The sequence below is a fragment of the Candidatus Eisenbacteria bacterium genome, assembly GCA_020847735.1.
In the GTDB taxonomy this organism is placed as follows: Bacteria; Eisenbacteria; RBG-16-71-46; order RBG-16-71-46; family RBG-16-71-46; genus CAIXRL01.
Window position 1 is genome coordinate 115,344 of sequence record JADLBL010000015.1, and the last position, 115,343, is coordinate 230,686.

86 protein-coding genes, 5 tRNA genes and 1 other RNA gene (2 of these 92 cut by a window edge) are annotated in these 115,343 nt (G+C 71.8%); 18 read left to right on the forward strand and 74 right to left on the reverse strand.

Annotated elements, in window-relative coordinates; translation table 11 throughout:
* From IT347_06815 to IT347_06845, 7 genes are all read right to left on the reverse strand, one after another.
* Positions 1-1,194, reverse strand: partial view of a hypothetical protein gene (locus IT347_06815; GenBank protein ID MCC6349288.1) — the 5' portion only. It extends 306 nt beyond the left edge of the window; the window shows 1,194 of its 1,500 coding nt (coding positions 1-1,194); the start codon lies at positions 1,192-1,194; its stop codon lies beyond the left edge, outside the window.
* Positions 1,194-3,230, reverse strand: a complete 2,037-nt coding sequence (locus tag IT347_06820) for a hypothetical protein (protein MCC6349289.1) — start codon at positions 3,228-3,230, stop codon at positions 1,194-1,196. Before IT347_06820 ends, IT347_06815 begins: the two co-directional genes overlap by 1 nt.
* Entirely contained in the window at positions 3,227-4,456 is a 1,230-nt protein-coding gene (locus tag IT347_06825) for a hypothetical protein (GenBank protein MCC6349290.1), read from the reverse strand. The genes IT347_06820 and IT347_06825 overlap by 4 nt, the downstream gene beginning before the upstream one ends.
* A complete protein-coding gene (locus tag IT347_06830) occupies positions 4,456-5,454 on the reverse strand; it encodes a PorV/PorQ family protein (GenBank protein MCC6349291.1) in 999 nt (332 codons plus the stop codon). Before IT347_06830 ends, IT347_06825 begins: the two co-directional genes overlap by 1 nt.
* Positions 5,441-8,149, reverse strand: coding sequence for a TonB-dependent receptor (locus IT347_06835; GenBank protein MCC6349292.1), 2,709 nt, complete (start codon positions 8,147-8,149; stop codon positions 5,441-5,443). Before IT347_06835 ends, IT347_06830 begins: the two co-directional genes overlap by 14 nt.
* A 299-nt stretch (positions 8,150-8,448) precedes the next feature.
* Positions 8,449-9,522 carry an adenosine deaminase gene (add, locus tag IT347_06840; GenBank protein ID MCC6349293.1) on the reverse strand — a complete coding sequence of 358 codons (1,074 nt, stop codon included), beginning with the start codon at positions 9,520-9,522 and terminating at the stop codon, positions 8,449-8,451.
* A 34-nt stretch (positions 9,523-9,556) separates the two neighbouring features.
* Complete coding sequence (locus IT347_06845; protein ID MCC6349294.1) at positions 9,557-10,123, reverse strand: RpiB/LacA/LacB family sugar-phosphate isomerase; 567 nt, start codon at positions 10,121-10,123, stop codon at positions 9,557-9,559.
* 165 nt (positions 10,124-10,288) lie between these two features.
* On the opposite strand from IT347_06845, the gene IT347_06850 reads away from it, so the two are divergent.
* Together IT347_06850 and udk are read left to right on the forward strand one after the other, a co-directional pair.
* On the forward strand, positions 10,289-11,638 hold the full coding sequence (locus tag IT347_06850; GenBank protein MCC6349295.1) for an insulinase family protein: 1,350 nt from the start codon (positions 10,289-10,291) through the stop codon (positions 11,636-11,638).
* Positions 11,639-11,709: 71 nt separating this feature from the next.
* Positions 11,710-12,363, forward strand: coding sequence for a uridine kinase (gene udk, locus IT347_06855; protein MCC6349296.1), 654 nt, complete (start codon positions 11,710-11,712; stop codon positions 12,361-12,363).
* A gap of 55 nt (positions 12,364-12,418) precedes the next feature.
* Here the strand turns inward: udk and IT347_06860 are convergent, their stop codons facing one another.
* From IT347_06860 to IT347_06895, 8 genes are all read right to left on the reverse strand, one after another.
* Positions 12,419-14,902 carry a hypothetical protein gene (locus IT347_06860; protein MCC6349297.1) on the reverse strand — a complete coding sequence of 828 codons (2,484 nt, stop codon included), beginning with the start codon at positions 14,900-14,902 and terminating at the stop codon, positions 12,419-12,421.
* An 8-nt stretch (positions 14,903-14,910) separates the two neighbouring features.
* Positions 14,911-17,013: a hypothetical protein gene (locus IT347_06865; GenBank protein ID MCC6349298.1), complete on the reverse strand. Its 2,103-nt coding sequence runs from the start codon at positions 17,011-17,013 to the stop codon at positions 14,911-14,913.
* 74 nt (positions 17,014-17,087) lie between these two features.
* Positions 17,088-19,793, reverse strand: a complete 2,706-nt coding sequence (locus IT347_06870; GenBank protein ID MCC6349299.1) for a protein kinase — start codon at positions 19,791-19,793, stop codon at positions 17,088-17,090.
* 4 nt (positions 19,794-19,797) lie between these two features.
* Positions 19,798-22,473 carry a protein kinase gene (locus tag IT347_06875; GenBank protein MCC6349300.1) on the reverse strand — a complete coding sequence of 892 codons (2,676 nt, stop codon included), beginning with the start codon at positions 22,471-22,473 and terminating at the stop codon, positions 19,798-19,800.
* 46 nt (positions 22,474-22,519) lie between these two features.
* Positions 22,520-22,765 carry a hypothetical protein gene (locus IT347_06880; GenBank protein ID MCC6349301.1) on the reverse strand — a complete coding sequence of 82 codons (246 nt, stop codon included), beginning with the start codon at positions 22,763-22,765 and terminating at the stop codon, positions 22,520-22,522.
* A 239-nt stretch (positions 22,766-23,004) separates the two neighbouring features.
* The gene (locus tag IT347_06885; protein MCC6349302.1) at positions 23,005-25,740 is read right to left on the reverse strand and encodes a serine/threonine-protein kinase; all 2,736 of its coding nucleotides are present in this window, start codon (positions 25,738-25,740) and stop codon (positions 23,005-23,007) included.
* Positions 25,741-25,913: 173 nt separating this feature from the next.
* Positions 25,914-27,995: a glycogen debranching enzyme family protein gene (locus IT347_06890; GenBank protein MCC6349303.1), complete on the reverse strand. Its 2,082-nt coding sequence runs from the start codon at positions 27,993-27,995 to the stop codon at positions 25,914-25,916.
* A 120-nt stretch (positions 27,996-28,115) separates the two neighbouring features.
* On the reverse strand, positions 28,116-28,631 hold the full coding sequence (locus tag IT347_06895; protein ID MCC6349304.1) for a hypothetical protein: 516 nt from the start codon (positions 28,629-28,631) through the stop codon (positions 28,116-28,118).
* 194 nt (positions 28,632-28,825) lie between these two features.
* Between IT347_06895 and IT347_06900 the strand changes: the two genes are divergently transcribed.
* From IT347_06900 to IT347_06915, 4 genes are all read left to right on the forward strand, one after another.
* Positions 28,826-29,509: a thymidine kinase gene (locus IT347_06900; GenBank protein ID MCC6349305.1), complete on the forward strand. Its 684-nt coding sequence runs from the start codon at positions 28,826-28,828 to the stop codon at positions 29,507-29,509.
* Complete coding sequence (locus tag IT347_06905; GenBank protein MCC6349306.1) at positions 29,436-30,476, forward strand: BMP family ABC transporter substrate-binding protein; 1,041 nt, start codon at positions 29,436-29,438, stop codon at positions 30,474-30,476. The genes IT347_06900 and IT347_06905 overlap by 74 nt, the downstream gene beginning before the upstream one ends.
* A gap of 1 nt (position 30,477) precedes the next feature.
* Positions 30,478-31,374: an MBL fold metallo-hydrolase gene (locus IT347_06910; GenBank protein MCC6349307.1), complete on the forward strand. Its 897-nt coding sequence runs from the start codon at positions 30,478-30,480 to the stop codon at positions 31,372-31,374.
* 113 nt (positions 31,375-31,487) lie between these two features.
* The gene (locus tag IT347_06915) at positions 31,488-32,663 is read left to right on the forward strand and encodes a PP2C family protein-serine/threonine phosphatase (GenBank protein MCC6349308.1); all 1,176 of its coding nucleotides are present in this window, start codon (positions 31,488-31,490) and stop codon (positions 32,661-32,663) included.
* Positions 32,664-32,680: 17 nt separating this feature from the next.
* Here IT347_06915 and IT347_06920 read toward each other — a convergent pair whose 3' ends face one another.
* Entirely contained in the window at positions 32,681-33,523 is an 843-nt protein-coding gene (locus IT347_06920; GenBank protein ID MCC6349309.1) for a hypothetical protein, read from the reverse strand.
* A 207-nt stretch (positions 33,524-33,730) separates the two neighbouring features.
* Here IT347_06920 and IT347_06925 point away from each other — a divergent pair, with 207 nt between their 5' ends.
* The 5 genes from IT347_06925 to IT347_06945 all read left to right on the forward strand — a co-directional run bounded on the left by IT347_06925 (position 33,731) and on the right by IT347_06945 (position 39,827).
* Complete coding sequence (locus IT347_06925; protein MCC6349310.1) at positions 33,731-35,458, forward strand: glycosyltransferase family 39 protein; 1,728 nt, start codon at positions 33,731-33,733, stop codon at positions 35,456-35,458.
* 60 nt (positions 35,459-35,518) lie between these two features.
* Positions 35,519-37,108 (forward strand): ABC transporter ATP-binding protein, encoded by a 1,590-nt coding sequence (locus IT347_06930; GenBank protein MCC6349311.1) that lies wholly within the window; start codon positions 35,519-35,521, stop codon positions 37,106-37,108.
* A 26-nt stretch (positions 37,109-37,134) separates the two neighbouring features.
* A complete protein-coding gene (locus tag IT347_06935; protein ID MCC6349312.1) occupies positions 37,135-38,151 on the forward strand; it encodes an ABC transporter permease in 1,017 nt (338 codons plus the stop codon).
* Complete coding sequence (locus IT347_06940) at positions 38,151-39,056, forward strand: ABC transporter permease (GenBank protein MCC6349313.1); 906 nt, start codon at positions 38,151-38,153, stop codon at positions 39,054-39,056. Before IT347_06935 ends, IT347_06940 begins: the two co-directional genes overlap by 1 nt.
* A 309-nt stretch (positions 39,057-39,365) precedes the next feature.
* Entirely contained in the window at positions 39,366-39,827 is a 462-nt protein-coding gene (locus tag IT347_06945; protein MCC6349314.1) for a hypothetical protein, read from the forward strand.
* A gap of 57 nt (positions 39,828-39,884) precedes the next feature.
* On the opposite strand, the gene IT347_06950 is transcribed toward IT347_06945, so the two are convergent.
* The 3 genes from IT347_06950 to IT347_06960 are packed head-to-tail and all read right to left on the reverse strand — an operon-like array spanning position 39,885 to position 48,020.
* Positions 39,885-41,732: a hypothetical protein gene (locus tag IT347_06950; protein ID MCC6349315.1), complete on the reverse strand. Its 1,848-nt coding sequence runs from the start codon at positions 41,730-41,732 to the stop codon at positions 39,885-39,887.
* On the reverse strand, positions 41,729-43,690 hold the full coding sequence (locus IT347_06955) for a HEAT repeat domain-containing protein (protein ID MCC6349316.1): 1,962 nt from the start codon (positions 43,688-43,690) through the stop codon (positions 41,729-41,731). The genes IT347_06950 and IT347_06955 overlap by 4 nt, the downstream gene beginning before the upstream one ends.
* 55 nt (positions 43,691-43,745) lie before the next feature.
* Positions 43,746-48,020, reverse strand: coding sequence for a hypothetical protein (locus IT347_06960; GenBank protein MCC6349317.1), 4,275 nt, complete (start codon positions 48,018-48,020; stop codon positions 43,746-43,748).
* Between the two features lie 134 nt (positions 48,021-48,154).
* On the opposite strand from IT347_06960, the gene IT347_06965 reads away from it, so the two are divergent.
* The 3 genes from IT347_06965 (at position 48,155) to IT347_06975 (ending at position 52,718) form a co-directional block, all read left to right on the forward strand.
* Positions 48,155-49,591 carry a peptidyl-prolyl cis-trans isomerase gene (locus IT347_06965; protein MCC6349318.1) on the forward strand — a complete coding sequence of 479 codons (1,437 nt, stop codon included), beginning with the start codon at positions 48,155-48,157 and terminating at the stop codon, positions 49,589-49,591.
* Complete coding sequence (locus IT347_06970; protein ID MCC6349319.1) at positions 49,588-50,724, forward strand: prolyl oligopeptidase family serine peptidase; 1,137 nt, start codon at positions 49,588-49,590, stop codon at positions 50,722-50,724. Before IT347_06965 ends, IT347_06970 begins: the two co-directional genes overlap by 4 nt.
* 206 nt (positions 50,725-50,930) lie before the next feature.
* On the forward strand, positions 50,931-52,718 hold the full coding sequence (locus IT347_06975) for a peptidyl-prolyl cis-trans isomerase (GenBank protein MCC6349320.1): 1,788 nt from the start codon (positions 50,931-50,933) through the stop codon (positions 52,716-52,718).
* 52 nt (positions 52,719-52,770) lie between these two features.
* Here IT347_06975 and IT347_06980 read toward each other — a convergent pair whose 3' ends face one another.
* The 21 genes from IT347_06980 to ssb form a co-directional block, all read right to left on the reverse strand.
* Entirely contained in the window at positions 52,771-53,502 is a 732-nt protein-coding gene (locus IT347_06980; protein MCC6349321.1) for a hypothetical protein, read from the reverse strand.
* Between the two features lie 7 nt (positions 53,503-53,509).
* Positions 53,510-54,082 (reverse strand): hypothetical protein, encoded by a 573-nt coding sequence (locus IT347_06985; GenBank protein MCC6349322.1) that lies wholly within the window; start codon positions 54,080-54,082, stop codon positions 53,510-53,512.
* A 331-nt stretch (positions 54,083-54,413) separates the two neighbouring features.
* Complete coding sequence (locus IT347_06990) at positions 54,414-55,172, reverse strand: hypothetical protein (protein MCC6349323.1); 759 nt, start codon at positions 55,170-55,172, stop codon at positions 54,414-54,416.
* Between the two features lie 519 nt (positions 55,173-55,691).
* Positions 55,692-56,420: a hypothetical protein gene (locus tag IT347_06995; GenBank protein ID MCC6349324.1), complete on the reverse strand. Its 729-nt coding sequence runs from the start codon at positions 56,418-56,420 to the stop codon at positions 55,692-55,694.
* 236 nt (positions 56,421-56,656) lie between these two features.
* Positions 56,657-57,400 (reverse strand): hypothetical protein, encoded by a 744-nt coding sequence (locus IT347_07000; GenBank protein MCC6349325.1) that lies wholly within the window; start codon positions 57,398-57,400, stop codon positions 56,657-56,659.
* Between the two features lie 152 nt (positions 57,401-57,552).
* A complete protein-coding gene (locus tag IT347_07005; protein ID MCC6349326.1) occupies positions 57,553-58,212 on the reverse strand; it encodes a hypothetical protein in 660 nt (219 codons plus the stop codon).
* Positions 58,213-58,560: 348 nt separating this feature from the next.
* A tRNA-Val gene (locus tag IT347_07010) sits at positions 58,561-58,636 on the reverse strand.
* Positions 58,627-58,881 (reverse strand): hypothetical protein, encoded by a 255-nt coding sequence (locus IT347_07015; protein ID MCC6349327.1) that lies wholly within the window; start codon positions 58,879-58,881, stop codon positions 58,627-58,629. The genes IT347_07010 and IT347_07015 overlap by 10 nt, the downstream gene beginning before the upstream one ends.
* Before the next feature lie 204 nt (positions 58,882-59,085).
* Positions 59,086-59,967, reverse strand: a complete 882-nt coding sequence (gene larE / locus IT347_07020; GenBank protein ID MCC6349328.1) for an ATP-dependent sacrificial sulfur transferase LarE — start codon at positions 59,965-59,967, stop codon at positions 59,086-59,088.
* A gap of 159 nt (positions 59,968-60,126) precedes the next feature.
* Positions 60,127-61,221, reverse strand: a complete 1,095-nt coding sequence (gene mltG / locus IT347_07025) for an endolytic transglycosylase MltG (GenBank protein ID MCC6349329.1) — start codon at positions 61,219-61,221, stop codon at positions 60,127-60,129.
* Entirely contained in the window at positions 61,218-61,658 is a 441-nt protein-coding gene (ruvX, locus tag IT347_07030; GenBank protein MCC6349330.1) for a Holliday junction resolvase RuvX, read from the reverse strand. The genes mltG and ruvX overlap by 4 nt, the downstream gene beginning before the upstream one ends.
* 8 nt (positions 61,659-61,666) lie before the next feature.
* Entirely contained in the window at positions 61,667-62,134 is a 468-nt protein-coding gene (locus tag IT347_07035; protein ID MCC6349331.1) for an ATP-binding protein, read from the reverse strand.
* Positions 62,131-63,114: an RluA family pseudouridine synthase gene (locus IT347_07040; protein ID MCC6349332.1), complete on the reverse strand. Its 984-nt coding sequence runs from the start codon at positions 63,112-63,114 to the stop codon at positions 62,131-62,133. Before IT347_07040 ends, IT347_07035 begins: the two co-directional genes overlap by 4 nt.
* Complete coding sequence (gene lspA, locus IT347_07045) at positions 63,020-63,634, reverse strand: signal peptidase II (GenBank protein ID MCC6349333.1); 615 nt, start codon at positions 63,632-63,634, stop codon at positions 63,020-63,022. Before lspA ends, IT347_07040 begins: the two co-directional genes overlap by 95 nt.
* Positions 63,631-64,197 (reverse strand): TraR/DksA C4-type zinc finger protein, encoded by a 567-nt coding sequence (locus tag IT347_07050; protein ID MCC6349334.1) that lies wholly within the window; start codon positions 64,195-64,197, stop codon positions 63,631-63,633. Before IT347_07050 ends, lspA begins: the two co-directional genes overlap by 4 nt.
* A 451-nt stretch (positions 64,198-64,648) precedes the next feature.
* Positions 64,649-65,494 carry a purine-nucleoside phosphorylase gene (locus tag IT347_07055; GenBank protein MCC6349335.1) on the reverse strand — a complete coding sequence of 282 codons (846 nt, stop codon included), beginning with the start codon at positions 65,492-65,494 and terminating at the stop codon, positions 64,649-64,651.
* Positions 65,484-65,783 (reverse strand): DUF167 domain-containing protein, encoded by a 300-nt coding sequence (locus IT347_07060; GenBank protein ID MCC6349336.1) that lies wholly within the window; start codon positions 65,781-65,783, stop codon positions 65,484-65,486. Before IT347_07060 ends, IT347_07055 begins: the two co-directional genes overlap by 11 nt.
* An 11-nt stretch (positions 65,784-65,794) precedes the next feature.
* Complete coding sequence (locus tag IT347_07065) at positions 65,795-66,094, reverse strand: YggT family protein (protein ID MCC6349337.1); 300 nt, start codon at positions 66,092-66,094, stop codon at positions 65,795-65,797.
* Position 66,095: 1 nt separating this feature from the next.
* Positions 66,096-66,797: a YggS family pyridoxal phosphate-dependent enzyme gene (locus IT347_07070; GenBank protein MCC6349338.1), complete on the reverse strand. Its 702-nt coding sequence runs from the start codon at positions 66,795-66,797 to the stop codon at positions 66,096-66,098.
* Between the two features lie 150 nt (positions 66,798-66,947).
* Positions 66,948-67,300: a transfer-messenger RNA gene (gene ssrA, locus IT347_07075) on the reverse strand.
* Positions 67,301-67,342: 42 nt separating this feature from the next.
* A complete protein-coding gene (gene ssb / locus IT347_07080) occupies positions 67,343-67,804 on the reverse strand; it encodes a single-stranded DNA-binding protein (protein ID MCC6349339.1) in 462 nt (153 codons plus the stop codon).
* A 213-nt stretch (positions 67,805-68,017) separates the two neighbouring features.
* Between ssb and IT347_07085 the strand changes: the two genes are divergently transcribed.
* The 4 genes from IT347_07085 (at position 68,018) to pyk (ending at position 70,073) form a co-directional block, all read left to right on the forward strand.
* A tRNA-Pro gene (locus tag IT347_07085) sits at positions 68,018-68,094 on the forward strand.
* A 308-nt stretch (positions 68,095-68,402) separates the two neighbouring features.
* Positions 68,403-68,479, forward strand: a tRNA-Arg gene (locus IT347_07090).
* Between the two features lie 38 nt (positions 68,480-68,517).
* Positions 68,518-68,593: transfer RNA gene (locus IT347_07095), tRNA-His, on the forward strand.
* A gap of 64 nt (positions 68,594-68,657) precedes the next feature.
* Positions 68,658-70,073 carry a pyruvate kinase gene (pyk, locus tag IT347_07100; protein MCC6349340.1) on the forward strand — a complete coding sequence of 472 codons (1,416 nt, stop codon included), beginning with the start codon at positions 68,658-68,660 and terminating at the stop codon, positions 70,071-70,073.
* Between the two features lie 90 nt (positions 70,074-70,163).
* On the opposite strand, the gene rdgB is transcribed toward pyk, so the two are convergent.
* The 34 genes from rdgB to IT347_07270 all read right to left on the reverse strand — a co-directional run.
* Positions 70,164-70,739 (reverse strand): RdgB/HAM1 family non-canonical purine NTP pyrophosphatase, encoded by a 576-nt coding sequence (gene rdgB, locus IT347_07105; protein MCC6349341.1) that lies wholly within the window; start codon positions 70,737-70,739, stop codon positions 70,164-70,166.
* On the reverse strand, positions 70,736-71,512 hold the full coding sequence (rph, locus tag IT347_07110) for a ribonuclease PH (protein ID MCC6349342.1): 777 nt from the start codon (positions 71,510-71,512) through the stop codon (positions 70,736-70,738). Before rph ends, rdgB begins: the two co-directional genes overlap by 4 nt.
* 17 nt (positions 71,513-71,529) lie before the next feature.
* Positions 71,530-72,414, reverse strand: a complete 885-nt coding sequence (locus IT347_07115) for a glutamate racemase (GenBank protein MCC6349343.1) — start codon at positions 72,412-72,414, stop codon at positions 71,530-71,532.
* Between the two features lie 15 nt (positions 72,415-72,429).
* Entirely contained in the window at positions 72,430-73,029 is a 600-nt protein-coding gene (locus tag IT347_07120; GenBank protein MCC6349344.1) for a GerMN domain-containing protein, read from the reverse strand.
* A gap of 18 nt (positions 73,030-73,047) precedes the next feature.
* Entirely contained in the window at positions 73,048-74,457 is a 1,410-nt protein-coding gene (locus IT347_07125) for an N-acetylmuramoyl-L-alanine amidase (GenBank protein ID MCC6349345.1), read from the reverse strand.
* A complete protein-coding gene (smpB, locus tag IT347_07130; GenBank protein ID MCC6349346.1) occupies positions 74,454-74,933 on the reverse strand; it encodes an SsrA-binding protein SmpB in 480 nt (159 codons plus the stop codon). Before smpB ends, IT347_07125 begins: the two co-directional genes overlap by 4 nt.
* A 124-nt stretch (positions 74,934-75,057) precedes the next feature.
* Positions 75,058-75,144: transfer RNA gene (locus IT347_07135), tRNA-Leu, on the reverse strand.
* A gap of 190 nt (positions 75,145-75,334) precedes the next feature.
* Positions 75,335-75,970, reverse strand: a complete 636-nt coding sequence (locus IT347_07140) for a lamin tail domain-containing protein (protein ID MCC6349347.1) — start codon at positions 75,968-75,970, stop codon at positions 75,335-75,337.
* A 251-nt stretch (positions 75,971-76,221) separates the two neighbouring features.
* Entirely contained in the window at positions 76,222-77,394 is a 1,173-nt protein-coding gene (locus tag IT347_07145; protein MCC6349348.1) for a pyridoxal phosphate-dependent aminotransferase, read from the reverse strand.
* Complete coding sequence (locus IT347_07150) at positions 77,391-78,812, reverse strand: hypothetical protein (GenBank protein ID MCC6349349.1); 1,422 nt, start codon at positions 78,810-78,812, stop codon at positions 77,391-77,393. Before IT347_07150 ends, IT347_07145 begins: the two co-directional genes overlap by 4 nt.
* Positions 78,809-79,561, reverse strand: coding sequence for a hypothetical protein (locus IT347_07155; protein MCC6349350.1), 753 nt, complete (start codon positions 79,559-79,561; stop codon positions 78,809-78,811). The genes IT347_07150 and IT347_07155 overlap by 4 nt, the downstream gene beginning before the upstream one ends.
* A 101-nt stretch (positions 79,562-79,662) precedes the next feature.
* Positions 79,663-81,282: a lamin tail domain-containing protein gene (locus tag IT347_07160; GenBank protein MCC6349351.1), complete on the reverse strand. Its 1,620-nt coding sequence runs from the start codon at positions 81,280-81,282 to the stop codon at positions 79,663-79,665.
* Positions 81,283-81,429: 147 nt separating this feature from the next.
* The gene (locus IT347_07165; GenBank protein ID MCC6349352.1) at positions 81,430-83,562 is read right to left on the reverse strand and encodes a hypothetical protein; all 2,133 of its coding nucleotides are present in this window, start codon (positions 83,560-83,562) and stop codon (positions 81,430-81,432) included.
* Positions 83,563-83,708: 146 nt separating this feature from the next.
* A complete protein-coding gene (locus IT347_07170; protein MCC6349353.1) occupies positions 83,709-84,230 on the reverse strand; it encodes a DUF4388 domain-containing protein in 522 nt (173 codons plus the stop codon).
* A complete protein-coding gene (locus IT347_07175) occupies positions 84,227-85,138 on the reverse strand; it encodes a CDP-alcohol phosphatidyltransferase family protein (protein ID MCC6349354.1) in 912 nt (303 codons plus the stop codon). The genes IT347_07170 and IT347_07175 overlap by 4 nt, the downstream gene beginning before the upstream one ends.
* Before the next feature lie 169 nt (positions 85,139-85,307).
* Entirely contained in the window at positions 85,308-88,196 is a 2,889-nt protein-coding gene (locus tag IT347_07180; GenBank protein MCC6349355.1) for a pyruvate, phosphate dikinase, read from the reverse strand.
* 109 nt (positions 88,197-88,305) lie between these two features.
* Positions 88,306-90,435, reverse strand: a complete 2,130-nt coding sequence (locus IT347_07185) for an insulinase family protein (GenBank protein ID MCC6349356.1) — start codon at positions 90,433-90,435, stop codon at positions 88,306-88,308.
* Between the two features lies 1 nt (position 90,436).
* Positions 90,437-91,756 (reverse strand): insulinase family protein, encoded by a 1,320-nt coding sequence (locus tag IT347_07190; GenBank protein MCC6349357.1) that lies wholly within the window; start codon positions 91,754-91,756, stop codon positions 90,437-90,439.
* A 34-nt stretch (positions 91,757-91,790) separates the two neighbouring features.
* Entirely contained in the window at positions 91,791-93,641 is a 1,851-nt protein-coding gene (locus IT347_07195; protein ID MCC6349358.1) for a S8 family serine peptidase, read from the reverse strand.
* Positions 93,638-94,654, reverse strand: coding sequence for an asparaginase (locus IT347_07200; GenBank protein MCC6349359.1), 1,017 nt, complete (start codon positions 94,652-94,654; stop codon positions 93,638-93,640). The genes IT347_07195 and IT347_07200 overlap by 4 nt, the downstream gene beginning before the upstream one ends.
* A 240-nt stretch (positions 94,655-94,894) precedes the next feature.
* A complete protein-coding gene (locus IT347_07205; protein ID MCC6349360.1) occupies positions 94,895-95,959 on the reverse strand; it encodes a T9SS type A sorting domain-containing protein in 1,065 nt (354 codons plus the stop codon).
* Positions 95,960-98,395, reverse strand: coding sequence for a hypothetical protein (locus tag IT347_07210; GenBank protein MCC6349361.1), 2,436 nt, complete (start codon positions 98,393-98,395; stop codon positions 95,960-95,962). It abuts the gene before it with no gap.
* Between the two features lie 47 nt (positions 98,396-98,442).
* Entirely contained in the window at positions 98,443-100,326 is a 1,884-nt protein-coding gene (locus tag IT347_07215; protein ID MCC6349362.1) for a hypothetical protein, read from the reverse strand.
* Positions 100,327-100,796: 470 nt separating this feature from the next.
* Positions 100,797-105,149, reverse strand: a complete 4,353-nt coding sequence (locus IT347_07220) for a hypothetical protein (protein MCC6349363.1) — start codon at positions 105,147-105,149, stop codon at positions 100,797-100,799.
* A gap of 359 nt (positions 105,150-105,508) precedes the next feature.
* Positions 105,509-106,741, reverse strand: coding sequence for a nickel pincer cofactor biosynthesis protein LarC (gene larC / locus IT347_07225; GenBank protein MCC6349364.1), 1,233 nt, complete (start codon positions 106,739-106,741; stop codon positions 105,509-105,511).
* 2 nt (positions 106,742-106,743) lie between these two features.
* Positions 106,744-107,502, reverse strand: a complete 759-nt coding sequence (larB, locus tag IT347_07230) for a nickel pincer cofactor biosynthesis protein LarB (protein ID MCC6349365.1) — start codon at positions 107,500-107,502, stop codon at positions 106,744-106,746.
* On the reverse strand, positions 107,489-108,550 hold the full coding sequence (dusB, locus tag IT347_07235) for a tRNA dihydrouridine synthase DusB (protein ID MCC6349366.1): 1,062 nt from the start codon (positions 108,548-108,550) through the stop codon (positions 107,489-107,491). Before dusB ends, larB begins: the two co-directional genes overlap by 14 nt.
* A complete protein-coding gene (locus tag IT347_07240; GenBank protein MCC6349367.1) occupies positions 108,550-109,266 on the reverse strand; it encodes an HAD-IB family phosphatase in 717 nt (238 codons plus the stop codon). The genes dusB and IT347_07240 overlap by 1 nt, the downstream gene beginning before the upstream one ends.
* A gap of 1 nt (position 109,267) precedes the next feature.
* Positions 109,268-110,695: a S41 family peptidase gene (locus IT347_07245; protein MCC6349368.1), complete on the reverse strand. Its 1,428-nt coding sequence runs from the start codon at positions 110,693-110,695 to the stop codon at positions 109,268-109,270.
* A gap of 154 nt (positions 110,696-110,849) precedes the next feature.
* The gene (tmk, locus tag IT347_07250; GenBank protein MCC6349369.1) at positions 110,850-111,482 is read right to left on the reverse strand and encodes a dTMP kinase; all 633 of its coding nucleotides are present in this window, start codon (positions 111,480-111,482) and stop codon (positions 110,850-110,852) included.
* A gap of 7 nt (positions 111,483-111,489) precedes the next feature.
* Positions 111,490-112,746 carry an inositol-3-phosphate synthase gene (locus tag IT347_07255; GenBank protein ID MCC6349370.1) on the reverse strand — a complete coding sequence of 419 codons (1,257 nt, stop codon included), beginning with the start codon at positions 112,744-112,746 and terminating at the stop codon, positions 111,490-111,492.
* A 5-nt stretch (positions 112,747-112,751) separates the two neighbouring features.
* Positions 112,752-113,477 carry a CDP-alcohol phosphatidyltransferase family protein gene (locus tag IT347_07260; GenBank protein MCC6349371.1) on the reverse strand — a complete coding sequence of 242 codons (726 nt, stop codon included), beginning with the start codon at positions 113,475-113,477 and terminating at the stop codon, positions 112,752-112,754.
* Positions 113,474-114,196, reverse strand: coding sequence for a 16S rRNA (cytidine(1402)-2'-O)-methyltransferase (gene rsmI / locus IT347_07265; GenBank protein MCC6349372.1), 723 nt, complete (start codon positions 114,194-114,196; stop codon positions 113,474-113,476). Before rsmI ends, IT347_07260 begins: the two co-directional genes overlap by 4 nt.
* Before the next feature lie 163 nt (positions 114,197-114,359).
* Positions 114,360-115,343 carry the 3' portion of an aminotransferase class I/II-fold pyridoxal phosphate-dependent enzyme gene (locus tag IT347_07270; protein MCC6349373.1) on the reverse strand. It continues 72 nt past the right edge of the window, so only the last 984 of its 1,056 coding nucleotides appear in the window; the start codon falls outside the window, past its right edge — the gene reads right to left on this strand; the stop codon is at positions 114,360-114,362.

Here is a 115,343-nt window from a genome sequence, read left to right on the forward strand (position 1 = left end):
CGTGCTGTCGGTGAACACGGAGCCATTGGGGTTGCCCCAGCCGATGGTCGAGTCCTGGCCGAAGGCGATGGTGGTGGTGAACGCCTGATACAGGCCGCGACAGTTCAGGTAGCGCGTGACGAATTCGTCGGGGAGCTGACCGTTGGCGTTGTGTCCGGCGAACAGGTACAGCCCGTCGAGGTAGAACCGGCCGCCGGCCTCCAGGTACGCGCCGATGCCGTCGAGCCCGTAGGTGCGCAGGACGCCGGAGATGGAGGTTTCGTTGGCGCGGTACCAGACCACGGCGTCGAACAGTCTCATCGTCTGCTCGAGGTCGGCGGCCGACGCGAACGGCTGCGTGAACTGCAGCCGCAGGATCGAGTAGGAACCCGCGGGCAGGTTGCGCGCGGCGGTGTTGGAGTAAAGCGTGTCGATGCGGAAGTTGAGCTGGTTGCCCTGGCCCGAGGCGGTCAGCGGCACGTCGTCCACGATCAGCAACCGCGCCCGCTGGGTCGAGTCCGGCGCCGCCTGGCGCACGTACCACGTGCAGCTATCCACGTTGCCCGCCATGCCGCCGTCGTCAATCGCCTGCACGTATAGCCGGCGATAACGGGAAGCGTACGGCCCGCTCGTGAATCGGGATGAGGGCATGGTGAACGAGCGCCCGGTCGTGGTCAGCGGACTGGCCGCCTGGCCGTCGAGCCAGACGCGGAACACCATCCGCGCGGGATCGCCGTCCACGTCGCCGGCGTTCCAGGTAACCGTGACGGAGGCGTACGTCGTGTCCTGCGGCTGCGGGCGCTGCTGCAGCGTCACCACCGGGGGCTGGTTCGAGAAGTGAAAGTCCTCGACCGCCGGCGTCGGGTCCACCTGATTCAGGTTGTCGAGCGCCCGTACCTCGAAGCGCGGCGCCGTGTAGCCGGTCGGCGTGAAGACCGTGAACAACGAGTCGGTCCGGGAGGTGAAGACCCACGCCGACTCCGCCGGATCGGCCGGGTTCAGCAGTCGAATCTGGTAGCCGGAGATCGTGCCGTCCACGTCGGTGCCGAACCAGTAGAGGTGCACCACGTGATTGACCGTGTCCACGGGGCCCTGCACGTAGAGAGTCGTTTCGGGCGCCTGGTTCGGCCGGATCGTGCCCTTCAGCCCGCACCCGGCGGCGAGGCCGAAGGTCGCCAGCACGGCGAGCGGCAGGAGCCTGCGAAGCGCGCGCACTAGTGCAGTCCCTCCCGGTCGCTCTTGACGATCAGGAACTTGCCGAGCGTGCGCTTGCCGGATTGCCGGTCCTCGACCGAATAGACGTACAGGCCCGTCGCCGCCGCCTGGCCGGCTCGCGTGATCATGTCCCAGCCCCACGTCGCCCCCGACAGGTGCGTCTTCAGGTCGGTCGTGGGGTTGTAGATGCCGCGCGCGTTCGTGCCGGAGTAGGTGGCCCCGTCGAAGTCGGTCTCGTAGATCAGGTCGCCGTGCAGCGTGTAGATCCGGATCGTCGCCTTGGGCGGCAGGTTCGCGAACCACAGGAAGTGGTCGCGCACGTTCTGCTGCGAATCCCAGCGCGCCTCGACCCGGTACGGGTTCGGGAACACGGTGATGCCTGCCCCCGCCGCCTCGCCCGGCGCCGGCGCGGGAATGACCGTGGTTTCGTTCTGCGCGAGGCCGCTCTCCAGCGACTCGATCTCGGACGTGCCGACGTCGTACGACGTCACCGCCACCCAGTAGTGAAAGCCGTCGCGCAGGCTGGAGACGGTCAGCTTGTAGCGGTAGGTCACGCCGTCCACCACCTCGGGTGTCGCGAGCCGGATGGCCCCGAAGCCGGTGTTGAAACCGGTGGTGTCGTTCGGCGACGTGTCGAGGTCGAACTGCCGGTAGAGCCTCAGGTCGAGCCGGTCCTCGCCCACGTACACCCGGTAGCCCTCGAAGTCGCGGGGGTTCGGGCTCGTCGGATCCTCGAACGACTCCGGCGCGTCCGTCCAGTAGAGGTCCACGGCGCCGGCCCGCGGCACCACCCGCATCGTCGGCGAGGGCGGCGGCACCGGCACCTTGTAGTCGAGGTCGTAGGCGTGCTGGGCGACGCGGGCGCGCAGGGCCAGCTGCTGCTGTTCGACCGGAATCGAGGGATCGTTGGCGCCCATGTAGGCGAAGTCCACCTGGATGCTGTCGCCGGGATTGAGCGTCTCGAACGGTCCGACGGCCAGCAGGGTCGTGGGGTCGCCCGTGAGCGGCGCGAGCGAATCGGGCAGCGGCACCAGCGGCTGGATCGTGCCGGCGCTCATCAGCGCGTAACGCTCCGTGTCCTCGTCACGCAGGTTGCTGCCCGGCGAGAAGCTCCAGACCTGGGTCGTGATCTTCGTGACGCTCGTGTCGCCGAGCGAACCGGGCCGCACGCCGAGCAGCTTCACGGCGACCATCGCCGGCGCGAACTGGCGCTTGCAGTCCACCGGGTTCTTGCAGAAGGACTCCGTGAACATGCTCGTCGAGTCCACCCAGCCGATCACCTTGCTGCGCCACCAGGCGCCCATGTTGGCGCTGGCGCAGCCGCCGGAGGGTGGCCAGCAGCTGTAGAGGTTCTTGTTGCCCGTCGCGAGTTCGTTGTAGAGGCCGACCCAGACGTTGCGCAGCGGCGCGCCGTCGTTGCGGATGACGTAGTGGAAGAACGCCATATTGGCGTAGTTGGAGAACGACCAGCTGTAGTTCTCCTGCTTGACCCGCACGTGCAGCGGCCGGTGCGGTTCACGCCCGCGCGGGGGCTTGGTGACGCCGTCCCAGAAGGTCGAGGAAAGGTCGAACTCGCTGATCGCGGCCGGGTTGTAGTAGCGGCTCTGCGGCAGCGTGGAACGCGCGAGCACGCTTTCGCCGAGCGGCGAGTACTCGGTCGCCTCCGCCGCGGCGTCGCCCGCCGTGCCGTCGATCGAACCCGTGGTCACGCCGGTGAACGCGCCGTTGTCGTCCACCGCGATCGCCCCGATCCACAGGCCGCCGCGAACGAGGTGTTCCTGGCCGGAGCCGAGCGGATATTCGAACGACGGGGCGCGCGAGGTGAAATTGTTGCCGATGAACCCGTAGTTCGTGATCGTCATGCCGACCAGGTTCTGGTCCAGCAGCCGCACGGCGTAGATGTTGGCCGTCGTGTCGGTCGCCGCCGAGCCGGCGGGCGGCGCGGGGGCGCGGGACTCGTGCGGGTCGCCGGCGGCGAACGCGGTCATGGCCGCGAGCGCGAGCGCGAGCGATACGGATGCGGAGAGCGTCTTCACTTGCGCCTCTTGAACTTCACGAGCTTGCCGCGGCCGTGATCGGCCACGAACACGAGCGAATCGTCGGCGGCGATGGAAACGGGATCCAGCAGCGGTTCGTTCTGGGCGTTGTTCTCGACGTCCACGCGCTGGACGTACTCGCCGGTCTGGGCGTCGTAGCGGAGCACCCGGCGGTTGCCGCGATCCAGAACGTAGAAGTAGCCCTCGAGGTCGGCGAACACGTCGTCCGGCAGCAGGAAATTGGCGCCCGTCGTCGAACCGTCCACCTTGATCAGGCCCAGATCCGTGGTCGCCACCGACACCGACTTGATGGCGCCGTTGCCGCGATCGGTGACGAACAGCGACTGCCCCGCCCAGCGCGAGTAGTAAAGGCTCGAGGGGTCGAACACCGACGCCGTGCCGGTGCCGTCGAGCACGACCCAGGTCGTGTCGCGATGCCAGTTGGCGCCCGGCATGTTGACGTCGCGGTTCAGGCCGTCCGGCACGAGCCCCGCGTAGCGCGGACCGCGCGCGTAGCGATAGACCCGCGAGGCGAACTTCTTGGTGCGGTCGCGCACGTCGAGGACGTTGGTGTCGAGCACCGCGACCGTGCCGGAGACGTAGACGAACCCGTCCTCACCGGCCGCCATGCCGGTGACGTTGGCGAACGTCGTGTCGGTGAAGGTCGAGAGCGTGTCCCCGCCCGCGAGCGAGAACTCGCGCACGCGCCAGATCGCCGAGTAATCGAAGACCTGGGCGCGGAAGGGGTGCCCCGTGGCGGAGGTCGTGTCCGCGTCGGGTTCGCAGGTGCCGCGGCGCACGTCGTAGCGCGCCTTGCACGAGTCGCCCGCATCCAGCACGAACAGCCGGTTCTGCGCCGCGGCGACCGCGATCGGGTTGTAGAGCCCGGAGAGCGGCAGGAAGTAGGGCGGGCCGATCACCGTCGGCTTCGCCATCGCGTACAGGCGCACCTCGCCGTGCGGGGTGACCGGGGCCGTCGGCGGCAGCGTCGCGACCTGACCGTCGTTGAACAGCACGAACAGCTGCGTGCCGGAACCCTGCGTGAGCAGGACGTCCCGGATGCCGTCGAAGCCGGTCCAGGTCGCGATCATCGCGTAGCTGGAGTCGGTCGGAACGCCGATCGTGCGCGGACGTTCGGTCGGCAGCGGGAAGGTCGTGCCGCAGCCCGAAAGCCCGGCGAGCGCGGCCAGCGCGAGCAGCGGAAGCAGCGGAAGCAGCCGGCGCATCAGAACCGCACTCCCAGCGTCATGCGGTGGACGCTGCCCAGAGGTCCGCCGTCGGTCCACGCGTAGTCGATGTTGAGCCGCGAATCGTTGACGTCGGCGACGAAGCCCGCGCCCGCGGAAAACTTGAGCGCGTCGGCCCGGAAGTTGTAACCCGAACGCAGCGCGAAGCGGCGCAGGTAGGTCCATTCCGCGCCGGCCTTGAGGTTCTGCTCGTTGTCGGCGGGCTGGTTCACCTCCAGGGCCGTCGTCAGGCGCTGCGTGTTGTTCTCGAGCGGCTCGAACGCGAGCCCGTAGCGGAACACCATCGGCGGGTCGAAGCCGTCGTACTGCCGGACCTCGCCGGTGAGCGGCGACACCCAGTCGCCCGCGGGCCGCAGCTGCGGACCGAAGCTGGTGAGCGAAGTCGCGATGCGCACGCTGCCGAGTCCGAGGTAGTAGATCGAGCCGATGTCGAGCAGCACCGCGCTGGTCGTGGGGCCCCCGACCTGCGAGCCGAGGTCCTCGTGCACGTACTTGAGGCCGGCGCCGACGAGCAGCTTGTCGGTCCAGCGACGCGCGTAGGTGGCGCCCGCCACGACGTCGGAATACGAGAACGAGCGCCCGGTGCCGAACGGCATCAGCTCGGTCGTCTCGTCCATGCGCGTCGCGAGCACGCCGAACTGCAGTCCGACGGAGCCGCCGAGCCGCTTGACCGGCACGATCAGGGCGATGTGGCCGTAGTCCACGTCGGCCGGCCACTGCACGTACGAGAGGCCCACCTCGCGGCGCTGCAGCGACGCGAGCCCGGCCGGGTTCCAGTAGATCGCGCTCGGATCGTTGGCGACGGCGACGAACGATTCGCCCATGGCCACCGCGCGCGCGCCGACGCCGATCCGTAGGAACGTGCCCGACGAGGTGCCGGCGCGCTGCCCGCCGAGCGAGCCCTGCGCGCGCGCCCCGCCCGCGAGCAGCGCGGTGAGCGCGAGGGCGGCCAGCGGGGCGCGGCTAGAAGTCCACATCGAGCGATAGCCTCCACTGCGCGCCCGGACCGTAGTTGGACGGGTCGTCCACCTGGGAGATCCGCGTGTAGTCGTTCAGGTTCGAGACGTGGCGGGGATCGAACTCGCCCTCGCCCCAGACGAAGCCCTTGCCGGAGATCTGGTCCACGCGGTAGATGAGGCGGTTGTTGAACACGTTCGTGCCCTGCAGCGAAACGTCCATGCGCCGGCCGAACAGGCCGAACCAGCGGTTCAGCTTGAGGTCGGTCGTGATCTGCATGGGCGCGTTCAGGGAGTTGGGCTCGCCGATGGTGATGAGGCCGGTCGGATCGAGCGGCGTGTAGGCGCGGCCCGACTGCCCCTGCATGAAGACGTTGAGCCCGCACTGCTTCAGCCAGCGCCAGCCCGCCGGAGCCTCGCGGTCGAAGCGCAGGTCGAAGCTCGCGGTCACCTTGTGCGGCCGGTTCCAGCGCACGAACACCTCGGAGAGGCGCGTTTCGCTGCTGCCGCCCAGTTCCTGCAGCGCGCGGTCCTCGTTCGGATCGCTGCTCTTGCCCTTCGTCTGCTGGAACGAGTAGCTGAGCTTGCCCGCCCAGTGGTTCGAGCGGCGCTTCTCCACCTCGATCTCGAAGCCCTTGGAGCGGGCGAAGTGGCCGTTCAGGTAGATGAAATACGAGGCCAGATTCGTGCCGCTGATCGGGTCCACGCGCGTGGCGCTCGGATAGTCGTAGATGTCGCGGACGAAGAACGTGACGTTCGCGGCGGCCCGCGGCGAGAACTGGTGCTTGGCGCCGACTTCGTAGTTGACCGAGATCTGCGGGTTCAGGTTCGGATTGCCCTGCAGCGGGAAGGACTCGGACGAGATCGAGCGCAGCTTCGAGTACACGTAGCGGTACGACGGGTTCTGCGTGAACTCGCCGTAGTTGAAGAAGAAGCTGCTGTTCTCGGTGATCGGGTGGGCGACGATCACGCGCGGCGAGAGGTGCAGCTTGTACCGGCGGCCGAAGAACGAGTTCGTCTCCTCGTAGAAATGCGTGCGGGTCGCCGCGGCGATGTTGTGGCGGGTGGTGTCGGCGAGCGCGTCCTCGGCCTCGCGGCCCACGAACCAGTAGTCGCCGCGCAGGCCGATGTTGGCGGTGAAGCCCTCGTATTCGAGCCGGTCGCGCACGTAGAAGTCGCCCGTCCACGGGTGCGCGAGCCAGATGTCGTGCGACTGGCCGAGCCCGTCCTGGTCGAACACCCACGGATTCTCGATGGTCAGGTACTGCACCGACTGGAACTGGTGCTCGAGCCCGAACTCGACCTCGTGCCGGTGCGCGAAGCGCTGCGTCAGGCTCCAGTCGATGCCGTAGCTGACGGTCCGCCGGTCCTGCCAGGTGTCGGCGTCGCCGCTGTCCACGAAGTAGTCGTCGCGGCGCGGATCGCCGAGCGGGAAGTTCGAGCGGTCGTCGGGCTCGTCGTACTCCCACCACATCTTGCCGAGCACGTCCTGGCGCTGCGCGAAGAAGTAGCGCGACACCTGCAGCTCGGTGTAGCCGGTGGTGGACAGCGTGCGCCGCCACTGCAGCGAAGTCTGGAAGTTGTCCTCGAAGATCGTGTTCGCGTGCGAGATCCGGTGGTCCCACGCCCACGGGTAGGCCGGGTCGTTTTGGTCGCCCGTCGCAGTGATGAACGAGCGGCTGAAGCCCTGGTCGATCGCGATGCGCTTGCTGAAGTTGAAGCTCAGCTTGTCGCTGGCGTTCGGCTTGTACGCCCAGCCGTAGCGCAACGACCAGCGGTTGTCGGCCGAGGGCGACCACATGTCGCCGTACGTGAACCGGTGGCCGAGGAAGGAGTCCTCGTAGCTCGAGTGGATCCGCGGCAGGGCCGGCGGCAGCAGCGTGCGGTCGAGCAGGGAAGCGTTCTGGTCGTGCAGGTAGCGGAAGCGCGTCTCGAACAGGCTCCCGGAAAGATCGAGGATGCTGGTGGCCGCGCCGGCGGGACGAAGGCCGACGAGCCTGAAGAACGGCAGGACCAGCGGGTCGGGGCCGCCCACGACCGACTGCCAGGACCGCCCGCCGTAGCTTCCGGCCGAGGTGGTGATGCCGCCCTCGAAGCGGTCCGTGCCCTCCTTGAGCTTGATCTCGACCACCCCCGAAAGGGCGTTGCCGTAACGCACGTCGTAGGCGCCGGTGGCGACGTTGACCTCGGCGACCGAGCGGGCGTTGAGCTGGCCGGCCGTGGATTGCCCGGTGATCAGGTCCTTGTTCGCCACGCCATTGACGATGAACACGGTCTCGTCGGCGCGGCCGCCGCGCACGTGGATCTGTTCGGCGTCGGTGCTGATGCCGGCCTGTTGCTGGAGAACGTCGCCGACCGTCGTCACCGGCAGATTGCGGATCTCGTTCGCGCCCACGCTGCGGACCGTGGCGCCCTGCTTGACCTCGACCAGCCTGCGCTCGGCCGTCACCTCCACGGCCTTCTCCTCCCGGACAACGATGTCCTCGAGGGAGAAGTTGACGGTGACCGACTTGCCCGCGACGACCACGACGCCGGCCTGGCTCCCCGGGCGGTAGCCGAGGTACTGCACTTTGACTTCGTAGGTTCCGGCCGGCACGCCCGAGATCTGGAACTGGCCTTCGGAGTCGGTCAGGCCACCGCGCTTGGCCTCGGGAATCGTCACGCTCGCGAACGGGATCGCGTGCCCGGTCTTCTTGTCCACGACGCGTCCCGCCACGGAGCCGGCTTCGGCCGCGAAGGCAGCGGAAACAAACAGAAGATGGACGAGGGCCGTGAGGACGAAGGGTCGAACGAGTCGCATGTTCCCTGAGCGTGAAGGTTGGACGGCGGACCGTAAGGCGAGCCATCCGGAGGGTCAAGAACTTCCGTTGCTCCATGTCGCGGCTTTGCAGCCGGTTCGCGGACCGTCCGGGTCCCGCTGGGGCCGTCGGGAAGCGGCGCCCCGCGGGAGAACGCACCCGGCCCGGAAGCGCGGCGGACCAGCGGGGGCACCTACACCTAACCGTCGCGGACCTGCTAGTAGCTGCCTCGCAGGTCGTACTCGTGCGGGAACGCGTCCATGAAGACGCGGTCGATCTCGAGGTTGACCTCGCGCAGCATGCGGGCCTTCTGCGGGTAGGGAAGGAAGGCGCTCTTGAAGCCGTTGATGACGATCCGCTTGACCTCGTAGGGGCTCAGGCGGAACGCCCGGGCCGCAAGGTGGATCTCCTGCGACGAGGTCGTCGCCGACATCAGGCGATTGTCGGTGTTGAGGGTGACCCGAAGCCCCATGCGGAAGTACTGCCCGAACGGGTGGACCTTGAGCGAGCGCGCGACGCGCGTCTGCACGTTCGAGGACAGGCACATCTCGAGCGGCACGCGGTGATCGCGCACGTAGCGCAGCAGGTCGGGATCCTCGGCCAGGCGCGTGCCGTGGCCGATGCGGTGCGCGCCGCAGTAGTGGAGCGCCTGCGCGATGCTTTCCGGCCCGAAGGCCTCGCCGCCGTGCACCGTCGAGTTGATGTTGTGCTTGGCGATGAGCTGGAACGCCTCCCGGTGGGCCTTGGCCGGGTAGTCCTTCTCCTGCCCCGCCAGGTCGAACGCCAGCACGCCGCGGCCCTTGTAGGCCACCGCCAGCTCGGCGAGCGACAGCGAGACCTCGGGCGACATCGAGCGGATCCCGCAGATGATGACGCCCGTGGAAATGTTCAGCCGGGCGCCCGCGTCGCGAAGCCCGGCGATCACCGGGTCCACGATGTCCTCGAACGCCAGGCGCCGCTTGCGGTGCAGGATCGGCGAGTAGCGCACCTCGAGGTGGCGGACACCCTCGGCCGCGCAGTCCTCGACCAGCTCGTGGGCGATGCGGTAGAGGGCGTCCTTCTCCTGCATCACCGACAGCGTGATGTCGAAGATCTTGAGGTAGTCCGCCAGGTTCCGCGTGCGCTTGCCGGCCTGCAGCAGGCGCGTCAGGCGGGCCAGGCTCGTCGTCGGCAGACGCACCTTCTGCTCGGCGGCCAGTTCGAGGACGGTGCGGGGCCGCACGCTGCCGTCGAGATGGCAGTGCAGCTCGGCCTTCGGGATGCGGCGAATGACGTCGAGTGTGAGCTTCATCGGTCGTGCGTTCCCTCGCGCGCCGCGGGCCGCCTCAGCGGCCGCCCTCGAGCGCCATGATCTTCCGGACGCGCCGCTCGTGGCGGCCGCCCGCGAAATCGGTGGTCAGGAAGAGCCGGACGAGACGGACGGCCGCGCCGCGGTGGACGACGTTCGCTCCCAAAGCCAGCATGTTCGCGTCGTTGTGTTCGCGGCTGTTGAGCACCGTCCGGTCGTCGTGACAGAGCGCGCAGCGCACGCCGGCGATCTTGTTGGCGGCCATCGTCGAGCCGATGCCGGCGGCGTCCACCACGATTCCGCGCGCCGCGCGACCGGAAGCGACCTCGCGCGCGACGGCGGCGGCGAAGTCGGGATAGTCCACCGCGTCGGTCGAGTGCGTGCCGCAGTCGAAGGGCTCCCAGCCCAGCTCCTCGGCGATCGCCCGCTTGAGCACTTCCTTGAGAGCGTAGCCGCCGTGATCCGAGCCGATCGCGACACGTCGCGGCGAGACGACCTTCGGGGCCGCCGCGGGCGCCGGCGCCGCTCCGGGCTCCGGCCCGAGCGCGCGCTCGATCGCTTCCTTCACGAGCCGGCGGACGGTGGATTCGTCGGGGGTGCTCATGGGCCGTGCAGAATAGTCGCGCGGGGCCGGCGGCGCCACCGTCGCGAGCGGGTGCTTTCACAACGGCTGTACGCCGGCGGGCCACAGGGTCGTGCTAAGCTTGCCCGCCGAGTTCGCGCCCGTGCCGCGTACGCGGCACCCCGGTCCACCCGCAGCGGAGCCCACGTGATTCGCCGCCTCCTGATTTGCGCCTGCCTGCTCGCAGGCTTCACCGTCGCCGCGGCCCGGCCCGCGACGGCGGTCCTGCTCGCCGACAGCACGTTCGTGGAGGGATGGCGCCTCGCCAACGGGCTCGAGGTGCGTGTCCGACACGTTCCCGGCGCGAGCGGAATGATCGTCGTGGCCGGCTACCGCTCCGGTCTGCTCGACGATCCGAAGGATCGCGAGGGCCTTGCCGAGCTGCTCGCCAACCTGGAGTTCTTCGCCGCCGCCGGCGACATCCCCGCGCGCACGCGCGAGGAGATGGCGAGCCTGCGTCCGCTGGGCTGGAAGGCGGGCACGTCGTCGCGCGTCACCTCGTTCACCGAGGTCGCGACGCCGCAGCAGTTCCCGGGAGTGCTGAGGCAGGTCGCGACCCGCATGCGCGGCGTGACGGTGACGCCGGAGGCCCTCGCCTCGTCCATCGCCGAGGTCCGCCGCGACCTCGCCTCGCGCGCCTTCGGCCAGCCGGAACAGGGGCTTTACTGGCGCGTACGGGCCCTCGCCGGCGGCACCTCGGACGAGGCGCTGCTCGCGCAGGCGGGCGCGCGCGGCCTTTCGCGGCTCGGGGCCGACGAGGTTTCCGCGCTGCTCCGGGCGCGTTTCACGCCGGCCAACGGCTGCCTCGCGCTCGTCGGCGACTTCACGAACCTCGACCTGCGCTCGCTGGTCGAACGCGAGTTCGGCTCGATCCCCGGCGGCGAAGCGCGGCCCGACGCGCCGGAGGTCCGGCTCGCCGGCGGCTCACGAACGTCGCTCTGGCCCGGCCTCGCGCGTCCGCTGGGGGCGCTCGGGATCATCGCCCCGGCGCTCGACGACTCGCTTCACCCTTCCTTCTACCTCTCGGGCCTGATCCTCGGCCTGCAGCTGCGGCGCACGGCCGGCGCCGCGCCCGCGCCGCTGACCGCGCGCTTCCAGATCTCGACGTACGAGGAGCCCGAACTGCTCCGGCTCTATCCCGACCTGCCCGCCGGGAGCACCGATCCGGCGGCGCTCGGCACGGCTTTCGGAGCGCTCGCCGAACAGGTCGGGCGGGAGATCGTCTCGCGGGACGCGATGGACGGCGTCAAACGCGGCTGGGACTGGCTGCTCGGCGGCCCGCTGCCGCAGGCGCTGCGTTTCCAGTCGGAAAAGGCGCCGGGGATGCTCGTGCCGCTGGCGACCGGCATGGTGACGCGCGCGCTGTGGCGCGGCGACGATTTCTGGGACCGCTACCGCCACCGCTTCGAGACGACCCCCCTGGGGCCTTCGGTCTTCCTCGAGTGGATGGAGGATCCCGCGCACCAGGTGCGCCTGGTGCTCGCGCCCAAACGCTGAGCGACCGACCCTCGAGCCCGGCGCTCCGGGCGTTGCCGCGGCCCGGCGGGCGCTGCTAACTTCCGGGCGGCATGTCGCGACGCATCCTCATCGGCATCGCCGGAGGCTCGGGCTCCGGCAAGACCCTGGTCGCCCGCACGATCGTGCGCGAGCTGGGCTCGGGCAAGGTCGTGATCATCGACCAGGACTCGTACTACAAGAACCTCGACGAGATCCCCTTCCGCGACCGCGAGGCGCGGAACTTCGATCACCCGGACGCGTTCGACAACGGCCTGCTCGTCGCCCACCTGCGCGAACTTCTCGACGGCAAGCCCATTGACCAGCCCGTCTACGACTACAGCAACCATTGCCGCGCGAACGAGACGCGGCGGATCAGCGACCACCTGGTCGTCGTTCTCGAGGGCATCCTGATCTTCCACGAGCCGGAGCTGCGCGCGCTCATGGACATCAAGCTCTACGTGGACGCGGACGCCGACGTTCGCCTGACGCGCCGGCTGCGGCGGGACCTGATCGAGCGCGGCCGCGCCGTGGACTCGATCCTCCGCCAGTACGAAGAGAGCGTGCGGCCGATGCACCTGCAGTTTGTCGAGCCGAGCAAGCGTTTCGCCGACGTGATCATTCCCGGCGGCGGCCACAACAAGGTGGCCATCGACCTGGTGAAGACCAAGATCCGCGAGCTGCTGCGCGAACGCGGCGTGGACGTCGGCGCGGCGGTCGGAGCCTGACGGACGTTCGCCGAATCGGCCTCCGCGGCGGCGGCGGCCGGATCGCGCCGGCGCGCTACGGCAGCACGAGCACCCGGCGCGAGGCGCCGAACGCGCCGGCCTGCATGCGGACGAAGTAAACGCCCGCGCGCAGCCCGCGCGCCTCGAGCGCGAGCGAGTGACGGCCGGGCTCGAACGTGCGGTCGGCCAGCAGCCGGACGCGGTGCCCCTGCACGTCGAACAACTCGAGCCGCACGCGCCCGGAGCGCGGCACGTCGAACGCGACGCGCGCGCGGGCGCCGGCGGCGAGCGGGGTCGGGGCGACCGGCGACAGCGCGAACGCGGCGGGGCCGCCGCCTTCGACCGCCAGCACGGCGCTGATCGTGAACGGACCGTTCGCCGCGTCGAGCGGGCTCGAGTCGAAGGCGTCGAGCACACGCAGCTCCGCGGTCGTGGTCGGCACGGGCGGAACCACCCACGCGTACGAACCGAGGTGACCGTCCACCTCGGCCACCAGCTGCCACGCCGCGGAAGACGCGGGGCGCCACTCGATGCGCGCCGTCGCGACGTTGACCGCGTTCCACGTCACGTCGTGGACGGTTCCGGCGTTCCACACCTCACCGCCGCCGGGCGAGGTCACGACCAGCGTCTGCGCGGCGGCCCACGGAACGTACGTGTAGCTCGTGCGCAGCTTGTAGATGCCGCCGCTCTGCAGCGCGAAGACGCTCGCGCGGTCGCGCGCGAGGAAGCCGTAGTTCGCGCCGGTCAGCGGAATCGGGGTGAACGTCGTCCCGCCGTCCAGCGAGAGGTACGACGTGCCGCCCGAGAACGCGCCCGCGACGACGAAGTTGGGATCGTCCCGGGCGACGTCGGTCCCCCAGGTCGCGGCCACGTCCTGCCCGGGGCGGTTCAGGTCGGCGATCTCGGCCCACGTCTCGCCGCCGTCCTGGGACACGCTCGCCCCGGTCGCGGACCACGACATCGCGAACACGGTCTTGTTGCGCTGACGCGACAGGCCAAGCGCGGGCACTTCCGAGCCGTCCACGCTGTCGCGCAGGACGAACGAGGCGCCGGTGTCCACCGACTGCCAGAGGCTGCCCACCCCGACACCGGTCACGCCGTCGGCGATGACGACGCGGTCGGCGTCGCCGGGGGCCGAGGCGATGTCGCACGGGCTGCGGAACTCCTTCGTGCCCCACGGGGACCACGACTGCCCGCCGTCCGTCGAGCGCTGGAGAAGGTCATCCTCGCCACCGAAGAGCAGCGTGTCGGGCCGGTCCGGGTTCGGCTCGATCGGCACGCCGTACTCGCCGAACACGTGGTTGAGCCGGGTGGACCAGCTGACGCCGGCGTTGACGCTGCGCATCACGAGGCGCTGGCCGCTGGTCGTGACCGAGGCCATCACGAACACGTTCGTGTCCTTGGGCGAGATGACGAACGCGTTGGCCCTGCTCTGGCCGGCGACGCTGGCGGGCGAGCTCCACGTCTCGCCGTCGTCGCGCGAGCGGTGGAGCGCCGATCCGAGGACGCACCACACGGTCGAGCGGGCGCGCGGGTTCACCGCCATCGTGTTGCCGCGGACGGGCGAGCCGCCCGACGTGAGCTGCCGGGTCCAGCTTCGGGTCGTCGCGGCGCCGCCCGGCAGCGACAGCGAATCGCCTCCCGCCCAGCGCGCCGCCACGAGCGCCGACCGCAGCGCGACGACGCCTCTTCCGCCCGCGAACGCGATTCCGCCGACCGCGCCCTGCAGGCCGTGAACGGGCCAGCTCCAGCTGGCGCCGCCGTCGGTGCTGCGCATGACGAAGCCTCCGCCGCCCGCGATCCACACCTCGTCGGCGCCGGGCAGATCGATCGCCGCGACGTCGGGCAGCAGCTCGAGCCCGAGGTCCGCGAACGTGAACGGCGCCCCCCCGGTCGCGCTGCGCCAGCAGCCTCCGCCGGCGCCGCCCACCCAGACGCTGGCGCCGCGCGCCGCGACGGTGAGAAGCTCGACCGGCGTGCCGAGCGAAACCGGCGTCCAGGCCGCGCCACCGTTGGCGGTGTAGAGCAGGGTTCCGGCCGCGCCGGCCGCCCAGCCATGGTCGTCGTCCGTGAACACGAGCGCGTTCAGCCGCTGCGCCGTGCCGCTCGGCAGCGCCGACCAGTTCGCCCCGCCGTCGTCGCTGCGCATGAGCAGGCCGGCGTCGCCCGCGAGGTACGCGCGGCCGGGCGAGGGCAGCGCGAGCGCGCGCACCGCGGTCAGCCCTGGCGTGGTGGCCAGCGTCCACGAGCCGCCGTTGTCGGCGCTGCGCCAGACCTGCCCCGAATCGCCGGCCGCGAGCACCGTGAAGCCGTCCGCCGCGAGCGCGCGCAGCGGCTTGCCGCCCAGCGCGCCCGCCGTCCACGTCGCGCCGCCGTCGAGCGAGCGCCACAGCGCCCCGCCGTCGCCGGCGAGCCAGGCGTCCACGCCATCCTTGGTGGCGGCGGCGCGAAAACCCTGCGCGCGCGCCGGCGGCGCGGCGGCGGATGCCGCGAGAACGCTCGCGAGGATCAGCAGGCGTGCGATGCGGAAGATGCGCAAGGTGGCGGTCACTCCCCGGCGATGCGGGCGATGGTCTCGATCTCGGCCAGCGCGGCCAGTGCGCGCCCCCGGAACTTACCCCCGATCGCGAGCGGGCGGAACAGCAGGGCGTCCATGCGCGCGCCGCCCAGCGGCACGCGGGTGCCGTCGGGCGAGAGCTCGCGCGGGACCGGCACGCGGCCGGTCTCGCGACCGCCGGAGTACAGCACGAGCTCGGCGCGCTTCACGACCAGCGGCCCTCCCTCCTTCGTGCGCCCGCGCATGCCGTACAGCACCACCTCGCGCGCTTCGATCGGCACCGGGAATTCGAGCCGCAGCCATTCGCCCTCGTCGCCGTCGGCGATCCAGCACACCTGGTCGGGGACCCCCCGCGTGCGCCGGTCCACCGCGGCCGCCGCCCCCGGAGTGCCGCGCTGCTCGCTGGACGCCGTCGCGCGCGCGCCGGGCGCGACGTTGGTCCACTCGGCCGCGCCCGCGGTCATGGGCACGGCGATCGCCGAGTGCCCGGCGTGGCAGCCCACGCACTTGGTGCCGGCGCCCGGGCGGGTGAAGTTGTAGCCCGGCACATGCGCGGGCCCGTGCGCCGAACGCAGCACGCGGCCATCCGCTCCGACGAGCTGCTCGAACATCGGCTGGTCGGCGGGCACCGCGTCCACGTGCACCGCGCCCTGGGGCGTGAGCTCCGCCTCCTGCACCAGCACGAGGCTGTCGTTGCCTTCGGCGAGCGGCCGCGGCAGGGCCGTGAAGAAGCGGATGCGCACCCCGCGCGCGATCGGCACGGCGCCCGGGAAGGGCGCGTCCACCGGAGCGTTCGCGAACACGTTGAGGCAGTCGAAGCGCGCCGTGCGCTCGTCGGCGCGGATCGCCGCGAGCGTCGTGCGCGGCAGCGGGTCGGGCGCGCCGGTCCAGCCCTCGCCGTAGACCGGCGGCGGCGGAAGCGGCCGCGGCGCCAGCACGGCGGCGTCCACCTCGAGCGACTGCAGGTCGCCCGTGACCTGCATCAGCCCGCGACCGTCGGCGCCGCACACGTAGAGGTCGAAGTTGCCGGTGCCGGCATCGTCGAGCGAGAAGAGGACCCGGCCGTCGGGCAGCGCGGCCGGGGCGCACGCCGACCAGCCGGTCGGCGAACCGAAGCCGGCCAAAGGCCGCGCGGGGCCGAAGCGCTTCGGGTACGCCCACACGCCGAGCCGCGACGGACGCACGAGGTCGCCGCGCTCGGCGACGACGCCGACGAACGTGGTGTCGGCGAGCACGAGCGGCTGGTAGCCCATCTCGCCCATGCGCGTGCGCGGGTCGCCGCCCGCGAGGCGCAGGTGATCGCCGTCGAACTCGATCGAGCCCGGCTGCCACAGGTTCACGGTGTCCGCGGGCAGCGAGCCGGCGAAGCCGGCGACCAGGCCCGCGGCGTTGTCGGCGGCGCGGAAGCGGTTGAAGAACCAGCGCGCGTACAGGAGCCGCCCGCTCACCGGGTCCACCGACGGCGCCTCGCCGCCGTCGCGCTCGGCGGTGATGCGGCGGGCGTTCGTGCCGTCGGCGTTCACCACCCACAGGTTGGTCGCCGGCGGGCCGGCCTGGGACAGCAGCGGGTAGCGCGTGCTCGCGAACACCAGCCGGCCATCGGGCAGCCAGCAGGGCGCGAGGTCGTCGAAGCGCGCGAAGCGCCGGGCCGGCTCCGGACCGTAGATCTCCGCGGGCTCGCCCGCGCGGGCGTCCAGCGTCACGGGCGCGAGCTCGCGCCCGCTCGCGGTGCATTTCCAGATCCGCCAGGCGCTGTCGCGAGCCGTCACCGCCGCGAACGCGATCCAGCGTCCGTCGTACGAGACGCTCGGATGCTGCACGTCGAAGAAGCGGCCCTCGGGCAGCAGCGGCACGAAGCGCCCGTCGCGCTCGCGCACGACCAGCCGCCCGCCGGCGACGACCGCGCGGCCGGCCGGGCCCACGCCGAGCGCGACGGCGGCTCCCGGCAGGCGCAGCCGCTGCGCGAACACGATCGGCGGCAGCACGAGCTTCTCGCGGGCGCCGAGCGAACCGAGCGCGGCCGCGACGCACGCGGCGGCGATGAGCGCCGCGGCGAGGCGATGCGCGCGGCGGCGCAGGGGGACGAGCGTCATAGGACGGGCACTATCGGCGAAACGCGGCCGCGAGGAAAGCCCCGCGGCCGCACGTCTCACCCCGCGAACGCCCGTCAGCGGCGGTTGAGCATGGACCGCACGTCGGTCACGACCTCGATCGGGTTCGACGCGGTCAGCCGCGGCGGCTTCATGACGAAGAAGCGCCTGCCGTCCGCGCTCACGGTCCAGAATCGCGTGTTGACGTCGGAGAGCGGCTGGGGCGTGTCGAAGAGCCGCACCGGCGTGCCGGCGTGAAAGCTCTCCTTCGCGTCAATGGGCACGGCCATGATCGCATTGGCGGTTTCGTAAACGATCTCGGCGCCGCCCCGGGTCCACTGCGGCATGAATCCGCCGGCCGCGGTGACCTGCCAGCGCCCCGGCGTGCCGGTGAGGCTCTGCACGTAGATCTGAACGGCGCCGCCGCCCTCGTTCGAGGCATAGGCGAGCCAGCGGCCGTCGGGCGAGATCTCGCACTGCGCCATCAATCCCGAGACGCCGCCGAGCGGCCGCATCACGGCCCCCGCGCTGTCGGGGTTGAAGACCAGGGGGTTCCTGAAGTCGGCCGGCACGATCAGCAGGCGCGAGCCCGCGGCCGCCCACTGGCTGAGCAGCGCGTTGCTGCCGCCGGGCACGGGAAACGTGTCGGCGCGGCCGAGCCCGTCGGCCGAGCCCACGAGCAGCGTGCTCCGGGCCCCGCGCTCCAGCATGCACGCATACCGGCGCCCGTCGGGCGACCATTTCGGCGCCAGCGCCAGGCCCTGGCCGAACGTGAGCCTCGCCTCGGTTCCGCGCGCGAGATCGCGCACGAGGATCTCCTGCTCGAGTCCCGGGCCGGGCAGGCGTTCGAACAGGATGCGGCCGCCCTCGGGCGAGAGTGCTGGATTGGAAATGAGCCCGGTGGTCAGCGCATTGCCGACCTGCCTGCCGGAGCGGTCCACTTCGAACAGCGTGTTGTTCGGCACCTCGGCGCCGCGCGACCACGCCAGCACGCCCGAGGCCGACGAGGAGAAGTGGCCGGAGGCGTTGCCGACGCGAATGTTCTCGGCGAGCGTGAGCGGCTGCCCCGTGAGCTTGCCCGCCGCGAGGTCCAGCTTCTGCGCCAGCAGCGTCGCGCCCTTCAGGAAGATGACCCAGTCGCCCGGGGCATACTCCACGCGCCCGTCGGTGAAGCCGAGCCGCTTCGAGTCCAGGCTGCCGAGCCTGCCGAGCCGGATGTTGCCGCCGCCCGAGCCCTGGCGGTTTCCGACGAACAGGAAGTGCTCGCCGTCCGGCAGGAAGCACGGCCAGGCGCTGCCGAACTCGCCGCTCGCCCGGTCCACGCGGGCCGCCGGCTTGAGCTCGCCCCCCGCCGCCGGAACGGCCAGCAGCGAATCGTTGGTGCGCCCGTCCATGAGGATCACGCCCTTGGAGCCCCAGGCGAGGTCCGCCCCACCGCGCGTCTCGCACAGCACGACCGGGCTGCCGCCGGTGACCGGGAGCCGCTGGACCCGCCCGGCGGCGACGAACGCGATCTCCTTGCTGTCCGGTGACCAGTAGACGCGGCGCACGCCTTCGCTGCCGGAGATCGGCACCGCGCGCGTCTGGCCGAGCGGCCGCAGGTAGGCGCGCGTGGTGCCCGCGGAGTCGGCGCCGACGAACACGAGCAACCGTCCGTCCGGCGAGACGCGCGGCCACGCCGCATCCGCCTCCTGCGCGGGCTTCTCGACGATGAAGCGGTAGACGGGCCGCGGCGCGTTCGCCCGCGGCCACAGCCACGCGACCGCGGCGGCCGCGAGCAGCGTCATCGCCGCGGCGACGCCCCACGCGAGCTTCGCGGCGCCGCGCCTCACCACCACCGGCGCGGCGGCACCGGGCACCGGCGTGGCGACGCCGACGCCCGACATGCCGGCGCCCTCCGCGATCCACTGGAGCTGCTGCTTGACCGCGTGCGCGGTCTGCACGCGGTCCTCCGGGTCCTTGGCCAGGCAGGCGCGGATCAGCCGGTCGAGGCCGGCCGGCGGAGCGTCGCCCGCCGGCGCGCCGGTCGGCGCCTCGGTGACCGGCGCGGGCTGCGAGCCGATGATGGCGGCGATGAGCGTGGCCTGGCTGCGGCCCTCGAACGCGCGCTTGCCCGTCGCCATCTCATAGAGCACGCAGCCCATCGCCCAGATGTCGCTGCGCGCGTCGGCCTCGTGGCCCTCGAGCTGCTCGGGCGCCATGTACTGGTAGGTGCCGACGATCGTGCCCTCGGTCGTCAGCGCCTGAACCGTCGGCGACTGGGTCAGCGCGGAGCCCGAGGTGCCGCTGCCCGGCCGCTTCGCGGCGTCGGCGGCGCGCGCGAGGCCGAAGTCCATGAGCTTCGCTCCCGAGCGCGTCAGCATGATGTTGCCGGGCTTGAGGTCGCGGTGGATGACGCCCGCGCGGTGCGCGCGGTCGAGCGCGTCGGCGACCTGCGCGCCGATCCGCAACAGCTCGGGTCCCGCGAGCGGCCCCTTGCGCAGCCGGGCGGCGAGCGTCTCGCCCTCGATCAGCTCCATCACCAGGTAGTCGGTCGGGCCCTCGCGCCCGACGTCGAACAGCGTGCAGATGTTCGGGTGGTTGAGGCTCGAGACCGTCTTGGCCTCGCGCTCGAAGCGCGCGCGGACGTCCTCGTTCGCGCTCAGGTGCTCGGGCAGCACCTTGACCGCGACCTCGCGGCCGAGGCGCGTGTCGCGGGCGCGGTACACCTCGCCCATGCCGCCGGCGCCGAGCGGGGCGAGGATTTCGTAGGGGCCGAGCTTGATGCCGGGGGTCAGACTCACGCGCTCATCTCCTGTTCAGTTCCGCGGGCCAGTTCACGATCATCTGAATCGAGCCGTCCTCGCCCGAGCCCCGCTGCTGCAGGATCAGGAAGCGCTGCAGATCCGGGCCGGCCACCAGCTCGTACCCGCCGCGCGGAATCCGGAACAGCGTGCGCGGACCGCCGAAGTGCGGGGATCCGGCGTACTCGACGGGCACCGAGACGACGCTGAGGCCGTCCCCGCCGACGAACACGATCTCGCGACCGTCCCGCCGCCAGAACGGCCGGCCGAACACGCTTCGGGTCTGCGTTCCCGCGCCCTCGCGGGAGACGCGAAAGCGCGCCCCGGGCACCGGATAGGACTGCACGTACAGCTCGGGACGCCCCGACTCGTTGGAGCGATAGGCCAGCCAGCGGCCATCGGGCGAAAGACTCGCGTCCTCCTCGTGGAAGCGCGTCCGCAACACGGGCCGAAGGCCCGAATCGGGACCCGGGCTCCACACCCACACGTCCTCGCCCGTCGCTCCGTCGAGTTCGCGAACGAGCAGTCCGGCTCCGTCCGGTGTCCAGCCGAGCGGATCGGCGAAGGTCGTCCGGCCGTGCAGCAGGGACTCCGGCGCTCCGGCGCCGTCCGAGCGCTTGCGGAACAGCGTACGCACGGGACCGGACAGCGCCGAATAGATGATCCAGCGACCGTCGGGTGACCACACGGGTTTCTCGGGGTGCCTCTGGTCCGCGGTCAGCCGTGCGGAGAGCCCCGAGCCGAGCTGGATGGTCCACACGTCGGCCTGGTCGCCGGCTTCATCCCGGATGAGCGCGGCACGAGTGCCGTCGGGCGAAAGGCTCAGGTCGTGGAAGGAGCCGGGCTCCGTCGAAACCCGGTCGGCGACGTGGCCGGAGCGGTCCAGCCACACGAGCTCGGACAAGCCCTGCGAGCGGCGACGCTGCACGAGCACTCCGTTGCCGGAAACCGAGGCCCCCGGCGCACCGCCGTAGCGGCTGGCGAAGGGGGCGGCGCCGAGCACCCGCGCCTCGCCGCGGGCCCGGCCGCTGGCCGGGTCGAAGCGCTGCGCCAGCAGCGCGCCGTCACGCGGAAACACCAGCCAGTCGCCCGGCGCCCACACGGGAGCGCCGCCGAGCGGCAGATCGAGCACGCGGCTGGAGCCGTCCTTCGATCCCAGTCGCGCCCCGAAGCTGTCTCCGAGGACGACGTAGACGAATCGCTCCCCGTCGGCGAGCAGGAACGGAAAGCGGTGCGCCCGCTCGCCGCGGGTCGTGTCGAGCCGGGTGGCCGCCGTGGCCGCGCCGCCGGCCTCGCTCACGCGCATCAGCGGCCCGACCGAAGCCGGGGCGAAGACGATGAAACCCTTCCGGCTCCACGCGCCGCCGCGGCCGTCGGGGGCGTCGCACAGGACCTGCACCGCGCGGCCGGCGGCGTCGGTCTTCTTCAGCTTTCCCGCCGCGAAGAAGCCGATGAAGCGGCTGTCGGGCGACCAGAACGGCAGGATCGCATCCTGCGTTTCCGGAAGCGGCCGCGCCGCCGGGACGGACAGCTCGCGCACCCAGAGCTGCGAGACGCCGGAGGAGTCCGTGGCGACGAACGCGATGCGCGTCCCGTCGGGGGAGATCGTCGTGTGCGCCTGATCGTCGTCCACGACCGCGTTCTCGGGCGGCAACACCGACACGCGCATGACCGGCGCCGGCCCGCCGCGCGGCGCCAGCAGCAGCGCCGAGGCCGCTCCCAGCGCCAGCAGCGCGGCCGCGCCCGCAGCCAGCGCCCACGCCGGCGGCCCGCGACGCGCGCCGGGCGTCGCGCCCCCCGCCTCGCCGCTCCCGCCGGCGGCGATCGCTTCGAGCTCCAGCCGCACGTCGCCGATGTCGCGCTGGCGCTGCTTCGCGTCCTTCGTCAGGCAGCGCCGCAGCAGCGCCACCAGCCGCGGCGGAGTCGGGGCCGGCAGCGCCGACCAGTCCGGTTCGCGCTCGAGGATCCTCGCGACCATGTCGCTGACCGTCTCGCCGTCGTAGGCCCGCCGCCCGCTCAGGCACTCGTAGAGCACGCAGCCGAACGACCAGATGTCCGTGCGCCGGTCCACCGCCTTGCCGCGCGCCTGCTCGGGGCTCATGTAGGCCGCCGTCCCGAGGATCACGCCCGCGCTCGTCGCGGCGTGCGCCAGCGTCGGCGACGCCGACAGGTTCGGGTCCGAGGAGGACGAGGCGCCCGCGCCGCCGCCCTTGGCGAGCCCGAAGTCGAGCACCTTGACCCCGCCGCTCGCGGTCAGCATCACGTTCCCGGGCTTGAGGTCCCGGTGCACGACGCCCGCCTCGTGCGCGGCCTCGACTCCGGCGGCCACCTGCCGGGCCACGTCGAGCGCCTCGTCGAGCGGCAGCGCCCCGCGCTTCAGGCGCGCCTCGAGCGTCTCGCCGTCCACGAACTCGAGCACCAGGTAGCGCGCGCCCGCGACTTCCTCGACGCCGTGGATGCCGGCGACGTTCGGGTGGTTCAGCGACGCCAGCAGCCGCGCCTCGCGCTCGAAGCGTGCCAGCCGTTCGGCATCCTGCGCGAACGCCGCGGGCAGCGCCTTGATCGCCACGTCGCGCCCGAGCCGCGTGTCGCGGGCGCGGAAGACCTCGCCCATGCCGCCGGCGCCCAGAGGAGCGAGGATTTCGTACGGGCCGAGCCGCGCGCCGGCGGTGAGGTTCATGCGAAGGAAGGTCTCGGAGGGTGGGAAGGACCAGGACCGCCGGACGTTAGCAGCGGAGTCGCGCGCGGCGCAGGAAAAAAACCCGGGCGGGCGAGCCCCGCGGCCCGCCCGCCCGATCCGCTTCCGCCATCCCGGACTTCATTCCTGCTTCACGGCCGCGGAACGAGTAGAGCACGCAGCCCATCGCCCAGATGTCGCTGCGCGCGTCGGCCTCGTGGCCCTCGAGCTGCTCGGGCGCCATGCACTGGTAGGTGCCGACGATCGTGCCCGCGGTCGTCAGCGCCTGCGCCATGGGCGACTGCGTGAGCGCGGAGCCCGACGTGCCGCTGCCCGGCCGCTTCGCGGCGTCGGCGGCGCGCGCGGACGTCCTCGTTCGCGCTCAGGTGCCCGGGCAGCGCCTTGACCGCGACCTCGCGGCCGAGCCGGGTGTCCTTCGCGCGGACACCTCGCCCATCCCGCCGGCGCCGGGCGGCGCGAGGATTTCGTACGGACCCAGCCGGGTCATGGTTCGAGCCTTCGGCCTTGCCTTTCCTACTTCCGGTTCACGAGGGATTGGAATCGGGTCACCACCTCGATGCCTCGCGAGTTCCCGTGCGCGCGCGCACGGGTGACGAGCAGGAAGCGTTCGCCGCTCGCGTCGCACCCCCAGCTTGCCACGGCTTTGTCGAACGAGCGCAGCGGCAGTGGAAACAGCGCCTTCGGCGTGCCGGCATGAAACCCCGAGGTGGTGTCGATCTCCACCGCCATCAGCCGGCCATCCAAGCCTTCGTAGATGATCTCCCGGCCGCCTTTCGTCCACACGGGCCGGCGTCCGGTTGCGTTCGAGATCTGCCAGCGGCCGGGAGGGCCGGCCAGACTCCACACCTCGGCGTAGAAGTTCGGAGAGACGCCGTACGTGGCGGCGAGCCAGCGGCCGTCGGGTGAGATGCGCGGGTTCAGCACGGCCGACGTACGCTCCCCGAGCGGCCGGAACGCTCGATCCCCACCTTCGAGGGACGCGCACAGGGCGCGAAAAGGCGGTGCGCTGAAGGCCACGAGGCGCTTCCCGTCGGGTGACCACTGCGACAGGAATGCGCCAGTGGCCGGAAGGTCGAGCGAGTCCTGCTCGCCGAGCCCGTCGGCCGAGCCGATCACGACCTTGCCCGGGACCTCGCGCGGGATGCGGGTGTAGGCGAAGCGCCGCCCGTCCGGCGACCACGCCGACCCGACCGCGCTGCCGCCGGTGAAGGTCAGCCGCGTGTCGGTGCCGCGTACGAGGTCGAGGACCTCCACGTCGCCCCAGGCCACGTCCGCCCCGCCCCTGCGCTCGAAGAGCACTCGCCGGCCATCCGGCGAGAACGCCGGGTTGCCCACCGTCCCCCGCGCGAGCACCCGCGCATCCTGCGAACCCGCGCGATCGGCGACGTGCAGCTCACCGACGGCGTCCATCGCAGAGCGCGCGAACGCAAGCACCCCGTTCGCCGACACGGAGAAGTTTCCCAGTGCCGGCCCGACGCGCAGGTCGTCCACGAGCGTGATGGGCTCGCCTCTGAGCCTCGCCGCACCCACGTCCAGCTTCTGCGCGAGCAGCGAGAAGCCGCGCACGAACAGCACCCAGCCTCCCGGCGCGTACTCGACGCGGCCCTCCGTGCGGCCGAGCAGCTTCGAGTCGAGCGAGCCCAGGCGTCCCAGCCGGATGGTGCTTCCGGTTCCGTCGGAGCGCGTGCCCGCGAACAGGAAATGTTCGCCATCGGGCAGAAAGCATGGCCACGCGCTGCCGACTTCGCGATCCGCGCGATCGATTCGGGTCGCCGGGCGCAACTCGCCGCCTCCGGCCGGAACGACGCTCAGGGAATCCGTCGTCTCGCCGTCGAGCAGAATCATGCCCTTCGAGCCCCAGCTCAGGTCGGAACCGCCGGGCGCGGGGCAGACGATCACCGCCGAGCCGCCCGCGACCGGCAGCCTCTGGAGCTTGTCCTGGGCCACGAACGCGATCTCGCGGCTGTCCGGCGACCAGTAGGCGCGCTGCAGGCCCTCCGCGCCCGCGATGAGCCGCGGCTTCGTGTCGTCGAGGGGCAGCACCCACGCCCGCTCGAGGCCGGTCGAGTCGGACGACTGGAAAAGGAGCGAGCGGCCGTCGGGCGAGACGCGCGGCCAATTGGCATCGGTGACGCCGGGCGCATCGGTGGCGGGGTTGAAGCGGAAGTCGGGCCCGACCGGTTGTATTCGCGGCCAGACCCAGCCGAAGAGCGCCGCGCCGCCGAGCGCGAGGGCCGCGACCGACCACGCGACCCCCGCGCTCCGCCCGCCACCCGCGGGCGTCGCCGCGGCCGTGGCCGGCGCGGGCGCGGTCGAACCGCCGCCCGGCCCTCCCGCGTTCTCGGCGATGCCCTGCAACTGCAGCCTCACATCGTGCGCCGCCTGGCTGCGCTCCTCCGGATCCTTGGCGAGGCAGTTGCGGATCACCCGCTCGAGCCCCTGCGGCGGGGCGCTGGTTCCGGACGGCACACCCGGGGGAGCCTCCGCGATCGGCGCCGGCTCGCGCTCGAGGATCGCGGCGATCAGGCTCGCCTGGCTGCGGCCTTCGAACGCGCGCCTGCCCGTCGCCATCTCGTAGAGCACGCAGCCGAGCGCCCAGAGGTCGCTGCGCGCGTCGGCCTCGCGGCCTTCGAGCTGCTCGGGCGCCATGTACTGGAAGGTGCCGACGATCGTCCCCTCGGCCGTCAGCGACCGCCCGACCGTCGGCGACTGCGTGAGCGCCGAGCCCGAGGTCCCGCCGCCGCTCGCAGCCGTGGCGGCCGCGCGCGCGAGGCCGAAGTCCATGAGCTTCGCACCCGAGCGCGTCAGCATGATGTTGCCGGGTTTGAGGTCCCGGTGGATCACTCCCGCGCGGTGCGCGCGGTCGAGCGCGTCGGCCATCTGGATGCCGATCCGCACCAGCTCGCCGCCCGGCAGCGCGCCGCGGCGCAGCCGCTCCGCGAGCGTTTCGCCCTCGACCAGCTCGAGCACGAGGTAGTCGATCGCCCCCGAGCCGGCCTCCGCCGTGGCGTGTCCGACATCGAACAGCGTGCAGATGTTCGGGTGGTTCAGGCTCGAGACGGTCCTCGCCTCGCGCTCGAAGCGCGTGCGCACCTCCGTGTCGGCGGACAGGTGCTCCGCCAGCACCTTGATCGCGACCTCGCGGCCGAGACGCATGTCCCTCGCGCGATAGACTTCGCCCATGCCGCCGGCGCCGAGCGGAGCGAGGATTTCGTAGGGACCGAGCCGGGTGCCGACGGCGAGCGCCATGGCGGAGGGAAGCCTCGGGGAGGACGTCGGGGAATGGACCGCGGGACGTTAGCAGCGCGGCCGCGGGCGGCGCACGCAAAAACAATCGCGCTCGGCGCCGCGTCGCGGCCCCGCGAAGCGGTCGGTCGTGCGCCGCGGCCCGCCCGCCCGATCCGCTTCCGCCATCCCGGACTTCATTCCTGCTTCACGGCCGCGGAACGAAAGGGGCGGCGCGCGGCCGCGCCCGAATCCCGTCGCGGCGCCGCGGCCAGCTCGTGCCAGGCGCGCAGCGTCTCGGCCACGGTCCACGCCTGCGCGAAGCAGCCGCGCGGGGTGTGCGGCGCGTCGCCGTCGGCGACCTCGGGCAGCGTGCCCAGCGCGCCCGCGTATTCCAGATCCTGCAGCGGATCCAGCAGACGCAGCGCCGCGTCACGGTCGCCGAACGCGTGGAAGTGCGCGAGCGCGTAGTGCGGCAGCAGCCAGGTCCAGACCGTGCCCTGGTGATAGGCGCCGTCGCGCGTCCTGCGGTCGCCGGTCATGTGCCCGCGGTACTCGGGGTGTCCGGGCGCCAGGCTGCGCAGTCCGTACGAGGTCAGCAGCGAGCGCCCGACGGCTTCGACCACCGCCCGGCGGCGGGCCGGCTCGAGCGGCGAGTCGGGAAGCGAGACCGCGAAGATCTGGTTGGGGCGCGGCGACGCGTCGGGACCGTTGGGCCCGTCAATCACGTCGTACAGGCAGCCCGCCTCCGCGTTCCAGAAACGCTCGAACGACAGCGTCACGCGCCGCGCGAGGTCGTTGTAGCCCTGGTCCGACGCGCCGAGCTTCCTCGCGAAGCGCGCGAGCGTGCACAGGGCCGAGTACCAGAGGGCGTTCACCTCGACCGGCTTGCCCTTGCGCTGCGTCACCACCCAGTCGTCCACGCGCGCGTCCATCCAGGTGAGCGCCACGCCGGCGGCGCCCTGCGTGACGAGCCCGTCGTGCGGATCCACGCGGATGCCGAAGCGCGTGCCGCGCTCGTACCAGGCGCCGACGTCCTCGAGCGCCGGGTAGAGGTCCGCGAGCAGCCCGACGTCGCCGGTGGACTCGACGTAGGCCTCGACCGCGCGGAAGAACCACAGCGCCGCGTCCACCGTGTTGTAGATGGGCGCCGAGCCGTCGTCCGGAAAGCAGTTCGGCAGCATGCCCTGGTCCAGGTGCCGCGCGAACGTCGCGAGCACGGCGCGCGCGAGGTCGGCGCGGCCGGTCGTGAGCAGCAGGCCGGGCAACGCGATCATCGTGTCGCGCCCCCAGTCGGTGAACCACGGGTAGCCGGCCAGCACCGTCCGCGGCGACCCCAGCGCGCCGCGCGGCGTCGCGTCGGTCAGCGATCCGCGCCCGACCACGAACGCGTCGGCCGCCAGCACGAGCCGACGGATCCAGTCCGGCGCCCCGCCGGCGAGCCGGCCCTGCCGGGCGGTCCACGCCTCGAGCAGCGACTTGTCGTGCGCGCGCCGGCGCAGCAGCGAGCCGGTCAGCGACAGCGCCCCGCGCGCCGCGTCGTGGCGGGTGCTGGCGACGACCGTGAACGCCTCGCCCGGCTCGAGCGTGCGAATGAACTCGGCGGCCAGCAGGTGGTCCTCGCGGTCGTCGAGCCCGCGTTCGGTTTCGACCTGCAGCGTGAACGCCCGGTACCAGACGTGGGCGAGCTTCGCTTCGGCGCCCTCGGCGATCAGGAACAGCGGCAGGCCGTCCGTCGCCATTTCCACCCGCACGCCGCCGGTCACCGGCTCGACGTTCGCCTGCGCGTCGCCGCGGCCCATCGTCGCGTGATGGTCGCGGTGGTTGACGAGCGCGCGCAGCGACAGCGCGACGGCCGCGGGCGACGCGGCGAGCCGGTACTGCACGTAGGTCGTGTTCTCGCCCTGCTCCATCCACACGCGCTTCTCGAGCCGCACGTCGCCGATCGCCCACGTCCAGCACGGCACGCTGCCCTCGAGGACGAACGATTCGAGATGCAGGTGCCCGAGCGGGCTCGAGGTGCCGCCGGCCCAGTGGTTCAGGTCGAGGTCGATCCACTCCCCGTCCACCTGCACACGCTCGGCGAGCTTGGCGAGCAGCAGCGTGCGCTCGACGGGCGGTTTCTTCGCCGCCACCAGCAGCCCGTGGTAGCGCCGCGTCAGCGCTCCGCCGACGGTGCCGCTGGCGTAGCCGCCGATGCCGTTGGTGACGAGCCACTCGAGGCGGGAGGCTTCCGTCAGCTGGCCGAGCAGTTCGCGTCCGACGCGTATTTCACTCATGCGATCCCCCTACTCCACGCAGGCGGCGGCCGGGCCGCAGCATACGCCCGCCGTGTGCCGCGCGCGCGCCCGCCCGGCGGCGGCGCGTCACCGGCCCGCGGCTGCGGGCCGGCCGGCCGCCTACAGCCAGCGTGCCGCGGCCATGCAGATCACCGCGACGATCAGCATCCACGCGCCACGCGCCGCGCCGCGCGCGAGCTTCGTCTGCAGCGCCTGCGCCTGCTGCGCCTGCTCGGCCGTCGGCGCGGCCCCCGAAGCGGCGATCGCGCGACCGAGCCGGCCGAGCTTCGACGCCGAAGGCGTGTTGACCATCAGACCCTCGAAATAGGCTCCCAGCGCGAGCAGCGCGCCGAGCGACAGCGCGATGCCTCGCGGCGAGCGCATCACGCCCGCGTCGAGGTTGCCCAGCGCGGGCGAGAACATCGCCAGCCCGCAGACCACGGTGATGGTGGCGACGACCGGCAGGAACACCAGCAGCCGGCGTGGACCGGTCAGCTCCTGCATGAACCGGCCGCTCTCGGGCCGGGTCGCGAGCACCGACGGCACGATGAACAGGCCCATCAGGATCGCGCCGCCGGCCCACAGGACGCCGGCGGCGATGTGCAGCGTGTGCAGAAGGAGATTGAGTACGCCCATGGTTCGCGACTCCTCGGGGTTGCGGGAAGGTGGTCTTTCGTCGCCCGCGGGGGGCGCGGGCACGGCCGGCGCGGCGCGCGCGCTCCCCGTCCGGCGAGCGCGGCACGCCGCATTCTGCCGCAGCCTCCACCCGGGCGCATCCCCGCGGCCCCGGCTTGCGGCGGCGGAACGGCGCGGGCTAGCCTGCGCGCCCTATGGACGAGCACATTCCGCCCCGCGCGGGCAGCGGCTGGATCGAGGTCATCGTCGGCAGCATGTATTCCGGCAAGACCGAGGAGCTGATCCGCCGCCTGCGCCGGGCGCAGATCGCCCGCCAGCGGGTCGAGATCTTCAAGCCGCTGATCGACGACCGCTACGCGAAGGACCACATCGTTTCGCACAGCGAGCTCAAGATCCCCTCGCGCGCCGTCAAGTCGGCGAAGGACGTGCTGCGCTGGGCGCACGAGGCGCAGGTCATCGGCATTGACGAGGGCCAGTTCCTGGGCCCGGGGCTGATCGAGGTCTGCGAGCGGCTCGCGCGGCAGGGCAAGCGGGTCATCGTCGCGGGGCTCGACCAGGACTACATGGGCCAGCCGTTCGAACCCATGCCGCAATTGCTGGCGATCGCCGAATACATCACCAAGACGCTCGCCATCTGCATGGTGTGCGGCGCGCCGGCCAACCGCACCTACCGCAAGGTCGCCCGCGGGGGCCGCGTGGTCGTGGGCGGCGCCGATCTCTACGAGGCGCGCTGCCGGCGCTGCTTCGATCTCGGCCGCAGGGCGCAGGCCGCGGCCCCCATCCACGAGTTTCCCGAGGGCACCCATGAACGTCCGTCGTCCCGTCGCCGCCGCGCTCGCGCTGCTCGCCCTCGTTCCGTTCGCCGCCGGGTGCGGTAAGTCGTCGTCGTCCGGCGCGGGCGCGCCCGGGGGAGCGGCCGGTCCGATGCAGGTCGGCCTCGTCTTCGACATCGGCGGCCGCGGCGACAAGTCCTTCAACGACGCCGCCTACGCCGGGCTCGAGGCCGCGCAGAAGGAATTGGGCATCCGCTACACGACGCTCGAGACCAGCGAGGGCGCGGACCGCGAGGCGCAGATGCGTCAGCTCGCCAACGGGCCCGCGAAACTGATCTTCGGCGTCGGCTTCCTGTTCAGCGACGACATCCGCGCGCTGGCGAAGGAATTTCCCGACAAGGAGTTCGCGTGCGTGGACTACACCCTGAATCCGGACGACACGCTGCCGCCCAACCTCGTCGCGCTCGAGTTCCGTGAGGAGGAGGGCTCCTACCTGGTCGGAGCGCTCGCGGCGCTGACCTCGAAGACCCACAAGGTGGGATTCGTCGGCGGCATGTCCATCCCGCTCATCAAGAAGTTCGAGGCGGGCTACGTCGCCGGCGTCAAGGCCGCCGACCCGAAGTGCGAGGTGCTCGTGAAATACGCGGGCAACACCGGCAACGCCTTCAAGGACCCGACCAAGGGCAAGGAGTTGGCGCTCGCCGAGTACCATGCCGGAGCCGACGTGATCTATCACGCCTCGGGCTCGACCGGGCTCGGCGTGTTCGAGGCGGCGCGGGCCCTGCACAAGCTCGCCATCGGAGTGGATTCGGACCAGTACGACGAGGCGCCCGGCGCCATCCTGACGAGCATGGTCAAGCGGGTGGACACCGCGGTCCTCGAGACGATCCGGGCAGCGAAGGAGAACCGCTTCGAGGGCGGCGTGCGGACGTTCGGGCTGGCCGACCACGGCGTGACGTGGGTGTACGACGACCGCAACAAGGCGCTCATTCCCGACGCGGTCAAGGCGCGGGTGGACTCGCTGCAGGCGCGCATCGTCCGCGGCGAGATCGTCGTGCCGACGACGCCCTGACGTGGAAATCAGCGCCCTGCCGGATCCCTGGACCGACCTGGGCGACGGCGTGTTCGTGCGCAGGAGCCGCGCCTACGAGATGAACTCGCTGGTGCTGGCGCGCGACGGGCACGCGGTCGTGTTCGATCCCGGGGTGCTGCCGTCCGAGATGGCCGACCTCGCCGCGTTCGTCGCCTCGCGCGCGCCGCGCTTCGAGCAGGTGGCGCTCGCGTTCACGCATCCGCACTGGGACCACGTGCTCGGGCGGCCCTACTTTCCCGCCGCCACCACCGTCGCCCACGTCGGCTTCGCCGACGAGCTCGAGCGCGACGCCGCCGTCATCGAGGCGGACGCGAAGCGCTGGATCGAGGGCGCGGGCGAGGCCTGGCCGGGGCCGTTCGCGCCGTTCCTGCCCGACCTCGCGGTGCGCGGGACCGCCGCGCTGCGGCTCGGCCCGTTCGACCTGATCGCCTACGACGCGCCCGGGCATTGCGCCAGCCAGGTCGCGTTCTTCATTCCCGCCGGCGGCGTGTTCGTCGCCGCCGACATGCTGAGCGACATCGAGGTCCCGTGGCTCGACGCACCGCCCTGGGTCTACCGCCAGACGCTGAAGGCGCTGCACTGGGTGTTCGAGCAGGAGGACGTTCGCACGCTCGTGCCGGGACACGGGCCGGTTGCGACCGGCCGGGCGAGCGCGTACCGCCGGCTGCTGCGGGACCTCGACTACCTGCTCGTGCTCGAGCAGCGGGTCGAGTCCTCGCGCGCACGCGGCCGTTCGCTGGTCGAGACGCAGGCCGACCTGCAGGCGATGGACTACGTCGGCAAGGACGCCGCCTACCCGATGAACGACGTGCACCGCGAGAACGTGCGCTTCACCTACGAAGGCCTCGCCGGGCGTTCCGGGGAGTCCGGCGGCTGACGCGCGGATGCGGCACGCTCGCGGCCGCGCCTTTCGCCGACTTCCCTCTCGGAGCCGCGCCGCGTAACGTGCGCCGGCCGTCCCCGCCCCCTCCCACGCGCAGGTCGCACGCCATGATCCAGTCCAAGAGTTTCTACCGCAGCCTCGAGAAGATCTTCGCCTCGGCTTCACGCCTCAAGGCGCCGGAGAAGTTCGCCGCGCGCATCGCGCCGGCGCTGCTCGATGCGCTCAAGGATTCGCTCGCGGTCGCTTCCATCCAGGTCTACGAGCGGCGCAAGGACGGCTTCGCCGCGCCGAAGACGTTCGGCGCCGAACGCCCCGACATCGGCCCGGACCTGGCCCGCCGCTTCTCGAGCGCCGGCGACGACGCGATCCGCGAACTGCCCTGGGTGGGCGACATGGGGCCGGGGCGCGTCGGACTGCTGGGGGTCGGCAGCGCCGACGGACCGCTGCTCGTGCTGCTCGGTCCCGCCCGCGGCTCGCTCGAGCGCTCACCCGGCAAGTCGGACCTGATGGCCGCGCTGAACTCGCTGCTCTACGCCATGCGCCAGCATCTCGAAAAGAGCGCGCTCACCGACCTGATCGAGCAGGCGCGCGCGATCCAGATGAGCCTGCTGCCGCCGGGCCATTGCGCCTTCGAGGGCTACGACATCTTCGCACTGAGCTCGCCCGCGACGACGGTGGGCGGCGACCTGTACGACTTCCTTCCCGTCGGCCCGGGCACGCTCGGCCTCGCGGTCGCCGACGCCTCCGGGCACGGACTGCCGGCCGCGCTGCAGGCGCGCGACGTCGCGGTCGGCCTGCGCATGGGCGTCGAGCACGACCTGAAGATCGTCGCCGCGGTCGAGAAGCTCAACCGCGTCATCCACCGCAGCGGCCTCGCCTCGCGCTTCATCTCGCTGGTCTTCGGCGAACTGGACACGAACGGCGACTTCTCGTACGTGAACGCCGGCCATCCCCCGGCCCTGCTGCTGGACGCGCACGGCATCCGCGAGTTGTCGGTGGGCGGCCTTGTGCTCGGACCGGACCCCAGCTCGCGCTACCGGCTCGGGCACGCGCACGTGGAGCGCGGCTCGACGCTCGTGCTCTACAGCGACGGCGTGTTCGAGCGCGGCACCACCTGGGGCGAGCCGTTCGGCATGAAGCGCCTGCACAAGTGGCTCAAGGAAACGCGCCGGTTGCCCGCGGAGGAGGCCGTGCGCGCGCTCATGAAGCGCCTCGGCGAGCACTGCCCGGGCAAACCCTACGAGGACGACGTCACGGTGATGGTGGTGCGGCGCGCGCCGTAACGGGGCCGACGCGCGGACTATTCGTAGACCGCCTCGGTGACGGTGGCGCGCCAGTAGGGCCGCGGCCCCGAGGCCAGTCCCCATTCGACCTCGCTGCGCGTCGGCACGCGCATGCCGCCGCGCCACTGCCAGGCCCACAGGCGCGCGCGCCACGGCGTCGGCACCCCGACGCCGCCCACGTCACGCATGCGCGCCGGGGTTTCGGCGAATCGCGGCAGCGAATCGGGGCCGAAGTGAAAGACCAGCGAGACGGTCGCCGCGCCGGCGGTCGCCGTGGCGGCCGCGGTCGAGTCGTCCACGGCCGACCAGCGCAGGAACCGCGACGGCAGCAGCGCGGTCGGGAACCAGACCGCCTCGCCGAGCCAGCGGTGCAGCGCGCCCGCGGCCAGCGCGGGCGTTCCAGCGACATCCGCGACCGTCGCCACCGCCGCCACCCGGGCGCGCATCGCCGCGACACCCGCGATCAGTTCGTCGCGCACCCAGGCGTCGGCGAAGGGCGCCATGCGAATGCGCGCGTCCCAGACGAATCCGGGCGAGAGCGCCGTGAAATGCTCGCTCGAGCGCAGCGGCACCCACGCGCCGCCCGTGGTGTCGGCGCGGAACTCGCCGGCGTGACGGATCGTCGCGTGGCGCACGAGTGGCGTGCCGTCGCGCAGCGCGGCGCGCAGATAGCGCGCGACCGGCGCAGGCAGGCTGTCGAGCGCCGCGGGATCGAAGCGCCCGGGCGACTCCCGCGGCGCGGCCGCTTCGAGCCGTGCCACTTCCGCGGCCGTGCCCGCGCGCCAGCGTGCCTGTGCGACGGCCGACAGCACGACGACGACGAAGACGAGGGCGGCGAACGACAGGAACACGGTCTTCATGGGGCGGCTTCCTCGCGGGTTCCCGGCAGATTGCCCCGGCCGGGCGCGGCCGGCAACGCGTGCGCCCCGGCGGGATCCGCCGCGCGCACGAGCCCGAACCGCGGCGCAGCGGCGATCGTGGCGGCGGTGCCGCCGGCGGCTCGTCCGCGCGCGCGCATGGGGCGCCTGCGGCTGGCGGCGCGTGCGTCGCCCGGGCTAGATTGCGCCGTGCCGAGCCCCCGAAAAGCGCGTGCGAGGCGCTCCGCGTCCGCGCATCCCGCAGCTCGCGCGCGGGCGCCGCTGCCCCGCGCGCGGGAGCGGCTGGCCGTCGCGCTGCTCGTCGCGTTCCACGTCGCGCTGGCCGTCTGGGGCGCGGCGCGCCAGAGCGTGACCTTCGACGAGAACTTCCACCTCCCCGCGGGAGTGCTCGAGGCGGCGACCGGCGAACTGCGGGTCTCCGCGGTGAACCCGCCCCTCGTCAAGGCGCTCGCGGGAGCGGCCGCGCTGGCCGCCGGCGCCCGCGTGCCGCGCCGGGAGGACCTCGGAGACGGCGAACAGGGGCGGGTCGGCGCGGCGTTCATGCGCCTGAACGCCGACCGCTACCACCGGGTGTTCTTCGCCGGCCGGCTGGTCGTCATCGCGCTCTCGGCGTTGCTCGCGCTGGTGGCCTGGCGCTGGGCGCGGCGGCTGTGGGGCTCGCGCGGCGGACTCCTCGCGCTGGGCTTCTATGCGTTCGCTCCCGAAGCGCTCGCCCACGCCGGCGTCGTGACCATGGACCTGCCGACCGCGCTCGGATTCACGTTCACGCTGTTCTGCTGGCAGGCCTTCGTGCGCGCGGGTCGCTGGCAGGCGTGGGGCGCGAGCGCCGCCGGAGTCGCGTTCACGTTCCTGGTCCGCTTCACCGCCGTCTTCCTGCCGCCGTTGATGCTCGTGCTGGCCCTGGTCGAGCTGGCCGCGCGCCGCGTCCGCCATCCGGTGCGCGTCGCGCTCGGCTTCGTCCTGCTCGTGCCGGGCACGCTCCTCGCGCTGCAGGCGGGCTATCTCGGCCGCACGTCGTTCGAACCGCTGAGCGCGATGCCGTTCGAATCCGCGAGCTTCCGCGCGCTGCAGGCCCGCTGGCCGCACGCCCGCCTGCCGCTGCCGGACACCTGGGTCCTGGGCTTCGACCGGCAGGCCGTCGAGTCGCAGGCCGGCAGGACGCCGAGTTACCTGCTCGGCAAGGTCCACCCGGAAATGCCGCTCGCCTACTTCCCCGTGGCCCTGGCCGCGAAATGGCCGCTCGGATTCCTCGGCGCGCTCGGGCTGCTCGTCGCCTACGCGTTCGCCCGCCGCCCGCGGCCGCGACGATGGCTCTGGCCGCTCGCGCTGGCGGCGCTCTTCCTCGGCGTCGCGACGTTCGTCGGCCGGCTCGGAATCGGCATCCGCTACGTGCTGCCCGTCGTCCCGGCGCTCGCGGTGTCGCTCGGCGCCCTCGCGTCGGCGCGGGCCGGCGACGGCGCCTTCTGGCGGCGTGCCGCCGCGGCCCTCGCGTGCGTCCAGGCGATCGAGGCCGGCGCGCACGCGCCCTGGCACCTCTCCTTCTACAACGCGGTCGCCGGCGGGCCCGCACGCGGCCAATGGATCGTCAACGACTCCAACGTGGACTGGGGCCAGGGCCTGATCGCGCTGCGCGACGAGATGCGCGCGCGCGGCATCGGACGGGTCCACCTCCTCTACCACGGCACGACCGATCCGGCGGTGTACGGCCTGGACTACGTTCCCTACCTCGGCGGCACGCCCGGTCCCGAGAGCGACTGGCTCGCGATCAGCAGCTACTTCTTCGTCGGGCTGAGCCAGCGCGCGCGCACCCGCGGAGGGCGAACGGACGTGCCGGTGCGCGTGGATTGCAGCGCCCTGTGGCCGCGCGTGCCCGACGCGATGCCCGCCGGCTGCATCCTGCTCTTCCGGATTCGCTGAAGCGCCCGCGCCCGGGCCGTTCTGGACCGCGCGCGGCGCGCGCGCGTACCTTTCGCGTTCATGTCCGCTCCCGCCGTGCGCCTGCTCGGCATCCGCCGCAGCTTCGGCACCTGCGTCGCCAACGACGACGTCTCGCTCGATCTCGCCCCCGGCGAGGTGCACGCGATCGTCGGCGAAAACGGCGCGGGCAAGAGCACGCTCATGGCGTGCCTGTACGGCCTCCTGCAGCCGGACGCCGGGCGCATCGAGGTGGCCGGGCGCGCGGTGCGCTTTCGCGGGCCCGAGGACGCCATGCATGCGGGGCTCGGCATGGTCCACCAGCACTTCATGCTGGTCGAGACCCTGACGGTCGCCGAGAACGTCACGCTCGGTCGCGAGCCGCACGCCTCGCTCGGAGCATTTCGCCCGCGCGAGGCCGAGCGCATCGTCGCCGGGCTGTCGGCGCGTCACCACCTGCCGGTGGATCCCGGGGCGCGCATCTCGCAGCTTTCGGTCGGCGCGCAGCAGCGCGTCGAGATCCTCAAGGCGCTGCACCGTGGCGCGCGCGTGCTGATCCTGGACGAGCCGACCGCGGTGCTCACCCCGCAGGAGGTGGACGAGCTGTTCGGCGTGCTGCGGGCGCTGCGCGAAGGCGGCACGACGATCGTGCTCATCACCCACAAGCTCGCCGAGGTGCGGGCGCTCGCCGACCGCGTCACGGTGATGCGCGGCGGCCGCGTGGTCGGCGGAGGGCCGATCGCCGAAATGCCACCCGCGCGCATGGCGGAGCTGATGGTCGGCCACGTTCCGGCGCCGCTCGCCGGGCGCTCCGCCCGCGCGCCGGGGAGCGTCGTGCTCGCGGCCGAAGGTCTCGAGGTGCGCGACGCGCGCGGGCTGCCGGCGGTGCGCGGCGTCTCGCTCGCCGTGCGGGCGGGCGAGATCGTCGGCATCGCGGGCGTCGAGGGCAACGGCCAGCACGAACTGGTCGAGTGCCTGGCGGGACTGCGCCCGGCCGCGCGCGGCTCGATCGCCATCGGCGGGCGCGCCGTCGCGGGCGGCGCGCGCGCCCACCGCGACGCGGGGCTCGCGCACATTCCCGGCGACCGGTTGCGCCGCGGCATCGTGTCCGAGATGACGCTGGCCGAGAACCTCGTGCTCGGCCGCCAGCGCGACCGCGGCCTCGTCGCCGGGCCGTGGTTCGATCCGCGCGCGCTCGAGCGGCTCGCCGTTCCGAAGCTCGAAGCCTTCGACGTGCGACCGCGCGAACCGCGCCAGCGCGCGGGGCGGCTCTCCGGCGGCAACCAGCAGAAGCTGGTCGCGGCCCGCGAGCTGTCGCCGCGCAGCCCCGGCGCGCCCGCCACGGTCGCCATCCTCGCCGCGCACCCGACGCGCGGCGTGGACCTCGGCGCCATTGACCTCATTCATCGCCGGCTGCTCGCCGAGCGCGAAGCCGGCCGCGCGGTGCTGCTCGTCTCGAGCGAGCTGTCCGAGATCCTGGCGCTCGCCGACCGCGTCCTCGTGCTGTACGAAGGGCGCGTCGTGCACGAGACGACCCCGGCGGCGACCGACGAGCGGACGCTGGGGATGCACATGACCGGCCGCGCCGGCATCACCGATTCCCCGCTGCCGCCTTCTCCCGGCGCCCTCCCGGAGAGCGGAGGCCGCGGGTGAGCGCGCCGCGCCCGCGCCTCGCGGCGCTGCTCGTCGCGCTCTCGCCGCTCGTCGCCGTGGCGGCGGCGCTGCTCGCCGGCGCCGTGTTCATCGCCGCGATCGGCGAGAGGCCGCTCGAGGTTTACGGACTGCTCGCCTCGCAGGCGTTCGGCACGGGCTACGGGCTCGGACAGACGCTCTTCCGCGCGACGCCGCTCGTCTTCACCGGGCTCGCGGTCGCGCTCGGCTTCCGCGCCGGCCTGTTCAACATCGGCGTCGAAGGCCAGATGTATCTGGGCGGATTCGCGGCCGCGCTCGCGGGCGCCTACCTGCGCGTGCCCGCGCCCCTGGCGCTGCCCGCGGCGCTGCTGGCCGCGGCGCTCGCGGGCGGCGCGTGGGGCGCTGTGCCCGGGGTGCTCAAGGCGCGCTTCGGCTCGCACGAGGTGATCAACACCATCATGCTCAACTTCATCGCCTTCGCGCTCGTCTCCTGGGCGGGACGGTCGCTGTTCGAGACGGCCACCGTGCGGACGCGGACGATCGCGGCGGCGGCCGAACTGCCGCGCCTCGATTTCCTGTCCTCCGCGCTGCGCGGTTCGCCCGTCAACGCCTCGCTGCTGATCGGCCTGCTGCTCGCCGCGGCGGTCGGCGCGCTGCTGTTCCGCAGCCGGCTCGGCTACGAGCTGCGCGCGGTGGGCTGGAACGCGCCCGCGGCCGAGTACGGTGGCGTGCGCACCGGCGTCGCGCAGGCGCTGGCGATGACGCTGTCGGGGGCCGTGGCGGGCCTGGGCGGCACCAACTTCGTGCTCGGCTACAAGCACTGGTTCGAGCTCGACTTCCCGGGCGGGGCCGGCTTCATCGGCATCGCCGTCGCGCTGCTCGGCCGCAACCATCCCGTCGGCGTGATCGTCGCGGCGCTGTTCTTCGGCGCGCTCTCGTACGGCGGACTGGTCGTGAACCAGCGCGTGCCGCGCGAGCTGGTCGAGGTGCTCACGGCGCTCGTGCTGCTGTTCGCGATCACGGCCCGGCCGGTGCTCGAGCGCGTCGCCCGGAGGCTCGTCTGATGGAGGTGCTGCTCTTCCTCGCCGCCGCCGTGCGCATCAGCGTGCCCTACGCGCTGGCGGCGATGGGCTCGGCGCTCAGCGAACGCGGCGGCGTCATCTGCATCGGGCTCGAGGGCATCATGCTGGCCGGAGCGCTGGGCTACACGGTCGGCGCGTACTGGAGCGGAAACCCGTGGGCGGGCGTCGGCGCGGCGCTGCTGGTCGGGGCGGCGATGGCCTGGCTGCACGCCGAGGCCACGGTTCGCTTCCGCGCCGACCAGATCACCAGCGGGCTGGGCCTGAACCTGCTGGCCGCCGGGCTCACGCGCCTGGTGCTCGTGCAGGTCTTCCATTCCTCGTCCAACTCGGCGCGCGTGGTCGGGCTGCCGCAATGGCACCTGCCGCTGGTGGACGGCCTGCCGGGCGTCGGCGCCCTGCTGGGCTCGCCGCTCGTGCTGGCGACCTTCGCGCTGGTGTTTCTCGTCCAGCGCCTGCTGTTCCGCACGGTCTTCGGGCTGCGCCTGCGCGCGACCGGCGAGCGTCCCGAGGCCCCGGCGACGCTGGGACTCTCCGTGACCCGCATTCGCTTCTCGGGAGTCCTGCTGTGCGGCCTGCTCGCCGGGCTCGCGGGCGCGTACCTGGCGAGCGAGCAGCACTCGTTCACCGACGGCATGACGGGCGGCAGGGGCTACATCGCGCTCGCGGCCATGATCGTCGGCAAGTGGAGCCCGGTCGGCGCGGCCGCTGCCTGTCTGATGTTCGGCGCCGCCGAGGCCCTGCAGATCCGCCTGCAGGGCTCGGCGTTCCCGGCCGAGCTGCTCCAGACGCTGCCCTACGTGGTCACCATGCTGGTACTCGCCGGCTTCATCGGCCGGGCCGTGGCGCCGCGGGCGGTTGGCGTGCCCTACGACCCGGAAGAGCGCTAGCCCGACCCGCGGCGCCGCCGCCGGCGCCAGGGAGCGGATCGCCGCGACAGCGCGTTCGGGAATGCGGGCGGCGGCGGCCCGGTCCCGCGCGCCCTCACCCTCGCGCCTCCGGGCATCACCCGGCGCGGCGCCCACCGGTCCGGGGCGGACGCACCTTCGGGAACTTGCGAGGGCCTTACACCCGTCAGGGAAAAGCCGACGGCCACCCCACCGGCGGGTGTATATTGCCGCCCACGCGTGGCCGTCATGGGGACGCCGCGCCTCCGTGGCGGAACCGTCATGTCGCGTGCCTCCCGTATGCTCCGTCCCATGCTCGCTCTCGCCGCGTTCGTTTTCGCGGTGACGATCGCGGCCCCGTCCATCGCCGGCGACCGCGGCGGTGGCGGCACTTGCGACGAGGCCCAGCCGAAACCGAAGTCCGCCCCGGGCGTCGAAGCCAGTTCGGCGTCCGCGCCCCAGCAAGCGCGTCGCGAGGCCAGCCTGCCCGCGCCCTCCGACGACGGTTACCTGCCGCTGGCGCGCGGCGCCCAACCTTCGGGATCGCCCGGCGCCAGGCCAGCCGATCCGGCGGCGCCGGTCCCGCCGGCCGGTGCGGCCCGGACCGAGGAGCCCAGGCCCGCCACGCGCAAGGCCGTCGCCCCGGCGACGAACCACCACGCGCGCAAGCGCACCGGCCCGCACGCGAAGATCAGCATCCCGAACCTGCCCGCACAGCCCGGCATGGGAACGCTCCTGCGCGTCGGCATCACCGCGGGACGCGAGATTTCGTAACCCGGCGCGCGCGGCTTCCGACCGCGTGCCGGGGACGCCCGGGCCGCATCCACCCTCTCAGGGATTCGTGCCTGCCCGCCGGGCCGCGAGCGAATCGCCCGCCTGCTTCTCGCGCGCGTCCAGTCCCGGCAGGTTGGGCTGGATCGCGCGCGCGGCGCGGAGCTCGGCGATCGCCGCCGCCCAGTCGCCGTCGAGCATCTCGAGGTTGGCGAGCAGGCTGTGGGCGTGCCCGGACCATGGCGAGTCGCGAATCGAGCGTCGCAGTTCCGCGCGCAGCCCCGCGCGCATCGCGGGATTCGCGACGACGGTGTCGCCCAGCGCCTGCATGCCCCGGAAGCTCGCGGGCAGCCGGCGATAGCCGAGGCTGTCGGCCAGCTCCGCCATGCTGCCGTCGCGGCGCAGCCACACGACCCAGTCGTCGTCGAGGAAGGCGGGAACGAACGCGCTGTCGGCGTCCACGTATTCGACCGTGTGGGAGTCCTCTCCCTGCTTGCGCGCGAGCAGCACCCAGTCGAAACGGTGTTCGCGGTCCAGCTCCGTCCACGCCGACGGCACGCCGAACAGGTAGGCGACGCGGTCGCGGTCGGCACGCGAGCCGGTCTGGTGGATGTCCATGAACGGCAGCCGGTCGCGCTGCGGCCAGAAGCGCCACAGCAGGTAACCGCCGCGCTCGAACCGGTTGAAGGCCCGGCCGCGCACGCCCCGGCGTTCGATCCAGTCGCAGGCCGAGCCCGGGTAGGCGTGCGGCAGGAACCCGAGGCCGATCCGCGTCGTCGGACGCAGCAACTCGGGCACGCTGACCAGCGCAAGCGCCGCGATCGCGAGGCCCGCGCGCACGGCGACCGGCCGCGCCCAGCCGGGCGGCCGAGGCGACCCGCAGGCGCTCCACAGGTCGCGGGCGAAGAACGGGGCCGCCACCATCAGCAGAGGCCCGAGGAAGCGCACCGCTGCGAGCGCCTGCGGGAGGAACAGCGCGTAGAGCACCAGCTGGGCGGCGTCGAAGCGTCTTCGCCAGCGCACCAGCGCCAGCACGGGGATCGCCGCCAGCAGCAGCGGCAGTCCGTTGCGCACGTGCTCGCGCCACGGAATGGCGTGCAGCTCGCCGATGCTGAGATAGATCGGCTCCCTGCTCTGGTGAAGCACGTAATCGAACGGCTGCCACACCGCCCGCCAGCCGAACGGGTTCGCGAAGCAGGCCGCGAAGGCGAGCAGCAGCACGAGGGCGAGCTGGCGCGGGTTCGCGCCGGCTTCCCGGCGGCGCCACACGGCGTCGGCGAAATAGGCGAAGCCGACCTCGAAGAAGAGCGTGTAGGAGATGTGCGCGTTGATCCACAGGGCCGCCAGCGGCACGAGAGCCCACGTCTCCCATCGCCCGCCCGCGCGGCGGCGTTCCAGCAACCAGAGTTCGAGAACGAGCAGCAGCCCCGCGAACATCTCCGGGCGAACCATCGAGCGCTGGCGCGCCGCGAGGGCGCACCAGGCGATGGCGACGATCGGCGCCAGCCCGCGCGCCCCGAGCCGGCGCGCGACGACCCAGGCGAGGCCGAACGTGCCGAGCGTGAACAGCCAGCGCCAGGCCATCAGTCCCCACTCGTGCCCGAACCGCCAGAATGGCCACAGCACCGCACGGAAGAGCCACGAAGGCAGCAGGTACGGCTCGCCGTAGGTCGGCCACGTCCACAGGTTTTCGTGCGGCACGCGGTGGAGCTGCCAGATCGCCTTGCCGACCGCGAGGTGCTGCCAGATGTCCGGGTCGTCCATCCGGAAGCTGACGCCCAGACCCACGAGCGTGGCGGCGAGGAGCGCCACGAACGCGACGAGTCCGCGGGGCGGCGCGGCGGCCGGTGGCGGTGGCGCCGCGGAAGCGCGGGCCGCGCGGGCGGCCGGCGGCTTCTCGCGTTTCATTCCAGGATCTCGACCCGCGTGATCTTCGCGCCCTGCGTGACGCGCTGCACGACCTCGAGGCCGCGGACGACCCGGGCGAAGATCGTGTAGCGCCCGTCGAGGTGCGGCTGCGGCGAGAGCGTGATGAACCACTGGCTGCCGCCGGTGTCCTTGCCCGCCAGCGCCATGCCGACCCTGCCCGTCTCGTAACGCAGCGGGTTGTACTCGCAGCGAATCGTCCAGCCGGGGCCGCCCGCGCCGGTGCCGGTCGGGTCGCCGTCCTGGATGACGAAGTCGGGCACGACGCGGTGGAAGGCCGTGCCGTCGAAGTAGCCGCGGCGGGCGAGCGTCACGAAGTTGCGCACCGTCTGCGGCGCGAGCTCGGCGTCGAACGCCCACTCGATGTCGCCGGCGTCCGTGTGGATCACCGCGCCGCGTTCGCGCGGCGCGAGCTCGAAGCCCGCCGCGTACTCGCGGGCCGGCTCGGCGGCGCGGCCCGCGGCCTCGACGCTGTCGGCGAACGCACGGCCGGCCAGCTGGCGCAGGGCGTCGCGGATCGCGATGCGCGCGTCGGCGTCGGCGTCGCGGCCCCGCCCGGCGTAGGCGCGGGCGAGCAGGCCGACCGAGGCGCTGTCGCCCCAGTCGCCGAGCGCGCCGGCGCAGGCCGCGGCGAACAGCATCTGCGGGTCGTCCACCCCCGCGCGCAGCACGTCCAGCAGCGGATCCAGCGCGCCCGCGTGCGTGCGCCCGCCGAGCTGGCCGGCGATCTCGGCCGCCGTCATGCGCTCGAGCAGCGGGCGGCCGAGCGCGATCGAGCCGGCGAGCACGGGCGCCGCCAGCGCCGCGTCGCCGGTCAGCCGCAGGCCTTCGAGCACCGGCGTGCGCGCGTACACGACCGGATCGGCGAGCAGCGGGAGCGCCGCCTGCAGGCCGGCGCTTCCGGTGCGCGCGATCAGCGCACGGGCGCTGGCGCCGCGCGTGGCCGGATCGGGGTCGGCGAGGCCGCGGCGCAGCGCCAGTCGGGCCGCTCCGGCCGCCTCCCGGCGGGCGGCGCCCCACGCGAAGCTGTCGGCCAGCACGGTGGCCGCGGTCACGCGCACGTGCGGATCGGCGTCCGAGAGCCGGCCGGCGATGGCCGGAAGCTGCGCCGCGTCCGCCGAGTCGGCGATCTGCTGCAGCGCACGCAGGGCATTCACGCGCACCGCCGGGACACTGTCGGCCAGCGCCGCGAGCAGCGGTCCTTCCGCGCGCCGTGCCTTGAGCCGGCCGAGCGTTCGCGCGGCGTGCGCGCGAACGAGCGCGTCGCGGTCCCCGAGCAGGGGCTCGACCGAGGGTGCGATCAGGACCGGCAGCGGCAGCTTCTCGAGCGCGTAGACGACCCGCCAGCGCATCGCCGCGTCCCGGTCGCGCAGGTGCCGCAGCAGCGGCCGCGCCGCCGACGTGTCGGCGAGCCGCCAGAGCGCCACCGCGGCGTGCGCCCGGCGCGCGCCGTCGGAGGCGTCCAGAGCGCGCACCACAGCGGGCGTCGCGGCCATGTCGCCGAGCTTGCCGAGCGCTTCGACCGCGAGCGCGCCGACCCCGGCGTCGGCGTCGCCGAGCGAGCGTTCGAGCGGCACGCGGGCGCCCTTCCAGCCGATCTGCCCGAGCGCGAAGACAGCCTCGCGCCGGACGGGCGCCGACGGGTCGGCGAGCAGCGGCAGCAGCGCCGGCGCGGCGGCCGAATCCTGCAGGCGACCGACCGCGAGCGCCGCGCGAGCGCGCACCACGGCCGAGGAGTCCGCGAGCAGCCGCCGCAGGTCGCCGCCGCTCCAGTCGCGGCGGTCCTCGGCGATCGCGATCGCCCGCATCGGCGAGGGGTCCGCGTGCGCGGACTCCGGCGCGTCGGCGCGCGCGGCGCCGGGCGAAGGAGGTGCGGCGTGGGCGGGACCGGCGAGCGACGCAACGCAGGCGGCGAGAACGAGGATGCGGGCGGCGGTCACGAATCCTCCGGGGTCGCCGGCGCGTGCGGCGTTCCGCGCCGCGCGCCGGCCGGAATCAGGGCGTCGAAACGTCCTCGACGCGTCTCGGTTTGCGCAGCTTGACCAGCCGGCCGAGCTGTTCGACGTGCGTTCCGTCTCCGGTTCGGGCGTCGAGCCGGAACAGGTAGACGCCGTTGGCGAGCGGCGTGCCCTCGGCGTCGCGGCCGTCCCACGGCAGCTGGTGGTAGCCCGGCGCGAGGCCGCGCTCGACCAGCGAGTTCAGCTTGCGGCCCGACAGCGTGAAGATGTCGATCTTGACGTCCGCGTCCGCCGAACCGAGCAGGCCGAACGAGAACCTCGTGCCATCGTTGTCGAACGGGTTGGGGAACGCGAACAGGTCCTGCACTCGCAGCTCTTCGGCCGAGGTCCGGACGTTGAAGTTGTGGGCGAGCGCCGCGCCGCCGGCGACGTCGAGCACGACCGGGTAGTTTCCGACCAGGTAGTCGTCGTGCGTCCATGCGAGGATCCACTCCCGGCCCGAAGTGTCGCCCGGCGCGGGCGTCGCCACGAACGGCTGCACCTGGCCCGCGATCGTGAGCACGAGGTCCGATCCGGGAACGAGCGGCCTCGGGCAGACGAGCGACAGCGACAGGTTCGCGCGCGGCGAGACCGCGTCGCCGTCGGCGATCGGCGTGCCGTCCACGCGCAGCGTCGAGGCGAGGTCGAGCGTCGCAGTGAAGTCGGATTGCAGTCCGTTGCGGTCGAGCACGCGGAAGACGTAGCGCGAGTCGCGCGCCGGCGGCTGCGCCACGTACACGACCCGGAATCGCCGGCCGCCATAGAGGCCGCCGCCCACCGTGTCGGGGAACGCCGGGCTCACCGTGTACGAGGCAGCCCCCACCGCGACGAGGCCGGCGCCGGTGTCCTCGTAGACGCCGAGGCTGTCGAGCCGCTCCGCCGAGACCAGGTCGGCCACGAAGCGGACCGTGTCGCCCGCGGTGTGCACGCGCACCGGCACGCCCTCGGTGACGGGCAGGTCGTTCGCGGTGACCAGCGTCTGCGGACGGCCCACGGACATGCGCGTCGCCGGATCGCCGAGCAGCGTGTAGGTGAGCGCGATGCCGCGCTCGCCCGAGTACTGCCCGCCGGTCGGCACGTAGCGCAGCATCGCCGCCTGGATGGCCTCGCCGAGCACCACGCGGGCGCCGTTGTCGCCGGGAGCGAACTCGTCCCTGGGCGGGTCGGCGAACAGCGAGCGCGCCAGCTCGACGTTGATGTGCGTCGAGTCGTCGCGCGGCACGACCTCGTAGCTGACCGACGCCCACGAGCCGATCGCGCCGGCGTCCGGCAGCGTCAGCATGTCCTCGCCGAGGCAGCCGCCCAGCGGCGTGCCGGGGCCGGCGCCGTTGCGGCCGAACATGTTCGCGTGGCAGGAGAACGCGGTGAAGAACGTCGGCCGGCCGGAGTTGGTGAACTGGAACTTGTCGTCTCCGGTCGGCAGGTCCCCCGAGTTGATGTACAGGTTTTCGTGCGTCAGGACGTACTCGTTCGCGTGTCCCTGGTAGTTCCACCACAGCACGCCCGAGTTGAGCCGGGAGAACAGCTGCGGGGTCACGCCGCCGTGGGTGCGCGCCTGGGTCGCTGCGCGGTCGGGCCGGCAGGTGTCCGCGGGCGGCACGTACGACCACGGCTCGCCGGCGAGGTAGTAGCGCAGGTTGAAGAGCTCCGCGTTGGTCTGCGCGAGCCCGGCGTCGCGGTTCACGATCGAGGCGCATTTCTCGTTCAGGTGGACGAAGTGCTCCTCGTCGATCCTGTGGCAGTAGCCCGTTCCGCCGCTGCCGCCCCCGCCGAAGAACGTGTCGCCCGAGAACGCGTCGTCCGAGGACAGCAGCAGGTGCCGTCGCCAGGATTGGTCGCCCGACAGGTTCTCGTAGGCGACCAGCTTGGCGACCACCGCGTTCGCGTCGGCCAGCGAGTTGACCGGCAGGCGCCCGATCATCATCTCGGTCAGGACCGGGCCGAATCCCTGGGTGTTGCAGTTGCCGGTCAGACAGCCGTAGAGCGCGTCGCCGGGAACGATCTCGAAGCCCTCGCTGACCGCGACCGGCGCCGGCAACGGCAGCGACGGCACCCAGTCCACACCGCTGCGGCTGTCGAGGCGCTGGGGATCGATCGTGCCGTCGCCGAAGAGCAGCACGAATCGCGAGCTCCAGTTCTGGTAGGCGTAGCGGACGAAGCGCTGGATCGCGGCCGCCGAGTGGCGGCCACCGTTGAACTCGTCGTACACGGCCTCGACCGGCGCGACGAGCACGCGCAGCCCCTGTGAAGTGCGCAGGTCCACGAGCGGCTGCACCGCGGGCAGGAACGCCTCGGGCACGATCAGCAGGTAGTCGGGTGAGAGCGCGCTCGTGAGCGTCCGGCGGGTCACGGGGGTGAAGCTCGACGCGTTCATCGGGCGCGGGCCGTAGGACGGATCGTTCACGTCCACGGCCGCCGCGACGTACGAACGCCGCACGCCGGTCGCCGTCGAGTCCTGGAAGTCGAACGAGACCTGCGCACCCCGCTGCATGTGAGTTTCGTCGATGAGGATCCGCACCGGCTGGTCCGGGTCGGACACGTCGTAGAGCCGCAGCGAATCGGCGAGAAACCGCTCCGCGTGCACCTCGAACTCGCCGGCGCCGTCGCCGCTGTTGAACGGCAGCACGCCGTGGACGGCGCGGAAGCGCCGCCAGTAGGTGACCTCGAACCAGTTGAAGCCCGCCGGGTCGAGTTCGCCGGGCTGGCCGTTCGGCGCGCCGGCGTGCGCCTTGCCCCAGAGCCGCAGCGCGTTGGTGCGCCCGGGACTCAGCGCCGAACCGGACGTGCTGGCGTTCGTCGTGAACGCCCGCTTGCCGTTCCACCACACCGAATCGGCGAGCGTGGTCAGCTGGCCCGAGGCGTTCTTCACCGCCGCCCACTCGTAGTGCGTGGCGAAGCTGCGCCCGACCCAGTTGAGCGTGAACGAGGCCGCGCGGCTCGTGTCCGGGTCGTTCGTGTCGAACAGGATCGTGTCGGGCCGGGTGTAGTAGACGGTGTAGGGCGTCCAGTGGAACAGGTCCACGGTCGTGTCGGCCGGCACCCAGACGAACGGCATGATGAAGGCGTTGTTGCGCTCGTAGTGCGTGCGCAGCGGAAACGACGGCAGCGGCGTCAGGCCGGTCGCCCCGCGCCAGCCGTCGCGCCGGGACATGCGCGCGCCGCCCGCGAGGGAGCGCGTGACGAAGAAGGCGTCGGCGTCGCCCCACCAGCGCTGGTACTGGCTCGCGCCGGAGCGCTCCGCCCAGGTGCGCGCGTACATCCAGACGAAGTCGCCGGCGTTGAACAGCCCGTCGCCGTTCGAGTCCTCGACCTCGACCGGAACGTCCACGGTGCCGTAGGGCGGCGTCTGCCCCTCGAGGAACTCGTGGCGGTGCACGGCGACCTGAGCCACCGGCACGTCGGCGGGGTAGCCCTTCGGGGCCAGCAGGTCGTAGGGAACCCGGTAAAGCCCGGTCGAGTCGATCGCGACCCGCACCTCGGGCTGGTCCTCGTCGAACGCGGAGGCGGTCGCCGGCTTCGCGAACAGCGGCGCTTCCGGGCCGGGGCGCTCCGAGAGCCGCCAGGGCCTCGCCTGCTCGAAGTTGAGGACGCTGGTCGCGAGCGCCGCATCCATGCCCGGGTCGGGCTCCCCACCCGCGGGCGAAAGCGCCGTCGCGCCCGCCGGCCGATTCCAGTCCACGCGCAGGGTGTAGCCGGAGACGGCGAGCACCCGTGAGCCATTCTCGTCGTAGCGGAACGGCCGGACTTCGAGGCTCACGAGCCGCCGGCCGCGGAAGCGGGTCGGGGCTCCGAGCATCGCTTCCTGCGCGGGCCAGGGGCCATCGGCAATGGGGTCCACCTTCTCGGTGATCGGGGTTTCGGGACCGCCGGAGGGGTCGGGCTGGAATCCCGGGCGACCGGCGATCGCGAGCCTGACGCCGCCACGCACCGACTCGTCGCCGCGCTCGAGCACGCGCAGGCTCGGGCGTGCATCGGGCGGAATCGCGAGCAGCGCCGTGTAGGTCGGCAGCAGCGCCCGCCCGGGGCTCGACAGCGAGTGCGCCATCGGCACACCGACGATGGTGGCGCGGCCCGTCACGGCGTCCGGTGCGCTCAGGGACCAGCGTTCCGTGTCCACCCGCAGCGTCACTCCGCGCTCGTCGGCCGACAGCACCCGCACCCCGGCGGCCGAAGCGGCCGACGGAGCCCAGAAAGCGGCCGCGAACAGTGCGGTCAGGAGGATGGACGGGCGCATGTGGGCGGCGAGTCTAATGGGTTTGCGGGGAATCTGCATCGCCCGGAATCCGGCCGGCGCCGCCCGGCGAAGCAGACCCCGTGGGCACATGCCTTCGGGGGGCAAAGGCCCTAGACTGTTCGCTCGCTCACCCGAGTCGGGCCGCAGGTGTACAGGCAAGGAGTCCCCCCGAAATGAAGTCCTTCGCGTTTGGCCGCGAACCAGGATCCGCCGCGCTGCTGCTGGCGGCGCTGCTGGTCACACTCGCCGACATCGCCCCGGCGACCGCCGCGAAATCTGCCGTGAGGCCCGCTGGTGGCGTCCGCCAGGCCGCCGCCCTGCCCGATTCCACGCTCGCCCGCGTCACCATCGGACCCGGCGCGGGTGAGCACCGGGATCTGACCCGGCAGCAGATGATCGTTGCCGCCACCCGCGCGGGGCGAAGGCTCGACTCCCTTACCCCGAAGGACCGGCGCGAGTTTCTCGATATCCTGGTGGACCAGGCCGTGCTCGTGGCCCGGGTCGAACGCGAGCCCAGGCACTGGGAGCGCCGCGACAGCAGCGACTACCAGCAACTGCGCGACCGGCTCGTCCTGCGGGCGGCGCTCGACTCGGCGATGACCGTGGCCAGCGCCGAGCGGGCCGCGCGCGGCGACACGGCGCTCGCTCCGCAGGCGCTCGGCGTCCTGCTGCGCGACCAGGAGGTCGTGAAGCTCGCGCCGCGGTGGAACGAGGCGGGCCTGAAGGAGGCGCTCGCGATCTTCGACACGCTGCCCCGCCCGGACTCCCGCATGTCCATCCTCGAGCAGATGCGCGTCGCCGGCGTCAATCCGACGGTTCCGGACGCCGACGCCGGGGTGGAGCTCGTGCGCACGCCGCTCGGCAGCTACACGCTCGGCGAGCTGATGCGCGACTTCGCGCGCCTGAATCCGATGTATCGCCCGCGCGTGGGCACGGTCGAGAACGTGAAGGAGTTGATCGGCAACGCGCTGTTCGAGCACGCGCTGCGCAAGGCCGCCGAGGACCAGGGCCTCGAACACCTGCCGCGGATCGCGGCCGCGCTGGCCGAGCGCGCGGAGTACCTCGACGTCTCGCGCTTCGTGGCGCGCGAGGTGTACGCGAGGATCGCCATGGACTCGCTGAGCCTGCGGCGCTACTTCGAAGCGCACCGGTCCGCGTTCGACACCGACGAGCGCGCACGCGTCGTGAGCGTGACCTCGCCGGACCGCGACGCGGCCGCGGCGATGGCGAGACGGCTCGCGATCCCGTTCGAGGCCGAGTCGCTGGCGGCGCAGAGCGAGCGCGCGGGTACGCCCTACGCGACGGTGCTTTCACGAAACAGCGACAGCACCCTGTTCGCACGGCTCGTGCGCGGCGGCGTCGGGTTCGTCGCCGGACCCGATTCGACGACGCAGGGCTGGCGGACGATGCGGGTGATGGCGCTCGAGCCCCGGCAGCCCCGGACGTTCGAGCAGGCCGAGCCGATGGTGAAGCAGCAGCGCTACGACTCGGAAGGCGAACGGCTCATGCGCGAACTGCTCGACAGCCTGCGCCGGCAGGCGCGCGTCGTCGTGAACGAACCCGCGCTGGCGAAGCCGCTGACCGCCGTGGACGAGGGAGGTGGACGATGAGCGCGCGCCCGCTCCTGCGACTGCTGGCCGCCGCGGGGGCGCTGGCCTGCCTTGCGGCCGGTCCGCGGCACGCCGCCGCCCTGGATTTCCCGGGGCTCACCCTCGAGTGCCGGCCGGCCTCCATCGCCGCGAACGAGGAAGGTTACTGGCGCTTCGCGCTGGTGCTGCGCAATGGCACCGGCCTTGGCGTCTATGGCGACAGCATGGAGGTCGTGATCCAACCCCAGGACTCGACCGCGGAGCCGCTTCATCGGCGGCTGCTCGTGCCCAGCGGCGCCGACGCCCTGAGCGACGGCGACTCGCTCGAGACCGAAGTGCTGCTGAACGCGACCACGTCACGGGCACGGCTCGAGGTCGTGTTCCACTTCCATGCGGGCACCGGCGAGACCGGCGTCGCGCGCGGCTCGCTGCTGGCGGTGGGCAGCGAACTCGAGGACCTGCACCCGTCGCAGGTGGTGCGCGTCGCCGGGTTGGACGTGGAGCTGCGCCGGTTCCCGGCCGACGAGGCGCAGGCCGGTGGCGGCGCCGTCCTGCTGCTGCCGGGCGAGGCACGTCGTCCCGAGAGCCTGCTCGCGCCGGCCGCGAGGCTCGCCGGACAGGGCGTCGCGGTGCTGATCGCGGGCCTGCCGCGCGGCGGCGGCGACTTCGCCGGGCCCGCTTCGCGCGCGGCGGCCTTCGCCGCATTGGACACGCTGCTGAACATGCCCGGCGTCGCGGCGAACCGGGTCGGCGTGTGGGGCATTTCGCAGGGCGCGACGCTCGCGCTCGAGCTGGCGCTCGCGCGGCCCGGTGCCTTCCGCGCCGTGGCGTCACAGTCCGGCAGCTACGACCTGTGGGCGACCTGGCGCGCGGCGCTGCCCGACGCGAAGGACGCCATCGTGGCGGCCGCGGGTCGGGACAGCGCCGGGTGGCGCGATCGCTCCCCACTGAAGCAGGCCGCGGCGTTCAAGCCGGCGCTGATCGTCGTGCACGGCGAGCTGGATCCGGTGTACCCCGTCGGTCCCGCGCAGGCGTTCGCCGATGCCGTCCGGGCGGCCGGCGGAGACGTCACCGAAAAGATCCTGCCCCGGAGGGGGCACACGGTGCCGTACATCGAGGCTGCGCGCTTCCTGCTGCAGCGACTGGGGCCGTAGCCCGGGCTGGCGCTGCGGCGAACCTCGCCTTCACGGGGCTCCGAAACGACACGCGCGGAGCGGCCGCGCCGCCGAGTTGACGCGGCCCAAACGTCGGCGCGCCCTGGCAGTCTTGACCCTGTCGGCGGTGCCTCACTAGAATTGCGCCCGCCTTTCACGCCACACCGCCCGTCGCTCCCCCCTTCCTCCTTTCCCTCCGAGGACCGATGCGCCCGACCGTACTTTCACGGGGCCTCTCGTCACTGCTGGCCCTGACGCTCGCCGCCTGCTTCGCACCCTCCGCCCGGGCGGCCGCCGAGCCAAAGACGATCGAGTACATCGACGGCGTGCCCGACACGGGCCAGTTCCTGCCCAACTCCGCGATTCTCGCCCGTGTGGCCAACCGCAAGATCAGCGTGTTCTCGTTCCGGGACTTCTATTTTCTGTCGAACCCCGAGATCCGGCCCGCCGGCGACAGCCTCGGGCGCGCCGAGTTCCTGACGAACATGATCCGCAAGGAAGTGCTCGGGCTCACCGCGCTTTCGTCGGGCATTCCGCTCAACTTCGAGGATCGTTCGCAGTTGCGCGAGGAGCGCACGACGCTGCTCTCGAACCGGCTCTTCGAACTGAACGTGCTCAACCTGCCGCCGGTGCCCGAGGACTCGCTGCGAAGGATCTACGCGTACGAGGGGTACGAGCAGCGCCTGCGGGTCATCCATTTCACCGACCGCGCGCTCGCGGAGGCCAGCCGCAAGGCGTTGATGCGCGACACGTCGGCGTGGGTCGCGACGTCCCTGCGCTACAACCCCCCGTCCCTGCAGCAGGGCTTCGGCGAGATCGGCTGGGTGAAGTTCGAGAACGTGCCGATCGCGATCGCACTCCAGCTCTGGAGGGTCGCGCCCGGCGGGTTTTCGCCGGTTCTCCCCGCGCCCGCCGGCTACCAGGTCTTTCAGGTTCTGGAACGCCGTACGCGCCCGCAGGCCGAGTTCCGGATCATGCGTCCGGCGATCGAGGGGCTGGTGCGCGAATATGCCATGGAACTGCGCCGCACCGCCCTGATGGACGAGGCCAAGAAGGGCATGCATGTCCGTTACGACACGACCAACGCCGCGTGGGCCTCGAAGCTCTTCTCGCAGGCGGTCACGATTGGACGCGAGGCGGCGGGCCAGACCGTGCATATCGACGAAAACGTGCCGGAGTTCTCGCCTGCGGACACGGCCCGGACGATCAGCGAGTGGGATGGCGGGCGGATCTCGCTCGGGGAGCTCACCCACGCCTACTCCGACATTCCCGTGGTTCTGCGCCCGGTCATCAATACGCCCGAGCTGCTGATGGGCTACGCCGACGCGATCATGCTGGCGCCACGCATGCTGGAGCTCGCGATCGCCCGGGGACTCGAAAAGGACTCGGTCTTCCTCGCGAAGGTCGAGCGCAAGCGCGAGCAGATCCTGGTCGGCAAGATGGTCGAGGACTCGGTCTTCTCCCGCATCTACGTGACCCGGCAGGAACGGCTCGACTACTACCAGAAGAACCGGAACGGGTTCCTGACGTTCCCGTCGGTGGATTACGCGGTCATCGTGCGCAGCTCGAAGGCGGGCGCCGACTCGGTGGCCGCCCGGCTCGTGGCGGGTGAGACGGTCGCGGCGATCCTGCATGCCGACAGCCTGGAGAAGAACTTCCGTACCGGCACTCGGCACGCGACGACCGCGGAGCACGTGCCGTACAGCAAGGTGCTGTTCGAGGAGATGCGCCCCGGCGATCATCGCGTGCTCGGGCCGGACCGCCAGGGGGACTGGGCCTGCGTCGTGCTGTTGAACTTCGACCCCGGCCGGCAGATGCCGTACAAGGAGGTCGAGACCCTCGTGGACGAATCGGTGCGGAACATCAAGGGCGAGCAGGCGCTGAATGCGTTCGTGGACCGCCTCAAGCATCGCTACCCGATCGAGGCGCACTACGACCTGCTGATGAAGGTGAAGCTCGTCACCCCGCGCGACGGCGAGTCCGAGGCCAACTAGCCGCCGCGGGCTCCCGCGGCAATCTCTTTCGGCAGGCGGCGCGCCTCCGGCGTCAGCGCGGACGCCAGGCGGGAATCCGGCCGCCGCAGCGATCGGCGACGGCGCCGCGGGTGAACCAGCGTTCACCCGACCGCACGACGATCTTCTCCCCGGATCGGTACTGCACGGTCGCGCTGTGCCACTCGATGCAGACCGGCCGTTCGCAACCCGGCAGTCGGGGACGCCGCGCGCCGAGCAGAATCCGGCCGAGGACATAACGCGTGCCCGCCCGGACCGGCCCCGCGTGTCCCATGGGCATGGCATAGATGCAGCGGAACCGGCCGCTCTCCGCCGAATGGTCGTACAGCGCCGTGCCGATGCCGCGCGTGGGCCAGGGTTGGGGTCCGGGCAGAGTCTCGTCGGGACCGAACTGAACCACCATTCCGCCGGTGTTGGCGCCGCCATGTTCCATCGCCCAGAAGTCGCCCAGGGTGTCGCCCGGCTGCGCATACACGTAGAACTCGGCCGCGACACCGTAGAAGGTGGACTCGTCGGTGGCGGGCTCGAAACACAGGTAGAGCGTGTCGCGATGCGCCGAATCGCCACAGGCCGGCCGGAGCGTCGTCACCGCCCCGGGCTCTCCCCAGGGCGCGCGTGCGGACAGGAAGATCCGGTTCTGCCGCACCGCGGCGGGCCGCGTCGGCGGGCGCTGCGCGGCTCCCGCGGCCGGGGCCAGCTGCGCGACCAGCACCACGAACAGGCAGCGGGCGACGGCTGGACCGAATCGGCGCGGACGGTCGCTCATCGGGTTCCTATCGGTAGAGGGACTTGATCTGGCCCCACGTGCGTGCGCGCGCAGGAACGATGCCGCATGCCGTGCCGGCTCCCCAGGTGGCCTGGTTGCCGAAGGCCGGCGAGGGCGTGACGAAGGCCGGAGGCGATCCGCCGGCCGCGCCCGGCAGACGCGTCACCTGGGCGGAGTTGAACACGAAGCACACCGGCGAGGTGCAGCCGGAGCACGTGGACGTGCCGACGAAGCGGATCGTCAGGATGCCGGCCAGGTAGGTCTCTCCTGCCGTCAGCGTGAAGGCATCCGCGCCTGCAACCCCCACTCCGAGGATCACGCGGAAATGGCGATCGTCCCCGCTCGGGCCCGGATAGATGAGGCTCTGAACCGTGGCCGAACCGCTCTGGGACCAGGCGTCCACGCAGTTCTCGCTGCCGGCGGGCAGCCCCGCGACGAACTGGGCCGGCTCCGTGTAGCGACAGCCTCCGGGCTGCACCTGCCACCAGGGCGGAAGGGGGGTCGCGTCCGAGGCGAAATCGAGCACCACCGTCCAGCCCACGACATCGGTGATGTCGGCGCCGGGAACGAACGACAGCATGAGCCGACGCTCGCCTGCCGCCGTCGCGCACAAGGCCGAGGGGTCCAGTGCGGCCGATCCGAAGGGCGCGCAGTCTCCCCAGCGGGCGGCGAGCTCGCCCTGCGCACGCACGGCGCCAGGCGTCGTGGTCGCCACGCAGGCGAGCAGGCAGGCGAGCCACAGGGTGGGGCCGGCAGGGAGGCCGAATTCGTAGGTGCGGTTCAGTCCTGTCCCCCCGATTCCTGCGATGCGCTCGACTCACCGGTGAGGATAGGAAACGACCTCGTGGTCCGCAACGCGAACGGCCGCCCGGGAGACGGGCGGCCGTTCGTGGAGACAGATCTGAATCGGGTCAGCGGTAGAGGTTCTTGACCGCTCCCCACGTGCGATTCTGGGTCGGCGTGCCATCCGGGCAGTTGGTCGGCGAGCCATTCCAGGTGACCCAGCGCGACCTGCCGGGAGCCTCGTTCACGACCCGATAGTCGCCCATGCCCGCGGGCTGCTGGAGGAAGCACTCGTTGAGCACGAGGCAGGCGGCCAGGTCGCAGCCGGCGCACGAGCCAACGCCCGTGGACTTGGTGCGCGAGATGTTGACCTTGGAGACGAAGAGCTCGGATCCGTCCGCCGGTACGTTGATTTCACTGCCGGCCGGAATCGCCGCACCGCCGTTCAGCCGGACCGTGTTCGCCGCGTGGCCCTGAACGTTCGTGCCCTGCTGCGCCGCGAACACCGACAGGAGGATGCTGCCCTGCCAGATGTCCGGGCACGAGCCGGCCAGCACGACCGGGTCGAAGGACATCGTGATGGCGTTCGGGCGGCACTGACCGGCATTGGTCTGCCACCAGTCGGGCAGCGTACCGCTCTCGATGGTGACGTCCACGATCGCCGAGGTGGCCGTGAACTTGGACATGGCGGTCGGCACGATGACCGACGTGAAGAGCGCGAAGCCGGCGCCCGTGTTCGCGTTGCAGGCCCACGTCATGCTCGAGGCGCCCGAACCGCCGGAAGCCGGAGAGCAGTCGTTCCAGTACAGCCCGAGTCCGCTCTGTGCCATCGCCGTGGACGCACTCAGGGCGAGCACCGCCACCACAAGAGTAATCAGTTTCTTCATCGGTTCCTCCGGTTTGAATCGGGCAGAAGCGTGTCGAACTTTCGAAGTCAGGCGGCGCGAAAACCAGTCCGGCCCCGGGGAGGTCGGATCGAGTATCGGGGTGGCACTCGCGCGGTGTGGACCGTTCACGCCCGACAGGCGTGCGCGGAAAAGCAGGAACGTACCGATGGCGAGTGACGGTCGGCGAACAGCGCTGGAAAACCGCGTTGGCCGTTCGGCGTGAGACCTCCAGTCCCTCCAAGGAGTGGAACACCGGTCATCAGCATCGAGTCGAAGGCGACACCTCTGGGGCGTGGCCGCCTCCGCTTCCCTGACAGCAAGCGGCGGCAGTATAGGAAAGCCCACGCCGCCGAGCAACAGCCGTTGCACCGCCGCCCCCCCGCTCACCCCTGCTGGCGTCGGCAGGCAGGGGTGGAACCTTGACCCGCATTCCACGGGTGGAAGCGGGCCGGTCCCCCAATGGCGAACGGCCACCCTCTCTGCCGGGAGGGTGGCCGTTCGTGTTCTGAAGTGCAGTGACTAGCGGTAGAGACCCTTGACCGCGCCCCACGTGCGGTTCCTGGTGGGCGTGGCCCCCTGGCACTGGACGGGGCTGCTGTTCAGCGCGACCACCGCGTTGACCGGCGTCGTCACCCGATAGACCGGGAAGCCCGCGGGCTGCTGGAGGTAGCACTCCTGAAGCGTGAGGCAGACTCCGACGTTGCATCCCGCGCACGAGCCGGCGCCGGTGCTCTTGGTGTGGCTGATGTTCAGCCGGGAAACGTTCAGCTCGGTGGTGCCGTCAGCCACCAGCGAGATTTCCGAGCCGGCCGGAATCGCGGCACCGCCGTTGAAGCGGACCGTGTTCGGCCCGTGCAGGAACTGCTGGGCCTGGAACACCGAAAGGTTGATCGAACCCTGCCAGATGTCCCCGCAGGCCGTGGCGAGGAGCGACGGGTCGAAGGACATGGTGACGGCGTTGGCTCGGCACTGACCCGGCGCGGTCAGCCACCAGTCCGGAAGCGCCGCGGCATCCACGGTCGCGTCCACGATCGCCGACGTCGCGGTGAACATCGGCATGTTCTCGGGGATCACCACCGACGCGAATAGCACCTCCGAGCCGGTGTTCACGTCGCACGCGAAGGTGGCGGAAGACGTCCCGCCGTCCAGCGTGCAGCCATTGAAGTGCAGGTAGAGCCCGCCTGCCGCTGACGCGAGCGACGCTCCGAGCGCGAGCATGGCGAGGGTGAGGATCGCGGTCTTCTTCATTGCTTCCTCCGGTAGTCCCGACTGGGGGGTGAGGTGGCATGGCTGTGCAATTCAAGGTGCGGGATCGGATTGCCAACCTGACTTCGGACCCGGAGAGGTCTTGCGGAAGCAGCTTCCGACGGCCTGGACTCCTCTCGGGATGCAGGCCGGGTGCTGCCCGTGCGGACTCGGGGGCGTCCGGCCAGATGGGAACGGCCACCTCTTGCGAGGTGGCCGTCCCTGAGCTGCGGTGAAGCTTAGCGGTACAGGTTCTTGACCGCGCCCCACGTGCGGTTCTGCGCGGGGGTCGGCAGCGGGCACTGCGCGACGCCGCCCTGCCACGTCACGAAGTTGCTGCCCGGGGTCGCCGCGTTGGTGACGCGGTAGTCACCCATGCCCGCGGGCTGCTGCAGGAAGCACTCGTTCAGCACGAGGCACGCGCCCAGGTTGCAGCCGGCACAGCTGCCCGTGCCGGTGGACTTGGTGCGCGAGATGTTGACCTTGGAAACGAGCAGCTCGGTGCCGTCGGCATTGACGGTGATTTCGCTGCCGGCCGGAATCGCGGCGCCGCCGTTCAGACGGACCTTGTTCGGACCGTTCGTGCCCTGCTGGGCGGCGAACACCGACAGGAGGATGCCGTCCGCCCAGATGTTCGGGCACGAAAGCGCCAGCACCACCGGGTCGAACGACATCGTGACGGCGTTCGGTCGGCACTGGCCGGCATTCGTCAGCCACCAGTCGGGCAGCGTCGGGGCGTCAACAGCGACATCCACGATCGCCGACGTCGCGGTGAACTTCGGCATGGTCGTCGGAACGGCAACCGAGGTGTAGAGCGCGAAGCCGGCGCCCGTGTTCAAGTTGCAGGCGAACGTCTTCTGCTGGACGCCGGCACCGCCCGACGCCGCCGAGCAGTCATCCCAGTTGAGGTACAGGCCGCTCGCCATGGAGGCCGAGGCGCCGATGACCATCAGGGTGGCCGCGAGGGTAAGAATCTTCTTCATGAGCTCCTCCGGTTGGAACAGATGGGGGTTAGAGGGGGACGATGTCTACCTTGAAGCAGTACCGATTCTGACCACCACACAGCTCCCGGAGGGGCAGCTCTTCCATATCACACAGAGTAGCTAGCCCCGGGGGGATGTCTGGCGAGTTGCGACTACGGGCAATACGTGGTCGAGCTGGTGTTCGAGCCGCCCGCGAAGTACGTGGCGCCCCACGTGGACAGGTCCACCAGATCCACGCCACCGGCGTTGTTGTAGTCGGCGCGATCCGGATTGCCAGCGCCGAAGTAGTCCGCCGCCCAGAGCGCCAGGTCGGCGAGCGTCACACCGTCGACGCCGTTCAGGTCGTAGCTACCGACGTTGAGCGTTCCGAGCAGCACGCCGTCGGCGTAAATCTTGGCAGCACCCGCCGCATGCGCAGCACCCGTCGGGCTCTTGCCGCCGCCCATCACGACGAACGTCGCGACGCCGAGGGCGTCCGTCAGCGAGCTGACACCGTGCGTGCCGCAGTTGGCGACGACACCGGCATACAGCTGGCTGGTCGCATCACCGATACGGGTGTCGCTGACATTGCCGGTGAAATCCAGCACGACCGACGAGTTCGCGATCGGATTCGCCGCGAGGTCACGCACGGTGATCGTCACGAGCGAGGACTGCGCGCCCGCATCCGCCACGCCGGCATTCGCGCCGACCAGGTTGATGCGCGCCGGAATCGTCGAATTCGCGGGGCTCGGCACGCCGGCGAACGCGACCGCGGCGCCGAAGACCACGCCGCACGCCGCGAGCACCGCGGCCTTGCGAACCAAACCAGTCATTGTTGCACCTCCCATAGATGGTGAATCGCTGATGCAGAGTTCCAGGCAAGGCTCAGTTGCGCGCAATCAGGTCTGGCTGCGAGCCACCTCCTTTCGAACTCTTGATCAATGAACAAGATGTCGAGTTCGAAGCATCTCGGGCGAGCTTATCTGCCGCGCTCACAAGAGTTTCCAAGACGGGAAAAGTCTAGGTTTCCTGTTCCCGCGGTGTCAAGAAAGTTTTTCGTGACCACCCGCCCGAATCGGGGCCCTTTGCCAGAGTGCTGGCGCCGGTCACCACCGGCGCGGCCCAACGAACCCCCCCTGCGCTTACAAACGACTGTCGATACGCAACTTCGCTCCGTCTGCTGGTGGGCGAAACAGGGCTCGAACCTGTGACCCCTTGCTTGTAAGGCAAGTGCTCTACCCGCTGAGCTATTCGCCCGAGGCCGATCCCCTTCCGCGCACCAGCAGGGAAGCTGGGATGAACACGCAGTACCCGGTCACCAGGAGCACCGGGGCCATGGTGATGGACCCCCGGGAAAGGCTCAGGTAACCCGCCACGAGCAGCGCCACCCCGACCGCCAGCAGCACCGTGTTCATGGGGCCCCACTGGAACCCCAGGTCCACCTCCGGCTGCGGCTTGCTTCGGAGCGACCTCGGCTTCGTGACGTTGGCCTTGGTGTTCACTTGCGTTCTCCCTGCGCCCTGGAGGCGAAAAAAAGCAACGCCGACGACTTCGAACGATGCGAACTCGTCCGAGATCGTCGGCTGGTCTCCGAACCTGATCGAGGCCCGGGGCACTGGACGATCTCAGCGAAGATCGCGGGGTGTGCCGCCGCCTCCTGAGGGGCGCACCGTGTACTACCGGGCGCCCGCGGCGATGGTTCCCGGTTATTTGGCTGGTGGTCGAGGCTCGAGCGCACGGTTGAGGCTTCCCGAGCGCAGTCCCTCAAGGTCGAGCGAAACAAAGCGATATCCGGCGGCCCGAAGGCCCGCCACCAGTTCCGCCCGCACGTCCGGATCGAGCGCACGGGAGAGTTCCGGGAGTGGCAGCTCGAGCCGGGCGACGTCCCCGTGATGGCGCACGCGCAGCGCGGCGAAGCCCAGCGCCCGCACGACGTCCTCAGCCCGCTCGACGCGGGCCAGGATCTCGGGCGTGATGGTGGTGCCGTACGGGATGCGCGAGGCGAGGCAGGGCGAAGCCGGCTTGTCGTGGCTCGCAAGGCCGAAATGTTCCGCCACCGCCCGCACGTCCGCCTTGCGAAAGCCGAGCTCGGCGAGCGGCGAGAGCACCCGTCGTTCCTCCGCCGCGCGGCGACCCGGCCGGTGGTCGGACGCGTCGTCGGCGATGGTCCCGTCGAGCACCGCGGCCGCGCCGAAGCGGCCCGCGACCTGCTCGAGCCGGCGGTACAGCTCGCTCTTGCAGTGATAGCAGCGGTCCGCGGGGTTGCTCGCGAAGTCCGGGTTCGAAAGTTCGCCCGTCGTCACGACCTCGACGGCGGCCCCGAATCCCGCCGCCTGAGCGAGCGCCAGCTCCAGCTCGCGCAGCGCGTAGGAATCGGAGCGCCCGACGACCGCCAGAACGCCGGCCCCGAGCTGTTCGTGCGCGACGCGCAGCACGACGCTCGAGTCCACCCCGCCGGAGTAGGCGACCACGACCCGCCCGAGCGAATGAATGCGCCGGCGGAGACGATCGAGTCTCTCGCGCCAGCCGAGGCCGGCGAGCGGATCGAGGCGCGGATCGCGAATCGAGAGGAGGACGGGCCCGTTCATCAGGGCGTGCATGCTAGTGGATTCCCGGGGATTCGGCATCCGGGGACGTGCAGGAGGTCCGCTCGGCGAGCCACCGACCATCCGATCGAGGGGCGTCTCCACCGTCGTCACGGCCCGCCCGCACCGCGCGGAGCGGGCAGCAAGCTGTCCCGGACGCGTTCAGCGCGCCGAGTCGGCGGCGACCGCGGCCGCGCTGTCGGCCAGCGCGCGGCGCGACGCCATCAGCGCCTGCAGGGCGCGTGCCGCGGAGATGTTCGCGAGGTGCTGGGCGTACGTCTGGGCGAACATGTGCCGTCCGTCGCCGCGGGCGACGAAATAAAGGTCGCGCGACCCCGGCGTCGCGTACACCACGGCCTCGATGCTGCGGTAGCCGGGGTTGCAGACCGGTCCCGGCGGAAGTCCGTCATGCAGATAGGTGTTGTAGTCCGAGTCCACCTTGAGGTCACGCAGCAGCAGCCGCGAACGCGGACCGCGGCCGAGGGCGTAGCCCACGGTCGGGTCCGCCTGCAGGCGCATGTCCTTCACGAGCCGGTTCAGGTAGACGCGGGCGATGTGCGGACGCTCGTCGTCCACCTGCGCCTCGGCCTCGACGATCGAAGCGAGGGTGAGCAACTCGGGCGGATCGAAGTCGAGCGGCAGCGAGTCGCAGCCGGCGGTGGCACGGCGCAGTCGTTCGCGGGTGCGCGCCACCATCGTGCGCAGCACCGATTCGACGGGCGTCCCCGGCAGCCATTCGTACGAGTCGGGGGCCAGCCAGCCCTCGAGCGAGGGACTCGTGACGCCCAGCGAGTCGAGCAGCGCCGGGTCGCGCGCGAGCGAGTCCAGCCGCGCCGGCGGCACTCCCAGCCGGGGGGCGAGCAGGGCGAAGGTCTGCGCCATGGTGAGGCCTTCCGGCAGGCGCACGAGGTCGAGGCCGTACATGCCCCGGTCGAGCGCACGCAGCAGCGCCGGCACCGTGGTTCCCAGCCGGAACGCGTATTGCCCGGCCTTGATGCTGCGATCGAGGCGCATGAGCCGGGCGAGCACCAGGAAGCCGAACGGGCTGCGGATGACCCCGACGCGCTGCAGCTCGGCGGCGATCGTGCGCAGCGACTTGCCGCGCTCGATGATGACGATGCGCCGCTCGTTCGGCGGCCGGATTCCCGCCGGCAGGAACAGCTCGTACGCCGGCGCCAGCAGCGCCGCGAGTAGCAGGAGCCACGTCCAGCGACGCGGACGGAAGGCCTGCGCCGGTCGCGGCCGCGGCGCGTTCATGGCCGCCCTCCGCCGCGCTGCCGATCCGCCGCGAGCTTCTGAAGCCACGATTCGAGCAACGCGATCGCGGCGTCCTGGTCCACCCGGCACTTGTTTCGCCGGCGTTCGCCGCGCTCGTGCATGCGGCGGCTGGCGAGCGCCGAGGTCAGCCGTTCGTCGTACGTCGCCACCGGCAGACCGGTCGCCTTCGCGAGCCCGTCGGCGAACTTCTCGGCGGCGATCGCGGCGGCGCCTCGTTCACCGGAGAGCAGCAGCGGCAGGCCCACCACGATCGAGTCGGCTTCGACCTCCCGCGCCGCGCCCGCGGCCTGGGCGATGGCGTCGGAGGCGCCGCCGACGACCAGAGTCCTCAGGCCGCTCGCCACGGTGCCGGTCGGATCGCACACGGCCAGCCCGATGCGGCGCTCTCCCCAGTCCACGGCGAGAATGCGGGGCAATCCTGCCCTCAGGCGTCGGCGGCGCGAGACTGCGGCTGCGGGCGATGCTTGACCAGCAGGCAGGTCGTGCCTCCGGGTCCGAAACGGAAGTCCACGGCGTCGCAGCACGAGCGCATGATGAAGATGCCGCGGCCCCGCATGTCGAACAGGTGTTCGGGCGCCGTGACGTCCGCGTTCAGGCTCGCCGGGTCGAAGCCGCCGCCCTGGTCGTGGACGCACACTTCGAGACGATCCGGATGGAGCGTGAACTCGACCTCGAAGGACTTCGTCGCGTCCTGCTGGTTGCCGTGCTGGATGGCGTTCGTGCCCGCCTCGATGACCGACATGCTGAACTGCGAGGTCGTGTCCTCGTCGAACTCCATGCGCTCGCACAGGGCGAGCGTCACCCGATCGAGGACCGCGAGCAACTCCAACCGGCTCGGCATCCGCAGACTGATGACGTCGGGGGTCGAGGGATCGGCCATGGGAGGGATCACGGGGTACGATTCTCGATGAACGCTCGCAGTCGCTCGAGCGCCCGGGCAAAGTCTTCCGGGAGAGGCGAATCGAAACGAAGCGGCCGGCCCGAGACAGGGTGCGTGAGCTCGAGCGTGGCCGCATGCAGAGCCTGCCGCCGGAGAACGCGCAGCAAGGCGTCCGCGAGGCTACGCTCCGACGGACGAAGGCTCAACGACTTTTTGACACGACCGCCGTACACGGGATCCCCGAGCACCGGGTGCCGGACCGCCGCCAGGTGGACCCGGATCTGGTGCGTCCGGCCGGTCTCGAGCCTCACCTCGAGCAGCGTGGCGAGCCCGAACCGCTCGAGCACCCGCCAGTGGGTGCGCGCGGGCCGCCCGCCCTGGCGGACCACCGCCATGCGCTTGCGGTCCCCGGGATCCCGGCCGATCGGCAGGTCGATTTCGCCATGGCTCGGGCCGGGGTCGCCCCAGACGATCGCGCGGTAGACGCGCGAGACCCTGCGTTCACGCAGGGCCTCGATCAGGGCCTGGTAGGCCTCCTCGGTCTTGGCGACGACGAGCAGGCCCGACGTGTCCTTGTCGAGCCGGTGCACGATTCCCGGACGGCCCTCGCCACCGACGCTCGCGATGGCCGGCGCGTGGTGGAGCAGCGCGTGCACGAGTGTGCCGCTCTGGACCCCGGCCCCGGGGTGGACGACGAGCCCCGCCGGCTTGTCGAGCACGAGCAGCGCCTCGTCCTCGTGGACGATGGCGAGCGGAAGCGCCTCGGGCTCGAGCCGCGTGGCGCGGCGCGGCGGCACTTCGACCACGACGCGGTCGCCCGCCTTCAGCTTCAGCGACGGGCGCGCCGCGCGGTCGTTGACGTTCACCCGCCCGGCTTCGATCAGCGTCTGGACGCGATTACGGCTGAGTCCGATCCGCGCCTTCGCGAGCCAGCGGTCCACTCTCTCGCCCGCCGTCTCCGGAGGCACGGTCAGGTCGATCGTGCGATTCATGCCAGTCCGTCTCCGCGCCGCCCGCCGGCCTGTCTTCGGGGTGCTCCACCGCCGGATCGTGATCGTGATCGCGCGACCAGACGAGCGCGAACAACGCGACCCCGGTCGTGACCGCGACGTCCGCCAGGTTGAAGACCGGGAACTCGTGGCCCCGCCAGGCGAGCAGGATGAAGTCCACGACTTCGCCGCTCGTCACACGATCGATGAGGTTGCCGACCGCGCCGCCCAGGATGAGCGCGAGCGAGACGTGCCGGGCCGCCGACAGTCTCGCGTGCCGAAGGAACAGGACGATCACCGCCACGGCGGCGATGATCGAAAACACGTAAAGCGGAAAGTTGCGCCCGGCCAGCAGGCCGAACGCGATGCCCGAGTTTCGGGTGTAGGTCAGCTGCACCAGTTCGCCCACGAGGCGCACCGGCGGCGCGGACGCCAGGTGCTCGGTCGCGAGCCGCTTCGTCCACTGGTCGAGGACGACCGCGAACGTCGCGATGCCGAGCAGCAGCGCGGGCGAGCGCTTCACTCGGCGCTCGGCGCGAGCCGGCCGGCGCGCTGCTCCTTCTCGAGCTTCTCCTGCTCCTCGAGCGAGCGTCGCGCCCAGGGCAGGGCCTCGAGCCGCGCCTTCGAGATGGGCAGACCGCTCGCCTCGCAGATGCCGTAGGTGCCGTTGTACACGCGGCGCAGGGCGTCGTCGATCTCGAGGAGCAGCCGTCCCTCCTTCGACGCGAGGTCGAAGGACTTTTCACGCTCCATCGAGTCCGTGCCCGCATCCGCCATGTGGGACGCGTAGCCCGAGAGTTCCCCCGACGAATCGCGCGGGTTGACCTTGAGGACGGTGCTCTCGAGATGCCCCAGCTCGCGCATGATTCGGGCACGCATCGCCAGCAGTTTTGCCTCGAAGTACCTGAGATCCTCCTCGCCGAGCCGCTCGTCTCCCTTCCTCGGAGAAGCGGCCTTAGGTCCCCGTGCCGCCGCCGGGCGCGGCGCCGCGACGACGGGCCGCGAAGGCACGTGGCGCGGGCGGGCCTGCGATTCCGGCGGCAGCACGCCGAGCGGGCGCACTTCGGCCGGCGTCCGGGTGGTCACCCTGGACTTGCCGGAAGCGGGTTTCGCGGCACGGGCCCGGGCCTCCGCGGTGGCGGGCACGAGTCGGGGGGGGCCCATGCGTACCGGCGCGGCCGGCGGCGCCGGCTTCACGGCCGGCTTCGCCGCGAGCTTCGCCGAAGCCCTGGCGAGAGGCTTCGCGGCAGGCTTTGCCGAAGGCTTCGCGGAGGCACTCGGAGCCGCTTTCGCGAGCGGCTTTCCGGCGCGCGCGGACTTGCCCTTCACCGGGCGGCTCGGCTTCGCCGCGCTCGTGCGTCCGGGCGAGGCCTTCGCTTTCGCGGCCGGCTTCTTCGCAGCCGGCTTCGACTTCGCGTGGCCTTTCGACTTCGCGGCAGGCTTCGACGTCTTCGCCGCCTTGCCGGCGATCCTCCTGCGCACGCTCGCCATCGTCATCACCTCCGGGTTGTGCAGCGCGGCCCCCCGCGCCGTGCCCTCAACAGTTCCCTGCCGCTTCGTCCAGCCGCCGCACGACCTCGGTCACGAGCCGGGTCAGGGTCGGCGCCGTGCGCCTCGCGACCGCCAGCACCGCGGCGATGTCCACCGGGTGCAGCGCGTCGGGCAGGCACGCGTCGGTGACCACGTTGAACGCCAGCACGCGCTGGCCCCCATGCACGGCCACCAGGTTCTCGGGCACGAGCGACATGCCCACCATGTCGGCCCCGATTCCGCGCAGGAACCGGTACTCGGCCGGGGTTTCGAGGTTGGGTCCCGCCACCGCCGCGAACACGCCACGTTGCAGCGGAAGCCTCTGTTCGAGCGCGACCTTCTCGGCCAGCGCGACCAGCGGCCGCGAGTAGGCCTCGCTCATGTCCGGGAAGCGCGGCCCCAGCTCGTCGTCGTTCGGGCCGATGAGCGGGTTCGCTCCCATCAGGTTGAGGTGATCGGTCGTCACCACGATGGTGCCCGCCGGCATGTCCGGGTTCATGCCTCCGCACGCGTTGGTCACGATCAGCGTGCGGCATCCGAGGGCGTTCAGCACCCGCACGGGGAACGTGACTTGCTGCATCGAGTAGCCCTCGTAGTAGTGCACGCGGCCCTTCATCACCGCCACGGGCCGTCCGGCGAGGCGTCCCAGGTGCAATTCGCCCGCATGGCTTTCGACGGTCGAACGCGGGAAGTGCGGGATGTCGCCGTACGGAATCGCGACCTCCAGGTCGAGCGCGCCCGCGAAATCCCCCAGGCCCGTTCCGAGGATGACGCCCACCTCGGGCTTCACCTTCGTCCGGCCCCGGATCCATTCCGCCGACTCGCGGATGCGGTTCAGCAGCTCACTCGCCATCGTGCTTCCCGATCTCTCCCCTCGCGCCCGGGAGCGCGGCGGCGAGCCGTTGTCCGGCTTCGCCCGTCTCCAGGCCCGTCACTTCGACCGTCTTCGCCCGCGAGGACAAGCCCCGCGTCACCTTCACCTGCCCGCGCTTCACGCCGAGCAGTCCGGCCAGCAGCTCCACCACCGCTTCGTTCGCGCGTCCACCTTCGGGCGGCGCGCTGACCGCGACCTTCCATTCCCCGCTCGCCAGCCTCCCGAGCAGCCCGTGCCGGCGCGCCCCGGGATGAACCCTCACGGCGATCCGAGCCGTGCTCATCCCATGCGCGCCGCGATTCCGTACAACGTCGGCACGATCCACGCCCGCAGGAACATCAGCGCGATCATGGCGATCAGCGGCGCCAGGTCGATGCCGCTCACCACGGTCGGGAACAACCGGCGGATGGGATTGCAGACGAAATCCGAGACTCGATCCAGCAGCAGGAGGATCGGGTTCGAAGGGTCGAGTCGAAACCACGACAGCACCGCGTTGAGCAGAATCACCAGCATCAGCGCGTCGAACACGAGTCCCGCCAGCCAGGCGACGGCACCCATCAGGTTTCCGAACACGAACACGTCACTTCTCCGATCGCGGCGCACGCCCGCCGAAGAGCGCGGTGCCGACACGCACGAACGTCGCGCCTTCCTCGATCGCGACCTCGTAATCGCCGCTCATACCCATGGACAGCTCCGGCAGCTTCCGCCCGAGGAGCCGCTCGCCCTGTTCGCGCAGCGCCCGCAGCTCCGCGAAAGCGGGCCGCGCGTCCCCGGGCCGCGCCACCGGCGCGCCCACCGTCATCAGTCCCCGCAGCTCGATTCCCTCCAGCGGGGCGATCCGCTCCAGCAGTTCCGGCAGCCCCGCGGGCGCCACGCCGAACTTGGAGCCTTCCCCGCTCACGTTCACTTCGACCAGCACCGGCATCACGCGACCCGCGGCGCGGGCGCGACGGGCCAGGGTTCCGGCCAGGCCCGCATCGTCCACCCCGTGGATCAGGTCGAAGCACTCGAGGGCCTTGCCGGCCTTGTTCCCCTGCAGATGGCCGATCATGTGCCACCTCGCCTGCGTGCGGCCCACGGCGCGCTGGTGCGACTCGGCCTCCTGGACCCGGTTCTCCCCCAGATCCAGGAGGCCCGACCGCACCGCCGCCGCCACGACCTCGGGAGACTGCGTCTTGACCACCCCGATCAGCGTCACGGCGCCGGGGGCGCGCCCGGAGCGTTGTTCAGCGTCCGCGATGCGCCCTCGAACGAGCGCGAAGCGCTCCGTCAGAGTGACCATGGATGCGTTCACGGGACGCGGGAGACTAGTGCGGAGCCTTGCGGGCGGCAAGCGGAAACATCGCCGTTCGGCACCCGGCTCGAGGAGGCGCGAGGGGCGCGCGAAACGCCGCGAGCCGCCCGATCGGGCGGCTCGTGGATACGGCGAGAGTGGTGGAGGCGGCGGGAATCGAACCCGCGTCCGAAAGTTCGTCTGCAGCGAGCACTACAAGCTTGTTCGGCGATTTGAGTCTCGCCCGCCTTGCTCCCACCGACGGGATCGCGGCGAGCCAGCCCGCTTGGTTCTCGTCCTCCGCGGCCGGGCGACCCCTTTGGACCAGCCTGCGTTTGTCTGGCGCCCGCTCCGGCCCCCACAGGCGGGGTCCGGGAAGGCGTCACTGCCTAATTAGGCAGCGAGAGCCATCTGCTCGTTGGCAGATGAATGTTCCCGTTCTTTTTGACGAGGTCACGGGTCCCCGGCTTGCGCTCGAAGCTTCAAAACTCCCGTCGAAGCCAATCGCCCCCACTCGAACCGCTCACCGGGCGCGGGGCGCGCGCCCGCGCTGATCAGAACGGAATGTCGTCGTCGTTCCCGCCGCCGCCGAAGTCGGCCATTTCGTCACCGCCCGGCACCGGCTGGCCCACGTCCTCGTGACGCTCGAAGCCACCGCCCGCCGCCGGCGCGCCGCCACCCGCACCCCCGCGCCCGCCGACGAAGCGGATGTCCCGCGCGACGATCTCGGTCGAGTAGCGCTTCTGGCCCTGCTGGTCCTGCCACTGGCGCGTGCGGAGCGATCCTTCGACGAAGATCTCGCGGCCCTTCGTGAGGTACTTCTTCACGTTGTCGGCCTGCTTGCCGAACACGACCACGCTGTGCCACTCCGTCTCGTCCTTCCAGCCGCCCTGCCCGTCCGGGCGGCGCTCGTTGGTCGCGAGCCGGAGGTTGGCGACGGTCGTCCCGCCCTGCGTGTGGCGAACCTCGGGGTCGCGCCCGAGATGCCCGAGCAGGAACACTTTGTTGACGCTCATGTGGAACTCCTTGGAGGAATACTGGGGGCGCCGCGGGGGCGCACCGGGGCGGGAATGAAGTGGGTGAAGAATAGGGCCTGCGGCGGCCGAACCCAAGGCCTCAGGCGCGGGCCCCCACGGCCCCCGAGGGCGAAGCCCGCCACGCCCGCCGCCGATTGACGCCCCATCCCACCGTCAGTATCCTGCCCGCCCGATTCGAATCAGCGGTTCGTTCGGGGCGTGGCGCAGCCCGGTAGCGCACCTGCTTTGGGAGCAGGGTGTCGGAGGTTCAAATCCTCTCGCCCCGACCAGCTTTCAACGGGGGCCGCCGGGACGGCCCCGACGTTGCCGGCCGAAGCAAGGCTTCGCAAGAACGCGGCAGGACGCGGATTTTCGTCGAGTACAAGCCGGCGACCGAGCGGCGCGCGCAGTCGTATCGGGAGATACGTCGAGCACGCCGCGACCGAGCCGGCGCAGTGGTCGCAGAAACGCGGCAGGACGCGGATTTTCGTCGAGTACAAGCCGGCGACCGAGCGGCGCGCGCAGTCGTATCGGGAGATACGTCGAGCACGCCGCGACCGAGCCGGCGCGGTAATCGGCGAAAAGCCGCGTCCTGCCAGCGCCTGTAGCTCAGTTGGATAGAGCATCGGATTTCTAATCCGACGGTCGGGGGTTCGATCCCCTCCAGGCGCGCCAATGTCGCGCCCGGCGCGGTGACCGGGTCAAAGTTGATGGTGGATGTAGCTCAGCTGGCAGAGCATCGGGTTGTGGTCCCGAGGGTCGTGGGTTCGAACCCCATCATCCACCCCATCTTTCTCCCGGGTCCGCGCGGCCCCGCGGTCGCGCGGCCGGCGCGGGACGTACGAGGGCCCGCATGACGAGACGCGCGAAGATCGTCTGCACGCTGGGCCCCGCGACCTCGCGCTACGAATCGGTTCTCGCGCTGGTGCGCGCGGGCATGGACGTGGCGCGCTTGAACTTCTCCCACGGCACGCACGAGGAGCACGCGCGGCTCTACGCGCACGTGCGCCGCGCCTCGGACGAAACCGGCCACGCCGTCGGCGTGCTCGCCGATCTGCAGGGCCCCAAGATCCGGCTCGGAGCCTTCGCGGGCGGTTCGGCCGAGCTCGTGAACGGCGCCTCCTTCACGCTCACGACCGAAGACGTCACCGGCGACGCGACGCGCGCCTCCACGACCTACGCCGCCCTGCCCGCCGACGTGAAGTCGGGCGACACGCTGCTGATCGACGACGGCAGGGTGAAGCTGCGGGTCGAATCGAGCGACGGCACGCGCGTGCGCTGCCGGGTGATCGAGGGCGGGACGATTTCGGACCACAAGGGCCTCAACCTGCCCGGCGTGCAGGTGAGCGCCCCGAGCGTGAGCGAGCGGGACCGCGAGGACCTGCGTTTCGCCATGGGCCTGCGCGTGGACCTGGTGGCGCTGTCGTTCGTGCGCCGGCCGGAGGACATCCGGGACGTGCACGCGGTCATGGACGAGTTCGGCGACCGGCTTCCGGTGATCGCCAAGATCGAGAAGCCCGAGGCGGTGGCGGGCCTGAGCGCGATCGTGCGCGCGTTCGACGGCCTGATGGTGGCGCGCGGCGATCTGGGCGTCGAGATCCCGCTCGAACAGGTGCCGTTCGTGCAGAAGCGTGCGGTGCAACTGGCGCGCGAGTTTTCCCGGCCGGTCATCGTCGCGACACAGATGCTCGATTCCATGATCGCGCACCCGAGGCCGACACGGGCCGAGGCCTCTGACGTCGCGAACGCGGTGCTCGACGGCGCCGACGCGTTGATGCTGTCGGGCGAGACGAGCATCGGCCAGTGGCCGGTCGAATCGGTTTCGACGATGGCCCGGATCATCGAGGAGGCCGAGCGCCCCGACGACTTCCGGCTGCCGCCGCTGGCCGGGCTCGACGATTCCGTGCCGCACGCGATCGCCGCGGCGGCGGTGCGGATCGCCGAGAGCACCGGAGCGACGGCGCTCGCCGCCTTCACGACCTCGGGCGCGTCGGCTCGACTGCTCGCGGCGCACCGCTGCTCCATACCGCTCCTCGCGTTCACGTCCGACACGGCGGTGCGAAGCCGCCTGGCACTGCAGTGGGGCATCGAGACCTTCGTGGCCCCGCACATGCACGACACGGACGAAATGGTGCGCGGCGTCGAACGCTCGCTGCTCGAGCTGCAGCGCGTGGCGGCGGGCGACGCGATCGTCATCGTCGCCGGGACTCCGCCGGGGGCCGTGGGCTCGACCAACACGATTCGCGTCCACCGCGTCGGCGGGGCCTAGGTTCTGGCTGAGGACGCCCCGAGGCGTTCTCAGACAGAGCCCAGGCACGCGCGTCGTGGGCGATGGTCGCGCCAGGCGGGGCGGAAGGCCTTACAACCGCGCGGCGAGGGCGCGGATGGCGCGGGCCCGATGCGAGTCGACGTTCTTCTCGGCGGCGCCGAGCTGCGCGAGCGTGCGACCGTCGGGCAGGACGAACACCGGGTCGTAGCCGAAGCCGTTCGTGCCGGCCGGTTCGCGGCCGATGCGGCCTTCGAGCACTCCGGTCGCCACGATCTCGCGGCCGCCCGGAAAGCACGCGACGCAGGTGGTGCGAAAACGCGCCGCACGGCCCGCCTCGGGCACCGCGCCGAGCTCATGCAACAGCTTCGCGACGTTGTCCGTGGAGCGGGCCTGCGGGCCGGCGTAGCGCGCCGCGCGCGCGCCGGGGGCGCCTCCGAGCGCGTCCACCTCGAGCCCGGTGTCGTCCGCGATCGCCGGAAGCCCGGTCAGGGCCATCGCCGCACGCGCCTTGAGACGGGCGTTCTCGAGCAGCGTCTCGCCCGTTTCCTCGGGCGATGCCGCTCCCGGCCAGTCGGCGAGCGGGACGATCTCGATTTCCGGACGCGCGAGCAACGCGGTCATCTCGCGGGCCTTGTCCGGGTTGAACGTCGCGAGCACGAACCTCACTTCGGCCCCTCCGGCAGCAGTCCCGATCCTCCGAGCAGCCGGCGCTGGTGGGCCGCGATGCGGCGGACGCCGCCGCGGGCGAGCCGCAGCAGCGCCCGAAGATCGTCGTCGCCGAACGTCGTGCCTTCGCCCGTGCCCTGCAGCTCGATGAAGCGGCCGGCGCCGGTCATCACGACGTTCATGTCCACTTCGGCGGCGGAGTCCTCGACGTAATCGAGGTCCAGGCACGGCACGCCCTTCACCAGACCGACCGAGATCGCGCACACGGTGTCGCGCAGCGGCGCGCGCGCCAGCGCGCCCTGGTTCGACAGCTTCACGAACGCGTCGTGCAGCGCGACGAGGGCGCCGTTGATCGCCGCCGTGCGCGTCCCGCCGTCGGCCTCGAGCACGTCGCAGTCGAGCGTGATCGTGCGCTCGCCGAACGCCGTGAGATCGGTGACCGCCCGCAGCGAGCGGCCGATGAGCCGCTGGATCTCCTGCGCGCGGCCGCCGGTCTGGCTGGTGCGCGGCGTCCGCGTCCCGGTCGCGCGCGGCAGCATGCCGTACTCGGCCGTGACCCAGCCCTTGCCGGAGTTGCGCAGCCAGCCGGGCACGCGGTCCTCGACGCTGGCGCTGCACATCACGCGCGTTCGTCCCATGTGCACCACCGCCGAGCCTTCGGCGTGCGACATGACACCGCGCTCGATGCGGAACGGCCGGGCGGCACGCGGCGCGCGACCGTCGTGGCGGGCGAACGGCGCTTCGGCGGACGGCGCGGCCTCGCGCTCGCGGATCGCTTTCGGCTTGTGGGTCACGACTCGGAACCTCCGGTGGGCGGCGGCGCGTCGTGCACCCGCTCGAACCAGGGCAGATCGGTCTGGTCCACGACCGTGACGTTCGGGAGCGGACGGCCGAGGAACGACTGCGCGACCTTGGCGAAGCTGCGGCGCCGCGGTTCGTCGCTGAGGAAGAAGTGGTGCTGCGCCCCGCGCGCGCCCGCGTCGGGCGCGAGCTGGCCGCGCTCGGCGAGCAGATGCGCGGTCGCGCGCGCCGCCTCGGCGCCCGAGTCCACGAGCGTGACCGCGGGGCCCATCAGTTCGTGCAGCAGCGTCGCGAGCAGCGGGTAGTGCGTGCAGCCGAGGATCAGGCTCTCGAGGTTCGCCGCCCTCAGCTCCGCGAGGTACTCCTCGGCCACCGCGCGCGTGACCTTGTGCTGGAGCCAGCCCTCCTCGACGAGCGGTACGAACAGCGGGCAGGCGCGCGAGAGGACGTTCGCCGCGGGCGCGATCCGGTGAATCGCCTCGGGGTACGCGTGACTGCCGACCGTGGCGAGCGTGCCGACCACGCCGATGAGCCCGTGCGGGCTCGCCGCGACCGCGGCCTTCGCGGCCGGATCGATCACGCCGACGATCGGCAGGTCGAAGCGGGAGCGCAGCGCTTCGAGCGCGTGGCTCGACGCCGTGTTGCAGGCCACCACCAGGCATTTCACGTTCTGCCGGACGAGGAACGACGCGATCTCGAGGCTGAAGCGGGTGACGGTCTCCTTCGACTTGTTGCCGTACGGCAGGCGCGCGGTATCACCGAAGTAGACGACCGCTTCGTGCGGGAGCTGGCGGAACAGCTCGCGTACCGCGGTCAGGCCGCCGATGCCGGAATCGAACACCCCGATCGGGCGTGGGTCGTGCGTTGCGGGCATCTCGGTCCTTTCGGTTCAGTCGCCGTCGGCATCCACGCCGATCGGCCGGTCGAGCGGGATGTGACCGCCGAGCGTGACGAGCGGCGCTCCTCCGCACGTGAACAGGATCCGCCGGACCTCGGGCACGTTGTCGCCGATCGTCCGCACGATCGCGCCCACCGCCAGATCCTCGGCGGTCGAGCCGCCGCGGAAACCCTGCTGGAACGCGCGCGAAAGGTCCAGCGTGAGCTGGCCGCGCTCGTCGAGGTAGACGTGCAGGACCGAGGTCCCCGCCGGCAGCACGGCGACCCCGCGCCGCGTCGGACCCTGGTCGAGCGCCGCGACCAGCGCGGCGATGCGGGCGTGCAGGACCGGCTGTTCGGCGAGTTCGCGCGTCTCGGCCACCAGGCTGTCGCCGTCGGCGGAACCGAACCACAGCGTCACCGAGCGCATTCCGGTCTGCGTCGTGTCGGGCGCGGCCGCGGCGGCCGCGGCGGCCGCGGCGGCCGAGCGGCGGCGCACCTCCCGCCAGCCGACGAACACCAGCGCCGCGATCAGCACGAGCGCGCCGAACACGCGCCAGCGTCGCGGGCGGCGCACGGGACGCGCGCCGGGCTCGGCGGGACGGTCCGTCATCGCGGTTCGTCCGTGCGGTCAGTCATGGCGCTGGTAGGCGAACAGGCCCTCGGCGATCGCCGCGGCCAGATCGCGCAGCCCTTCGGGCGAGGTCACGCGCGCTCGGTCCTCGGGCGAGGTGAGCGTCGCGCACTCGAGCGTCAGTCCCGGCGCGTTGACCCCGAGCAGGGCCTCCGTCAGGCGCTCGCGCACCCGCGCGGGCCCGAGCCCGCGCTGCTCGAGCGCCGCCGTCACGGCTTCGCCGAGCGACCGGCTCTCGACGGCATGCTGCAGCGCCACGTCGCGCCAGGGCAGGAGCGACAGGGGCGAGAACGAGGACGTGCGTGCGTCCGGCGCCGGCCCGGCCGCCGAGGCCGGCGGGCACCAGGCCGTCGCCCCGCGCGCGCGCGCGCCCGCGTAACCGTCGAAGTGCAGCGAAAGCACGACGTCGGCGCGCGCACGGTTGGCGGTCTCGGCACGCACCTCCTGCGGCGGATCGTCGTCGCCGGTGCGCGTCAGCACGACACGCACGCCGCGCCGTTCGAGATCGCCCGAAAGCTGGCGCGCCAGCGCCAGCGCCAGGTCCTTCTCGACCGCGTTCCCGGCCTGCGCGCCGGGGTCGGCGCCGCCATGGCCGGGATCCAGCACGACGACCCGCAGCGGGCGCGGCCCTGGCGGGCCTTCGGGGGCGAAACGCTCACCTCCACCCGAGCGCGAGAACTCGATCGTCCAGCGCCCCCTTCCCGCGCTCGCGTCGAAGCCCGCCGCTTCGGGAGCGACCTCGACCTGGAACGTGACGCCTTCGGCGCCCGGCAGGCGGGTCACCGAGCGCACGAGCGATCCGGCCGGAAAGGAATCCGGCAGCGCCGCCGCGAAGGCGCCGGGGAGGCGGACCCGGAAGTGCCTTCGGCTGCGGCCGACGACGGCGGCCGCCTCGGGTTGTTCGCTGGCGAAGGTGATTCGCGTGAGTTCGCCCGCCACCGTGACCACCGGTGCGCCCACCCAGCCGCCGGGCGGCGTCGCGCGCACCCGCGCGGCGCCGGCGTCGTAGGCGAGCCGCACGCCGGTGGAGTCGCGCGGCAGCAGCGCGATGAGCGAGACCGGCACCTGCAGCTCTCCGCCGCGGGAGCGCACCGGCGCGTCGAGGCGCAGCGTGCGGTCGTCGAGAATCGCGATCGGCACGTCGGCGGTGAGCGTCAGCCGGTGCTCGGCCGTGCGGATGACGAGTTTGCGCACGTCGGCGCGCCAGTACTTGGTGCCGTCCACGAGGCGTGCGAGGTCGTTGGCGCCCACGTAGGGCGAGCCGTCGATCAGCCGGACCGGCGCGGAAGCCCCGGCCGGCGGGACCGCGGCCTGCACCGGCCGCGCGAGCGTCACGACCGCGGCCAGCACGGCCAGCACGCCCGCCGCCGACGCACACCTGACGCCCGCTGGCAGCGCGAGAGTCACCGGTCGCGCTCCGAGCCCCGCCTCGCGCGGTCGATCTCGCGTTTCGAGTCGCGCTCGGCGATGGCGGCGCGCTTGTCGAACGACTTCTTGCCCCGGGCGATCCCGAGCAGCAGCTTGGCCCGCCCCTTCGAGAAGTAGAGCCTGAGCGGCACGAGCGTGTGGCCCTTCTGCGCCACGGCCTTGTTCAGTTTCGCGATCTCGGCGCGATGGACCAGCAGCTTGCGCGTGCGCACGGGATCCACGTTCCAGCGATTGCCCTGCTCGTAGGGCGGAATGTGCATCTGCCGCACGAACACCTCGCCGTTGTCGATCGTCGCGTAGGCCTCGGCCAGGCTCGCCTTGCCCGCGCGCAGGCTCTTCACCTCGGTCCCGACCAGCACGAGGCCGGTCTCGAGCGTGTCGAGGATGAAATAGTCGTGGCTGGCGCGGCGGTTCTGCGCGATCAGGCGGTCGGGCGATTCGCGTTCGGAGGTCATGGCGCCGTCCTCGGCCGGCCGGCGGGCGATCCGGGCCGCGTCGCGCTCGGGTCCGGAGCGGCTTCATGCGGAGGGCCGCGGACCCTGCCCGGCCTCGAAGGCCGGCACCCGGGGGGTTTTTCGATGGTGCGGAAGGGGGGATTTGAACCCCCACACCCTTGCGGGCGCTAGAACCTGAATCTAGTGCGTCTGCCAGTTCCGCCACTTCCGCACTCAATCGGGGCGCGCATAGTAGGCAGGGCATTTGCGGGCGTCAACCTTGACGCCTCCGTCGGGCTCCTCCGCGGCCGCGGCGTCGAAACACGTCCGGCCGAGACGCCGCGGGCCGACTCACGGCGGCTCGGTCCGGACGCGCGGCGGCCGCCCCGCCGCGTCGCCGCCGGCGGGGCGAAACCGGCCGGTCAGCGGAAGAACGACTTCACCCGTCCCCAGCTGGTGGCCTGCGCGGGCGTGCTCGTGCAGACGTTGGGCGCGCCGGGCGTGGGCGCGCAGAGCGTGCCCTGCGGCAGCAACGAGCCGGCGTACGGATTGAGGGAGTCGAAGAGCTGCCAGTCGCCGGTGTCGATCGCCCGCCCCGAAGCGCGGTCGGTCGCGGCTTCGTGACTCTTGAACGTGTAGGAGTCCACCAGGACCGTGTCGGGTCCCGCGACCTGCCAGAGCATCACCGCGTCTCCGCTGTTGCCGAGAGACAGTCCGAAAGCGGGGTGCCCCGTGGCCTTTTCCCAGTCCCAGCTCATCTTTCCGGTCACGAGCAGCACCGCCCCGGGCGCCAGCGTGCCCGTGAACGCGAAGCGCGGGATGGAATCGCCGTCGGTCAGGAAGAAGCCGGCGAGGTCCGCCGCCGCAGGGCCGGCGTTGGCGACCTCGATCCATTCGTCGTCGCGCGACGAAAACGCGCCGCTGCCGTCCCAGTCGCGCGCGGGCCCGGCCAGGATCTCGTTGAGCCGCACGCCCTGCGCCCGGGCCACCGGCGGCGCCTCGCAGAAGGTGGCGAACAGCGTGAGGACGAAGGCGAACGCGGGTCGAAGCAGGTGCACGGAAATCTCCTCGCGGGGGCGAAGCGCGGGAGCTTCGGCGCGCGGCCTGTCCGCGCGGTCCGGCCGCGCGGGGCGCGGCGTCCACGCCCCGCTTCGCACGCCGCGTGCCGGCGGCCCGCGGCCCGGCCAGGTGCGGCGCCGCAGCGCTTTGGGAGCGAGGTCGGGCACCGGGGACGCGAACGCCGCCGTCGCGCGCGGCGACGGCGGCGTGAACCACGTGGCCGGTGGGCGGGCGACGGGCGATCGCGGCGTCAGCCGCGCACGTTCGCCGTCATGAAGTCGCCGATGCGGCGCAGGCCTTCCTCGAGCTTCGGGATCGAGTTCGCGTAGGAAAGGCGGATGAAGCCCTCTCCCTCCTCGCCGAATCCCGTGCCCGGCAGCGTCACGACCCCCGCCTCCTCGAGCAGTCGGTCGGCGATCTGCGCCGAGGTGAGCCCGGTGCCGGCGATGCGCGGGAACGCGTAAAACGCCCCGGCGGGCATCGGGCACGACACGCCCGGGATGGCGTTCAGGCCCTTCACGATGACGTCCCTGCGCCGGCGGAACTCGGCGATCATCGCCGCGACCTCGTCCCGCGGTCCGGCGAGCGCGGCGATGCCGGCGCGCTGGATGAACGACGCCACGCACGAGGTGGAGTTGTTCATCAGCGTCGCCATGTGCTTCGCCAGCGGTTCGGCCATGATGCCGAAGCCCAGGCGCCAGCCGGTCATGGCGTAGGTCTTCGAGAAACCGTCCACGGTCACGGTGCGCTCGAACATCCCCGGCAGCGACCCGAACGCGGTGAACTCGCCTTCGTAGACCATGTCGCCGTAGATGTCGTCGGCGAGGACCATCAGGTCGTGCTTCACCACGAGTTCGCGCACCGCGTGCAGCGTCGAGAGCGGCAGCACGCCGCCGGTGGGGTTGTGCGGTGAGTTCAGGATGATCGCGCGGGACCGGTCCGTGAGGCGCGCACGCAGCGCGTCGAGGTCGAGGTCGAAGCCGCGCTCGGGAAGCAGCGGGACGGGCACGACCCGTGCCTCGAGGAAGCTGGCGATCGAGGCGTAGTTCGGAAACGCCGGGGAGGGAATCAGGATCTCGTCGCCGGGCTCGAGCAGCGCCATCATCGCGAACAGCAGCACCTGCTTGGCGCCGGGCGTCACCACGACGTGCGCCGGCCCGCACGGCAGGCCGCGGCGCTTCGCCCAGGTCGCGGCGATCGCGGCGCGGAACTCGGGCAGCCCGGCGGCCGGCCCGTAGTGGGTCCAGCCTTCGTCGAGCGCGCGTGCGGCCGCGTCACGAATGAAGCGCGGGGTGTCGAAGTCCGGCTCCCCGATGCCCAGGTGCACGACGCTGCGGCCGCTGGCCTCGAGCGCCTTGCCGCGCGCCAGCATGTCGAACGACGCGGCGGATCGGATGCGCTGCATGCGCTGCGCGAATCTCATCGGGGCCCTCCGTGCCGCGCTTCGAGTCGCGCGCGGCGTGTCCATTCGGCGGTCCAGCGCGGTGCGACGTCACGGCCGTCGCCTCCACTGATCGCGATCCCCAACCGTGCGCGTCCGCCGAGCACGGGCGCGTCCAGCTCGCATCGCGTCCTCGTGCCCGCACCCGAGAGCGCGCGAAGCACCAGGCGATCCGCATCCGTTTCGAGGACGTAGGCGCGCTCACCGCGCCGCACCCGCCAGGCCGCATGCGCCACGGACAGCAGCATGTCCGCGGGCAGTGCGGCTTGGACGTTCACGACCGACACCCGCCGGACGACCGAGCGAAGCCAGGGCCGCCCGGCCCACCATTCGTGCCGCAGCGCGAGCCGGCCGCGCGGCGAAGCCGCGCGCCACTCGCACCACGTGCCCTGCCGCATGCCGACCGCGGCCGCCGCGGCCGCGGACGAACCGGGAACGCGGCGCCAGCCACGATGCTCCTCGAAACCGACGAAGACGTCGGCATGTTGGACGAGACTCCGGTGCACTTCAAGGAAGCCCCGGTAACCCGGAGCCCCCGGGGCGTAGCGCCACAGGGCGAACAGGCCGCGGGCCTCGTTGCGCCCCGTTCCGCCGCGTGCGCTCGCCGCCAGCGCGCGCGACGGCCCGGTGCGACGGGGTTCGGCGAGCGACTGATAGCCGGAGGTGCCGGCGCGCACCAGAACGCGCAGCGCGAGCGGGCCCTCCGCGGCGTTCCACACGGACTCCGCGCGCCAGTTGCCGCGCGCATCCATTGCCAGTTCATGCCCCGAGCCGGCGAAACCCACGCCGGCGCTCGCCTGCCGGCCGGCCGGCCCACCCACGCCCGCGAAGGTGAAGGGGCCCGCGGACGCCCGCGCCGCGTGCAGGGTGCGCCGGGAGAATCTTCCGCTGAGCACGGCAAGGCGCTCGCCCGCCTCCCACGCGGCTCCCTCGCCGGCGCGGCCGCGCAGCGCCGCCAGCTCTCCGCGCTCCGGCGCGACCTCGCTCCAGACCTCGGCGGGCGCTCCCAACAGCAGCCCGCGATTCCAGCGCGGCGCCAGCCGGCCTACGCGCAGCGTGCCGCGGGCGAGCGGCGCCTCGAGGCGTCCTCCGGCCAGCGCGTCGTCGCCTTCGCGAAGCGAACCGGCGGTGCCGCCGCCGCGGAATCGCAACCGCTGCGACCGGCGCGGAGCCGAGCGGACCGAACCGTTCGCCGCGTACGTCGTCTCGTAGACGCCGTCGGCCAGCGAGTCGGTGCGTTCCACCTCGTAGTCGCCATCGCCCGCCTCCGGCGGAGGCGTGAACTCCTGCGCGCCCGCCGGCCGCGCGGGAGGCGTCCCGAGCAGCGCGAGCGCGAGGGCGATGGGCGCGGCGCTCCGGCGCATCGCCGCGCCGGCGGACGGGATCGCCCTCGGGTTCACGGCGACTCCCGGCCGGCGCCCCGCCGAAGCGTCAGCGACACGGTCGCCGTCTCACCCAGCACCGGATGCCCCTCGATACGCGCGGCGAAGCGCAGCCGCCCGCGCGTTCCCGCGAGGCCCACCGAGGCGCGGGTTGGGGAGCTGCGCGCCTCCGCCCATACGTCGAGAGCGCCGGCCGCGAGCGAAACGCCGGCGGACTGCGACCCGTCATCTTCCGCCGAGGCGGCGTCGATCGCGATCCAGCCCGCGAGCGCGCCGCGCGCCAGGCTCGCGCCCAGCTCGAGCGGCCGGGCGAGCGGCGGGGCCTCGCCCCGGGTCCACAACTGCGGCGCGCTCGCCCACAGGCGCACACCGGTCGCGGGCGCGATCCACGCTCCACCGCCGGCCTCGAATCCCGCGCCGAGCGCCGCATCGCTGGTCAGCAGGCCGCCGCCCGCGCGATCCCTGCGCGACACGATCCGCAACGCGAAACCGAACTCCGGGGTCGCGGCGCCCGCGCAGGCCCCGGCGCACGTCCAGCCCAGCTCGCCGTCGCCGGTCTGTGAGAGTCCCGCCGCGAGGCGCAGCGTGCGAACGGGCACGAGCAGCGACAGCGAGCGCGTCTCCAGATCGGGCAGCGCGAACCAGCGTGTCGCCGCGGCCTCGAACGCCCACCGTTCATCGGGCGCGGGCAGCGCGCGTTCGAGCAGCGCGGCCGATCCGGACTGCACGCCGGCGGCGAGCGCCGGCGTGAAGTCCTGAGACCTCACGACCGGTGCGCCGGCGAGCGCACCGACCCACAGGAGAGCCGCCCACAACTCCCGGCGCGCCGGCGGGTGGCGCCTCCTCGCGGCGGGGCCGCACCGCCCGCTCACGGCCGGCTTCCCAGGACCCGCAGCGTTTCCTGGCGCGTGACCGCACGCGCGCCGTCGTGCGCCCGCAGCACCGCGACGTACAGGCCGGGTGGCAGTTCGCCGAGCGCGACCCGGCGCGTGTCCGCCGCTCCGGACGCGACTTCGTCGAGCAGCCGGGCCGCACGCCGGCCGGCGAGGTCGTACAGCTCGATGGTCACGCGGCCGCGCGGCCAGGGCAGCGTCCAGGTCAGCGCGAGTTCGCGCTCGTGCGCTCCGAGCCGCCGGGGCGAGAGCGTCAACCCGCCGCCTTCCGCGCCCGGGTCCCGCGGGAACGCGAGCGGCGTGCCACGAGTCTCCCGTGCGCTCGTCCACACGCCGGCGCGCTTCTCGAGCGGTGTGCCCGCGGGGACGCCGGCGGCCGAGTACGGCACACGGTCGGCCGGCAATCCGTCGCGCTCCCGCAGCACGACCTCGTCGGCCGTGCCGTCCCCGCCGTCGCTGTTGTTGAAGCTCGGCCATGGGCCGACCGCGAGCACGCGGGTGCTGTCGAGTCCGGGAAACGCCGCCAGGAGCGCCGTGCGGTCCTGCGCGAGCACCGCGAGGCTTTCGGCCGCGAGCTCGACCGCGGCGATCAGCGGAACACCGGCGCTCGAGCGGTCGGCGAGCGTGCAGCCGGTCAGCACGAGCGGCACGCCCGAGCGATTGCGCACCTCGACCCACTCGCCTTCCCCGGCGGCCGGGTGGAACTGGATCTCGGTCAGCTCGAGCGGCCCCGGCCCCACGCGGAGTGCGAGCGTGTCCGCGTTGCTGGCGGGCGCTTCGTCGAGCGCGAGCACGACGTGGGCGAACAGCGCGCGCCTTCCCGCGTCGCCCGCGGCGGCCGGGCGGACGACTTCGAGGGTTTCTCCGGCGCCGATTCCCGGCAGCGACGCTGCGAGCGATTCGGCGAGCGCGTCCCCGGCCAGCACGAGCAGCGCTTCGCCGGCCGCGAGCGGTGCTCGCCCCGGGTTCGCGACCCGCAGCGAGACCAGGAGCGCTTCGCCCGGGGCCGGCTGCCCGGGTCGCACCAGCAGCGTGCCGCGCACGATCGCGAGATCGCGCTGGCGCTGGTTGGGGCGTCCCGGCGAGGGCTCCGCCGGCCGGAAGTCGAGCGCGTTGGATCCGAAGTCGGCGTCGTCGGGCACACGGGCGAGCGAGCTGCCCGAGGGCGCGTCCGTGGCGGGCGCACCGCAGGCGTACTCGGCGAACTCGTGCGTGCCCCAGCCGACCGTTTCGCGGCCGCCATCCGGCCATTCGAGGCGGATGGCGTCGGGACCGTTCTGCAGATCGAGCGTCGCGATCCGGTCCGGCGCGGGCGAGACCAGCGCGCCGCCGACCACGAAGCGCCCGTGCGCCGGCACGCTGTCGCCGGCCGCGCCGGTCCAGCGGAGGGTCCAGCGGCCGGCGGCCGAGCCGTCGCCCGACTCCAGTCGCAGTCCCGCCAGCGCGCAGGCCGAGCCCGACGGGTTGAAGAACTCCACGTACTCGCGGCCGCCGTCCTCGCCGGGAGCGTCGTAGTAAACCTCGGCGACGATCGCCCGTCCCGCCGGAGCGCAGACGGCCAGCGCCAGAGTCGCGGCCAGGTGCTGCAATACCATGAGGGTTTCGCCGCGGGGGCGTCGTGACTCGGGGGCCTGGGTGCGGCGCGAACACGCGCATCGCGGGCAAGCCACGTGCCGCGGCCGCGGCGCGGCGAGCCGTCCGACGCCGGCGCTCACGCACGTGGCGAAGAGCGGGCCTTCGGGCTAGGGCAGCCCGCGTCTCCTGCGCAGCGCCCATTCGGTCCCGAGCACCGCCACGAGCGCGGCGAAGAGCCACGGCGACTCCCACAGCCGCGTGCTCGCCGCGCGCCGGCGCGTGAGCGCGCGCGTCGAAAGCCCGCGCGCCCACGCGTCGGCGTGGCCGGCGTCGCCGGCCTTTCCGCCGCTCGCGCGCGCGATCGCGCCGAGGGTCGAGCTGTCCGGTTCGCTGCGCAGGGCTTCGAGACTCCAGCGGTCCACCGCGAAGGCCGTCGTCGCGCTTGCCCGCGTGCGGCCACCGCCCACGGCCTGCACGCTCACCTGCCAGCGGCCCGGCGGCAGCGCATCGAGCGACGCCGTGTAGCTGCCCGCTTCACCCGGCTCGAAGTCGAGAGACCGCGAGGCGCCGCGCCCGTCGCTCGCGGTCCCCGCGACCTGCGCGCCCGCCACCGGACGGAACGCCTCGTCCTGCAGCGACGCGAACAGCCGTACACGTTCGCCGTTGGCCGACAGCCAGCGCTCGGGGCGCACCCGCAGCGGCTCGCCCTGCACGGGCTCCGACAACCAGCGCACGGTCTTCCGCCACAATCGCCGGCCCCGTTCGCCCGCCAGCTCGTCGTTGCCCGCCAGCGACCAGCGCCAGAAGCCGGTGCCGTTGACGAGCAGCACCGGTCCACGGCCGGCGCGGCGCGCGAACACCAGCGGCGGGCCGCCGCCCTGCGCGCCGACGAGCACGCGATCTCCGCCGCCCGGCGAGAACGGCATCACGCCGGAAAGCGGCGCGGCCGCGCGCCAGGCGGCGTCCCCGCGCGCGGGATCGTCGTCCCAGGCGAGCAGCTCCTCGGCGGCCGGGCTCGGCTGCGGCCGCACCTCGAGCGTCGAAGCGCCCGTCCGGGGAAACTGCAATTCGGCGGCGAGCGCCCCGCGCGAATAGCGGACGAGACCCGGGGCCGGTCCGCCCAGCAGCAGCAAACCTCCGCCGCCGCGCACGAAGGCCGCCAGCGCGCGGTCGAACCCGTCGCTCACCTCGGCCGCGGCGAGCGCATCGAGGATCACGACCGCGCGCCCCCGCAGGTCGGCGGCCGACGGCGGGCCGCCCGCGTGTTCGAGCGATCGCCAGCCTCCGCGCTCGCGCACGCGCGTCTCGAGCGCCAGCGACGAATCGCCGAGCAGCGCGCGACGCAGGAACGTGAGATCCCAGTTGAGCTGGCCCGTCACGATCAGCACGCCGAGCCGGCCCGGCGCCACCTGCACCGCGGCTTCGCGCGAGTCGTTGAGCGCGCTCGCGTCGCCCGGCAGCGAATCCACGCGCGCCGTCCACACCGCGAGCCCGGGCCGCACCGGCGTCACGCGCAGCGTGACCGCGGCCTCGGCGCCCGGCCCCGGCGCCGGAACGGTCGCCCGAGCCAGTTCGCGGCCGTCCTCCAGCACGCGCACCGGGATCGCCGTGCCGCGCGGTTCGCTCGACCGGACGCGCACGCGCACCGGCGCCGCCTCGCCAACGCGCGCGACCGGCGAGGTCTCGACCTCGGCGATCGCGCGATCGGGTCCCGCCGGGCCGCCGATCGTCACCGTGTGCACCGGCACGCCCAGTTCGCGCGCGGCCGCGACCGGGTCGGCGCCCGCGTTGACGACTCCGTCGCTCACGACGATCACGCCGTCGGGCCGCCGCTCGACCGGCTCGGCCGCGAGCGCCGTCAGCGCGTCACCCAGCGCCGTGGACTGGCGCGCCACCGACCCCGTGTCGGCGGCCAGGGTCGCGGCGAAGGGGCGCGTCTGCACGCTCGCGCGCCCGCGCAGCGCCCCCGCCAGATCCTTCGCCACGCGCGCGGCCACTTCGGAGCGCGGCGGTCCCCCGGGAGAGGAGCGCAGGTCCATGCTCGCCGAGACGTCGAGCAGCACCGTCACGCGCCGGCCGGCCGCGGGCAGCGCCCGATCGAGCACCGGCTGGGCGAGCAGCCAGGCAAGCGTCACGAGGGCCGCGCCGCGCAGGATCGCCAGCAGCCGCCGCATGCCCCGCGGCAGCGGCGGGGTCCCGAATGCGTACGCCCACACGGCCAGCGCCACCAGCACCAGCGACAGCAGGGCGAGCGCGATCCACGGCGCGTTGGGCGCGAAGTGCAGCGAGAGGTCGTTCACGAGTCGGCGAAGCTAGCGCGGCGAAGCCGCGGGACGCCAGCCGAAGTCACCAGCGCTCGGAAAGCCGCGCCGGGAGCGGCGCGTCCCGGCGCGCGGCGGGGCACGATCCGCCGGGCCGCAGGGCGCGGCCGCGGGCGTGACGCGTCTCAGGCGCTGCCCGCCGCCTGGCGGGCCGCGCGCTCCTGGTCGGCCAGGCGCAGGCCCTCGAGAATCAGCCGGTCGAGGTCGAGATCAATCTGGATGTCCTCGTCGCACACGGTTTCGCCCGGAACGAACTGGAACCGGCCGTCGCGCCACAGGACGAGCCCGTAGACGATGCGGCGCAGCACCTCGTGCACGGCGTCGCGCACCTGCTCGGAGTTCGTCTCGCCCGCTTCGATCAGCAGCTCGCCGATCCGCCGGCGTCCGTCCGAGCGCTGGCGCTCGAGCGCGCGCGCGAGCGCGTCCGGCCGCACCTGACCGCGGTGGACGAGCACCTCGCCCGCGCGCACCGACATGCCGGACGTGCGGGCGAACACCGGGCGACCCCGCTCGAGGAACAACTCCACCCGTTCGGATTCGCGCAGCAGTTCGAGCCGGCCGCTCGCCTGCGCGAGCTGCAGGAGCTGCAGCACCTCGGTCGGGAAGAAGTGCGCGAGATCGCCCGCGAGCGCCGCGGGCAGGGTCACGCCTTCCATCGCACGTCGCCCACCACTCGACCCTCGGAGCGCGCCGCTTCGGTCATCATCTTCAGGTTGTACCAGCCGACGAGGAAGATCTGCACGGTCGTCGCGGCCAGCAGCACGCCCAGCGCGATTTCGGTGAGCGGGGTGAGCGTGCGCGCGAGCTGATCGCTCAGCGCCCACAGCAGCGTCAGCAGCGCGATCAGCGAACCCATCACGACGCCCGTGAACCGGCCGAACGAAGTCGAATGGATGGTGACCGGACCGACGCACAGGTACAGGTAGGCGCCGCCCGTGACGAGGACTGCGTAGCGGGTGACGCCGATCCAGAAGACCACCGGCGAGAGCAGGCCGGCCGCCGCGAGCCCGGCGAGCATCGCGAGGTTGAAGACGATGTCCACCAGCGGGTCGAGCACCGTGCCCATGCGGGTCGTCTGCTGCCAGCGGCGCGCGATCCAGCCGTCGAGCACGTCCGAGAGCGCGGCGACGAGGTAGGTGACGAACGCCACCATGAAGTGCCGCTCCTCGAGGAACAGCACGATGCCCGGCACCAGCGAGATGCGCAGCAGCGTGAGCGTGAGCGGCACGTTGAGCGCCGCCAGCCGGTACCCCTTCGCATCGCGCAGCAGCCCGACGTACAGCGAGACGAACGCGAACGCCGCCAGCACCCAGAGCGCGGTGTGCAGGAAGAACCGGTACGCGAGCGCCCGGTCCCAGGTGAGGCTCATCGCCACCGAGCCCAGGAACGCCAGGGCGAAGAAGGCCAGCGCCAGCGTCCAGATCGAGCGCACGGCGAACGGGTTCGCGAGCCAGTCGGCGCGCGCCTGTGCGGCCACGTGGCGCACGTACGTGAGGATGGCGCGCGGCGCGAAGCGCCGCGACCTCAGCTCGCGCAGGTGTTCCTCGATGAACATGGCGGCCCCCCCGGTCCGATGCGCCGCAACCATACGCGCTCGCCGCGGCACGTGCACGCCCGCGGCCCTCGCGCGCCTTGCGTCCGCCGGGGGCGCGCGCTTCACGCCGGGCAGGCGAAAGGCCGGGACGCACGTTCGTCCCGGCCCTCGTCGTGTCGCGGGACGGAGCCTACCGCCGGTCGCTCTCGGCGGCCGTGCCCCGGACCGCCGCCTGTGCCGCCGCGAGACGCGCGATCGGCACGCGGAACGGCGAGCAGGAGACGTAGTCGAGATGGATCCGGTGGCAGAACTCGACGCTGGCCGGATCGCCGCCGTGTTCGCCACAGATGCCGACCTTGAGCCCCGGGCGGGTCTGGCGGCCGTGCCGGACCGCCCAGTCCATCAGCATCCCCACGCCCTCCTGGTCCACCGAGACGAACGGGTCGCCGGGCAGGATGCCGCGGCTCACGTAGTCGGGCAGGAACTTGCCGGCGTCGTCACGCGAGAAGCCGTAGGTCAGCTGCGTGAGGTCGTTGGTGCCGAAGGAGAAGAACTCGGCGACCCCGGCGACGCGCCCCGCGGCCAGCGCCGCGCGCGGAACCTCGATCATCGTGCCGACCAGGTAGTCGAGCTTCACGCCGTTCGTGCGCATGGTCTCCTCGGCCACGCGACGCACGATCGCGGCCTGGTCCTCGAGCTCGGCGACCGTGCCGATGAGCGGGATCATGATCTCGGGCACGACCCGGCCGCCCTCCTTCACGACCTTGCAGGCCGCTTCGAAAATGGCGCGAGCCTGCATCTCGGTCACCTCGGGATAGGTGATGCCGAGGCGGCAGCCGCGGTGGCCCATCATCGGGTTGAACTCGTGCAGCTCCTCGACGCGCTTGAGCAGCTCGGGCATGCCCTTGCGGAGCTGTCCGACCGTCAGCCGGTACTTCTTCGCCATTTCCCTGCGGCGCGCGAGCGACGCGCGCGGGAAGAGCGCGATGTCCACCATGAGGTCCTCGCGCTTGGGCAGGAACTCGTGCAGCGGCGGATCGAGCGTGCGGATCGTGACCGGATGGCCCTTCATGGCCTTGAACAATCCGTGGAAGTCCTTGCGCTGGACCGGCAGGAGCTTCGCGAGCGCGCCGCGGTAGGACTTCAGCGGCGCCGCCAGTTCCCTGCGCAGCGCGGCGACCTCGGCCTTGAGCGCCTTCGCCTCGGAGCCCGGCGACGCTCCGGCGAGCGCCTTCTCCCGGGCCGCGAGCCTTTCCGAAAGCGCCTTGACCACCGGCGCCGCCATGATCATCTGCACGACGTGCGGCAGCCGCTCCTCGGCGAAGAACATGTGCTCGGTGCGGCACAGCCCGATGCCCTCCGCACCGAACTCGACGGCCTTGATCGCGTCGCGCGGGATGTCGGCGTTCGCACGCACCTTCAGCCGGCGGTGACGATCGGCGATCTTCATGTACTCGCTGAACTCGCCGCTCACCTCGGCGTCAATCGTCGGCACGGCGCCCAGGATGACGCGGCCGGTCGAGCCGTCCAGCGTGATCCAGTCGCCTTCCTTCACGACGCGCCCGTCCACCGTCATGGTGCGGCTCTTCTCGTTCACGTGGATGGCCGAGGCCCCCGAGACGCACGGCTTGCCCATGCCGCGCGCCACGACGGCGGCGTGGCTGGTCATTCCGCCGGTCGCGGTCAGAATGCCCTGGGCGGCGTCCATGCCGTGGATGTCGTCGGGCGTCGTCTCCTTGCGCACCAGGATGACCTTCTTGTGCGCGTGCCCCATCTCGGCGGCGGTGTCCGCGTCGAACACGGCGATGCCGACGGCCGCGCCCGGCGATGCCGACAAGCCGCGGGCGACGACCTGGACCTTCGCCTTCGGATCGAGGCGCGGGTGCAGGAGCTGGTCGAGCGAGGCGGGGTCCACGCGGAGGATGGCCTCCTCCTCGGAGATCAGCCCTTCCGTCACCATGTCCACCGCGATGCGCACGGCGGCCTGCGCGGTGCGCTTGCCGTTGCGGGTCTGGAGCAGGAACAGCCGGCCGTCCTGGATCGTGAACTCGAAGTCCTGGACGTCGCGATAATGCTGCTCGAGCCGGCTCGTGATCTGCCGCAGCTGCTGATAGACCTCGGGCATCTCCTTCTCGAGATCCGCGATCGGGTGGGGCGTCCGAACGCCGGCCACGACGTCCTCGCCCTGCGCGTTCGTGAGGTATTCGCCGTAAAACTGCCGTTCGCCGGTGGACGGGTTGCGGGTGAAGCCGACGCCCGTGCCCGACGTCTCCCCCATGTTGCCGAACACCATCGCCTGCACGTTCACGGCGGTGCCGATGTCGTCGGGGATGCCGTTCTGGCGGCGGTAGTAGATCGCCCGGTCGTTGTTCCACGAGCGGAACACGGCGTCGCGCGCCAGCGCGAGCTGCTCGAGCGGATCCTGCGGGAAGTCCCGGCCCGCGCGCTTGCGGACGTGGCGCTTGAAGTCGAGCGTGAGCTGCTCGAGGTCCGCGGCCGTCAGCTCGGTGTCGAGTTGGACCCGGCGCTTGCGCTTGAGCGCCTCGATGAGGTGCTCGAACTCGTTTTTCTCGAAGTCCATGACGACCGACGCGAACATCTGGATGAAGCGCCGGTAGCAGTCCCAGGCGAAGCGCTCGTTGCCGGTCTTGTGGGCGAGGCCGGCGACCGAACGGTCGTTGAGCCCGAGGTTGAGGATCGTGTCCATCATGCCCGGCATCGAGAACTTGGCGCCCGAGCGGACCGACACGAGCAGCGGATCGTCCGCGAAGCCCAGCTTCCTGCCGAGCGTCGCCTCGAGCCGCGCGAGCGCCTGGTCCTGCTGCGAGGCGAAGGTCGGGGGCAGCCTGCGGTCGTGCGCGTAGTACCAGCGGCAGACGGCGGTCGTGATCGTGAAGCCCGGCGGCACCGGCACGCCGGCGTTGGTCATCTCGGCGAGGCCCGCGCCCTTGCCGCCGAGGACGTCCTTCATCTGGCCGTTGCCCTCGGCCGAGCCGTCACCGAAGAAGTAGACGTACGGGTCGTGGGTGTCGGATTCCCGGTCGCTCGAAATGGCCGGGTCGTTCTCGGTCGTGCTCATGCCTGAACCTCCGTGTGCGAGTGGACAATTCCCGCGAGAATAGCGAGCGGCCGATGGCGTCACAAGCCACCGGCCGCGCGCGTTTTCGGAATGTTTCAGCCGCCGGAGATCACTTCGACGGCAGCACCCTGCCGTGCATCACGGTCGGCTTGCGGAACAGGGAAGGGTCGTGATCGCCGTTGAGGGTGATCAGCCGGGTCCGGTAGTAGGTCACCCGTTCGCCGTCGAGCAGGCGCTCTTCGAACGCCGGCAGGACGAGCCCGAGCACCGTCTTCCATTCGGAAAACAGCCGGCGCTCGTGCCAGCGCAGGTCGGAGCCCAGCCCGGCGTCCGCCGCGACGACGCGCTTCGTCGCGCGGTCGATCGCCAGCCGAAGCCGTTGCCCGCCCGGGGCCGTGAAATCCACCAGGTCGCACGCCGACCCGCCGATCGTTTCGGCGCCGCGCAGCGCCGCGCCGCTGCCTTCGTCCGCCGCCGCCCGCAGCAGATGCACGAGGTCCCCCTGGAACGTGGACTGGAGCGAGCGCACCTCGAGCGAATCGGCCAGCTTGAGACTGGCCGTGTCCCCCACCCCCAGCGTCCAGGCTTCGTTCCCGTTCAGGGTCTGCCGAATCTCGAACGTGAGCATGCGCGTGGATTGCGAGAGCTGCATCGGGTCCACCCGCACGACGCTGTACTGGCCCTCGACCTTCTGGCCCCGGGACTCGATGCCGATGTCTCCTTCGTAGGCGCTCGACTTCGCCGAGGCGAGCCGCGCCGCACCGCCGTGCGCCTCGATCGCTCCGGCGATCGCGGCCCGGCCGGCGCGCAACTGTTCCGCGGTCGGCGCCGGCAGCGTGTCGGGACGGCTCGTGCGCCGGACGCTGATCGGAACGCTCGCGACCTTGCCGAGCGGAGCGAGCAGCCGCTGCACGCGGTCCGCCGGGCCCGCGACGAACACCGTCGGCGGCGCGCCGAGCGCGCGGGCGACGGGGGCGAGATCCAGCGACGGCGAGGCGATCGCGGTGATCGCGTGCGTCACGGCGTCGGGAGTCAGCCCCGCGAAGTCGTCCGCCTGCCAGCGGCTGATCCGCGCCCCGATCGTTTCGAGCTCGAGCGGCACGGACTGCGCGACGCGGTGTTGCAGCGCCTTCTCCGACGCGCCGGTGGGCGGCGAGGCCGCGAAGCCGCGCAGCGTTCCGAGCAGGCGGCCCGCGATCGCGCGCGCCGAGTCGGCCGGACCTTCGTCGGCGAGGACGAGCAGACTGGCGTCGCGCAGCGAGGTGAGCGCGACCGAGGCGCCACTGCCCGCGAGCCGGTCCTCGAGCGCCGCCCGCGCCACCTGCCAGGCGGCGAGTTCCGGAGCCGCCCTGCCGGGTCCGCGCACCAGGACGCGGACTTCGGCACGCGGGCTTCCGGGCAGGTCCATCAGCCGCACGCCCGCCTGCGGCGCCGGGGCGGGACGCGCCCGGTCGGCGGCGACCTTGCCGGCCCAGCGCCCGAACACGTCCTGCGCGGCCGCGAACGCGTGTTCGGGCGTCACGTCACCGGCGATGGCCAGCACCGCGCGGTCCGGGCGCCAGCGGTCGCGCACGAAGTTCTTCACATCCTCGAGGTGCGTCTCGAGCAGGCCGTCGAAGACGCCGCCCTCGGGGTGTCCGTACGGATGCGGATCCAGCGCGATGCCCCACATCCGGTCGTCCGCCAGCGCCGCTTCGCTTCGCGCCCGGGAGCGCAGTCGCGCGATCATCGCGCCCTGGGCCGACTGAAAGGGCTCCTCTTCGAGTCGCGGGCTGACGACCACGTCGGCCATGATCTCGAGCGCGGCGTCGAAGGACGACGATCGCGCGCCACAGGCCGCCAGCGCGTAGTCGCGCTGCGCACTGATCGCCAGCGTCGCGCCCGCCGCGCCGAGGTCGGCCGCGAGCTGCTCGCGGGTGCGCGAGGCCGAACCGGCCTGCACGATACGCGAGGTCAGCTCCGCCAGGCCCGGCAGCGAGTCCGGCTCGTCGGCCGTACCGGCGGGCACGAGAAGCTGCGCCTGCACGATGGGCAGCGAGCCGGAGGGAAAGACCACGACCCGCAGTCCGTTGGCGAGCGTTCGCGAAACGGGCTCGGGGAAGCGCGGCGAAGGCGCCGCGGGCGTCACGACGGCGGCCATCGCGGCCGTTGCGGCCATCAGGCTCGTCACGACGGCCGACAGGGTCGCGGCGTACGCCCGCCGCGGCAACACGGCTCCTGGCTCGGAAAGTCGCTTCATGTCAGCGGCCCTCCCCGGCCGGCACGTACCACGAGACGCTGCGTCCCGAGTCGAGCAGCCATTTCCGGGCGACGCGTTGCACGTCCTCGGGCGTCAGGTTCTCGAGCGCCTCGATGCGCCTGCCGACGAGCGCCGGATCGTCGTGCTCGAACACCGCCTCGCCGATCGCCGCCGCGCGCGCGCGCACCGCCTGCGAACCGAACAGCGCATCGAGCACCAGCCGCGAGCGGAGCCGGGTGAACGGTTCCGCCGGCAGCGGCTCGCGGGCGAGCCGCCCGACCTCGTCGAGCATCACACGTTCGGCCGCGCTCGAGTCCGCGCCCGCATCCAGCGCCGCCGCCACCCAGAGCAGCGAGGCGTCACGGTAGGACTGCAGACCGCATTCGGTCGCGACCGCCACCTTCCATTCGCTCTCGAGCGCGCTCCGGTAGCGCGAGCTGTCCGCGCCGAGGGCCGCGGCCAGCAGCTCGAATGCCGGTGCGTCGGCGTCGCCCGATCCGGGCCCGCGCCAGCCCGCGAACGCGAGCCGCAGCGGTGTCTGCCCGGCCGTCCAGGCGCGCCGTTCGCCCGCCGGCGGCAGCGGCACCGGCGCGAACGGCGAAGCGGCTCCGCGTGGAATCGCCTCGAACAGGGTACGCACCGACGCGAGCGTGCCCGCGGGTTCGAACAGGCCGGTGATCGTGAGCACCGCACCGCCTGCGCCGTAGTGCGAGCGGCGCCAGGCCTCGACCGTCGCGGGGGTCAGGCGGCGCAGATCGTCCGCCTCGCCCCACGGCGAGCGGCCATAGGCGCCGTCGCCGAACGCCGTCGCCACGAGCCGGCTCAGGCCGCGCGCCATGGGCGTGGCCTCCGCGCGCAGCCGACGGTCGGCAAGCGCCTGCGCGCGCGAAGCGTCGAACGCCTTCGCGGACACGGCAAGGCCGCGCATGCGATCGGCCTCGAGGCGCAGCGCCAGCGTCAGCGCGCCGGCGGGAATCGTCTGCGAATAGCTGGCGGCGTCGGGAGTGTTCGAGTTGCCGAGCGTCGCCCCTTCGGCGCCAAGCAGCCGCACGTGCTCGCCGTCGGGAAAGTGCGCCGAGCCGCGGTACATGAGCCGCGAGACCAGCGAGGAGACGCCCGCCATGCCCTTCGGTTCCCAGCGCGTACCGGCGGGGTACCAGACCGACACGTCCACCGCGGTCGCGAGCGAGTCGGGCGCAAGCACGACCCGCAGCCCGTTGCGCAGGGTCGTCACGCTGGGCCCTGCCCCGGCGTGCGACGGCGCGGGCGAAAGGGAAAGCAGCACCGCGCATGCGAGCGCGGGGAAACACAGGCGATTCATCCCGGTCCGGTTCCTTTCGACGGGCGGCTGAGGATCAGCGCAGGGAGACGATGCGCCGCGTGACGCGGCGGTCCCCGGCTTCGAACGCGAGGAAGTACAGCCCCGGGCCCAGGCGGCCGCGGCCGGTCTCACCGTTCCAGGTGACCGTCACCGGGGCGCCCGGCTGCAGCGCTCCGGACCACGGCGTGGCGACGACGCGACCGCCGACGTCGTAGACGCGGATGCGCGCGGATCCCGCCGCCGCGTCGGAGGCCAGCGCGAACTGCAGTCCGATCGGCCAGCCGTCCGGGCGGACGGGGTTCTGGCCGGTCCACGTGAAGGCGATGCGCGTGCCCTCTCCGGGCACGTGCATCGTGTCGGGCACCCAGGCCAGCGCCGCGGCGCCGTTCGGGATGCCGTAACCCAGCAGCGTGTCGGGGGCGTTCGCCTGCGACGCCGTCTCGCGCAGCGCGCGGATCACGAGCGGCGCGGGCCAGTTGGGCCGGGCCTGGATCAGGCACGCCGCCAGCCCCGCGATCAGCGGGCACGAAAACGACGTGCCGCTCAGGCGCGTGTACGTGCTGACCCCGCCGCTGGCGCTGGCGAGCAGCACGGACGATCCCTGGGCGGCAAGGTCGGGCTTGATGCGCCGGTCGGCGCTCGGTCCGCGCGAGGAGAAGCTCGAACGGGTGCCGGTGGAATCCACGGAGGCGATGCACAGCACGCTGTCGCCGTTCGCGTCGCTCGGGCAGCTCAGCTTGCCGAGCTCGCCCATGTAGGCGCCGTCGTTGCCGGCGGAGTTGACGACCAGGATGCCCTTGCTCGCGGCGATCTCGGCGGCGCGCGTGACCAGTGAAGTGTGCCCGTCGCGCTGCTCGTAGGGGATGCCGTAGATGCCCCCGGCGCTGTCGGGGAATGACGTGTAACCGAGCGAGGAACTGATCACGTCGGCGCCGAGGCTGTCGGCCCATTCGGCACCCATCGCCCAGTTGACCATCTCGATCGGCTTCTCGCTGCTGCCGTTCTCGGTGCGCGCGAGCGCGAAGCGCGCGCCGAAGGCCGGACCGATGTAGCGGCCGGGCCTGTTGCCGCCGACGGCGCTCAGGGTCCACTCGCCGTGCGAGTGCGACGCGCCGGTGAGGTTCAGCGTGTCCTGCACGACGTCGTCGCCGTCCACGAAGTCACGCGTGCGGTTGCCCACGTCAATGTCGCGCGTCGCCTCGTGCTTGGTGAAGTAGTTGTAGCCCTCGTCCAGCATGCAGATCGTGACACCGGCTCCGGTGTATCCCGAGTCGTGCAACGCCGGCACGCCCAGCCGCGCGAGCTGCGTCGCGGTCTGTCCGTAGGCGACGAGTGCGGCGCCGGCCCTCAGGGCGTCCTCGTGCGAGGGGTCGCCGGCCGGCTCGTCCGCGGCTTGTGGAAGCGGCCTGCGGGGCGCGGCCAACTCGCCGGGAGTGACGCGCGCGACGAAGGGGAGCGACGCGAGCCGCCCCAGCGCGGCACCCGAAACCCGGACGGCGCAGCCGTTGAACCAGCGCGACTGTCCGTACGGCGCGAAGCCGCCGGCCTTGAGCTCCTCGATGTAGCGTCCCTCGATCGGCAGGTCGAGCCAGTCCACGAGCGGTTCGAGCCCGGCGCGTTCGCGTCGCCGGCGCGCCTCGGGCGTCAGGTTCGCCTCGGCCAGCGCCAGCTTCGCCGCCAGGTCGGCGGGCCCCGTCTCGCCCTTGTCCGTGAACTCGATCCACACCGGCTCGGGCTCGGAGCCGGCGATGAGCAGCGGCGCCAGCCGCGGATCGAGCTTCGCTCCCGGCGTCGCCGCAAGGGCCGGAGCGGCGAGGGCCGCGCAGGCGAGGGCGGCCGCCGCGGACGCGAGCAGTGACGCCAGTCGGGCACGCACGCGCTTCATGCGAGGGCGACCTCCCGCACGGACGGCTCGAGCCGTCCGACTTCGGCGCCGATCACGTTGCGCACGACCGGGCGGCGCTGCGGCGCCAGCGTCGCGAGTTCCGCCCCGTCCAGCGCGCCGAGACGCTCGAGCACCGCGACGGCGGTGGGCGCGAGCGCGCGTCCCGCGCCGTCCTCGCACTTGACCGCGACACCCGTCCCGCGATCGGTGAGGGCGAGGAGCATCAGGCCCTCGGCGCCGCCCTTGGCGACCACGCGCCCGCCCGTCGCCAGCATGAGCTGGGTGGCCGTGCGCCCGTCGCCCTCGACGGTGCGCGGGTGCGCGCCCATCGCGCGTGCGATGCGCGCGAGCGCGCGGGTGCGTGCCTCCGGCGCGTCCGCGCGTGCGGCGGCCAGCCGCGCGTAGCCACGGGCCATGGACGGAAGCGGCAGCGCGAACACCGGCAGGTTGCAGCCGTCGGTACCCGACTCCATCGAGGCCGGCGAGATCTCGCAGACCTCGGCGATCACCTGCCGCAGCAACTGCTGCATCGGGTGCGCGGGCAGGTGGTAGCCCTCGATCGGCCAGCCCTCGGCGAGCGCCAGCGCGAGCATGCCCGCGTGCTTGCCGGAGCAGTTGTTGTAGAGCGCCGTGCGGGGCGCGCCGCCGCGAAGCAGATCGTCGCGCGAGCCGGCGTCCTCCGGGTCGTGATAACCGCAGGCCAGCGCCCCGGGACCGAGTCCGAGCTGCTCGAGGATGCCGGTGACGAGCTGGACGTGGTATCGGCTGCCCGTGTGCGAGGCGGCCATCACGGCGAGCTGCTCGTCGGTGAAACCCAGGCGTTCCGCGTGCCCGCGCTCTACGAGCGGCAGGAGCTGAAACGGCTTCGCCGAGGAGCGGAACATCGTGACGAGCCCGGCGTTCGGCGTGCCCGCGAGCAGCGTGCCCGAAGCGTCCACGGCGGCGCACTGCAGGTGGTGGCGCGACTCCACGGCGGAGCCCCGCCGCACCAGCACTTCGAGTTCGAATCGCATCTCACTCCGGCCCACCAGGGTGTCGGAACCGGGGCGGAATGCCCCGGTGCGTCGGTCTCTCCGGTCATTGTGACACACGCCGGGACCGAAAATCGCGCCGCGTTTGCGAACGCGGCGCGATCGCGGTGCAAGAATCGTCAAACTCGTCGCGACACCGCCGCTCGCCGGCCGGCCGGAAAGAACCGCGCGAAGTCCCGGAAGGCTCGGGCCAACCCGGCTCCCCCCGCGCGGGCCCTTCCTTCAGCGGATCACGATCAGCTTGCTCTGGAACTGAAAGCTTGCGGACTCGACCCGGTAGATGTAGATGCCCGAGGCGACGTCCTTCTGGCGCTCCGAACGCAGGTCCCAGCGCTCGAAGTCTCGCACCGGGTCGTCGTGCTTGAGGGTCCGCACGAGGTCGCCGGCCACCGTGTAGATCTTGATCGTGGACTGCGCGGGCAGGTTGATGAAGTGCAACTCGCTCGCGTTCGGCTGGTCCCACGCCTCGTGGGCGTTGTAGGGATTCGGCACCACCCGGACCTGCTCGAGATTGGCAGCCGGCCCGCCGGTCGGCTCGAGCGGACCCACGAGATTGCGCAGCTTGTTGTTCAGGTTGGGACAGGTGTTGCGATTCCCGTAGGTCCCGCAGCGCGCGAAGTTGTCGAGCGTGTCGGGGACGAACAGGTCCTCGTTGTCCGTGTCCGTCGTGTTCTTCTTTTCGTAGGTGATCGAGTACCACGTCCGGAAGCCGTCGTGCGGGCCCGGCGGGGCGATCAGCTTCATCACGGAGTCGCCCTGCGAGATGCAGCGGCCGTATTGGTCGAGCCTCCGGCAGACCTTCTCGAACCGACCCGTCGAGTCGGGATCCACGAACGTCGCGAGGCTGTCGCTGGCCTCGGCACCGCACGGGACGCAGCGGAACATCCCGGTGGCCGAGTCCACGCGTGAGAACTTCCACGTCAGCAGCGTGTCGTTGAGCGAAAAGCGCCGCAGCAGTACGGCGCGCGTGCTGTCGGGCGAGTTGACCATGCGGTAGATCCGGTAGCCGCCGAAGTCGGGCCTCGACTCCGCCGTGCGGTCCCGAAGCCAGCGCAGCGTCAGCGTGCGCGGCCGGAACACGAGGCTCTCGGCCAGCGGGGCCTGGAAGCCTCCCACGGGCACGAACGCGTAGATCAGGGTGCTGTCCCGCCAGGCACCCTGTTCCAACCACATCCGGATGGACGGAAACGTGCTCGGCTGCTGCGCTCGTCCCTCACCGGCCCCGGCCACGAGCACGAGGGCGGCGAGGGCAAGCGCACTCCAACGGATCCTTCCGGACCGGATCATCTAGCGACTCCCGCTCTTGCGGATGGGCAGTGCGTTGCCGCGGCGCGACGCCGCGGAAACCGGCTGCGCGCCGGCCGCGGTCGGCCGCAGGGCCGCCGGCGCCGGAGCGGACTTGGGCAGCTTCCAGACCTGCTGCAGGACGAAATCCGTCAGGGCCTGCACGTCCGCGCGCGCCCAGGTCCACAGGTCGAAACCCGTCTCCACGAACTCGGGTGCGTTGACGCCGTGGTAGTAGGTCATCGCGACGGGCCGCTGACCGGTGAAGGCCGTCGCCAGCGCGCCGCCCTGCAGCTCGTACAGCGTATCGAGCACGGAAGCCTGGTTCTCGACCAGCGGACTCTGGTCAATGTCCTCGAAGATGCGGTTCTCGAGCGTCAGGTACTCGACCGCCGGGTTGATCGCCGTGGAGTAGTAGCTCGCCGCGAATCCCGCACGCGTCGGGGGCAGCGTGTCCCCGAGCGCCAGGGCCCGGCGCCGCATGAACGCGGGGAGCAGGGCGTAGTTCGGCGCCGTGATCGTCCCGTTGAACTTCCAGCCCGGGTTCGTCCAGCCGCCGACCGCCGCGGCCGAGCGCCGCGGCAGCGTCACCGGCCGGCTGGCCACGAATTCGCTCTGCCAGTGCGCCGCGTCCCAGGACATCCGGCCCGGCACCAGCTCTCCGGCGCTCGCCGCGAACACGGTGTAGCCCGGCCCGTACTTCTGGTCGTTGTTGCGCGCGCCGGCCGCATTGTAGGGCAGCATCGTGCACGTCAGGCCGGTCCCTCCGGCGAGCCACACCTCGCCGCCGGCGAAGATGTAGGCCGCCAGCGTGTTCGACCGCCCGGTCGCGCTCATCCACCGGAGCGTCGAAATCGGGTCAATCACCGACTCGGGGGCGTAGGTCGTGATCGCACCGGTGATGTCCGTCAGCCAGACGACGTGCTTGTACTTTCCGAGCAGGCTGAGCGGCACGCCCGCGCTCGCGATTTCGAACCCGCGCCGCGTGCCGAGCGTGTCGAACGAGTAGCCGTTGAAGATGCCCGGCTTCGAGGTCGGAAGGGGCGGCAGAATGCCCTGGGGTCCGCGCCACGGAGCGCCGCCTCTCGCGTACAGGAACGTGTCCAGCTCGGCGGCCGCGGGCCAGGTCGTGTTTCCGTAGCTTCGCGGAACCCCGCTTGACAGGAACTGGTCCACCGCCAGGCGGGTGTCGTCCACGATCAGCAGCGACTTCTCGAACGTCGGGGTCACCACCGTGAAGTGGACGATCGCGAGGCTGAGCAGGCCGTTGTTGTCCTGTGCCTCGATGTAGAGGAAGTGATCCTGGCCGCCCGGGAATGGTCCGATCGTGCACGAAGTCGTCAGGTTGCTCTTCCGGCTCCAGTGATACCAGTCCGTGGCCTCGTCCGTTCGTGGCGTCTCGTCGGAAATGTCGCCGTCGAGCCGCCAGCGATACCACTCGATCGCCGAGCCCTCGGGGGGCGCAGCGCCCCAGTTGAACGTGATCGGCTGGCCCGACGGCGCTTCGAGGTTGATCCAGACCAGCGGATCGGTGCTGACGCCGCCGGAGACGTACTGGTAGGCGAAGAACTCGTTCCAGACGGTGAACACCGGGCCGAGGGTGCCCGCGAACCCGGGCGTGAACTTGAGCATGTTCGACTCGAGCGAGAACTCCGGCGAGTAGGCCCCCGCCTCGTCGATGCCGATGACCACGAACAGGTGGGGGGCGTTCGGGGTGAGCTGCGTGTACTGGACGAACGTCGTGTCCCCACCCACCGAATCCCAGCCCGCGAAGTTGCGCGCCGCGTAGAACATCCGCAGCGAATCGGGATAGAGCTGGGCCTTCTGGAAGTCGTACTCGGTGTCGCCGATGCGGAACAGCCGGTACTTGTACTTGACGGGCTTCTGGGTGAAGACGCCGTCGTCGTCACGGCCCTGCCAGTTGATGCGCACGGCAGGGGTCACCAGGCGGGAGATGAACTTGTTCGGCGGCGGGTTGGTGATGAACACGACCGGAGCGATCGTGTAGGAGTAGAAGGCCCGCGACTTCGGGGCCGAAATCGCGCCGGCGTTGTCGACCGCGCGGATGACGAACGTGTGGTAGTCGTTCGAGCGCCAGCCGCGCCTCGGATCGAAATACGCATTCGTCGCCCGGAAGAAGAGCTGCTGCTCGTTCTTCTGCGTGGACACCCACAGGGTGTCGGCGTCCGGCGTGGTGGGCGGATCAATGGCGTACTCGAACCGCTCCACCCGGCCATCCGGGTCGAAGCCCGACCAGTTCATCTTGTACGAGTACCAGGCCGTGTCCGCGCTGCTGACCGGCGCGGCCGTGAGATCGACGCTCGGGCGCTCGTTCGGGATCAGAAATTTCACGCCCGGCTTGTCACAGCCGAAGGTGGCGGCGGCGAGCAGGAATCCCGCGCACAACAGGGCGGCGCGGCCGAAGGAAAGGCGCTTCATGACTGCATTCTCCCGTGTGCAACCAGCGGTGACCCCGGTCGTTGGGTTCACTGCGAAGAACTCGAATTGCCGCCGCCGGTGACGCCCTGGGGCGCGGCGATGCTGTAGGTGACGGGGATGTCCACGGTGACGGTGCGCCGACCGTAACGCTCGCTTCGGTTGGGACGGCCGTCGCTGAGCTGCACCCGCACGATCATCGGCCCGTCCACGAACGAAAGGCTCGGCGTGAAGTTGGGGTTCGGACCCTCGAAGTCCTCGCAGATGCGCTGAGTCACCGGGGTCCCGCCCTGGTCCTGGATCAGGTCCACCGTGCGGACGAGCACGGGCAGGGTGTTGTTCTGCGGCCCACCGATGCGCTCCACCGTCTTCGTCTCGTCGATCGGGTCGAGGTCGCTGCAGACGAGGTTGAAGAACTGGTTGACGCCGTGGATCACCGAGCGCGGTTTCGGCAGGAACGCCGCGGCCAGGGTGTCCACGGAGGGCGCGTGGTTGACGTAGAACACCATGACCTTCGATCGCGCCGCGATCTGGGCGGGAGTGCCGGTGCCGCCGTCCACCGCGTCGGCCACGTTCTCGGCGCCGCCCGCCTGCTGCAGCCGCCGGTCCACCGTGCCGTCGCCGTCCTCGGCCACGACGTACGCGTAGGCCTTGCCCGTGGCCGTCATGCCGGCGCGGTAGGAGATGCGCGGATCGTGGAACGACGAGGTGATGTCGAAGATCGGGAAGGTGTTGGTTTCGGTCGGCCGGACCGAGCCGCCGTCCGGCTTGGTGACCGTGACGTTCGCGCGGAAACCGATGGGCGAGCCGTTCGGGTTGGGGTCCACGGTCGTGACGATGCCGATCGGCTTGTTCGGATCGAGCCCGGACTTGACCAGGTAAGGCGAGTCGGGATCGTAGCCGCCCGCCGGCAGCAGCACCCAGGAGTTCAGGTGGACCGTGTCACCCTCCTGGTGGGCCCAGACGCGGTCCTTGTAGAACTCGAAGAACGTCTTGCGGCGCGGGCGGCTCGCCGGCAGCACGTTCACGGAGTCCGCGCTGATCTGCGTGTTCGGGATCGTGAGCGTGGACCAGGTCACGTTCCTGTAGGTGTAAGCCTTGCCGTTCCCGTCCGTGTAACTCTGCCAGCCCTGGGCCGGATCGTTCAGGTCCGGGCCCGAGAACCAGCTCTCGGGTGCGAAGTTCATCTGGAAGTAGCGGGTGGCCTCTCCTCGCCAGCCCGACTGCCCGACCGCCCGAAGGGTGAATCGCTTCGTGCCCGGCGCGACGACGTCGGCGCCCACCCGGGTGTTGTAGGTGGCGACCTTCACGGTCGAGTCCACGATGTTCAGGCTCGGCTCGTCGAGCTTGTATCGGAAGCCCGTGACGATCGTGCTCGGGATGGTGGGCTCGCCGTGCCACCGGAACGTCAGCCGCGAGACCGAGGGCACCGTGTCGCGCGGGAACGGACGGGTGATGTCGAAGGAATCCGTGATCGTGTAGGACCGCACCTGCGCCGTCACACCACCGCCCGGATTGAGGGTGTAGATGGTTCCGACGGCGACCGCCGAATCGATCACCGCCAGCGGCGGGAAACGGTCGTAGGCGCGGAACATGAACCGGGCGGGCGTCGGATCGGGACGGCCCTTGTTGTCCACGGAATAGATGTAGAAGGTGTGCTCGCGGACCGGCACGTCCTCGGACGCGGAGAAGATGAAGACGCTGTCCGTGCGCGACGTGAAGCGGTAGTCCTGCGGCTTCGGTCCCGGCAGGCTCGGAATGCCGAGCCCGTCGCCCGGCGGCACCGGCAGTGTTTCGACGACGGCCCAGTAGAAGCCCGCCACAGCGCCGTCGAGGTCGGAGCCCGCCCAGTAGAGGTGGTAGCGGACCGGAACCTCTCCCGGCCGACCCGGGATCGGCGGACCGACGCCCGGCCGATCCGTGATGGTGTCCATCGGCGCGGCGGTGATCCAGGTTTCCGGTGCGACGTTGTTATCCGAGTTGGGAGAGAGCGCCTTGCGGCAGCCGACACCCAGAAAGGCCAGAAAAAGGCAAAGAACAACCCCGACACGCAAGCGCATTCGCGCCCCCCAGCACGCCCAGTCAGTTGGAAGGGAAGTGACGGGCAGGCTAGAACGCCGTCCGCACCTCGTCAAGCGCAAATGGCTTGGAATGCCGTGACTTGGCCCCGGAGTCCACCGGCTGCCGGGCATGGGCGTCGGAATGCCCGTCAGGCTCCGGGAAGCCAGCCGCCCGAAGCGGTTGCCGGAGGTCAGAGTGGAAGGCCGGGGAGGCGACGCCCGACTCGGCGGCACGGACCCGGGAGGCTGTCCCGTCCTGGTCGTGGATCGGGGTCATGTCGGTCAAAAAAAGCACGGGCGGGGATCGCTCCCCGCCCGTGCTCTTACTGCCTAGCTGCCGAGGCTTACCGCAACACGACCACGCGGCCGTTGATGGCGGCACCCTTCGTCGCGTACTCGATGCGAGCGAAGTAGACGCCACGCGCCACCTGGCTGCCACTGTCGTCCGCGCCGTCCCACGCCAGGTCGTACTCACCCGCGTTGAACGAACGGTCGGCCAGCGTGCGGACCAGACGGCCGGTCACGTCGTACACGCGAATGCGGACGCGATCGGCGTTGGCGAGGCCGAAGTGGATCCGCGCATTACCCGCACGCATGACGCTGTTGCCAACCTTCATGAAGTTGGCGAACGCCGCACCGTGAGAGTTCTGCGGGACGTCCAGGGTCGCCGGCGGAGACGTCGTCGTGACCTGGCACTGGGCCGCGAACAGCTTGTTGTACATGTTCCAGTAGTACGCGAGGCGGCCACCGGCCGTCTCACAGTAGCGGCTCCACATGTGCTCGATGTCCCATCCTTCCGTGTAGGCAACCCACGGACGGGTCGGATCGGTCGGCTTGTGAACCGCAGCCACGTACGGACCGTTGACACCAACGTTCTCGTAGTACATCGCCTCCTGAGACTCGGCGACGGCGGGATTGCGGTTGAACAGGTCGTTCGAGAACGTGCAGGAGTTGCCGACACCGTAGACGTCGCCGTTCGTCGTGATGACGTTCGTCGAAATCAGGTCGGCGCAGTCCGCCGTGTTGTTCGAGACCGCCTGGTACGACGGGTTCCGCAGAAGGACGCCGAGCTTCGTCGACACGAACAGATTGTGCGACGCGTTCTGGCCGTTCAGCAGATCCTCGTCCTGCACGAAGCCGTCGCCGCCGATGAAGATGCCGCGCGGCTGGGCCGTGCTGCCCAGGTCGTTGCCCGTCAGGAAGTCGTTGAGGATGCCAATGTCATCCTGCGACTTGTTGAAGAACGGGCCCGTGAGACCGGAGTTCAGGTCGCCGGTCAGGATCGTCAGCATGCGGTAGAACTTGCGCAGCATTTCCGGCGTCGGACCCGTCATCGCCGACTTGCCCGCCGTGAAGCCCATGGAGGCGCGGTTCGCGAGACGGCTGCCGAGGCTGATGCCGCCGGAGGCGCCGGATTCCGACGCCTTCACGCCATACATGTCCCACGAGGTGCCGGGCTGCTGGTTGCCGTACGTCGGGTAGTTGGCGAGATCCGCAAGCGCCACACCCGGAATCGCCGGCGCGTGCCAGCCGTTGTGGACACCGTACTTGGCCGGAGCCGTGCCGCCGAGCGAGTCCATGATGGACACGAAGATGCGCTCGTTGCCGCGACGATCGTTCCAGTCCACGTACAGCATGCACGCCATGCCCGATCCGCCGAACGCCACGTCCTTCCAGCGATCCGGCAGGACGGCGAACTGCTGCCAGCGGTGTCCGTCCGTGCTTCCTTCACCCGACGTGAACGTCGACGTGGTGTCGGGGCACATGGCGTACGCGTTGAGCGAGTCCGCACGAGCCGACTTGCGCCAGAAGTACTGGACCTGCGAACCCGCGGTCAGCAGGCCGTCCGGGATGATCTTGGTGAACTCCTTCGTGGTGGCCGAGCCGTTCCAGCCCGTACGGGACTGCGGAACCGTGGTCAGCCACGCCGGGATCGTACCGTCGCAACGGACGTTGTTCAGCGACGACGAGCTCGACGCGGTCTGCGCCGTGTCCACCATGAAGCAGACGAACTTGTCCTTGCCGAGGACGGAGTAGTGCGAGTCGTCCTCGTGCAGGATGTTCGCCCACGAGCCGGCCGCCAGGCCGGTACCCGCCTTGCCGGCCACCGGGAAGATGTTGAGTTCCGCGGTGTCGCAGCGCGCCGAGTTCCAGCTCAGGTAGTCCCACACGCCGCCCGGGTGGGCGCCGGCGGACGCGAACGGTCCGGGGTTGGAGATGAACTGGCCCCAGAACGAGTTGTCGCCGGAGACGACCAGGTTCGCCTGGTTGTTCGGCACCTGCAGCAGGTGCGTACCCATCGAGGCCGTCGGCGGGAAGGTGCGGCCGCCGGGGGTCGCGATCTGGTAGTTGCCCGGACCCGGAAGGATGCGGAACACCATGTCCACCCGCGTCGTGTTGCCGAGCACCGTGTCCACGGAGCCGGAAACGTTCGACGCCGCGATGATCACGGAGTCCGCGAGGATGTCGAAACGCTGCTGGTTGCCCGTGGCCTGCGCGTTGTTCAGCACGCCCTTGATGAGGGCGGCCGCCGTGTCGAAGGCCGCCGAGTTCGGCAGCTGGGGCGTCTCGTTGGCCGGGAAGGCATCGCCCGGCAGCATCCAGATGGCCGAGCTGATGGCGCCCGGCGTGATCGCGTTGGACGCGCTCGCCTGCACCGGACCGGCCACGTCGGCGAACGCCATCGAGATGTTGTCGAAGTAGACGCCGTCGTTGTCGTTGCAGCCCAGCGTCACGCCGAAGCGGAAGCACGCCTGGTAGATGCTGACCAGGACGCGCATCGAGTCCGGCACGTTGTAGGCGTTGTCGACGTCCGGAATGCCGATGTCGTTGCCGAGGCCGTAGAAGTCACCGTAGCACTGGGGATCCGGGTTGTAGACCAGGAAGCCCGGCGTAATCGGATCGCTCCACACCAGGGCGCCGTTGTTCGGCTGCGCGACCGGCCAGACCATCAGGCCAGGCTGGTAGCCGACACCCGTGAAGGGCAGGTTCAGCTGGCCGGCGTAAATGTCGAACAGCAGCAGGATGTCGTCCGTCGCGGTGACGATCGACTCCGTCAGGCCGTTCGCATTGACGGCGTTGCCGCCGCTGCGGTCCACGGTCATGTTGATCGTCGGCGAGATCGCGCCCGGGAAGCCTTCGCGATCCGACAGGTAGCGCGGATCGTTCATGGCTTCGAACACGTCGTAGTTACCCGCCATCAGCACGTTGCCGCGAATGTCGCAGATACGCGCCGGCGAGTCCCACGCGCCGCACAGCTCGGAGTAGTTGATGCCACCCTCGAGGTTGCCGAGGTGGAAGTGGATCGAGGGCGGCTTGCCCGTCGACTTCCAGTTGTTGAGCGGGCTCGCGCCAGGACGGTTGTCGATGGCGTTGACTCCGCTCTGCTCCGCGCCTTCGAAGTCGCCGATGTTGTTGCCGTTCACGATGACGTTGTCGATCATCGCGGCGCCGCGCGTGGCCGAGCTGAAGCCACCGCCACCATCGTCGTCCGAGAAGCCGCGGTTGGTCTTGACGCGGAACACGATACGCACCGCGCCACCCGAGACCGCGCGGATCGCGTCCACGCCCGCCGCAGGCAGGGTGAGCGCGGCGGTCGGCGTCGCATCCGCCGTGTCGGCCGGGACGTTGCCGGCGACCGACATGAGGCAGTAGTAGGGCGAGCCGTCGAAGATGCGCAGCACTTCCGAGAACCACCGGCGCTGCACGTCGTAGACCGCGCCCACCGTACCGTCCGAGTAGGTGCAGCTGGCCTCGTTCACCGGCGCACCGACGTACACGGAGAACGAATCGATCGGCGCCGCCGTACCGGCCGCGCTGCTCGAGATGAAGTTGCCGGCGACCACGTTCAGCGGGTCACCGTGGAACCAGCCCGTGCGCGTCGAGGCCGCCGTGCCGACGCCCGTGGACATGCGCGTGCGATAGAGGAACGAGATGTTCAGCGGCTGGCCCGCGGGCGCGTTGACGTCGCGGTACAGCATCTGGTCCCACTGGTTCGCATAGCCGGGGTAACGGCGCGAACCGCCGACGACGCGTTCGACCGCGGCCTGGTTGAAGGGCTGCCCGGTCACGGCGTCGAGGACGGAGTTGTCGTTCAGCTGGCGCAGACCGCACCAGGCCGAACGCGAACCCGACAGAGGAGTCCAGGTGACACCCGAGCCGCCGGCCTGGCCGGCACCGCCGTCACCGTGCCACACGCCCACGACACCGAACGTGCGCTTGCCGCCCGAGCCCTGGTTGATGACGTAGTTGGCGATGTTGCCGATGTCCACCGCCCACCACGGGCGCTGGTCGTCGGGGTACACGAAGCCGCCCGTCGTGTTGTACAGGCGCTTGATCGGCCACCAGCCGGCGAGCGAGTCACCGACGCCGTGCGAGGCCAGGATGGACAGGTTGTCCCAGTCCCAGGTCGCGTTGTTCGGGTCGGGCGTGCCGGGACGGCGCGTTCCGGACCAGATGTTCCAGTAGTTGTTGCTGGCGTTCCAGTGGTCCGTCTGCGAGTAGCCGACGTACACCGTGTCGGGGTCCGGTCCGGCCGAAACGCGCAGGCGCTGCTTGGCGGCGTTCGCCAGTTCGCGGACCATCTTTCCGTTCTTCACGATGGCAACCGGGTCGTCCGAGGTCTGGGCGAGCACTCCGGTGGCCATCATCGCGGCTGCTCCAAAGAGGAGAAGGGCCGCGACGAACGACTTCTTCATAGGACTACCTCCATCGTCGCAATGCATGGGCAATGCGAAGTCTTCCAGGTACAGATTGCGAGCGAGGTGTCGCAAGAAACGAAGCGCCGACGGACCGCGTGCCCTGCACGATCGCTCCGGCGGTCGGCTTCACTCGTGTCCCAATCCCCCCTTTCCGCTGTCCCGGCTCGGCCCTTAGGCAGTTCGGGCCGCGCGAGACACATGGTGTGCGAGATCTCTGTCGTGAGTTGCCGACGACGCGCGGCCGCTGCCAGCCATCGCGCTTCGCGCAACTGCGGAACTCGAGGTGCAAGTGAGGGGTAACTCGGTCAGTCAGCGCCCCAACACGCAACAAAGGCTAGGCGTGGTTCAGGGCTCTGTCAATCCGTTTTTTTGCTGGGACTTGGCACGGCGCTCGCGTTCTCGGCGCCGTCGCCCGGGCGGTCAGCCCGCCAGGCCGCGACGGCCAGCTCGGCGATTTCGCCGATCGGCCTGCCGGTGAGCATGGACAGGGCCCGCACCGACTCGAACTCAGGCTGGGCGCGCTCGGAGCCATCCGGAAGCGTCGCGACCTTGAGTTCGACCTCACCCAGCGTCGTCCCGACCCGCACGAGCTTCCGGGGCAACTCGAGCCTGGTCTCGATCCGGGCGCGCACTCCCAGGGTCGGTGAGTGCTGTTGCACGAGCTGCGCAAGTCGCTCCGCATCATGCACTTCAGAGATGACGACGAGCAGGTTGCCAGGCCTTCCCTTCTTCATGATCACCGGCGCGAGCATCGCATCCAGCGCCCCGGCGGCAAGCAGTCGGGAGTTCAGGTCGGCGAGCACCTGAGGCGTCGCGTCGTCGAGCGAAGTTTCGAGCACCGCCACCTCGCGCCGGGCCGGCCCGGAACCGGAGGCCTCCCCGATCAGCAGCCGCAGGACGTTCGCGTGCTCCGGAAAGTCTCGCGAGCCCGCGCCGATCCCGCTCGCAAGCAGTCGGTAGTCAGGCGGGCCCGACCAGTCGGCGACCAGCTCCGCCAGCAGCGCCGCTCCCGTGGGCGTGACCAGCTCGGCTTCGACCGGGCCGAGCCGAACCGGCACTCCTTTCAGCAGTTGCACGGTGGCTGGAGCCGGCACGGGGATGCGTCCGTGTTCGCTCATCACCGTGCCGCCTCCGAGAGGAAGGGTCGAGGCGTAGACCTGTTCGATGCCGAGGTCGACCAGCCCGAGCAGCGCGCCCGCGATGTCCACGATCGCGTCCACCGCGCCCACCTCGTGAAAGTGCACCTTTTGAACGGTGGTGCCATGGACCTGCGCTTCGGCCTCCGCGAGCCGGCGGAACACCGCCCGAGCGCGTTCGGTCACTCCGACCGGCAGGTCCGCGGCGGCCAGGATGGCCTCGATGTGGTGCAGGTGGCGATGGGCCTTCTGCGCGGCCGGCCGCACCTCCACCTGCCGCGCCGCGAAGGCGCCCCTGCGCACGGTCCGGACCTCGATGTCCACGTCCGGCAGGTGCAGCCTCCCCGGCAGACCCGTGAGCGCCTCGGCGGGCCAGCCGGCCGAAACCAGCGCCGCGAGCGTCATATCGCCGCTCACGCCCGAGAAGCAGTCGAAGTAGGCGATCCGGGACACGTTCAGGTCCTCCGCGGCGAGTTGATGAGGTGTGCGGCGTAACCCGCTCCGAAGCCGTTGTCCACATTCACCACGGTGATCCCGGCGGCGCACGAGTTGAGCATCGCGAGCAGCGGCGCAAGCCCTTCGAAGTGCGCACCGTAGCCGACGCTCGTCGGCACCGCCACGAGCGGCCGGTCCACCAGGCCACCGACGACGCTCGGCAGGGCGCCCTCCAGGCCGGCGACGACGACGAGCACGCGCGCGCCGCGCAGCCGCTCGTGGTGGGCCAGCAACCGGTGCAGCCCGGCCACGCCGACGTCGGCGATCAACTCGGCGCGGCTACCCATGGTGCGCGCGGTGACGAGCGCCTCCTCGGCCACCGGCAGGTCGGCCGTGCCGGCGCACACCACCAGCACCATGCCTCGCCCGGCTCCGCGAGCCGCGCGCCGCCTCAGCACCACGCATCGTGCCCGCTCGTGAACTTCGGCCCGTGGAAACGCGGCGAGCAGCGCCGCGCGAGCCTCGGGCTCGACGCGCGTCGCCAGGACGAGCCCATGCCGGGCGAAGAGCCGCCGGGCGATCCCCACGACCTGCGCGGGGCTCTTGCCCTGCCCGAGGATCACCTCGGGGAAGCCGGTTCGCAGGGCCCGCTGGTGGTCGAGGGTCGCGAACTCGAGCCGCTCCGCGGGAGCCGCGGTGATGCGCCGCGCGGCCTCGGACTCGCTCACGCTGCCGCGCCGAACCCCCCGCAGCAGGGCCCGCAGCTCAGCCGGCCGCATGCAGCGTCCCCGGCGCCGCCGGCAGCGCCGGCTCGGGGGCGAACGCATCCAGCCCGTGTTCGGCGAGGTGTCCGAGGTACTCCTCCAGCAGCGCGGTCATCTCGGACGCCGAACGGGTGCGGTTCACCTGCTCGCGGATCCGGGCGCTGTGCGGCAGGCCCTTGATGTACCAGGCCACGTGCTTGCGCATCTCCTTCGCCGCGACGGCTTCGCCCGCCGAGCGCACGAGCATCTCGAGGTGGCGGATGCCGGTTTCGAGTCGTTCCTGCGCGGTCGGCGGCGGCAGCGTCTCGCCCCGCTCGGCCAGCGCCCGGATGCGGCGGAAGATCCACGGATCGCCGAACGCCGCGCGCCCGAGCATGACGAGGTCGCAGCCCGTCGTCTCGAGCATCCGCACCGCGTCCTGCGCGTCGCGCACGTCGCCGTTTCCGATCACGGGGATGCCGACCGCCCTGCGGGCCTCGGCGATCATGTCCCAGTGCGCGGTGCCCTCGAACTTCTCCGCCCGCGTGCGGGCGTGGATGGCCACCGCTTTCGCCCCTGCGCCCTCGAGGGCCTTCGCGACCTCGACGACGTTTCGCGACTGGCCGTCCCAGCCGAGCCGGATCTTGGCGGTCACCGGCAGGTCGGTCGCATCGCTCATCGCGCGCACGATTCGCTCGATGCGCGAGACGTCCTGCAGCAGGGCGGCGCCGGCGGAGCGGTTCACGACCTTGCGCACGGGGCAGCCCATGTTGATGTCCACGAGGTCGGGGCGCCTTCCGGCCGGCAGGTCCGAAAGCACGCGCGTCGCGTCGGCCATCACGGCGGGATCGGATCCGAAGAGCTGGATGCCGATGGGGCGCTCGTGCGGCTCGAACGCGCAGTACTCGAGCGTCGCCGCGCTGCCCCGCACCAGGCCGTCCGAGGACACCATCTCGGTGTAGACCGCGGCGGCTCCCTGCTCGCGGGCCAGCTGGCGGAAGGGCGAGTCGCTGACGCCCGCGAGCGGCGCCAGCACGAACGGCGATTCGAGCTCGACGTTCCCGATCTTCACGCCCGCGCCCATCAGGTCCGCCTCGAGCCGCGGGCCGGGGAGCCTCCCGCGAGCCGGCTCGGCCGGGGCAGCGGAGTTTCGAGGTCGCGACGACGCGCGAACTCCGCGACGTCGCCGAAGCCCTCGACCGGCACGCAGGCGATTCCTTCGCCCGCGCACCACTCGCGCAGCGGACCGCGCGCGAGCACGGTGTCGGCCGCCGCGGCGCCGTGGCGGTCGCTGGCGCCGTCGCCGACCAGCACGGTGTGGAAGCCCCGACCGCGGTAGCGGCGCACGTGTTGAGCCTTGCAGTTGCCACACGAGTCGCACGCGGCGCTGGCGAACGGAAACTCGACGCGGACCCGGCCGCCCTCGAACACGGCGTGATTGGCCGCCCACGGCAGGTCCGGAAAGCCCGCGCGCGCGAGATGGTCGCGCACGTAGAAGTCGAGACCCTCGCTGACGATCATCACGGCGTCTCCCCGCCCGAGCGCCTCACGCACGAACGGTGCGAAGTGCGGGTCGAGGCGGAAGCGGCGCGTGAACGCCAGCGCCTGCGCCTCGGTCACCTCGAGCAGCGCGCACTGCGCTTCGGTCAGTTCGCGATGGCCGGCGCGGCCCGCGAGCCAGTCGGCGAGCAGGTCGAGTCTGCCGGCGGCCCCGCCGGGCGAGAAGCGGTCGGCGAACGCCGCGCCGATGTCGCGCGGCGAGACCGTGCCGTCGAAGTCGCACAGGTACGCGAACGGCATTTCAGCGCGACCCCGCGCCCGGGCGCGTCGCCGGAGGTGAAGCCCGCCGGGGAGTCGCGGCCGGCGGAGTCGCGGGCGGGCCCGGGAGCTTCGCGAACGCGAACACGTCCGCGGGTCCCTTCGCGCGCCGCAGCACCTCGGCCGCGCGCAGGAACGCCGCGTCCCGCGAAAGGGCCGCGCGCACGGCGGCCGCGCCCGCCACCGGCGGCAGCGAGTCCGCATGAGCCTCGAGATCCGGCGCGATGCCGCCTCCCCCGCGCACCGTCCGACCGGAGGCCGTGCGGTACTCCGGCCGGGCGGCCGAATCGGCGGCGGCGGTGTCGGCGGCCGCGAGGGTCGGGTCGTCCTCGGCCTCTTCATCGTCCCCGGTGCCGCTCGCCGCCCGGCTCACGACACGCCCGCTCGGCGTCAGGTAGCGGGCGGTGGTGAGGCGAACCCCGCCTTCGCCGCCGCGCAGCGGAATCAGACTCTGCACGTCACCGCTGCCGAACGTGCTCGTCCCGACGAGCAGCGCGCGGTCGAGGTCCTGCAGTGAACCCGCCAGGATCTCGGCCACCGACGCGGTGCCGCCGTCCACCAGCACGGCCATCGGCCACGTCACCCGCGTGCCGCCCCGGGGGACGACGAGCCGGCCGTCGGCCCCGGCCCTGCGGCCGCGGGTGGCGGCGAGCTCCGAGCCGGCGGGCAGGAACGACCCGGCGACGCCGAGGGCCTGCTCGGGGAGCCCGCCTGGATTGCCGCGCAGATCCAGAACCAGGCTTCGCGCGCCCGCGCGCCGCAACGTATCGAGCGCCGCGCGCACCTGCGCGGATGCGCGCGAGTTGAACGTCGTCAGGCGCAGGTAGCCGACGCCGCCGTCCAGCACGAGCGTGCCGCGCACGGCCGGCAGCTGAACCGTCCCGCGCGTCAGCACCAGATCGCGATCGTGCGGCGCGTCACCGCGCAGGACCGAGAGCGTGACGGTCGTGCCCGCCGGCCCGCGCAGCCGGGTGGCGATCTCCGCCGGCCCAAGGCCCCAGGCCGAGTGGCCGTCGATTCGCGTGATGATGTCGCCCTCGGCCAGCCCCGCCCGCCACGCCGGGGAGCCTTCGATCGGCGCGATCACCACCGGCCAGCCTTCCCGCGTGCCGACGAACAGGCCCGAGCCGTCGGCGTCGCCCGGCGACTCCGACTCGGCGATCTTCCAGTCCTTCGCGTCGAGATACTCCGACGAGGCGTCGAGCACGCGCATCATGCCGCTCAGCCCGCCCTGCACGAGTCGCGCCGGATCCGGCTCGTCCACGTAGTTCGACTGCACCGCGTACAGCACCTCGACGAACAGGTCCACGTTCGAGTAGAAGCCGCTGGTCGCCCGGCCACGACCCGCCCACCAGCCGAGGGTGAAGAGCACCGCGAGCAGCACGCCCAGCAGAACGCGACGGCGGATCAAGAAACCTCCGGAAGGGGTCCACGGGCGGCGGCGCGATGCCGCGCCCGGGGCGGGGATTCGGACCGGCAATATACCATGCGGTCGAGCCGCCTCCGCCCGGGCGTCGCGTGGCGCGCGACCGCGTCCAGGGCGCCCGGAAGCTGCAACGCCGCGTTCAGCTTCTCGCGAGCGCCAGTCGCGGGCCGACCGCCTCCCAGACGCGGGCCTCGAGCTCGTTCTCGCCGACGGTGCCGTCGAGCACGCGCCAGCGCTCCGGTTCGGCGGCCGCCAGCTCGAGGTAGCGCGCGCGCACGCGCTCGTGGAACTCGGCCGGTTCGCGGTCGAGGCGATTGGTGGCCCCGGCCGAGGCATGGCGCCGGTCGAGCCCGACGGGCACCGGCACGTCGAAAAGGAGCGTCACGGCCGGCACGAGTCCACCGGTCGCGGCGCGGTTGAGCTCCACCAGCAAGGCGTGCTCGACTCCGCGACCGCCGCCCTGGTAGGCGAGCGTGCTGTCGCCGTAGCGGTCGCAGAGCACGATCCGGCCGGCTTCGAGCGCCGGTCGCAGCACGCCGCCGACGAGCTGGGCGCGCGAGGCGACCATCAGCAGCGCTTCGGTCATCGCCGAGGGCCGCCGTTCGTGGTCGAGCAGCAGCGCCCGGATGCCCTCCCCGACCGGGGTGCCGCCGGGCTCGCGGGTCACCAGCGGGTCGTGCCCCGTCGCCCGCAGGCGCGCGGCGAGCCGCGCGACCTGCGTGGACTTGCCCGAGCCCTCGCCGCCCTCGAACGTGACGAAGACTCCGGACATGGCGGCGCTACTTCGCGCGCGCCTTCGCGCGCGCGCGCTTGCGCGCCGCCGGCCGGCGGGCTGCGGGCTTCGCGTGCGCCGCGCCGTTCGTGCTGCCGTTCATCGCCGCCCCGGGGCGCTGACCCTTCGCGACCGGCTTCTTCTCGCGCACCAGCGTCGGGGCCGACACGCGCAGCTTCGCCTCGGTGCCCTTCGGGTCGCGGATGTACTGCTCGGTCAGCTCGCGCGAAATGTCGTCGGGAATCTGCACCGGCGGGGACTTCTTGAAGTACGACGACGGCGCGATGAGAGCGCCCTTCAGCCCATGGTCGAGCGCCAGCTTCGCGCAGCGAACCGCGTCGATCACCACCCCGGCCGAGTTCGGCGAGTCCCAGACCTCGAGCTTCAGCTCGAGGTTGAGCGGCACGTCCCCGAACGTCGTGCCCTCCATGCGGATGTGGCACCACTTGCGATCCTTGAGCCACGGCACGTAGTCCGACGGGCCGACGTGCACGTCCTCGGCCGGCAGGTCATAGGGGATGTTGCTCGTGACCGCCGAGGTCTTGCTGATCTTCTTGGACTCGAGCCGCTCGCGCTCGAGCATGTTGAGGAAGTCGGTGTTGCCGCCGAAGTTCAGCTGATACGTGCGGTCGATGCGCACGCCCCGGTCCACGAACAGGTTCGCGAGCACCCGGTGCGTGATGGTCGCGCCGACCTGCGACTTGATGTCGTCGCCGATGACCGGCAGGCCCTTCTTCTCGAAGCGCTGCTGCCAGTACTTCTCGCGGGCGATGAACACCGGAATGCAGTTCACGAACGCGCACCCGGCCTCGAGAATCTGCTCGACGTACCACTTGGTGGCCTCTTCCGAGCCGACCGGCAGGTAGCTCACCACGACATCGGTCTTCGTCTCCTTCAGCAGCCGGACAATGTCCACCGTCGAGCCCGGGGCCTTCTCGATGATCTGCGAGAGATACTTGCCGAGACCGTCGTGCGTCATGCCGCGCTGCACCCGGACGCCCAGCTTCGGCACCTTCGCGAACACGGCGGTGTTGTTCGGCGCCGTCACGATCGCCTCGGAGACGTCCTTGCCGACCTTGTTCCGGTCAATGTCGATCGCGGCGACGATCTCGACGTCCCGGACGTGGTAGCCGCCGAGGTTCACATGCATCAGGCCGGGAATGCGGTCGGTTTCCTTCGCGTTCCGGTAGTAGTACAGGCCCTGCACGAACGACGAGGCGCAATTGCCCACGCCGATGATCGCGACACGCACCTTGTTGCCCATGGACCTCATGCCTCCGTTCGAGTCGAATCAGGACCCGCTTCGCGGGTGAGTTTCCAGACGTGCGCCATCCGCTGGAAGGCGGTGGCGAAGGTGAGCCCCGCGAGGATCAGCAGCCCGGCCGGGATGACCGGGCCGACACCCGCGAAGCCCATGATGATGACGAGCGCCATGCGCTCCGGCCGCTCGAACCAGCCGACCTTGCACTCGAGCCCGAGCCCCTCGGCTCGCGCCCGGGTGTACGAAACCATGAACGACCCGACCGCCGACAGCATCGCCAGCAGCGCGAGCACGCCGAACGTGATCGGCTCGAGCCCGTTCTGCAGGTTCGCCAGCACGCGTTGCGGATTCTCGGCCATGTCGAGCAGCCCGAGGATGTAGAAGCCGGCGAATCCCAGCAGCAGCGCCGCGTCGGCCAGGCGGTCGAGCGTCGAATCGAAGAACGCGCCGAAGCGGGTGATGGAGTTCGTCCGCCTCGCCAGTTGCCCGTCGAGGATGTCGAACAGGCCCGAGACCAGGGCGATGAGCGCCCCGGTGCGGAATCGCCCGAGCGCGAACGCGTAGCCCGCGCCCAGGCTGAGCGTGAACCCGAGCAGCGTGAGGTGGTTCGGGCGCAGCCCGATCGTCGCCATGCCCCCCACGACCGGATCGAGCACGGCGTGCGCCGCCGCCTTCGCCCGCTCCTTGTAGCCGCCCATGGTGCGTCCGCCCGCCGTCGCGACCGGCGTGCTCACTCGCCCGCCGCGCGCTCGGCGCGCGTCCTGCCACCCAGTACCAGCACCAGTTCCCCCCGCTTCTGGTCCTCGCGCAGCGCCGCGCGAACCTCGCGCGCGCTGCCGCGCAGCACCTGCTCGTGCACCTTCGTCAGCTCCCGCACCAGGGCCATCGGGCGCTCGCCCCAGACCGCTTCGAGGTCCGCGAGGCAGCGTTCGATGCGGTGCGGCGACTCGAACGCCACGACCGTCTCGCGTCGTTCATGCAGCTCCTCGAGCGCGCGCCGCCGCGCTCCCGGTTTGACCGGCAGGAAGCCCACGAACACGAACGCGTCCGTCGGCAGCCCGCTGACCTGCAGCGCGGCGACCACCGCGCTCGGACCCGGCACGCTCTCGACCCGGAGTCCTTCCGCCACGGCGGCCCGCACGACCGGGTACCCCGGGTCGGCGATGCCCGGGGAGCCCGCGTCGGTGACGATCGCCACCGACGACCCTCCCTTCAGCTTCTCGACGAGCAGCCCGCTGCGCGAGCGCTCGTTGTGCTCGAACAGGCTGACCAGTCTCGCCTCGATCCCGAAATGTTCCAAGAGTCGCCGGGTGTGACGCGTGTCCTCGGCGGCGACCAGGTCAACCTCGCGAAGGATGCGCAGCGCCCGGGCGGTGATGTCTTCCAGGTTGCCGATGGGCGTCGCCACGAGGTACAGCGTGCCTCCGTGGCCGGAGGAGCGGGTCTCGCTCAAGCCAGTTCCTTCCGCGCGCACGGGAGAGCCGTGCCGAAAAAGCGCGCGGGAACGTAGCACGCGCCCCGGCGGGGGTCCACCGGGCGGGCGGCGGGCCGCGCCCGCGACTTCCCCGGGCCGTCCGCCCGGTCGCGCGGCGAAGCGAGGGGGCGTTGCCGTGGCGTCAGCGCCCCGGGCCCTCGGCCAGTGCTTCGACCGCACCCCGAAACGCCTCGATCGCGCGCGCGATCCCGTCGTCGTCCACGTCGAGGTGAGCGATCGCGCGGATGCGACGGGGCCCGAACGCGACCATTCGGACGCCGCGGGCCTGCAGCGACTCGAGCACGGCTTCCACCTCGAGCGGCGGCGCCAGCTCGGCGATCACGATGTTGGTCTCCGGCTCCGCCACCGTCACCCCCGGGCACTCGCGCAGCCCGTCCGCCAGGGTGCGGGCCCGGGCGTGATCGTCGGCCAGGCGTTCGACGTGGTGGTCGAGCGCGTGCAGACAGGCGGCCGCGAGGATGCCGGCCTGCCGCATGCCGCCGCCCCAGCGCTTGCGCGCCCGGCGCGCGCGCCGCACCACGTCGGCGGGACCGGCGAGGATCGAGCCCACGGGCGCGCCGAGGCCTTTTGAGAAGCTCAGCATGACGGTGTCGGCGCAGGCCGACCATGCCGGGACGGGAACACCGCTCGCGACGCTCGCGTTCCAGAGCCGCGCGCCGTCGAGGTGCATCCGCACGCCGCGCGAGCGCGCCAGCTCGTGCAGGGCCCGCAGCCGCTCGAGCGGCACGATCGCGCCGCCGGCCCGGTTGTGGGTGTTCTCGGCGCACACCAGCGTGAGCCGCGCGGCGTGATCGTCCTCGGCGCGCAGCGCGCCCGCCAGCGCCTCGGGGGCGAGCACGCCGCGGGCGCCGCGCACGATGTGCGCGAGGCATCCGGAGTTCGCGGCGATGCCACCCTGCTCGTACAGGAAGATGTGCGATTCGGCCTCGAGCAGCACCTCGTCGCCCGGGGTGGTCAGCGCGTTCACCGCGAGCTGGTTGCCCATCGTGCCGCTGGTCACGAACAGCGCCGCCTCCTTGCCCGTGAGCTGCGCGCAGCGCTGCTCGAGCGCGAGCACGGTGGGGTCGTCGCCGAACACGTCGTCGCCGACCGCCGCCCCGGCGAT

What these genes read in the sequence shown, in the direction of transcription:
- IT347_06825 (MCC6349290.1), bottom strand. Translation starts at nt 4,456, where the DNA reads ATGCGCCGGCTGCTTCCGCTGCTTCCGCTGCTCGCGCTGGCCGCGCTC.
- IT347_06830 (MCC6349291.1), bottom strand. Translation starts at nt 5,454, where the DNA reads ATGTGGACTTCTAGCCGCGCCCCGCTGGCCGCCCTCGCGCTCACCGCG.
- add (MCC6349293.1), bottom strand. Translation starts at nt 9,522, where the DNA reads ATGAAGCTCACACTCGACGTCATTCGCCGCATCCCGAAGGCCGAGCTG.
- IT347_06845 (MCC6349294.1), bottom strand. Translation starts at nt 10,123, where the DNA reads ATGAGCACCCCCGACGAATCCACCGTCCGCCGGCTCGTGAAGGAAGCG.
- udk (MCC6349296.1), top strand. Translation starts at nt 11,710, where the DNA reads ATGTCGCGACGCATCCTCATCGGCATCGCCGGAGGCTCGGGCTCCGGC.
- IT347_06865 (MCC6349298.1), bottom strand. Translation starts at nt 17,013, where the DNA reads ATGACGCTCGTCCCCCTGCGCCGCCGCGCGCATCGCCTCGCCGCGGCG.
- IT347_06875 (MCC6349300.1), bottom strand. Translation starts at nt 22,473, where the DNA reads ATGAACCTCACCGCCGGCGCGCGGCTCGGCCCGTACGAAATCCTCGCT.
- IT347_06880 (MCC6349301.1), bottom strand. Translation starts at nt 22,765, where the DNA reads ATGGCGCAGGCGCTGACGACCGCGGGCACGATCGTCGGCACCTACCAG.
- IT347_06885 (MCC6349302.1), bottom strand. Translation starts at nt 25,740, where the DNA reads ATGGCGCTCGCCGTCGGCACCCGGCTCGGTCCCTACGAAATCCTCGCT.
- IT347_06890 (MCC6349303.1), bottom strand. Translation starts at nt 27,995, where the DNA reads ATGAGTGAAATACGCGTCGGACGCGAACTGCTCGGCCAGCTGACGGAA.
- IT347_06895 (MCC6349304.1), bottom strand. Translation starts at nt 28,631, where the DNA reads ATGGGCGTACTCAATCTCCTTCTGCACACGCTGCACATCGCCGCCGGC.
- IT347_06900 (MCC6349305.1), top strand. Translation starts at nt 28,826, where the DNA reads ATGGACGAGCACATTCCGCCCCGCGCGGGCAGCGGCTGGATCGAGGTC.
- IT347_06905 (MCC6349306.1), top strand. Translation starts at nt 29,436, where the DNA reads ATGAACGTCCGTCGTCCCGTCGCCGCCGCGCTCGCGCTGCTCGCCCTC.
- IT347_06915 (MCC6349308.1), top strand. Translation starts at nt 31,488, where the DNA reads ATGATCCAGTCCAAGAGTTTCTACCGCAGCCTCGAGAAGATCTTCGCC.
- IT347_06920 (MCC6349309.1), bottom strand. Translation starts at nt 33,523, where the DNA reads ATGAAGACCGTGTTCCTGTCGTTCGCCGCCCTCGTCTTCGTCGTCGTC.
- IT347_06930 (MCC6349311.1), top strand. Translation starts at nt 35,519, where the DNA reads ATGTCCGCTCCCGCCGTGCGCCTGCTCGGCATCCGCCGCAGCTTCGGC.
- IT347_06940 (MCC6349313.1), top strand. Translation starts at nt 38,151, where the DNA reads ATGGAGGTGCTGCTCTTCCTCGCCGCCGCCGTGCGCATCAGCGTGCCC.
- IT347_06945 (MCC6349314.1), top strand. Translation starts at nt 39,366, where the DNA reads ATGCTCGCTCTCGCCGCGTTCGTTTTCGCGGTGACGATCGCGGCCCCG.
- IT347_06950 (MCC6349315.1), bottom strand. Translation starts at nt 41,732, where the DNA reads ATGAAACGCGAGAAGCCGCCGGCCGCCCGCGCGGCCCGCGCTTCCGCG.
- IT347_06960 (MCC6349317.1), bottom strand. Translation starts at nt 48,020, where the DNA reads ATGCAGATTCCCCGCAAACCCATTAGACTCGCCGCCCACATGCGCCCG.
- IT347_06965 (MCC6349318.1), top strand. Translation starts at nt 48,155, where the DNA reads ATGAAGTCCTTCGCGTTTGGCCGCGAACCAGGATCCGCCGCGCTGCTG.
- IT347_06970 (MCC6349319.1), top strand. Translation starts at nt 49,588, where the DNA reads ATGAGCGCGCGCCCGCTCCTGCGACTGCTGGCCGCCGCGGGGGCGCTG.
- IT347_06975 (MCC6349320.1), top strand. Translation starts at nt 50,931, where the DNA reads ATGCGCCCGACCGTACTTTCACGGGGCCTCTCGTCACTGCTGGCCCTG.
- IT347_06980 (MCC6349321.1), bottom strand. Translation starts at nt 53,502, where the DNA reads ATGAGCGACCGTCCGCGCCGATTCGGTCCAGCCGTCGCCCGCTGCCTG.
- IT347_06985 (MCC6349322.1), bottom strand. Translation starts at nt 54,082, where the DNA reads ATGCTGTCGTTCGTTCCCGGCGCCGACATCACCGATGTCGTGGGCTGG.
- IT347_06990 (MCC6349323.1), bottom strand. Translation starts at nt 55,172, where the DNA reads ATGAAGAAACTGATTACTCTTGTGGTGGCGGTGCTCGCCCTGAGTGCG.
- IT347_06995 (MCC6349324.1), bottom strand. Translation starts at nt 56,420, where the DNA reads ATGAAGAAGACCGCGATCCTCACCCTCGCCATGCTCGCGCTCGGAGCG.
- IT347_07000 (MCC6349325.1), bottom strand. Translation starts at nt 57,400, where the DNA reads ATGAAGAAGATTCTTACCCTCGCGGCCACCCTGATGGTCATCGGCGCC.
- IT347_07005 (MCC6349326.1), bottom strand. Translation starts at nt 58,212, where the DNA reads ATGACTGGTTTGGTTCGCAAGGCCGCGGTGCTCGCGGCGTGCGGCGTG.
- larE (MCC6349328.1), bottom strand. Translation starts at nt 59,967, where the DNA reads ATGAACGGGCCCGTCCTCCTCTCGATTCGCGATCCGCGCCTCGATCCG.
- mltG (MCC6349329.1), bottom strand. Translation starts at nt 61,221, where the DNA reads ATGAACGCGCCGCGGCCGCGACCGGCGCAGGCCTTCCGTCCGCGTCGC.
- IT347_07040 (MCC6349332.1), bottom strand. Translation starts at nt 63,114, where the DNA reads ATGAATCGCACGATCGACCTGACCGTGCCTCCGGAGACGGCGGGCGAG.
- IT347_07055 (MCC6349335.1), bottom strand. Translation starts at nt 65,494, where the DNA reads ATGGCGAGTGAGCTGCTGAACCGCATCCGCGAGTCGGCGGAATGGATC.
- IT347_07070 (MCC6349338.1), bottom strand. Translation starts at nt 66,797, where the DNA reads ATGGTCACTCTGACGGAGCGCTTCGCGCTCGTTCGAGGGCGCATCGCG.
- ssb (MCC6349339.1), bottom strand. Translation starts at nt 67,804, where the DNA reads ATGAGCGTCAACAAAGTGTTCCTGCTCGGGCATCTCGGGCGCGACCCC.
- pyk (MCC6349340.1), top strand. Translation starts at nt 68,658, where the DNA reads ATGACGAGACGCGCGAAGATCGTCTGCACGCTGGGCCCCGCGACCTCG.
- IT347_07115 (MCC6349343.1), bottom strand. Translation starts at nt 72,414, where the DNA reads ATGCCCGCAACGCACGACCCACGCCCGATCGGGGTGTTCGATTCCGGC.
- IT347_07120 (MCC6349344.1), bottom strand. Translation starts at nt 73,029, where the DNA reads ATGACGGACCGTCCCGCCGAGCCCGGCGCGCGTCCCGTGCGCCGCCCG.
- smpB (MCC6349346.1), bottom strand. Translation starts at nt 74,933, where the DNA reads ATGACCTCCGAACGCGAATCGCCCGACCGCCTGATCGCGCAGAACCGC.
- IT347_07145 (MCC6349348.1), bottom strand. Translation starts at nt 77,394, where the DNA reads ATGAGATTCGCGCAGCGCATGCAGCGCATCCGATCCGCCGCGTCGTTC.
- IT347_07160 (MCC6349351.1), bottom strand. Translation starts at nt 81,282, where the DNA reads ATGGTATTGCAGCACCTGGCCGCGACTCTGGCGCTGGCCGTCTGCGCT.
- IT347_07175 (MCC6349354.1), bottom strand. Translation starts at nt 85,138, where the DNA reads ATGTTCATCGAGGAACACCTGCGCGAGCTGAGGTCGCGGCGCTTCGCG.
- IT347_07180 (MCC6349355.1), bottom strand. Translation starts at nt 88,196, where the DNA reads ATGAGCACGACCGAGAACGACCCGGCCATTTCGAGCGACCGGGAATCC.
- IT347_07185 (MCC6349356.1), bottom strand. Translation starts at nt 90,435, where the DNA reads ATGAAGCGACTTTCCGAGCCAGGAGCCGTGTTGCCGCGGCGGGCGTAC.
- IT347_07190 (MCC6349357.1), bottom strand. Translation starts at nt 91,756, where the DNA reads ATGAATCGCCTGTGTTTCCCCGCGCTCGCATGCGCGGTGCTGCTTTCC.
- IT347_07195 (MCC6349358.1), bottom strand. Translation starts at nt 93,641, where the DNA reads ATGAAGCGCGTGCGTGCCCGACTGGCGTCACTGCTCGCGTCCGCGGCG.
- IT347_07200 (MCC6349359.1), bottom strand. Translation starts at nt 94,654, where the DNA reads ATGCGATTCGAACTCGAAGTGCTGGTGCGGCGGGGCTCCGCCGTGGAG.
- IT347_07205 (MCC6349360.1), bottom strand. Translation starts at nt 95,959, where the DNA reads ATGATCCGGTCCGGAAGGATCCGTTGGAGTGCGCTTGCCCTCGCCGCC.
- IT347_07210 (MCC6349361.1), bottom strand. Translation starts at nt 98,395, where the DNA reads ATGAAGCGCCTTTCCTTCGGCCGCGCCGCCCTGTTGTGCGCGGGATTC.
- IT347_07215 (MCC6349362.1), bottom strand. Translation starts at nt 100,326, where the DNA reads ATGGACACCATCACGGATCGGCCGGGCGTCGGTCCGCCGATCCCGGGT.
- IT347_07220 (MCC6349363.1), bottom strand. Translation starts at nt 105,149, where the DNA reads ATGAAGAAGTCGTTCGTCGCGGCCCTTCTCCTCTTTGGAGCAGCCGCG.
- larB (MCC6349365.1), bottom strand. Translation starts at nt 107,502, where the DNA reads ATGCGGCCGGCTGAGCTGCGGGCCCTGCTGCGGGGGGTTCGGCGCGGC.
- dusB (MCC6349366.1), bottom strand. Translation starts at nt 108,550, where the DNA reads ATGGGCGCGGGCGTGAAGATCGGGAACGTCGAGCTCGAATCGCCGTTC.
- IT347_07240 (MCC6349367.1), bottom strand. Translation starts at nt 109,266, where the DNA reads ATGCCGTTCGCGTACCTGTGCGACTTCGACGGCACGGTCTCGCCGCGC.
- tmk (MCC6349369.1), bottom strand. Translation starts at nt 111,482, where the DNA reads ATGTCCGGAGTCTTCGTCACGTTCGAGGGCGGCGAGGGCTCGGGCAAG.
- IT347_07255 (MCC6349370.1), bottom strand. Translation starts at nt 112,746, where the DNA reads ATGGGCAACAAGGTGCGTGTCGCGATCATCGGCGTGGGCAATTGCGCC.